Source organism: Hymenobacter sp. (assembly GCF_036387835.1).
GTDB lineage: Bacteria > Bacteroidota > Bacteroidia > Cytophagales > Hymenobacteraceae > Hymenobacter.
The window spans coordinates 1-88,472 of the sequence record NZ_DASVSY010000109.1 but is presented as its reverse complement, the minus strand read 5'-3'; the positions used below and the strand labels follow the sequence as shown (position 1 = coordinate 88,472).

Annotated in this window: 74 protein-coding genes and 1 pseudogene; 24 read left to right on the top strand and 51 right to left on the bottom strand. The window is 54.6% G+C overall.

Going from position 1 to position 88,472, the window contains the following annotated elements; genetic code table 11:
- Positions 1–155: 155 nt before the first annotated feature.
- Complete coding sequence (locus VF639_RS21185) at positions 156–692, bottom strand: hypothetical protein (RefSeq protein WP_331147944.1); 537 nt, start codon at positions 690–692, stop codon at positions 156–158.
- A gap of 433 nt (positions 693–1,125) precedes the next feature.
- Here VF639_RS21185 and VF639_RS21180 point away from each other — a divergent pair, with 433 nt between their 5' ends.
- Complete coding sequence (locus tag VF639_RS21180) at positions 1,126–1,860, top strand: SDR family NAD(P)-dependent oxidoreductase (protein ID WP_331147943.1); 735 nt, start codon at positions 1,126–1,128, stop codon at positions 1,858–1,860.
- Between the two features lie 100 nt (positions 1,861–1,960).
- On the opposite strand, the gene VF639_RS21175 is transcribed toward VF639_RS21180, so the two are convergent.
- Positions 1,961–2,317, bottom strand: a complete 357-nt coding sequence (locus VF639_RS21175; RefSeq protein ID WP_331147942.1) for a hypothetical protein — start codon at positions 2,315–2,317, stop codon at positions 1,961–1,963.
- A 307-nt stretch (positions 2,318–2,624) separates the two neighbouring features.
- On the opposite strand from VF639_RS21175, the gene VF639_RS21170 reads away from it, so the two are divergent.
- Both VF639_RS21170 and VF639_RS25435 read left to right on the top strand, forming a co-directional pair.
- Positions 2,625–3,239 (top strand): C40 family peptidase, encoded by a 615-nt coding sequence (locus tag VF639_RS21170; RefSeq protein WP_331147941.1) that lies wholly within the window; start codon positions 2,625–2,627, stop codon positions 3,237–3,239.
- A 414-nt stretch (positions 3,240–3,653) separates the two neighbouring features.
- A pseudogene (locus VF639_RS25435) lies at positions 3,654–3,767 on the top strand (YkvA family protein); the annotation flags it as partial.
- Between the two features lie 489 nt (positions 3,768–4,256).
- On the opposite strand, the gene VF639_RS21160 reads toward VF639_RS25435, so the two are convergent.
- From VF639_RS21160 to VF639_RS21135, 6 genes are all read right to left on the bottom strand, one after another.
- Complete coding sequence (locus tag VF639_RS21160) at positions 4,257–4,532, bottom strand: acyl carrier protein (RefSeq protein ID WP_331147940.1); 276 nt, start codon at positions 4,530–4,532, stop codon at positions 4,257–4,259.
- Positions 4,533–4,646: 114 nt separating this feature from the next.
- Positions 4,647–8,123, bottom strand: coding sequence for an efflux RND transporter permease subunit (locus VF639_RS21155; RefSeq protein ID WP_331147939.1), 3,477 nt, complete (start codon positions 8,121–8,123; stop codon positions 4,647–4,649).
- A gap of 103 nt (positions 8,124–8,226) precedes the next feature.
- Positions 8,227–8,538 (bottom strand): four helix bundle protein, encoded by a 312-nt coding sequence (locus VF639_RS21150; RefSeq protein ID WP_331147938.1) that lies wholly within the window; start codon positions 8,536–8,538, stop codon positions 8,227–8,229.
- Positions 8,539–8,571: 33 nt separating this feature from the next.
- Positions 8,572–9,726, bottom strand: coding sequence for an efflux RND transporter periplasmic adaptor subunit (locus VF639_RS21145; protein WP_331147937.1), 1,155 nt, complete (start codon positions 9,724–9,726; stop codon positions 8,572–8,574).
- A 73-nt stretch (positions 9,727–9,799) separates the two neighbouring features.
- Positions 9,800–11,347 carry a TolC family protein gene (locus VF639_RS21140; RefSeq protein WP_331147936.1) on the bottom strand — a complete coding sequence of 516 codons (1,548 nt, stop codon included), beginning with the start codon at positions 11,345–11,347 and terminating at the stop codon, positions 9,800–9,802.
- A gap of 32 nt (positions 11,348–11,379) precedes the next feature.
- The gene (locus tag VF639_RS21135; protein ID WP_331147935.1) at positions 11,380–11,994 is read right to left on the bottom strand and encodes a TetR/AcrR family transcriptional regulator; all 615 of its coding nucleotides are present in this window, start codon (positions 11,992–11,994) and stop codon (positions 11,380–11,382) included.
- Positions 11,995–12,461: 467 nt separating this feature from the next.
- On the opposite strand from VF639_RS21135, the gene ispF reads away from it, so the two are divergent.
- Together ispF and VF639_RS21125 are read left to right on the top strand one after the other, a co-directional pair.
- Entirely contained in the window at positions 12,462–12,941 is a 480-nt protein-coding gene (gene ispF, locus VF639_RS21130) for a 2-C-methyl-D-erythritol 2,4-cyclodiphosphate synthase (RefSeq protein WP_331147934.1), read from the top strand.
- Positions 12,942–13,056: 115 nt separating this feature from the next.
- Complete coding sequence (locus VF639_RS21125) at positions 13,057–14,745, top strand: M28 family peptidase (RefSeq protein ID WP_331147933.1); 1,689 nt, start codon at positions 13,057–13,059, stop codon at positions 14,743–14,745.
- Between the two features lie 138 nt (positions 14,746–14,883).
- Here the strand turns inward: VF639_RS21125 and VF639_RS21120 are convergent, their stop codons facing one another.
- Entirely contained in the window at positions 14,884–15,291 is a 408-nt protein-coding gene (locus VF639_RS21120) for a hypothetical protein (protein WP_331147932.1), read from the bottom strand.
- A gap of 25 nt (positions 15,292–15,316) precedes the next feature.
- On the opposite strand from VF639_RS21120, the gene VF639_RS21115 reads away from it, so the two are divergent.
- Together VF639_RS21115 and VF639_RS21110 are read left to right on the top strand one after the other, a co-directional pair.
- Positions 15,317–16,696, top strand: coding sequence for a LutB/LldF family L-lactate oxidation iron-sulfur protein (locus VF639_RS21115; RefSeq protein WP_331147931.1), 1,380 nt, complete (start codon positions 15,317–15,319; stop codon positions 16,694–16,696).
- A gap of 83 nt (positions 16,697–16,779) precedes the next feature.
- Positions 16,780–17,829: a hypothetical protein gene (locus VF639_RS21110; RefSeq protein WP_331147930.1), complete on the top strand. Its 1,050-nt coding sequence runs from the start codon at positions 16,780–16,782 to the stop codon at positions 17,827–17,829.
- Between the two features lie 35 nt (positions 17,830–17,864).
- Here the strand turns inward: VF639_RS21110 and sdaAA are convergent, their stop codons facing one another.
- The 6 genes from sdaAA to VF639_RS21080 all read right to left on the bottom strand — a co-directional run bounded on the left by sdaAA (position 17,865) and on the right by VF639_RS21080 (position 23,520).
- Positions 17,865–18,767 (bottom strand): L-serine ammonia-lyase, iron-sulfur-dependent, subunit alpha, encoded by a 903-nt coding sequence (gene sdaAA, locus VF639_RS21105; RefSeq protein WP_331147929.1) that lies wholly within the window; start codon positions 18,765–18,767, stop codon positions 17,865–17,867.
- Positions 18,768–19,030: 263 nt separating this feature from the next.
- Positions 19,031–20,278 carry a T9SS type A sorting domain-containing protein gene (locus tag VF639_RS21100; protein WP_331147928.1) on the bottom strand — a complete coding sequence of 416 codons (1,248 nt, stop codon included), beginning with the start codon at positions 20,276–20,278 and terminating at the stop codon, positions 19,031–19,033.
- Positions 20,279–20,446: 168 nt separating this feature from the next.
- The gene (msrB, locus tag VF639_RS21095) at positions 20,447–20,902 is read right to left on the bottom strand and encodes a peptide-methionine (R)-S-oxide reductase MsrB (RefSeq protein WP_331147927.1); all 456 of its coding nucleotides are present in this window, start codon (positions 20,900–20,902) and stop codon (positions 20,447–20,449) included.
- Positions 20,903–21,011: 109 nt separating this feature from the next.
- Entirely contained in the window at positions 21,012–21,845 is an 834-nt protein-coding gene (locus VF639_RS21090) for a M949_RS01915 family surface polysaccharide biosynthesis protein (protein WP_331147926.1), read from the bottom strand.
- A 54-nt stretch (positions 21,846–21,899) separates the two neighbouring features.
- Complete coding sequence (locus tag VF639_RS21085; protein ID WP_331147925.1) at positions 21,900–22,985, bottom strand: PAS domain-containing sensor histidine kinase; 1,086 nt, start codon at positions 22,983–22,985, stop codon at positions 21,900–21,902.
- Positions 22,986–23,058: 73 nt separating this feature from the next.
- A complete protein-coding gene (locus VF639_RS21080; protein WP_331147924.1) occupies positions 23,059–23,520 on the bottom strand; it encodes a response regulator in 462 nt (153 codons plus the stop codon).
- 166 nt (positions 23,521–23,686) lie between these two features.
- Between VF639_RS21080 and VF639_RS21075 the strand changes: the two genes are divergently transcribed.
- The 3 genes from VF639_RS21075 to VF639_RS21065 are packed head-to-tail and all read left to right on the top strand — an operon-like array spanning position 23,687 to position 27,558.
- Positions 23,687–25,567, top strand: coding sequence for a sensor histidine kinase (locus tag VF639_RS21075; protein ID WP_331147923.1), 1,881 nt, complete (start codon positions 23,687–23,689; stop codon positions 25,565–25,567).
- 6 nt (positions 25,568–25,573) lie between these two features.
- Positions 25,574–25,981 carry a response regulator gene (locus VF639_RS21070; RefSeq protein WP_331147922.1) on the top strand — a complete coding sequence of 136 codons (408 nt, stop codon included), beginning with the start codon at positions 25,574–25,576 and terminating at the stop codon, positions 25,979–25,981.
- Between the two features lie 59 nt (positions 25,982–26,040).
- Positions 26,041–27,558 carry an NAD(P)H-hydrate dehydratase gene (locus tag VF639_RS21065; protein ID WP_331147921.1) on the top strand — a complete coding sequence of 506 codons (1,518 nt, stop codon included), beginning with the start codon at positions 26,041–26,043 and terminating at the stop codon, positions 27,556–27,558.
- Between the two features lie 79 nt (positions 27,559–27,637).
- Here the strand turns inward: VF639_RS21065 and VF639_RS21060 are convergent, their stop codons facing one another.
- The 4 genes from VF639_RS21060 to pafA all read right to left on the bottom strand — a co-directional run bounded on the left by VF639_RS21060 (position 27,638) and on the right by pafA (position 31,897).
- Positions 27,638–28,558 carry a UbiA family prenyltransferase gene (locus VF639_RS21060; protein WP_331147920.1) on the bottom strand — a complete coding sequence of 307 codons (921 nt, stop codon included), beginning with the start codon at positions 28,556–28,558 and terminating at the stop codon, positions 27,638–27,640.
- A gap of 108 nt (positions 28,559–28,666) precedes the next feature.
- Positions 28,667–29,350, bottom strand: a complete 684-nt coding sequence (locus VF639_RS21055; RefSeq protein WP_331147919.1) for a DUF6766 family protein — start codon at positions 29,348–29,350, stop codon at positions 28,667–28,669.
- Positions 29,351–29,480: 130 nt separating this feature from the next.
- The gene (locus VF639_RS21050) at positions 29,481–30,065 is read right to left on the bottom strand and encodes an inorganic diphosphatase (protein ID WP_331147918.1); all 585 of its coding nucleotides are present in this window, start codon (positions 30,063–30,065) and stop codon (positions 29,481–29,483) included.
- 122 nt (positions 30,066–30,187) lie between these two features.
- Positions 30,188–31,897: an alkaline phosphatase PafA gene (gene pafA, locus VF639_RS21045; protein ID WP_331147917.1), complete on the bottom strand. Its 1,710-nt coding sequence runs from the start codon at positions 31,895–31,897 to the stop codon at positions 30,188–30,190.
- Positions 31,898–32,053: 156 nt separating this feature from the next.
- Here pafA and VF639_RS21040 point away from each other — a divergent pair, with 156 nt between their 5' ends.
- The gene (locus VF639_RS21040) at positions 32,054–32,779 is read left to right on the top strand and encodes an HAD family hydrolase (RefSeq protein WP_331147916.1); all 726 of its coding nucleotides are present in this window, start codon (positions 32,054–32,056) and stop codon (positions 32,777–32,779) included.
- 162 nt (positions 32,780–32,941) lie between these two features.
- On the opposite strand, the gene VF639_RS21035 is transcribed toward VF639_RS21040, so the two are convergent.
- The 9 genes from VF639_RS21035 to VF639_RS20995 form a co-directional block, all read right to left on the bottom strand.
- Positions 32,942–34,588 (bottom strand): T9SS type A sorting domain-containing protein, encoded by a 1,647-nt coding sequence (locus VF639_RS21035; protein ID WP_331147915.1) that lies wholly within the window; start codon positions 34,586–34,588, stop codon positions 32,942–32,944.
- Positions 34,589–34,875: 287 nt separating this feature from the next.
- On the bottom strand, positions 34,876–35,766 hold the full coding sequence (atpG, locus tag VF639_RS21030) for an ATP synthase F1 subunit gamma (protein WP_331147914.1): 891 nt from the start codon (positions 35,764–35,766) through the stop codon (positions 34,876–34,878).
- 94 nt (positions 35,767–35,860) lie between these two features.
- A complete protein-coding gene (gene atpA, locus VF639_RS21025; protein ID WP_331147913.1) occupies positions 35,861–37,444 on the bottom strand; it encodes a F0F1 ATP synthase subunit alpha in 1,584 nt (527 codons plus the stop codon).
- Between the two features lie 4 nt (positions 37,445–37,448).
- Positions 37,449–38,009, bottom strand: a complete 561-nt coding sequence (gene atpH, locus VF639_RS21020; protein WP_331147912.1) for an ATP synthase F1 subunit delta — start codon at positions 38,007–38,009, stop codon at positions 37,449–37,451.
- Between the two features lie 80 nt (positions 38,010–38,089).
- Positions 38,090–38,587, bottom strand: a complete 498-nt coding sequence (locus VF639_RS21015) for a F0F1 ATP synthase subunit B (RefSeq protein WP_331147911.1) — start codon at positions 38,585–38,587, stop codon at positions 38,090–38,092.
- A 178-nt stretch (positions 38,588–38,765) separates the two neighbouring features.
- Positions 38,766–39,035: an ATP synthase F0 subunit C gene (gene atpE, locus VF639_RS21010; RefSeq protein ID WP_084443863.1), complete on the bottom strand. Its 270-nt coding sequence runs from the start codon at positions 39,033–39,035 to the stop codon at positions 38,766–38,768.
- A gap of 50 nt (positions 39,036–39,085) precedes the next feature.
- The gene (gene atpB / locus VF639_RS21005) at positions 39,086–40,159 is read right to left on the bottom strand and encodes a F0F1 ATP synthase subunit A (RefSeq protein WP_331147910.1); all 1,074 of its coding nucleotides are present in this window, start codon (positions 40,157–40,159) and stop codon (positions 39,086–39,088) included.
- A gap of 33 nt (positions 40,160–40,192) precedes the next feature.
- Positions 40,193–40,600 carry a hypothetical protein gene (locus tag VF639_RS21000; RefSeq protein WP_331147909.1) on the bottom strand — a complete coding sequence of 136 codons (408 nt, stop codon included), beginning with the start codon at positions 40,598–40,600 and terminating at the stop codon, positions 40,193–40,195.
- Positions 40,601–40,811: 211 nt separating this feature from the next.
- Positions 40,812–41,042, bottom strand: coding sequence for an AtpZ/AtpI family protein (locus VF639_RS20995; protein ID WP_331147908.1), 231 nt, complete (start codon positions 41,040–41,042; stop codon positions 40,812–40,814).
- 217 nt (positions 41,043–41,259) lie between these two features.
- On the opposite strand from VF639_RS20995, the gene porW reads away from it, so the two are divergent.
- The 3 genes from porW (at position 41,260) to uvrC (ending at position 48,919) form a co-directional block, all read left to right on the top strand.
- Complete coding sequence (gene porW, locus VF639_RS20990) at positions 41,260–44,448, top strand: type IX secretion system periplasmic lipoprotein PorW/SprE (protein WP_331147907.1); 3,189 nt, start codon at positions 41,260–41,262, stop codon at positions 44,446–44,448.
- Between the two features lie 123 nt (positions 44,449–44,571).
- Positions 44,572–46,902: a penicillin-binding protein 1A gene (locus VF639_RS20985; RefSeq protein WP_331147906.1), complete on the top strand. Its 2,331-nt coding sequence runs from the start codon at positions 44,572–44,574 to the stop codon at positions 46,900–46,902.
- Between the two features lie 202 nt (positions 46,903–47,104).
- Entirely contained in the window at positions 47,105–48,919 is a 1,815-nt protein-coding gene (uvrC, locus tag VF639_RS20980) for an excinuclease ABC subunit UvrC (protein WP_331147905.1), read from the top strand.
- 110 nt (positions 48,920–49,029) lie between these two features.
- On the opposite strand, the gene porN is transcribed toward uvrC, so the two are convergent.
- The 10 genes from porN to lipB form a co-directional block, all read right to left on the bottom strand.
- A complete protein-coding gene (porN, locus tag VF639_RS20975) occupies positions 49,030–49,899 on the bottom strand; it encodes a type IX secretion system ring subunit PorN/GldN (RefSeq protein WP_331147904.1) in 870 nt (289 codons plus the stop codon).
- Between the two features lie 47 nt (positions 49,900–49,946).
- Positions 49,947–51,536, bottom strand: coding sequence for a type IX secretion system motor protein PorM/GldM (gene porM / locus VF639_RS20970; protein WP_331147903.1), 1,590 nt, complete (start codon positions 51,534–51,536; stop codon positions 49,947–49,949).
- A 57-nt stretch (positions 51,537–51,593) separates the two neighbouring features.
- A complete protein-coding gene (gene porL / locus VF639_RS20965; protein ID WP_331147902.1) occupies positions 51,594–52,400 on the bottom strand; it encodes a type IX secretion system motor protein PorL/GldL in 807 nt (268 codons plus the stop codon).
- Positions 52,401–52,485: 85 nt separating this feature from the next.
- The gene (porK, locus tag VF639_RS20960) at positions 52,486–53,505 is read right to left on the bottom strand and encodes a T9SS ring complex lipoprotein PorK/GldK (protein ID WP_331147901.1); all 1,020 of its coding nucleotides are present in this window, start codon (positions 53,503–53,505) and stop codon (positions 52,486–52,488) included.
- 238 nt (positions 53,506–53,743) lie between these two features.
- Positions 53,744–54,763, bottom strand: coding sequence for a PorP/SprF family type IX secretion system membrane protein (locus VF639_RS20955; protein ID WP_331147900.1), 1,020 nt, complete (start codon positions 54,761–54,763; stop codon positions 53,744–53,746).
- Positions 54,764–54,903: 140 nt separating this feature from the next.
- Complete coding sequence (locus VF639_RS20950) at positions 54,904–55,734, bottom strand: uroporphyrinogen-III synthase (RefSeq protein ID WP_331147899.1); 831 nt, start codon at positions 55,732–55,734, stop codon at positions 54,904–54,906.
- 74 nt (positions 55,735–55,808) lie between these two features.
- Positions 55,809–57,017 carry a DUF4271 domain-containing protein gene (locus tag VF639_RS20945; RefSeq protein WP_331147898.1) on the bottom strand — a complete coding sequence of 403 codons (1,209 nt, stop codon included), beginning with the start codon at positions 57,015–57,017 and terminating at the stop codon, positions 55,809–55,811.
- Between the two features lie 24 nt (positions 57,018–57,041).
- Positions 57,042–58,112: an MraY family glycosyltransferase gene (locus tag VF639_RS20940; protein WP_331147897.1), complete on the bottom strand. Its 1,071-nt coding sequence runs from the start codon at positions 58,110–58,112 to the stop codon at positions 57,042–57,044.
- Between the two features lie 69 nt (positions 58,113–58,181).
- Positions 58,182–58,598, bottom strand: a complete 417-nt coding sequence (locus VF639_RS20935) for a hypothetical protein (protein ID WP_331147896.1) — start codon at positions 58,596–58,598, stop codon at positions 58,182–58,184.
- 48 nt (positions 58,599–58,646) lie between these two features.
- Positions 58,647–59,459 carry a lipoyl(octanoyl) transferase LipB gene (lipB, locus tag VF639_RS20930; RefSeq protein ID WP_331147895.1) on the bottom strand — a complete coding sequence of 271 codons (813 nt, stop codon included), beginning with the start codon at positions 59,457–59,459 and terminating at the stop codon, positions 58,647–58,649.
- 200 nt (positions 59,460–59,659) lie between these two features.
- Between lipB and VF639_RS20925 the strand changes: the two genes are divergently transcribed.
- Positions 59,660–60,019: a YraN family protein gene (locus tag VF639_RS20925; protein WP_331147894.1), complete on the top strand. Its 360-nt coding sequence runs from the start codon at positions 59,660–59,662 to the stop codon at positions 60,017–60,019.
- A 77-nt stretch (positions 60,020–60,096) separates the two neighbouring features.
- On the opposite strand, the gene VF639_RS20920 is transcribed toward VF639_RS20925, so the two are convergent.
- From VF639_RS20920 to VF639_RS20910, 3 genes are all read right to left on the bottom strand, one after another.
- On the bottom strand, positions 60,097–61,062 hold the full coding sequence (locus VF639_RS20920) for a toxin-antitoxin system YwqK family antitoxin (RefSeq protein ID WP_331147893.1): 966 nt from the start codon (positions 61,060–61,062) through the stop codon (positions 60,097–60,099).
- Positions 61,063–61,368: 306 nt separating this feature from the next.
- The gene (gene htpG, locus VF639_RS20915; RefSeq protein ID WP_331147892.1) at positions 61,369–63,213 is read right to left on the bottom strand and encodes a molecular chaperone HtpG; all 1,845 of its coding nucleotides are present in this window, start codon (positions 63,211–63,213) and stop codon (positions 61,369–61,371) included.
- Between the two features lie 227 nt (positions 63,214–63,440).
- A complete protein-coding gene (locus tag VF639_RS20910; protein ID WP_331147891.1) occupies positions 63,441–63,917 on the bottom strand; it encodes a hypothetical protein in 477 nt (158 codons plus the stop codon).
- A 595-nt stretch (positions 63,918–64,512) separates the two neighbouring features.
- Here VF639_RS20910 and VF639_RS20905 point away from each other — a divergent pair.
- The 7 genes from VF639_RS20905 (at position 64,513) to VF639_RS20875 (ending at position 75,395) form a co-directional block, all read left to right on the top strand.
- Positions 64,513–64,854: a hypothetical protein gene (locus tag VF639_RS20905; protein WP_331147890.1), complete on the top strand. Its 342-nt coding sequence runs from the start codon at positions 64,513–64,515 to the stop codon at positions 64,852–64,854.
- Between the two features lie 153 nt (positions 64,855–65,007).
- Complete coding sequence (locus VF639_RS20900) at positions 65,008–67,404, top strand: TonB-dependent receptor (protein WP_331147889.1); 2,397 nt, start codon at positions 65,008–65,010, stop codon at positions 67,402–67,404.
- A gap of 122 nt (positions 67,405–67,526) precedes the next feature.
- Positions 67,527–68,726, top strand: coding sequence for a YncE family protein (locus VF639_RS20895; RefSeq protein ID WP_331147888.1), 1,200 nt, complete (start codon positions 67,527–67,529; stop codon positions 68,724–68,726).
- A 71-nt stretch (positions 68,727–68,797) separates the two neighbouring features.
- The gene (locus tag VF639_RS20890) at positions 68,798–69,364 is read left to right on the top strand and encodes a hypothetical protein (RefSeq protein ID WP_331147887.1); all 567 of its coding nucleotides are present in this window, start codon (positions 68,798–68,800) and stop codon (positions 69,362–69,364) included.
- Positions 69,365–69,625: 261 nt separating this feature from the next.
- Positions 69,626–72,085: a TonB-dependent receptor gene (locus tag VF639_RS20885; RefSeq protein ID WP_331147886.1), complete on the top strand. Its 2,460-nt coding sequence runs from the start codon at positions 69,626–69,628 to the stop codon at positions 72,083–72,085.
- A gap of 136 nt (positions 72,086–72,221) precedes the next feature.
- Entirely contained in the window at positions 72,222–73,175 is a 954-nt protein-coding gene (locus VF639_RS20880) for a cation diffusion facilitator family transporter (RefSeq protein ID WP_331147885.1), read from the top strand.
- A gap of 447 nt (positions 73,176–73,622) precedes the next feature.
- Entirely contained in the window at positions 73,623–75,395 is a 1,773-nt protein-coding gene (locus VF639_RS20875) for a glycosyl hydrolase (protein ID WP_331147884.1), read from the top strand.
- Positions 75,396–75,525: 130 nt separating this feature from the next.
- Here VF639_RS20875 and VF639_RS20870 read toward each other — a convergent pair whose 3' ends face one another.
- The 5 genes from VF639_RS20870 to VF639_RS20850 form a co-directional block, all read right to left on the bottom strand.
- Positions 75,526–76,017, bottom strand: a complete 492-nt coding sequence (locus tag VF639_RS20870) for a hypothetical protein (RefSeq protein WP_331147883.1) — start codon at positions 76,015–76,017, stop codon at positions 75,526–75,528.
- A gap of 93 nt (positions 76,018–76,110) precedes the next feature.
- Positions 76,111–77,322, bottom strand: coding sequence for an AGE family epimerase/isomerase (locus VF639_RS20865; RefSeq protein WP_331147882.1), 1,212 nt, complete (start codon positions 77,320–77,322; stop codon positions 76,111–76,113).
- Between the two features lie 36 nt (positions 77,323–77,358).
- Positions 77,359–78,573: a glycoside hydrolase family 130 protein gene (locus VF639_RS20860; protein WP_331147881.1), complete on the bottom strand. Its 1,215-nt coding sequence runs from the start codon at positions 78,571–78,573 to the stop codon at positions 77,359–77,361.
- A gap of 270 nt (positions 78,574–78,843) precedes the next feature.
- On the bottom strand, positions 78,844–80,679 hold the full coding sequence (locus VF639_RS20855) for a sodium:solute symporter family protein (protein ID WP_331147880.1): 1,836 nt from the start codon (positions 80,677–80,679) through the stop codon (positions 78,844–78,846).
- Positions 80,680–80,935: 256 nt separating this feature from the next.
- Positions 80,936–82,087 (bottom strand): glycoside hydrolase family 26 protein, encoded by a 1,152-nt coding sequence (locus VF639_RS20850; protein ID WP_331147879.1) that lies wholly within the window; start codon positions 82,085–82,087, stop codon positions 80,936–80,938.
- A gap of 313 nt (positions 82,088–82,400) precedes the next feature.
- Here VF639_RS20850 and VF639_RS20845 point away from each other — a divergent pair, with 313 nt between their 5' ends.
- Complete coding sequence (locus tag VF639_RS20845) at positions 82,401–83,276, top strand: AraC family transcriptional regulator (protein WP_331147878.1); 876 nt, start codon at positions 82,401–82,403, stop codon at positions 83,274–83,276.
- 206 nt (positions 83,277–83,482) lie between these two features.
- On the opposite strand, the gene VF639_RS20840 is transcribed toward VF639_RS20845, so the two are convergent.
- The 3 genes from VF639_RS20840 to VF639_RS20830 all read right to left on the bottom strand — a co-directional run bounded on the left by VF639_RS20840 (position 83,483) and on the right by VF639_RS20830 (position 85,357).
- Positions 83,483–83,710: a hypothetical protein gene (locus VF639_RS20840; protein WP_331147877.1), complete on the bottom strand. Its 228-nt coding sequence runs from the start codon at positions 83,708–83,710 to the stop codon at positions 83,483–83,485.
- Positions 83,711–83,968: 258 nt separating this feature from the next.
- A complete protein-coding gene (locus tag VF639_RS20835; protein WP_331147876.1) occupies positions 83,969–85,060 on the bottom strand; it encodes an ISAs1 family transposase in 1,092 nt (363 codons plus the stop codon).
- A gap of 60 nt (positions 85,061–85,120) precedes the next feature.
- Complete coding sequence (locus VF639_RS20830) at positions 85,121–85,357, bottom strand: hypothetical protein (protein WP_331147875.1); 237 nt, start codon at positions 85,355–85,357, stop codon at positions 85,121–85,123.
- A gap of 168 nt (positions 85,358–85,525) precedes the next feature.
- Here VF639_RS20830 and VF639_RS20825 point away from each other — a divergent pair, with 168 nt between their 5' ends.
- The gene (locus tag VF639_RS20825; protein ID WP_331147874.1) at positions 85,526–86,383 is read left to right on the top strand and encodes an urease accessory protein UreD; all 858 of its coding nucleotides are present in this window, start codon (positions 85,526–85,528) and stop codon (positions 86,381–86,383) included.
- 324 nt (positions 86,384–86,707) lie between these two features.
- On the opposite strand, the gene ureG is transcribed toward VF639_RS20825, so the two are convergent.
- Both ureG and VF639_RS20815 read right to left on the bottom strand, forming a co-directional pair.
- The gene (gene ureG / locus VF639_RS20820; protein WP_331147873.1) at positions 86,708–87,466 is read right to left on the bottom strand and encodes an urease accessory protein UreG; all 759 of its coding nucleotides are present in this window, start codon (positions 87,464–87,466) and stop codon (positions 86,708–86,710) included.
- Positions 87,467–87,646: 180 nt separating this feature from the next.
- Positions 87,647–88,318, bottom strand: a complete 672-nt coding sequence (locus VF639_RS20815; RefSeq protein WP_331147872.1) for an urease accessory protein UreF — start codon at positions 88,316–88,318, stop codon at positions 87,647–87,649.
- Positions 88,319–88,472: the final 154 nt, after the last annotated feature.

Genomic DNA, 88,472 nt, shown 5'->3' with positions numbered 1-88,472 from the left:
GTTGTGAGTTGCCAGTATTGTTTAACTGGCAACTCACAACCGGCAACTGGCAACTGATTAGGCAAACAGAAAGCCCCACCAATCACATAAACTGGCGGGGCTTTCATATTTTATTGTTGTTTGCCGAAGTACTCCGGCAATAAGGTTCTCAGCTTCTAGAAGCCGTTTTCAGTGCCGCTGCTGTACGTGCCGTACTCAGCGCCACGGCCAGTATCGTGCAGGCCGTTCACAGCACCGCGGTATACCGAGTCACTGCTGGAATCCCACTTAGTTGCCTTAGTTGCCTTGCTGCTCTTGCTCTTAGGCTTGTAAGGCGCGTAGATGCTGGACGACTTGGATTTCTTCCCGCGCAACGCCAACCAGCCTATGCCACCGGCGAGCAGGGCACCGGCCGCCACTTTCTGCGTGGTCGAGAGGCTGTTCACTTGCGCTACGGCTTTGTTGCTGAAATCCAGCAATACTTGGGGCAACTGGTTCACGTTTTTCAGCAGTTCCTCCTGGTTCAGCCACGACTTGCGTTGCGTGCTCTCCGGCTGGCTGCTTTCAGCCGTTGAAGCAGAGGCTTCTGGCTGGCTGGTGGTAGTGGCAAATGAGTCGTCGTTGGCAGCGCCTAGCGAGGCAGCGGTGTCCGTGAGGCTATCATTAGCGGAAAGGGAAGAAGCGTCGAGATTTGCTTGATTTTGCTTAGCCATGATTCAAGAGGGGGAAAGGTAAAACAAAGTGAAAGTCCCGCTAATCAGCGGTTTTCGTGCGTGCTTATTCGTTGAAATACCCGTTCGGGTTGCGGTTTGGTTGATATCATTTCCTGCGCGGGCGCTGCTCACAACCCTGCTACGGCTCAGGCAGTAAGCCCAACAGCAGAACGAGCTTCCAACCCATTCCTCTGCTACGACACACGCCCCTGCTCTTTCTGTTACGCTTGTTGATATGCGAAAGATGTCCGAGGTCCTTGCCAGTAAGATTTAAACTTATGGTCGAGGTTACCGCTTTTCCGTTGGCCCATCAGGGATGAGGTGACAGGCGAGGAGGGAATAAGTAAGAGTGGATTTCGCCTAAGAAGCTTGACCACTTCACTGTTCTTCCTCCTTTTTAACCTGTTACCTACTACTAAATCACTTGCCACCTATGCAGCAACGCTTCAAAAACAAAGTATGCCTCGTCACGGGCGCTACATCGGGTATCGGGCGGGCGGTGGCCGTGCAGATGGGCCGGGAAGGCGGCTGCGTCGCCATATTGGGCCGAGATGCCGACGATGGCCGAGAAGTGGTGCGCGAAATAAAAGCAGCCGGCAGTGAAGCCATTTTCGTCAAGGTTGACTTAGGGCGCGATGCCCCTCTGCAAGCCGCTGTGCGTAAAGTGCTGGCCACTTGGGGCCGCATCGATGTGCTGGTTAGCAATGCCGCCGTCATGACTTTCAAGCCGCTACTCAAGCTCGACCCCAAAGATTGGGACCAGGTACTGAACGTGAACCTGCGGGCGCTGTTCCGGCTCTCGCAGCTGTGTTTGCCCCACATGAAGCGCGGTTCCATTGTAGCCGTCAGTTCCGTACACGCCCACCAGACGACCCCCAATGTAGTACCCTACGCCGCCAGCAAAGGCGCCATCGAAGCTTTTGTGCGGGGCTTAAGCCTGGAAATACCGCACACCCACGCCCGCATCAACGCCGTAGCACCCGGTGCCGTCGACACGCCCATGCTTTGGAGCAACCCCAACGTGAAAAGCGGCAAAGAGAAAATCACCGGCCAGGTAGGCACCCCCAACGAGCTAGCCGCAGCCATCTGCTTTATGGCGTCCCCGGAAGCCAGCTTTATCAACGGCACCACCCTCGTAGTAGACGGCGGCCGGTTGGCTTCTCTCTAAGTGAACGAGTAAGTGAGTGAATGAGTTAAGTAGCCTATGTCAGCCGGGAGCCGTGCCATTCGCGCCGTAGGCTACTCCGCTCATTCACTCAGTCACCACCTCACCGGGCTCCTTGGTGCATTTTGGCGGGGTCAGGGAGGGGCTGGCCGCGGGTGTAGAGGGTAGCGTTGAGGATAGCGGCTTCGCGGGCGGCCACTTCAAAGGGGATATTGTAGTAGCCGTGACGCAGCCAGTCAAGGAAGTAGCGGCGCAGGAAACCAAATTTGCCGTGTTCCTGGAACTGCCGGATGTGCTCCATCTCGTGGGCTACCCAGTAAGGATCGTTGAGAAATTCCTCGCGCGTGGCTCCGCTTAAGTGGATCTTATTGCCCAGCACCATGGCTACGCTCCTAGTACCAAGCTTGATTCGTGCAAGCCGAGCAATAGGGGAATTTTCAATGATTACCGGGGACTTCATAGACTAAGGAAAAATGAGGCCGATTATACGTTGAAAACCAGTCAGTTGGTTGCACCAGGTTACGCATCATTTCCAACAATAAGTTGTTTTTAAACAAGAATATTATGCCATTTTGGGTCTTAAACTTGGATAGTTGCCTCTTTTTGGTTTAGCTTTAACCATAGCCCAAGGTAGCACACTGTTACTTTTTAGCTTTTTTGCTGGTTTTATTAGCTCCCTTTTTCACTCCGCTTCTATCGAATAAGAAGTACTTCTCCGGTCCCTTCGGCATACCCCGAACACCTATCTTGCCACCCCACGACGGACAATGAAGCATATTACCCTGTCTTGCCTCGCCGCGGCCTCCATGGCCCTCTCCTTCTTCTTCGAGCATACACCTACCACTGCCAACAATTCCCCTTCGGACCTTATTGTGGCCGAAGCCTCCCTCCTCCCCTCCTTCTTGGGTGAGGAAGACAAAAAGCCTGGCGCCTCTGCCGCCAGCGACTCTGCCGCCTACGACTACTATGGTCAGGCGCTCGGTGTTCATCTCTCACGCACCGAAAACAAAGACTTGCTCCGCACCGTCCTCGACTGGATAGGCACTCCCTACCGCTACGGCAGCAACTCCAAGCAAGGCACTGATTGTTCGGGCTTTGTTACCCGCGTTTACAAAGAAGTATACGGCATCACGCTCCAGCGTAGCTCCCATTCCATGTTCAGCAGCGTGAAGCGCGTCGAGAAGGACGCCATGGAAACCGGCGACCTAGTGTTCTTCCGCCGGGGTCCGGGCCAGCCCATCTACCACGTTGGCATCTATTTGAAAGACGGCAAGTTTGCGCATTCTGCCTGCAATGGCGGTGTCATGGTCAGTTCGCTTGAGCAGCAGTACTATCACCGCAACTTCTACGCGGCAGGTCGCGTTGAGACTGAAACCAACTAACAGCCACCGAAAGCGCCCCTCTTACAAGCCCTGCTCGTATGCGAGCAGGGCTTTTTGTTTGTAACCCACAGTAACATAGCCGATAACTATTTTGCGCTGAAACAGTATAGGCAGGCAACAACAGTCGGGGCTACTTTTACTGCCTCACCTTTCCACCCTCAGTTTTCTTGCACTATGGCTAAGCAAAATCCCCAGGGCGACCAGATAGCTTCGTCGCCTCTCTTCAAGAAGTTTTTGGGCACCGCAGAAGAATATCTCAAACGCCCAACCCGCGTTAAGCAACTGCTGAACGATGCGTACAAAAAAGCCAGCGAGAAGAAGGATATCGGCTCTATTGCCCATGAGGCTTGGGAAACGATGCAAACCCTCTTCCGCTTGATCAGGGCTTCTATTGCCGGCGAGTACACCGGCCTGCCCACCACTACTGTAGTAGCGGCTGTAGCTGTTACCATCTACTTCATGAGCCCCATCGACTTGATTCCGGACTTTATTCCGGTGCTCGGCTTACTCGATGATGTGGCACTGGTTGCCTGGTTCGGCGCCACCATCAAGGAAGAAATGGACAGATTCACGGAGTGGGAAAAAACCCGGCCTGCCGTAATGGAAGTAACGGGGGGCGCTGCCTCCTCCGATAGCTACACCACCGCTACCGACGTAACCCCGTCCACCTCGCGGCCCCCGACGTCCAATACCGACTCCGGCCTAGGCTCACCCGAGAGTAGCCGCCCCGCGTCCAGCCAGCCCATCAGCACGGGCCCGGCCACCCATGATGCCGCCCCACACGCCGACATCCCCGCCAATACCACTGACAGCAGCCGCTACGGCAGCGACACCGGCTTCTCTGGCGGCGACCCAGGCGGAAATGTTCGATAGCGAAGTTTCTGGTTGCTTCTCGCTAATAAATGAGCAGCTAGCAACTATATAAAAGCAAGGGCCCCTGTCCAGCAGACAGGGGCCCTTGCTTTTGTGGTTTTAATAGAGTCTGGCAGCCAGTTGAACATCAACTAGCAACTCACGCTATGCCGCACGGGCATGCGAAACTACGTAGCTCACCAGGTCGCCGACGGTAGCCAAGGGCACTTCGTCGGGAATGGTGATGTGAAAATTGCGCTCTAGCTCAATGATAATATCTACAACATCGACCGTGTCGAAACCCAGCTCGCGGCTGAGGTTGCTACCGATACGCAGGCGCTGCGGCTTAATTGATTTGCGCTTGCTGATGATACGCAGCACTTGCTGCTGAATGGATTTGGAGGCGGGAGTCGTTGATGAAATCATGAGGTTAAACGACAAAGAACAAGGGTATTATAAAAAAGGAGGGCTATTCTTTCTGGGTGGCCCCTCCTCCCGTTCGGGCGAAGGAGTCCGTTGTTGCCAGAAAGGGTTGCAAGCCGTTCCGGAAGAATTTTAAGCCTCCGCCATTACCGGCGGCTTGGGTGCCCGTACCTCGGGGGCATCAGTAGGAGTTTCAGAGTCTTTCTTGAGCCGGAGCTTTAGGCTTTCGCTTAGCAGGTACATTACCGGCACTACCAGCAGGGTAACAGCCGTGGCAAATACCAGACCGAAAATGATCGTCCAGGCTAATGGGCCCCAAAATACCACCGACTCCCCACCAATAAAGAAGTGCGCGTGACCGGAAGCGAACAGCTCGTAGAAGTCGATGTTCAGGCCTATGGCCAGCGGAATCAGCCCCAGCGTGGCGGCCGTAGCCGTCAGGATTACCGGGTTGAGGCGGGTGCGGCCAGCTAGTACAATGGCTTCGCGCAGGGGCATTCCCTGGCTGCGCAGGATGTCGGTGAATTCCACCAGTAGAATACCGTTTTTCACCACAATACCGGCCAGGGCAATAATACCGACGCCCGTCATTACGATACTTACATTCATGCCCGTAATGGCCAGGCCCCAGAACACGCCGGCAATAGAGAACAGCACTTCCGACAGGATGATAACCGGCTTGCTGAACGAGTTAAACTGCGTTACCAGGATCAGGAAGATGAGGGCTAGGGCCCCAAGGCCAGCCAGGGGCAGGAAGTCGGTGGTTTCCTTCTGGTCTTCCTCGGCGCCACCCATTTTGATGGTATAGCCGGCTGGCGTGGGGAAGGCATTGAGTGCCTGTCGTACTTGATCAGCCGTGCCAGGCTCGGAGAAGCCTCTTATTACGTTGGAACTGATGGTGATAATGCGCTTGGTGTCTTTGCGCCGGATACCGCCGTACGTGGAGCCGTAGCTTACCTGGGCAATAGACGAAATAGGCACCTGGCGCACGGCACCGGTAGCGTCGCGGAAGGTCAGCGGGGAGTTGATGATGGCGTCTACATCGTTGCGGTAAGGCTTGGCGTAGCGCACCTGCACGGGGTATTCGTCGTCAGCGGTTTTGAATTTGCTGGCCTCCGAGCCGTAGATGGCAGTGCGCACTTCCACACCAATCTGGCCAGTGCTGATGCCTTCCCGGTTGGCGCGGGTACGGTCGATGTTCACGGCAATTTCGGGGTTGCGGTCTTCCAGGTTGGAGCGCAATGCTTCTACCCCACCGATGTTGAGCGAATCGACGTAGCGGGTTACTTTCTTGCTGAGCTTGGCCAGGGTAGGATAATCGTCGCCGATAACCTCGATGGCAATGGGCTTGGCCTGGGGCGGACCGCTGGCTTCCTGGTCCACCGAAATTTCGGCGCCGGGAATACCCTTTACCACTTCCCGGATTTTATCCATGTAGGTACCGGTAGTTGGGCCGGTCCGGTCGCTTAGCTCTTTGAAAGCCACCGCCACCTTGCCCATGTTCGACATAGCCGTTCCGCTCGATGAGGAAGCGTCGCTGGGGTCGCCGGCCCCGATGGCCACGTTGGTAATCACGGATTCCACGTCGGGGTTTTTGCGGCCAATAACGCCGTAGATGCGGTTCTCCAACACTTTAGTAATGGAGTCGGTTACTTCCACGCGGGTACCCACCGGCATTCTCAGGTAGGTGTAGATAAATTTCGGGTCGCCTTTGGGGAAGAAGTCCACCTTCGGGCTGCGCATACCCACGGCCACAAACGAGCCGATGAAGAGCGCCACTACTCCAATCATTACCAGTGCCGGGTGCCCGATGGCCCAGCGCACCAGGCTGGCGTAGCCGTTCTGGAAGCGCGGCAAGGCGCGCGTCTGGAACCAGGCAATCATCTTCACCAGCACAAACTTATCGAGGGCAATAAAGACCGCCAAGGCCAGGCAGACGTTGCCGATGAAGTGCCCCATCAGGCCGCTGGTTTTGCCATCGGGTCCTACTTCGGGCGTTGCCCCGAAGGCCAGCACGTTGAACAGGATACCCAAGCCAATCAGTACCAGCATCGTAATGAGGAAGCCTTTGGTGGCCTTGGGGCGGCTGTGCAGGTCTTCCTCGAAGTGCTCTTCCCGCTGCATGAAGCTCACGGCAAACACTGGGTTCATGATGAAGGCCACCACCAACGACGACATCAGGGTAATGATGAGCGTAACGGGCAGGTAGTACATGAACGAGCCCACAATGCCGGGCCAGAACATCAGCGGCACGAAGGGCGCCACCGTGGTCAGGGTACCGGCCAGAACCGGCACGAATACTTCGCCGGCCGCGAACTTAGCAGCCTTCTCGGTGCTCAGCTCGGGGTGCTCGTGCAGCAGACGGTGGGTGTTCTCGATAACTACAATGGCGTCGTCGACCACAATACCTAGCGCCAGCAGGAAGGCGAAGAGCACAATCATGTTCAGCGAGAAGTCGAAGCCTGGGATGATGAGGAAGGCCAGGAACATCGAAATCGGCACCGACAAACCCACGAACATAGCGTTGGTGGTGCCCATGAAGAACAGCAGAATGGCCGTTACCAGCAGAAAGCCGATAACGATGGTGTTGATCAGGTCATGAAGCGTTACGCGGGTGTCGTTGGAGGTGTCGCCGGTTACGGTCACCTTCAAGTCGCGGGGCAGCGTCTTTTCCGACTCGGCAATGAGAGCCTTGATCTTATCGGAGGCATCAATCAGGTTTTCACCCTGGCGCTTTACCACGTTCAGGGTAATGGCGGGCTTGCCATCGAGGCGGGCGTACGATTCCCGGTCCTTGAAGCCGTCAACAACAGTGGCAATGTCGCCGAGGCGCACGGCCGAGCCGTTGAGGTTCTTCACCTGGATATCGGCAATGTCTTCGGCGCGCACATACTGGCCAGCCACGCGCACGGCCCGCTTCTGGGAACCCACGTCAATGGAGCCACCCGAAATGGTCACGTTTTCGCGGGCAATGGCGTTGCTGATGTCGGAGAAGCCGAGGCGTGAAGCGCGCAGCTTGTTCAGGTCCACGTCCACGTTTACTTGCTGGTCCAGCGCACCCACAATATCCACGCGGGTAATTTCGGGCAGGGCCTCAATCTTATCCTGGAAGTCGTCGGCGTACTTTTTGAGTTGCACAGCCGGCAGGTTGCCGCTCAGGTTCACGAACATGATGGGCTGCTCCGAGATGTTGATTTCCTTTACCGTGGGCGGCGAAGGCAAATCATTGGGCAGCTCGGGCGCGGCCTTGTCCACGGCATCCTTCACCAGCTGCTTGGCATACTGCACGTCTACCCCCGAGTTGAACTCGATGTCAACGATACAGTAGTCCTGGTTGGAGGTGGAGTTGATTTTCTTGACCCCGTTCACGCTCTTCAGCTCCTTTTCGAGCTGGCGCGTCACCAGGTTCTCGATGTCGGCGGGGGAGGTGCCAGGGTAGATGGTAGCCACGATGATACGCGGAATCACGATGTCGGGGAATTTTTCTTTGCCCAACTTGATGTAGGCAAAAATCCCCGCCACGCACAGCAGCACCGTGATAATATAAATGCTGGTTTTGTTGTTGATGGACCAACTGGTCGGCCCAAATTCTTTTTCTAAATCTTGCATGTTGGAAGGAGCTAGGAGTTAGAAGCTAGGAGTTGGAGTCGGCCACTAGTCTGGCGCGCATTGTCTTGCTATAGGAATCCAGCAGACGACTCACTTCATTCGCTTATTCAGTTATCAAATGCGTATCCGCATAACCCAAGTCTTTAGCTAGTATGAAGTAGTACTGCACCTCTTCTAAAGAGCCTTCTGCTATATTGAAAAACCTGATTTTATCTTTTAGGCCTCTTCTGCGGAAGCCTTCGGCCACGTTGGCGGGGACAGATACAGCAGCACGGCGCAGCTGAGAAGTCAAGGCAAAAAGCTCATGCTTAGGAAACGTATCGGTCAGCCAGTACACCGCCAGAACCAACTGATGGGCTTTCTGCCACACCAGCAATTCCTGAAAGCTCCTGGCTGTTCCCCGTTGATTTTCCATAAACTCCTAGCTCCTAACTCCTAGCTTCTTTACTTACAGCGTCACCAATTGGCCTTCGTTCAGGGTCTGGTAACCGGCCGAGATTACCTGGTCACCGGCCTGAAGGCCGCTGGTTACTTCCACCTTGCCATTGTAGGTCTGGCCGGTCTGGATAACACGCTTGGTGGCTACTTTCTTGCCACCTTTCTCATTCACTACCAGCACGTAGCTGTTCTGTTCATCCTTCTGCACCAAGTCCACGGGCAGCACGGTAGCATTCTGGCGGTCGTAGTTCTGGATGCGCACGTTGGCCACCATGTTCGGACGAAGCTGGCCGGCCTTATTACCGCTCAGGCGCAATTCGGTGGTGAAGGTGCGACTGGTGGGGTTGATGGTGCTGGACACCACGCGCACCGTAGCAGGCAGTTCCTCGTTGCCTAGATCCGGGATGGTTACCAGTGCTTTATCACCGGCTTTGATGCGTGAAGCATAGGCTTCCGATACATCGGCCAGAATTTTGCCGGTGCCGCTGCTGCTGATAAGCTTCACCACGGGGGCACCAGGCGCTACGGTTTCACCTAACTTAGGCAGTACCTCATCCACGGTACCCGAAAACGGAGCCACTACCGTGTACAGGGCGCGCTGCTGGTTAAGCGACGCCAGGTTGCGCTGCAGGGCTTGGTAATTGTTTTTGGCTTGCAGATACTGAATTTCGGTGCCGATCTGCTGTTGCCAGAGGCGGTCCTGCTTTTCGTAAATCACGCGGGCCAAATCCATGCGGGTGCGCAGCTCGGCAATATTGGCGTCGAGAATATTGGCATCTACGGTAGCCAGCGTCTGGCCTTTGCTCACCCGGTCGCCGCGTTGCACCCGCACGCTGGTGAGCGTGCCAGCAGCACGGGCCGCCACGTTGGCATTCTGGTCGAAATCAACACGCCCCTGCAGTTCCAGATAGCTCTTAAAGCTTTCGGGAGCCACCTTAATTACTGATACGGGCGTTGTCTGGGCAACTGCACCTTCGGCTTTAGTACCGGTCTTGGCTTCCAGCTCGGCAATTTTAGCCTGGTTGGCGGCTTGCTCTTTTTTTAGTTCAGCAAGTTCGGCCGTCGGATCTTTCTGCTGGCCACAGGCAGTTAAAAGCCACAAACCGTAAGCTGCAAGCTGCAAGTTTCGGGATACAAACGAAGTAGTGAAATAAGAACGAATCATGGCGGAGTAAGCTCAATGGGCTACTAGCCCAGATTATTTATTTGTGAAAAGCTTGAAGCTTGCGGCTTATAGCTTATTTCTGGTACAGTGTACCGGCCGCCTTATCGAAGTCTACCTTGGCTACCAGCGCATCGTAGAGCGACGAGTAGTAGTTGGTTTGGGCTTGGCGCAGGTCGGTTTCGGCGGTAATCACCTCTAAGTTCGAACCAACGCCTTCCTGAAACTTGATTTTAGCTACGCGGGCCACATTGGTAGCCAAATCCAGGTTAGCTTTCTGGTTGGCGAGTATATCCAAGGTGTTTTGCAGAGTGGTTTCGCCTTGGCGGCGCTCCAAGTCGATGCCTTGCTGCAACGTGGTGAAACCCTTGTTGATCTGCTCTAGCGCCAACTGGCCCTGCTGAATAGAGTACTTCTTCCGGAAACCGTCGAAGATGGGGATGTTCAGCGCCAGGCCCACGTTGCCGAACCCGAACCAGTTCTGGTTGAGAATAGGCCGGCCGCTTGGCGATAGGGTGGTGGAATTTGGCCCCCGGAATTCAAGGAGGCTACCTAACCGGTTGGCGGAGCCCAAGAAACCGTAGGCAGCCGTCAGGTTGAGGGTAGGCAGATAGCCGGCGCGGCGGTTGCGAATATCGAGTACGGCCAAATCGCGCTGGGTTTCGAGCACCGAGTACTCGATCCGCTTGCTGTAGTCGAACTCACTGCCGGCGCTCTTTAGTTTGTCGCGCTCGGCGTCGAGCACGGCCGCGTCTAGGGCGTCGGTTAGGGTCACGCCCTGGCGCTGGTCGAGGCCCATTTGGAACTTAAGGAGCGCCACGCTCAGGTCAATCAGGCGCTGGGCGTTTTGCGCTTCTATCCGCAGGTTGTTTACCTGCACCTGCAACCGGTCAACATCCAACTTTTCGGCGAAGCCTTGCTTGAAGGTTTGCTGCGTCTGGTAGAGAAGTGTATCGAGGCGCTGCACATTGCGGTCAAGCAAGTTGAGCCGCTCCCGAGCCACTAGGCTGCTATAGTAAGCTTTCGAAACCTGCTCCACTACATCCACCTCGCTTTGAACCGTCTGCTTCACCGAAAGCTGCTCATACACTTTAGCCGCCTTCAGGCCCAACAGATACGAGCCGTTGAAGAGCTGCTGCGAAAGCGAAGCCGAGGTGTTGCCGGCGTATTGCAAGCCAAAAGCAAACGGCTGTGGGCCTAGCGACTCAACTTCCGTGTAATTGGGCGCCAGCACCACTGTTTGGCCGTTGTTGACAGAAGCCAATTGCTGAGGTGAGAGAGTTGCGCCATTCAGCGTGCCCGGTCCGCCCGCAAAAGCCCCGAAATCAACCAGTGACTTCTGCAGCTTGAAGTTGTCGGTGAGGGCTGCGTTGGCATTGATCTGGGGCAGGCCAGTGGCTTTAATTTCACCGACCCGCGCTTTGGCTATTTTCTCGTTTAGGCGCTGGCTTTGCAGCGTCGATTTGTTCTGCAGGGCGTAGTCGATGGCCTGCTGCAGCGTCAGGTTCAGGGGGGCGCTGTTGGCCACAGGCTGGCCGGTAGAGGGCGTCTGGGCTAGCAGCGGCGGCAAGCTTAATAGGCTCGCTCCGGCTGCCAAGAGTAACGAGCGGAAGCGTGTTCTCATTTCTTTAACAGAGGAAAGGAAGGTGCGCGGCATTATTCTTCTTCCGTCACCTGACGGTATTGGTTGATTAGTTTGTGCCCTTTGAGCGTGGCAACGCCCAACATAAAGTGCTCGAGGGTAGTGAGCGAGACCCGTTGCAGATCGAAGGTGCGCGGCGGGAAAATCTGGGGGTTGAAGGCCATTTCGATTTCCGCAAGGCGCAGGCGCGCCAGTACGTCTACATCAAGGTCGGCGCGGTAGAGGCCTTCTGCCACACCCCGCCGGAGGTTATCGGTTATCTGTTCGAGGATATAGTTGTTTTTATGTTCCAGCCAGAGCTGCCAGGAAGCGGGATAGTATTTCTGTAGATCATGAAAAATGCTGGGGTGCATGTCGGTGAATTGACTCTTCATCCAGTCCATCATCGTAAACAGCTCGTGGATGGCCGACTCGGACCCGCCGATTAGTGTTTCGCATTCGCTCTGAGTTTGGCAGAGGTGATGGCGCAAGACGCCTTCTACTATCTGGTCTTTGTTCTCAAACCATTTGTAGAGCGTCTTCTTCGACATGCTGAGGTGAGTAGCAATGTCGTCCATCGATATACTCTTAATCCCCCGGTGGGTGAACAGCTCGCGCGCTGCTGATAAGATGCGGTCTTTTATTTCCATGGTTGCTTCTGGCCCCAAAGGTACGCAGGAAACTTTCGATGTTTCCTAAGTTTCCATTACTTTTTTAGTATCAATTCTTGGAGCCAGATAGTTCCCTTCTCTGCCACTGACGTTTACCACCCCGTTTTACTTTGGCGAAACGCGTATATTTTTTGATTTGCCTAAATGGTGTGGTTGTTCGACTTGTCCTGGGAGCTTTACTAGAGCCATTGTTCCTTACACAACCAATACCATCAAGCCCCTGCTCTAAGTGGTTATTGAACGACCTGTCACCTAGTTCGATGACGACGCTCAACGATGCGCGGAGCGCAGGCTTCGCGCTACAGGCTTCGTTGATTAGTGGTTTCTGTAAAGCCCCGCGGGCAAGTTAATTGACCACGCTGCTTCGATAGTCTCGGGCAGCTTGTGGTATTTAGTCGGCGGCGGGCTGCGTACCTTCGCGGCTTCACCTGCTATTTTCGCTCCTAATGAAAATCCGGACCGGCTTCGGCTACGATGTTCACCAGTTGCAGGAGGGCCTCCCCTTCTGGCTAGGCGGCATTCAGATTCCGCATACCCACGGCGCCCTCGGCCATTCCGATGCCGACGTGCTTATTCACGTCATCTGCGACGCGCTGCTAGGCGCGGCCAACCTGCGCGACATCGGCTTCCACTTCCCCGACACCGATCCGCAGTACAAGGGCATCGACAGCAAGCGGCTGTTGGCCGAGGTAGTGCGCCTGCTCGATGAGCGGGGCTACACTATTTCCAACATCGACTCCACCGTGTGCCTGGAAGCGCCCAAAGTAAACCCGCACATCCCGGAAATGCAGCGGGTGCTGGCTGAGGTGATGCACATCGAGTTAAACGACGTCAGCATCAAAGCCACCACCACCGAAAAGTTAGGCTTTGTCGGCCGCCGCGAAGGCGTGGCCGCTTACGCCTCCGTCCTCATCATGCAACCCTAAAAGTGAACTTGTGAGTTTGTGAAATGTGAGTTAACGTTTCTCTGAACTGAACTGCTCAGCCGGAACATCGCCCTCCCTTTCACAACCTCACAACTTCACAACTTCACCCTTACACATGCATAAATCACCTCTCCTGACCTGGCTGCTGGTGGCGGGGCTTTCGGTTTCGGCCGTGGCTCAGCAGGCACCCGAGAAAGTAAAAATCAAAAAGAAGAAAGGCAAGGATAAAACCGAAGCCACGGCCACGCCGGCGCCAGTCGCTGAGCCAGCTCCCGCCACCCAAATAGATTTGGCCGGCCAATACGGGCAGACTATCACGCAGGAAGACTTGCGCAAGCACCTCACCGTGCTGGCCTCCGACGCCTACGAAGGCCGCGAAACCGGCGAGAAAGGCCAGAAGATGGCTGCCGACTACCTAAGCCAGCAATTCAAGGAACTAGGCCTAACCGGGCCGGTACAAGGCTCCGATAACCCTTATTTGCAGCACTTCACGATGGAGCGCAGCACCTGGGCCGAAGGCGGCACGATGAAAGTAGGCGGCCAGACCTATAAATGGTTGGTTGACTTCTACGCCCTAGGCGCCTCGCCTTTCCAGCAGGAAACTACCGTGCAGCCCCTATTCATGGGCTACGGTATCGAGCAGGATGGCTACTCCGACTACGCCGGCAAAGATGTGAAAGGCAAAGACTTGGTGATCTTGCTCGACGAACCTATTTCGGCCGATGGCAAGCCGCTGCTTGGCAAAGATGGCGCCAACAGCAAGTGGGGCACCGATTACCGGGCCAAGGCGGCCCTGGCCACCGAAAAAGGTGCCCGGTCGGTGTTCTTCGTGGACTTCAACCCCAACAGCAACTTCAGCAAATCGTTGGGTCGGGTGTCGCAGTACGTGAACCGGCCGAGCATTTCGTTTAAGGATGCCAAGCCGGGCACGCGCCGGTCGTCGTTTTTCGTGTCGCCGGCGGTGGGCTATAAGCTGCTGGGCTCGAATGCTGCGGCCGTGACCAAGTATCTGGCCAGTGTCAACCAAGCCGGCAAGCCGGTGGCCAGTCCGTTCAAGCCCACGAAATTTGTGGTGAAAGCGCCCAAAAAGGTGGAGGACTTTACCACCGAAAACGTGATGGGCTACCTGGAAGGCACCGATAAGAAAGACGAAGTAGTGGTACTATCGGCGCACTACGACCACATTGGCATAACAGGCGGCGAGGTAAACAACGGCGCCGACGACGACGGCTCGGGCACGGTAACGGTACTGGAAATGGCGCAGGCTTTCGTGAAAGCCAAAGCCGAAGGCCACGGCCCGCGCCGCAGCCTGCTGTTCTTAACCGTAACGGGCGAGGAGAAGGGTCTGCTCGGCTCGGAGTACTACACCGACCACCCCATTTTCCCGCTGGCCGCCACCGTAGCCGACCTTAATACCGACATGGTAGGCCGTACCGACAAAGACCACGAAGGCAAAGCTGACTACGTCTACGTCATCGGCTCCGACAAGCTTTCGTCGGAGCTACACGAAATCGTGCTCAATGCCAACGCGCAGTACACGAAAATGGACCTGGACTTCCGATTCAACGACCCCGAAGATCCGAACCGCTTCTACTACCGCTCCGACCACTATAATTTCGCCAAGCATAAAATCCCGGTAGCCTTCTTCTTCAACGGCGTCCACGACGACTACCACGGGCCGGGCGACGAAGTCGAGAAAATAGAGTTTCCAAAAATGGAGAAACGCGCCCGCCTCGTGTTCCACGCCGCCTGGGAAGTAGCCAACCGCGACTCGCGGATAGTGGTGGACTCGAACAAGAAGTAACTGCTAAGATCAGCGCGACATCCCTCAAGTAGGCCGTTGTCATTCCGACGCAGGAGGAATCTGCGTACAATCGTTGAACAGGCTGACTCAGATTCCTCCTGCGTCGGAATGATAATGGCGTGCTGGTTGGCATACTACTTAGTTAACTGAAACTCGTTGCTGAGCAGCGGACGTTAACAATAACCCTCGTTTGTGGCAGAACGCAAGCAAGTCTTGGGTGACGGCCGCGGACGAGGGTTTTATGTAGTAGCTGGTGCTGGCTTCCGCCACCTTTAGCACGACCAGCTCGCGGCGCCAGAAACTTTCAGGTTCGAAATCCACTTGCAGAATGTCGGAATAGGTGTAGTATTGCGTGGTCAGTATCTTTATAGTCCAGTGAGCCGGGTAAAGCACCAGACGACTGCCAAGGTCGTTTTTGGAGTAGCCCGGCAGCAGCCCAAACAGCCGAAACGAACTCGTAATTGCCTCTACCGCGACGGTGAAACCTTCGGGCGGTAGCAATACTGGAATGCGAGTGTAGGCCATGTTGGGCTCGATTAAGTACATTGCAATAGTAAATAAGTGCATTACCATGATAGCCACGAAATCCAGCCAGTTTCAGCTCGACAGCGAAAAGAAGGCCTTCGACTTAGAGCACCGTCGTAAAATCCGCTTCAATATTGGGAAGTATAATGCGGCGGTAAGCACTGGCCTGGCCTTCTACCAAGACCACGAGCTGGCGCGGGAACGCGCTTCGTACTTGAAGTCTACGGTTATCAACAACTTGCACGAGTACCTGCTGGAGTTCGAGCGCAACTTTACGGCGCGGGGCGGCAAGGTAATTTGGGCACAGGATGCCGACGAAGCATTGCGCGAAATCGGGAAGATTATGGCCCGGCGCAAGGCCAAAACCGTGGTGAAAGCCAAGAGCATGACCACCGAGGAAATTCACCTCAACCATTTCCTGGAGAAAAACGGCATTGAGTCGGTGGAAACGGACCTGGGCGAGTTTATCGTGCAGTTGAACGGGGAGCGGCCCTACCACATCGTGACGCCGGCCATGCACCTGAGCAAGCTGGACATTGCCAACATCTTCGTCAAGCACCTGGGCATCGAGTACACCGATGATGCCCAAAAGCTGGTGCTCACGGCGCGCCATTTGCTGCGCAGCAAGTACACCTCGGCCGAAGTAGGCATCACGGGCGGCAACTTCCTGATTGCGGATACCGGCGCCGTAGCCGTAACCGAAAACGAAGGCAACGCCCGGTTATCGGCTACTTTTCCGCGCACCCACATTGCTATTGTCGGCATCGAGAAAGTGATTCCGAAGCTCGATGATCTGGCGCTGTTCTGGCCGCTGCTCAGCACCAGCGGCACCGGCCAGCAAGTGACGGTGTACAACACCATCTACACCGGTCCGCGCCAGCCCCTGGAAAAAGACGGCCCCGATGAAATGATTGTGGTATTGCTCGACAACGGCCGCACCAATCTGCTGGCCCAGCCGGCCCAGCGCGAGTCGTTGAACTGCATCCGCTGCGGCGCCTGCCTCAACATCTGCCCGGTGTACAAGAACATCGGCGGCCACACCTACGAAACCACGTATTCCGGCCCCATTGGCTCGGTGATTTCGCCCCACCTGGCGGGCCTCGCCGAAAACAAGCACCTCAGCTACGCTTCCTCACTGTGCGGCGCCTGCACCTCGGTGTGCCCGGTGAAAATCCCGATTCATAACCTGCTGCTCCAAAACCGGCAGCAAACCGTACGGGAAGGCATCACCGACCGGGAAGAGCGCACAGCTATTCGGTTGTGGCTGGTGGCCATGAAAAACCGCCGCTTGTTGGATCTGCTGCCCGCCCGCGCCAAAAACTGGGTGCTGCTGCGCTTGCTCAGCCAAGTAGGCTGGAGCAAGCGCCGCGACGCGCTGGAAGTGGCGCCGAAGTCGTTTAAGCAGCTTTGGAAAACGCGGAAATAGGTTGCCAAAGCTGGGCAATTCCAACTTATTAGCTTGAATCACAGTAAAAAGGCAGCTCCAATTAGCTGCCTTTTTATTTGCTTATGCTAGAACTTGTGCCGCGGATACTAGCTTTTGCGGCTGGCGTCATTCTAATTCTTATCACTCTATCTGCCGCAATCCGCTCGTTTGTGTTGCCCCGCAACGAAGTAGTTAAGCTGAACGGCTACGTGTTTCAAGGCTTGCGCCTTGTTTTCAACTGGGCTGCTTCTACCCGTTCCACTTTCGGTTTGCGCGACCGGGTACAGGCCCATTATGCCCCCGTGGCCTTGGTGGCGCTACCCATTGTATGGCTGGCAGTAATTTCGGGCGGCTACACGCTCATTTACTGGGGGCTGTACGAAGGCTCCTGGCTGGAATGCTACCAGCTTAGTGGTAGTTCGCTGCTCACCCTTGGCACCCACAAAACGCGCGGCCCCATCATTACGGGGTTCACTTTTGCAGAAGCTACTATGGGCTTGTTGCTGATGACCCTGCTCATCTCGTATCTGCCCACAATCTATCAGGCTTTCTCGCGGCGCGAAATTGTGGTTTCGCGCCTGGAACTGCGTGCCGGCACTCCCCCTTCGGCCTGCGCTCTGCTGCAGTGGCTCAACCGCAGCGGCTCCCTGCACGACGACGCCAGCCAGTGGGAGCTATGGGAGGAATGGTTTGTGGAAATCGAGGAAAGCCATACCTCCTTGCCCATCTTATCGTTTTTTCGCTCGCCGCAGCCGGGCCGCTCCTGGGTAACCACCGCGGCCTTAATTCTGGACACGGCGTCTTTGATATTCAGTTCCGTTGACGACAAGCGCGACCCGCAGATGGAAGTAACCTTTAAAGCGGGTTGTTTGGCAGTTAACCGGGTATACCGCTTTTTCGACGAGGGCTTGGAAGTTGAGCCCTCTAAAATCCTTCCCGACAACGACCCGGTGGAAGACCCTGGCCGCGCCGACTTCGACAAAGCCTACGACGACCTGCAAGAAGCCGGCTTGGCCATGCACCCCGCGCGCGACGAGGCTTGGAAGCAGTACCGCGAGCTGCGCGGCCGTTATGCCACCGCGCTAGAGTTTTTAGGCAAGCTGACGATGGCCCCGGAAGTGAAGTCGGTGTAGCTCTACCACCAACCACTCTTATCAGTGGCTGTTACCTACTGTCCCTCATCGGGCAAAATCTGCACGTCCTGCACCAGCACCATCTTCTCGATTTCACGGCCGCGGGGCGTGTTAGCCAGGCCCCCGAGGGCCGTTTCCTTGTAACGGGTTTCCATGCTCTGCCCCACTTCGCCTAGTGCCGCTACGCACTGATCGACGGGTATTACGGGGTCGATGCCGGCAATAGCTATTTGGGCCGAGGAAAAAGCAATGGCCGCCGCCGAGGCGTTGCGCACTACGCAGGGCACTTCTACCAGCCCCGCCACCGGGTCGCAGATTAGCCCGAGCATGCACTGAATAGTAACCGCCACCGCTGCAAACGTCTGCTCGACAGAGCCGCCGAGGCAGTATACAATAGCCCCACTGCCCATAGCCGCCGCCGAGCCAGTTTCGGCCTGGCAACCGCCTACCGCCCCGGCCAGTGAAGCATTCTGCTCGATAATAAGCGCGATGCCTGCTGCCACCAGCAGCCCTTCCAGAATAGCACGGTCGGACAGGTGGTGGAGTTCCTGAAGCGTGACGAGCACGCCGGGCAAGATGCCAGAGGCGCCCGCCGTGGGGGCCGCCACTACCCGGCCCATGCACGAATTCACTTCCTTGGCCCCAAAGGCCCGGGTAATCAGGTTTTTGAACTCCGGCGACAAAACCGTGACCGGTGAAGCGGCAATCTTTTTCGCACCGTTGTTGATCATGCCTGAGCGAGAAGTCATGTCCTGCGTGAGGCCAGTCTGCACGGCGTCGCGCATTACGTCGTAGGCGCGCTGCAAGCCCGTCCATATTTCCTCTTCCGTACGGCCCTTCTGCTCGATTTCATAGGCCAGCACGGGCTGGTAAAGCGGTTCGCCCGTGGCGGCGCAATGTGCACGCCAGGAAGCAAAATCAGTGAAGAGCAGGGACATGGTGGGTGGGGTTTAGGAGCGAAAGGAATAGCTACAGTAGATTGAAACGCAGCCTGGCAAATCAGAGTGCCGCAACGACAGGTGAAGTTCGTTAATTCCGCGGCTTTGCTAACTCTCTCCTGTTTGGAAGCCTGAGTTACTCGGTTTTCGTCTGGCTCTTATTCTCTAAACAGGCACATCTTACTGTATCTCATTTAAAATAAAGCGGCCGGTTACTCACTAAAGTAGCCGGCCGCTTTCCTTATGCGGTAATTAACTGCTTGCTATTGTACTTCCAGCTTGGTTTGCTGAGTCTGATTGCCCATCTGCAAGCGCACTACATACAGCCCGGCCGCCAAGGTTGAAACGGGAAGCTGCACCGTGTGTGTGCCCGCCGCCTGAATGGCTTTGGGGGCAACCAATGCTACTTGGCGACCCATCAGGTCAACTACCTCCACCGTAGCCTGACCAGCAGTTGGCAACTCATAGCGCACTGTAGCGGCAGCAGCGGCCGGATTAGGCGCTACCGTGAGAGCAGCATTCAGCTTACCGGCCGACCGGTTGCTGGCAACTTGTGCGTACGTAAGAATTAAACGCTGCTCATTCCGATAACTCGTGCCACTCCAGGTTTGCAGCGTAAGAATTGAAGGATTGTCAAGCGCGTCGTAGGTGTAGGTAGCCTGCAGATAGTTTTGCCAGGCGTTGTTGTCCCACGCCTCGGTCGTTAGGGTTGTGGCCTTGCCTTGGCTGTCGTATTGGAGCGTTTGGCGGTTGGAGTTGAGGTACGTGGTGCCATCCGTTGAAGCTATCTGGATAACAGCCTGTTCTACCGCTCCGGTAGCGTTAGTGGAATACCCGTAGGTTACTTTTTGCACCTTTTCCCAACCACCCGAGCCATCCGAAGCTTGCACTTCGTACTCCACCCGCTGACCTTGGGCATTGTATGTGAAGATGCGCCGGCCTGTAGTCTCATAACTACCTGACAAACTAACTTCTTCGAGTACTTGCGCCACTAAGTTATTGGTGCCGTAGGTGTGCGTGTTGCGCTGAAGCTCTTCCCAAGCACTGTTGAGGTTAGCGAAGGTTTTTTCCTCGGCAACCTGATCAGCAGCATTGTAAGCAATTGCCTTAGCCAGAATAGCTTGCCCTGCAACTCCAGATTGATAGGAGATGACAGTGTCGCTTAAAAGCTTGCCCGTGGTCGTATAGCGCCGCCGGGTAGCCTGCACCGGCGTCCAGGCACTACCACTCCACCGGTCGTAGCGTATAGTGCCGGGCAAGTCGGCATACATGCCAGAGTAGCGTGAATACACGTCGCGGCTATAATCAGTCCAGCTAGTGCCATTGTTGGCAGCATTCTGAACAAGCGCTTGTTGCAGCTGCGAAACCACCAAACGAGAGGCCGTAGGCGCCGACAAGCTAGTGGTAGTAGTAGGCCATTTCCCGGCCTGTAGCACCTCTGTGAGAGATTGGGCCCGCGTGCTGATAGTTAGCATCAGGGCAGCACCAATAAAGGGTAAAGATTTAACCATGTGAAGAATAAATAAAGAAATAAAGCCTGTCTGGAAGTAGAAAAAGCAGACAAATGTATAGTTTAAAATTGCACTTTTATAGGTGTCGCAAAAAAATTCCCGTTACCAGTTCTTCTCTCGAAGGACCAGCAACGGGAACACAAAATATCCGTGGAATAATCTAGCGTCTTATGCCGTTTGCGGCTCACTCACCAGCTTAATACTGGCCGAGTTGATGCACAAACGCAATCCGCTAGGGGCAGGGCCGTCGGGGAAGGCGTGGCCTTGGTGGGCGTCGCAGACGTTGCAAAGCACTTCCACGCGAACCATTCCGTAGCTGGTATCTTTCTTGTACCGAATTGCATTTTCGTCGACTGGCTGCGTGAAGCTCGGCCAGCCGGTACCCGACTCGAATTTAGTACGCGAGTCGTAGAGCGGGGTGCCGCAGCAGATGCAGGCGTAGAGGCCCGCTTCGTGGGCTTCGCAGTACTCGCCGGTGAAGGCCCGCTCAGTACCGTGTTGCCGCGTGACGTGGTATTGCTCGGAGGTGAGCTGCGCTTTCCACTCGGCATCGGTTTTCTCGATGCGGCGCGGCGAGGGCAGCGGGTGGTTGGCAAGGCGGATAACGTCGTTCCAGGTTTGCATATGCGGTTGGTTTTGGGTCAGTAGGTTAGGCGTGTTTCAAGCAAAACGCAAACACAGCAGTGGAAGTTTACGCTGCCCCGTTGGGGTTAACCGAAGCCGCTGGCTGTTCCTACAAATCCTCATGCTCGCCTAGCTTTTCGATGCTGAATTGCTGCCAATGCTGCCGCGCGAATGCCAGAAAAGCAGGCGGCGCCGTCTCAAATTCCGCTTCGGTTTGGTAGTAGCCCTCTGTGTTATCTTGCTCGCGCTGGGCGGCGCTGAGTTTGTTTAAGCAACAGGGATTGCGCGGCTGCCGCTGTTGGGCCGGAACGGAATCGTACTGCACGAGAGAAGCGCCACGTAGTGCGTACTTGGCGGTTCCGGCCCGCATAATCAGCTTCAGGTCGGCCCCGCTTATGTCGCCCCGGCAGGCCAGAGCGTACACCAGTGTGGTCTCGGTGCGGCCATTGTGGTCGAGGTCGGTGATGGCGGTGCTGCCGGGCTGCAGGCGCAGGGTCATGTCGAGGGGGCAGTCCGTAACGGCATCTTGCAGGCGCCATAGCTCGCTGTAAGGGCTTTGCCCCGGCAGACGCACATATTGCCGGGCCGTGAGACGGGCCGTTCGCTCGAAATCCTGCCTGTCTTGCACCTCGCTGGAGTCGGGCGGCGGGGAGCTCCGCTGCTGCTGCAATGAGGACACTGTGCGAAACACGACCAGCATATTTTCTCCGTTCGCGTCCGTCCAGCGCCACGCTTCCAGCAATTGGCCGGGTAAGCGCAGCGCAACGGGTAGGCTGGTTGGTGCTACGGCTTGCGGGGTGATAGAGCTAGGGCTATCTGCCACAGGTGCACTCGTCGCCGGAACCTCAGTAGCTTGGGGCGGCGCAGTACGGGCCGTGGTTTCGGCGGGCTTGTCGGTGCAAGCGGCCACGGCAAGCAGCAAACCCATTGCAAACTTATGCATGTGCGAAGTGGAATAAGACAGCAAACGGCTCGTACGATATCTTTCCAACACAAGCTATTCGTATTCTTTCAGAAAGCAGGTGAACGTGGTGCCTACATCGGGCGTGCTTTCGACTTGAATGCGGCCTCCGTTTTTTTGCACGATGTTGTTAACCAAATGCAGCCCGATTCCTTTGCCTTCGGCTTGGCTGGTCAGGCGGGAAAACGGCATAAAGAGCTTGTGTCGTAGGTTGGGCAGGTCGATGCCAATGCCGTTGTCTTGAAAAGACACCACCGAATAGTCGCCCTCCGTCCAGGCCTTTACCCGCACCACCAACGGGCGCTGACCCGCCCGATACTTGAAGGCGTTGCCGAGTATGTTGCGAAAAATGCTTAGCAAGTAGCTGCGGATATACCTGATTTCGGTTAGTTCGGTAAAGTCAGCTTCCATGACTGCATCCGCTGCTTTGGTGGCCAGCTCGGCCGCTACTTCGGCATATACCTCCTGGAGGCAGAGTTGATGCGCTACCACTTTGTAGGTGCTTTGCACCTCCAGCACTTCCACCAAATCGGCAATGGTAGTTTCCAGTTGCCTCACCGACAATAGCATATGCTCCATCAGTAGCTGGCTGTCGTGGTCGTGCGGACGTTCCAGCAAGAGATTGGTAAGTACACTTAGGTTGTCGACGGGGGCCCGGAGGTCGTGCGCGACGGTGTACACAAAGTTTTCGAGGTGCCCGGTGGCCCGGGTGAGGGCCTCGTGCTGCTGGCTTATTTGCTGACGAGAACGGACCAGCTCGTCTTTGGTCACCTCGTGGGCCGTTGCGTCGCGGACTATTGAAAGCAAAGACACCAAACAGTTATCGGGTGCTATTTCGGGCACTACTTCCACTTGATACTGCTGGCCCGCCACGTGCAGGTATTCGGGCACCAAAACCCGGACACGGGTACGCTGCACTTGCTGCAAGGCCTGCTCCCAAAGCGCTACGGCTTCGTTTTGCTCCACTACTTCGGCAATCGTCTTGCCTACTATCGCTCCGCTACTGCAACCCAATAGCTGTTCGAATCCACCGTTGACAAACGTGATTTTAAAGCTGCCCGGCGCGTACCGGGCAATGGCGTCGGGCAACGCGTTAAGAACAGAGTGGCAAGTAGAATCCATAGGGGCCAAGCAACGCCGGAAAGCACTGCGGACAACGAATGATAACCGGGCTGACGCAGGCCTTTTTTACCTTTTACTTCGAGTCCGAAAGTTTATGATAATTAGGTAAATCATTGATAAAAAGCCAATAGTGCACTATCTCAGCAATACTTAAAGAGTATTTGACGAAGTTCATTGACTTGATAATGTAGCTGTTTGCCCCCAATTGGTAGGCCTCTTGCATTTGGGCGGCCGAAGTGGAAACAGTGATTACTACCACCGGTACGGCTTTGGTCCGCGGGTCCGATTTAAGCACTTCCAGCACCTGCATGCCTTTGATTTTCGGCAAATCCATGTCGAGCAGGATCAGCAGAGGCAGCTGGTACGTTTGGTTGTCGTACGTATCGCGGCGCAACAGATAGTCGAGGGCTTCTTCGCCGTTGCGGAGGTGATAATACTCCAGGGAAGGCATTTTGGCCTTCAGGGCGCGAAAGGTTAGCTCGGCGTCGTGGGCACTGTCTTCGATAAGCAGTATTTCAGGATGAGACGGCAACATAGAACGCAGCACGCAGTTTGGTAAATCAGTGAATTTAAAGGAGCTCTGATGCAACAAAGTAAACTCCTTGGGCTGTGGTCACGTTTTTCACCCTTTACCTAAGATTCGCTTACTTTCCTTACGCAAACCGTACGCACTCGAGCGAGCGTGACGGACAAGCCCTTGTATGCAGCAGATTTCTCTCATCAGAAAAAAAATATACCTAAGCTTCTTACTGGCGGCTTTGCTGCTGGTAACAACCGGCTATTTCTATAGCCGCAGCAACAGCCGCTATATCAGCACGGTACTGCAGGTGCAGCAGGCGCAGCGCCTGATCAATCAGCTGGAAACTGTTTTATCTTTAACCAAAGATACTGAAACTGGCGAAAGAGGCTACGTCATTACCCGCCAGGAACGGTTCCTGGAGCCCTACAACGTCGCTTTGGGTAGCCTGCAGCAGGAGCTAGTCGTGCTGGAAAACCTCACGAAATCAACACCCTACCAGGCAGCGCGGCTGCCGCGGCTGCGCCGTCTGATCGACCGTGAAACAGGCTTTCTGAACAAAACCATCCGGCTGGTACGGGCCGGGCAACTGGAGGCCGCTGCGCAGCTGGTGGCCGGGGGCGAAGGCAAGCGCCTGTTGGATGCCATTCGGCAGTTGGTAGGCCAGATGCAAACCTATGAGCAAAAAAAGCTGGCGCTCCTCCTGAGGCAGGTTGAAACCGAGGCGCGGCTCAACAACCGCGTGAACCTGGTAGGCTTGGTAGTGTTGGTGAGCCTGTTTGGAGTAGCGGCCTACACCATTGTGCGCGACCTGAGGCGCCAGCAGCAACTAAAGCGGGAATTGGTGCTGAAGAACGAGGCGTTAGCTGAATTGTCGGGCGAGCAGCGTCGCTTGCTCGACCAGCTCTACGAAGCGCAGGAAATTGCGCAGGTAGGCAGCTTCGACCTGGATGCAAACGGCATGTTCACTGGCACGCCAGAGCTTTACCACATTTATGGCTGGAACTTGGCGCTGGCCGGGCAGCCAACCAGCATCAGCATCCTAAGCGAGGCCCTGCACCCCAGCGACCGGACTAAAGTGTTTAACGCCGTAGCAACCTCATTTCGCCAATCTGTTCCTTACGAAACGCAGCAACGCATTTGCCTGCCCGACGGGACGCAGAAGTACCTGTTGGCGCGAGGCAAACCCACGCTTGTAGGGAGCGTAATGCACCTGCAAGGCACCGTGATGGATGTTACGGAACGCCAGCGCAACGAGCAGCAGCTGCAAGCCCTAAACCAAAGCCTGCAAACTACCAACAACGAGCTATCGGCGGCGCTGGAAGACTTATCGGCCGCCAGCCGGCAAATTCAGCAGTACAGCACCGAGCTAGAGCAAAAAAACCAGGACCTCGAAGCATTTTCCTACTCCGTTTCGCACGACCTCAAAACGCCGTTGCGCTCGGTGCTGTCGTTTGGGGGCATTCTGGAAGAAGAATACGCCTTAACGCTGGACGAGGAAGGGCGGCGCCTTCTAACCATTATTCTTAGCAGTGCCCGCTCCATGCACGAGCTGATTGAGGCCTTGTTGCAGTTTTCGCGGTTGGGCCGTACGGCCGTGCGCAAGGAAATAGTGGACCTGGACCGACTCGTACGGACGATGGCGACGGAAATGACGGCGGCGGACAGGCCGGGGCAGGTGCAACTGGCTATTGCGCCCCTCGGCACGGCGTGGGTTGACCGCCAGCTCATCCGGCAGGTATGGTTCAACCTGCTGAGCAACGCCATTAAATTTTCGGCGGGCCAGCCAGCGGCGCTTATCACCGTTGCCTGTCATCATCAGGGGCTGGATACCGTATATTCGGTTGCCGACAATGGCGTAGGCTTTGCTGCACACTACGCCACCGAGTTGTTCGGGGTATTCAAGCGGCTGCATTCGGCCGAAGGATTTCCGGGTACGGGCGTAGGCTTGGCTATTTGTCAGCGCATTGTGACCAACCACGGCGGACGCATATGGGCCGAAAGCCAGGAGGGCCAGGGGGCTACCTTCTATTTTACCCTTCCTTCCAACCCCGCGCAAGCTTAAGCTTCAATGGATAACATCGACATTTTGCACGTCGAGGACGACCCGCACTGCGTGGAGCTCGTGCAACGCGCCCTGCGCAAGCTGACGCAGCCGCTGGACTATGTTTCGATACCCACCGGGGAAGCGGCGCTAACTTTTCTGGCGAGCTTGACCCGGCCGCCCCGCCTGCTGCTGCTAGACCTGCGGCTGCCCAAGACCAGCGGCCTGCAAGTGCTCGAAGCCCTACGAGGCAGCGAAAAAAACCGGGGCTTGCCCGTGGTGGTGTTTACAACCTCGCAAGAACCCCGCGACGTGGAAAAGTCTTACCAGCTAGGCGCCAACAGCTACATCATCAAGCCGTTGGAGTACCGGGACTTTCTGGCGGCCGTGCAAGAGCTAGTGAATTACTGGCTTACGCTTAATCATCAGGACTAAGGTTGCTGGCGGTTCATCAAGCCTCAATTTCACCCCAAGACTTCTCTGATCTGCTTCTCGTGAAGATACTCTCTGCTGCCCAAACCCGCGCCGCCGACCAAGCTACCATGCAGGCCGCCAACATCCGCTCCGACCAGTTGATGGAACGCGCCGCCACCATGTTCAGCGAGTGGCTAATGGACCGCCTAGGTCAGGAAGCCGCCGGCGAAGTACATGTGTTTTGCGGCCCCGGCAACAACGGCGGCGACGGGTTGGTTGTGGCCCGGCAGCTACACCTATCCGGCTACTCCGTGCAAGTATGGCTGCTGCCCGCCGACAAGTACTCCTCGGATTTCACCATGAATCGCCAACGACTGCCCACGGAAGTACCATGCACGGAGCTGAACCCAAAGAAGCTACCGTCCTTACCCACTAAAGCCACGGTAATAGATGCCCTATTCGGTACGGGCTTAACTCGGCCACTGGAAGGCGCAGCTGCCGCTGTAGTACAACACCTCAACCAATTTGAGGCGGTTGTTTATGCTATCGACCTGCCCTCCGGCTTGTTCACCGACGCGCCGCAGCCTGTTGCTGGTGCCGTCGTGCAGGCTGATTACACCGTGGGGTTTGAGTTACCAAAACTGGCTTACCTGCTGCCGCAAAACGCGCGGTTTGTGGGCGAGTGGGAAATACTACCTATTGGATTGGACCAGGAATTTATCCACACTACAGCTGTGGATAACTACTTTGTGGATGCTAATTTCCTAGCCAGACGGTTTCCTAAGCGGCCGAAGTTTGCCCACAAGGGTACGTTTGGGCACGCGCTGTTGCTGGCGGGCAGTTACGGCAAGATAGGTGCGGCCGTACTGGCCGCGCGCGCCTGCTTGCATGGGGGCGTAGGGCTGCTCACCGTACGTACTCCTGCCGTGGGCTACACCATTCTGCAAACCGCCGTGCCGGAAGCCATGGCCCTCACCGACCCCGCCACCCACTTCGTAACCGAGCTACCCGACCTAAAGTCTTATGCTGCCGTGGGCATAGGCCCCGGCCTAGGGCAGGATGCTGCCACTACGGAGGTCTTGCGCCAACTACTCCAGCAAACCAAGCAAACGTCCCTGCCGCTCGTCATTGATGCCGATGCGCTGAACCTGTTGGGCACGCACCGCGAATTACTTGCCGAGTTGCCGCCCAATACTCTGCTTACCCCGCACCCCAAGGAATTCGAGCGTCTAACCGAACCTGCCCGCGACGACTATCACCGGCTGGAGCTGCTCCGCGCCTTTTGCGCCCGCCACCGCTGCTACTGCGTACTTAAAGGCGCCTACACCGCCCTCGGCACGCCTGAAGGCCCGCTCTACTTCAACAGCACCGGCAACCCCGGCATGGGCACCGGCGGCAGTGGCGACGTCCTTACCGGCCTGCTCCTGGCTTTGCGCGCCGACCAGCGCCTCTCCCCTCTCGACGCGGCCTTAATCGGCATCTTCGCCCACGGCCACGCTGGCGACCTAGCCGCCCAACAAACTGGTGAAGCCGGCCTAATCGCTGGCGACATCGTCCGGTTCATCGGGCCAGCTTTAGGTGAAATGGTGAAGTTGTGAAATGGTGAGTTCAACGTTATCATGGCGCGAGTCTACGCAGATTGCGCAAGTAGAACGTTGAACTCACCATTTCACAACTTCACCACTTCACCAAGTACACCGCCAGAAACTGGAGAATCATGATGCCGTCGGTGAGGAGGGCGAAGTAGTAGTCGGGGCGGGCTTCTTCGGCGTACCAGATGGTGAGGGCAGCGGCCAGGGCAGGTAGCATAAGCACCAGCAGATGCTCATGGCCCACACCCGCCGGGAACAGCAAACTGGCCAGGGCCAGCGAGGTCAGGGCTATCCACTTGGTGGTGCGCACTCCGAATACGCCCGGGAAGGTATGGGTACCGGTGAGGCGGTCTTTGGTATAGTCGCGAATGTCGAAGACGAAGGCCAGGGCTAGAATAAAAAAGAAACGCCGGGCAAAAAGCATCAGCACCATAGAGCTGAACAATGGCTTGGCCAGGTACAAAGCTGGCACCCAAACCGTGATGGCCGCCCACACATAAGCAATCAGAAAAACCTTGAGCAGAGGTAAGTCGCGCAGGGCGCGCCACCGGCCGCGAACTTTGGCTATGGGCAGAGAATACAGCAAAGAAATAGCAGCCAGATGCCCTAGAAACAAGGTCAGATGCTGCCAGCCGTCCAGAAAAAACAGTAGGCCCGATATGGCCAGCGCTGCCAAAGCCAAGGCCAGCAGCTCGCGGCGGTGTTCCAGCATCCAGCGCTTACGGCCCGAAAGCACCACGGGCTGCCCGTGCTTGTAGGGCAATACGCTGTCGATGTTGTAGAGGAAGAGCGTGGCCGCAAAAATCATAAGCGCGAGCCGAACCGGAATATCAACCCGCCAGAACAGAAAGGTCGCCCAGGTCAGGGCCAGCGCTGCCAGGGCCAGCCACGTGCTGCTATAAAGCACGGCGTCGGTGCAGCGCCGCAAAGCATTTACCCATGCCCCGGTCGCGTTTCCAGGCGCGGTGGGCGGCACTATCGACGGTTTAAAGGAAAACAAAGGCATGGGCAAAGACCGGCAAGAGCAGCAAGATCGGGCACAGCATCCAAGAGGAAAAGCGCTTCGCCTTCTTCTCTTACGCAAATTCTATAGCAGACAACCTACCCGCTTTGTTTACTTGCCCGTTTTGTCGTTAGCGTCATTAACGGGCTTGGATTGTGGAGAACCTTTCTGCCGCAGGTAGATCGACAAACCCACAATAGAAACGATACTCAGAAACTCGCTCTGCCAGTTCTGAAACGATTCAAACCAAAACCGCGACGTGCCCATATAGTCCACCGTGGTTACAGTTGGCTTACCTTCTTGCTGCTGCTCGATGCTGTATATCTCGGCGCCGCCTTTCGCGTGGAGCCATACGCAGGCAAAGAACAGCAGGAAGAACGCAATAGTGAGCGAATTTTTGTAGAGCGTCAGTTGCCATCCACCCCGTTTTACCGGGCCGGGCGCGTCAGGGTTGCTAGGGTCGGGCTCCTGGTCTACTTCCTCTTTCTCGTACAGCTTCTTCGATTCCGAAGAGCCTTTCTGCCGGAGCCAGATGGTAAGCACCACGTACAAACCCATTTGCAGAAACTCGCTTTCCCAATTTTCGAAAGTAGCCTCCAAAAAATGCCCCGAGCCTAGGTACTGCTTTAGCGTGAGGGGCAGCAGCTTCATCTGTTCCAGGTCCGCGTTGTACTCGTGCCAGCCGGTCAGAGTCTGCCCAACCAGCGCCAGCAAAATCAAAACTGCTCCGACCAGTAAGAGGCTGTTTTCATACAGAAAGCGAGTAAAAGCAGAGGACGAAGGTTTGTCGGGCATACTGCCGCATACGATAAGCTCCACAAAAAAGTGGCACCTCGACCCTTGTCTGATGCCAACTACCCAGCCACAAAAAAGCCCTCCCCAAACGTGTGCTTAGGGAGGGCTCGGCAATAAATGAAAGCGTTAGCTACAGCTCGACACCCGTCTTTTCGGTAATCGACTCTGAGTCAGCACCGTTGGGGAAGGTCTCGTTGTAGAGCTTGATGCTGTCGTCGATGATGCGGTAGGCGTCTTCGCGGCCCATAAACCGCTCTACCGTCACGTGCTTATGCTCGAGGGCTTTGTAGTCCTCGAAAAAGCGCTGCATTTCGTTCAGGGTGTGCGGCGGCAAGTCGCCAATATCGTTGAAGTGATTCACCGAGATGTCGTGGGCGGCAACGGCAATGATTTTGTCGTCTTCTTCGTCGCCGTCTATCATTTGCATCACGCCAATTACCTTGGCTTCCACCAGGCACATCGGCACGATGTCAACCGAGCACAACACTAGAATATCGAGGGGGTCGTTGTCGTCGCAGTAGGTTTTCGGGATGAAGCCGTAAGCGGCGGGGTAATGCACGGCCGAGAAAAGCACCCGGTCGAGTTTCAGCAAGCCACTCTCTTTATCTAGTTCATATTTGGCTTTCGAGCCTTTGGGAATTTCGATGATGCCGTTCACAACCTGCGGGGCATTGTCGCCGCGCTCTACGTCGTGCCAGGGGTTAAAATGAGCCATTGTTTTTCGTTGTTTTTTTGTTTGTTAATCGCTTTTGCTTCTGATTGACTGCTTTCAACTCACCTGGCTTCCCAAGCCTGATACGTTAACGAAAAACAAACAACCAAAAACCGAAAACGAATTTACTTGCCTAGCACCTCTGGCAGCGGCGTACCCGTGCACCCGTCGGGCTCCTGGATGTGCAGCCACCGGGCTAGCGTGGGCGCAATATCGATAATGCGCGCCGAAACTACCGAACTGCCGTGCTTCACGTGCCAGCCCCAGAACACCAATGGAATGTGCGTGTCGTAGTTGCCAGCCGAGCCGTGCGTGGTGCCCTTGTTCACCGGATACTGATACGATTCCAGCCAGCCCGGCTCCAGCACTACCATCACATCGCCGCTGCGCTTGGGGAAGTAGCCGTTTTCCAGGTACATCAGCATCCCGCTTTCCCAGTGCGACTTCTGCAAATCGTCGGCCGTGATGGCGCGCGTAACGCCCGCAAAGCCAATCATGATGTCGGATACTTCGTCTTGAAAGGTGCGCAGGTTGAGGTTTTTCTGCGCAATAAGCGGACGGTTGAGGTACACCTGCTGGTTTTCGTAGCTCAGTACCCACTGGCCCGCACCGTGCCGTTTTACCAGCACCTGCTGCAGCGAGTCACGCATCAGGCGCGGCCCCACCGAGCCGGCCGGAATCCGCTGGCTACGCAAAAAATCAGGATTGTGGGCCGCGCCGTGGTCGGCACTCAGAAACACTAGCGCCTGCCCTTTTCCCACCGTCTTATCGAGATATTCGAGCAGCCGGGCCAGGTCCCGGTCCAGGCGCAGGTAGGTGTCTTCGGTTTCAATGGCGTTGACCCCGAACTGGTGACCTACATAGTCGGTGCTGCTGAAGCTAAGCGCCAGAAAATCGGTTTGCCCGCGCTGGCCTAGCTGCTCGGCCCGAATGGCTTCCAACGCAAAATCAGCAGTAAGCGAGTTGCCAAAGGGCGTACTCCGAATCAGGTCGAGGTTGCGGGTAGCAACGGGCACTTTTTCAGCGCCCGTAGGCTGGCTGGCGGTTACGGCCGCCGTGGGAGTAGCGCTAAGCGTTGGCAAGTCGTGTGGGAAAACCGGCTTGCTTTCTCCCTTGAACGTGCCTTCCCAGGTTACATCATCGGCGGTACTTTCGGTGTATTGCGTTATGGGCAGCAGCGTTTCCCAGGGCTTGCTCAGATAGTCGGCTGCCCGGTTTTCGCTGTTGAATTTCGTTACCCATGCGGGCAAGCTGTTTTGGTAGAAGGTGCTGCTGATGAAGGCGCCGTTGGTGCCGTCGTACCAGTAGGCGGCGTTGGCGGCGTGCCCGGCCGGCAGGATCGAGCCCCGGTCTTTGATGCAAACACCGATGACTTTACTCTGAAAATTGGTCGCCAGCCGTAGCTCGTCGGTGATGGTGCTCGTGAGCATATGGCGCGGGCTTTGCTGGCCAGCGGCGGCCGTACCGCCCACGGGCTGCACGGTTTTGTCGTCGGTTACGTAGGTGGCTTTGCCTTCCTCACGCACAAACCAGTTGTTGCCCACAATGCCGTGTACCGAAGGCGTAGTGCCCGTATAGATGCTGGCGTGGCCCGGCCCGGTGTAGGTGGGCACGTAATTGTAGTGGGCATTCTCGTAGCTGAACCCCTCTCCTAGCAGGCGCCGGAAGCCGTTGCTGCCGTACTTGCTCCAGTAGCGGTAGAGGTAGTCGTAGCGCATCTGGTCTACCACAATGCCCACGATTAGCTTGGGACGAGCCAGGGCTTTATCTTTTTTCTGCGCGAAGGCAGGTACCGCCAGCAGGGCGGCCATCAGGAAAGTTAGGCTCTTTTTCAAAATGCAAAATCAGTTGCGACAGTCAACAGAATAAGAACCCAATTCAAGGAGCCGCAAAGATAGGCTGCGGCCGTAGGATTCAACTCCACAGCAGCAAAATCCAACGAATCCGCGTACAGAAGCAATACGAAACTCACATTCGGTCCTCCTGCATCCATGACTGCTTCTTCCCCCTACGCCCTCATCTTCGACATGGACGGCGTGCTCATCGACAACACCGCCTATCAGGCCCGCGCCTTTCAGCTTCTTTTCCGTGACCTAGGCCTGACCACCAACGCCCGACGCCTCCTGGAACGCGAGAACGGGATGCCTGCCACCAAGATTCTGGAGACCGTTTTCACCAGCGACGTCCCCAAGAAAAAGCTCTCTACTTACGCCGATCAGCGCGAGTTTCTGTACCGCACCATCTATTGGGACAAGCGCCGCGAAGCACCGGGTCTTACCAACTTTCTGCAGGCCGCCCGCGCCGCCGGTTTCAAGATTGGTCTCGGCACCGGCTCCGGCCTCGATACCATCGGTTATATCATCGACCACCTGCACTTGCGGCAATATTTCGACGTAGTCATCACCAAAGACGACGTAGATAAAGGCAAGCCCCACGCCGATACTTACGTGCTGACTGCCCGCGAACTAGGCGTGGCGCCCGAGCAGTGTGTGGTCTTTGAAGATGCTATAGTGGGCGAGCAGGCTGCTTATAAAGCCGGCATGCGCTGCATAGCTCTCAGCACCTCCATCAAACCCGACAAATTTCAAGCGCCCCTAACGGTTATCAAGGATTTCATCGACTTCACGCCAGAAAAGGTAATGGAGCTATTGGAGCAACACCCCGAAATTCCAAAACCGAGCAAGCAAATGGCTAAACGGCAGTATATGCACGTGTAGCATCAAGCTCCGGCTTCCGCGCGCGCAACGTGAGTATTTCATGGTTGCACCGCATGACGCGGTACCAGCTACTTGCGCTTCGTTCATCCGCAGAAGTCAAAGCTTGGCGTTACCTGAAAAGAGCCCTGACACCAGGTACCTTCGAGCGGCTGGTACACCAAGCTACTCCATCACCAGGCGCTGTACTTGGCTGCCGCTACGTACCAGGTACCAGCCCGCCGGCAGTTCAATTTGTGTAGTATTCGTCGAGGCCACTATTCGCGCAACAGGGCGGCCCACCACGTCGAACACCTCCACAACAGCATGGGCTGGCAAGCCGGTTACACGGAAGCTACCGTGAGCAGGGTTGGGGTAAAGCATCATCGGCAGATGCGCTGCCCCTGTAAGTGTAGCCAATGGAGCGGCTGCGTTGTTCAGCCGAACACTCACCGTATTGCCCGGTTGATTGCGATTGCTCGTAAGCAGATCCAAGTCGCCGTCGCCATCTATGTCGCCCACGGTTATGCTCACTGGATTGTTGCCTACCATTACGCTTGGGCCGCTACTGAAATTGCCGGCCCCATTGTTAAGGAGCACATTCGCCGTACTGGCAACGGAGTTGGCGATCAGCAGGTCCAGGTCCCCATCGGCGTCCACGTCGCCCATGGTCAGACTTAAAAGATTACTACTGGTGCCCAGCACCACGACTTGCCCGCTGCTAAATGTGCCCGCGCCATCGTTCAGTTGAATGCTTACCGTGTTAACGGAGGGAAGGGCTACTACTAAGTCTAAGTCGCCGTCGGCATCCACGTCAGCCAAGGCTAATTCCTCAGTGTTGGAAGTTAGGGGCACGCTCTGGCTGCTACCGAACGTGCCAGTGCCATCGTTACGATACACTCTCACCTCGTTGCTACTATAGTTCGTGATCAGTAGGTCGAGGTCAGCGTCGCCATCCACATCGCCCAGGGCCACACTGCGCGGAAAATTGCCAATGGCTACATTCTGGCTGCCGCTGAACAGCCCAGCCCCGTTGTTGAAGCGCACACTCGCTGTGCTACCTGCACCTATGTTGGCTGTCACAAAGTCCAAGTCACCGTCGCCGTCCAAATCGCCTAAGGCTACATCCTCGGGAGAACTCGGAATGACCACGTTCTGACTACCGCTGAAGGTGCCGGCGCCGTTGTTGAGGCGGACAAACACTGCACCGCTAAGAGGCACAGCCGCCAGCAAATCCAGATCACCATCACCATCTACGTCGCCTAATGCCAATCTCCTCGGGCCGTTGTTGGAGCTGATAGGTAGCTCCTGACCGTTTGTGAAGATACCAGTGCCACTGTTGAGGCGGACGCTCACCGTACCGGCGGGAGCAAAATTAGCGGCCACAAAATCCAGGTCGCCGTCGCCATCCAGGTCGCCTAAGGCCACGTCTTCAGGGCTATTGCCCACTGCCACCTCAATGTCCGACCCAAAAAAGCCCCGGCCAGTGCCACCCGTCGCCGTCGTGAACTGCTGCACCCGTGCGGACGCCAATGCACCACCGCTGCTGGCTGCCGCGCGGGTTACGGTCAGCTGCACCGTTTCGCCGGGCATGAACGGGTACGGTACGGGAATAAAGCTCAGGGTATTTCCGTTAACCACGGCCGGCGTGGCCAACGTGCGCAGGCCCCCACGCTGGCTACTAAACACCCTTAGCGCACCTGCCGATGCGGCCGTGAGCTGCTGGCTGAACGTGACCGTAACCGGCCCCGTGCGGGCGGCAGCTCGAGCATTTGCCGCTGGCGTTACGGTTGTGATGGTAGGTTGGGCTACAGCCGTAGGTAGCAGCCCCATGATGGCTACACTAGTTGGTAACGCTGCCCCTACAGGCCGAACACAGGAAAATAAACGTGATACCATATAGTAAACAAGAATAACAAGAATGAAACTATACCACCTAAAATGTAGCCTTTGTCGCTAAACTTACTGCTACATACAGCTGGCGCCAGACTCGCAACTAATTGAGTAGGAGTGCAGAACGCAACCGCAAACGAAGATAGTTAAAGCACGCTATATATCCTGCTAAAATGAAAAGGCCCGCCTCCGAATGGAGCCGGGCCTTTATAGTATGAGTCATGAGCCTACCGACTAGCAGACAAAGCTTCAGCACCACCCACGATTTCAAGAATCTCGGTGGTAATGGCGGCCTGACGCGTGCGGTTGTAAGTTAGCTTCAGCGACTTCAGCAACTCACCAGCGTTTTCGGTGGCTTTGTCCATGGCCGTCATGCGGGCACCATGCTCCGAGGCGTTGCTTTCCAATACCGCCTTGTAGAGTTGTACCTTCAGCGACTGTGGAATCAGGGTCTGCACGATTTCCTCTTTCGACGGCTCGAAGATGTACTCAACGTTCGAAGTCGGCTTGGTAGCGGCGGTTGGCTCGGCCGGCACTAAGGGTAGCAACTGCTCGGTGCGCACGATTTGTGTCGCCACGTTCCGGAACTCATTGTACACCATCACCACCTCATCGAAACGCCCTTCGCGGAAGCCTTGCATAGCTTGCTCGGCCGCCTCACGCACTGTGTCAAACGAGAGCTTGGCGAATACGTGCGTGTAATTGCCGAGCAACGGACCGCGCCGCTGGAAGTAGTCGTGCGCTTTCTTGCCAATGGCCATCATGGTTACGTTGCCAGCGGCAGCCTGCGCACTGTAACGCTCCCGAATCAAGCCATTCACCCCCTTAAAGATGTTGCTGTTGAAAGCACCAGCTAGGCCGCGGTCTGAAGTAACGGCAATGATTAGCACGCGGCGCACTTCGCGCTGCTCGGCATACTCGCTTACCACCTCGCCATCGGTCTGGCCCGTGAGGTTGGTCAGAATGCTATTGAGCCGCTGTGCATAAGGGCGCATCCGCAGGATGTTATCCTGAGCGCGCCGCAGCTTGGCCGCCGCCACCATCTTCATGGCTTTGGTGATTTGCTGCGTGCTTTGCACCGACACAATGCGGTTACGGACTTCTTTTAAGCTAGCCATTTATTGATGGTTGATTGTTAATTGCTGATTGTTGATTGCTGGACGATTTGCGCGTTGGCGGAACATCCAACAATCAACAACCAACAATCAACGATTACTTGGAAGCGTAGCTAGCCGATAGGTCTTTGGCAACCTGGCGGATAGCCCCCGTGATGGTGTCATCTAACTTGCCTGCTTTCAGGCTTTGGAGCACCTCCGGGTGACGGGACTGCATCGTTTGCGTGAATTCCTTCTCGAACTCGCGCACCCGGTTTACAGGCACTTGGTCGAGCAGACCGTTGGTAGCGGCGTAGATAACGGCTACTTGGTCTTCTACCTTCTGCGGCGAGAACTGCGGCTGCTTCAGGATTTCGAGATTGCGACGACCACGCTCAATGGTAAGCTTGGTTGAAGCATCAAGGTCGGAGCCGAACTTTGCGAAGGCTTCCAGCTCGCGGAACTGCGCCTGATCGAGCTTCAGCGTACCCGCCACTTTCTTCATCGACTTGATCTGCGCGTTACCACCCACGCGCGATACCGAAATACCGACGTTGATAGCCGGACGGATACCCGAGTTGAAGAGGTTGGTTTCGAGGAAGATCTGCCCATCCGTAATCGAAATTACGTTGGTTGGGATGTACGCCGATACGTCACCGGCCTGCGTTTCGATGAGCGGCAGCGCCGTCAGCGAGCCACCACCTTTTACTAGGTGCTTGATGCTCTCAGGCAGGTCGTTCATGTCGCGGGCAATCACGTCGGAAGCGTTGATCTTCGCGGCGCGCTCCAACAGGCGGCTGTGCAGGTAGAACACGTCACCAGGATAGGCCTCACGTCCGGGAGGACGACGCAGCAGCAGCGACACCTCGCGGTAGGCTACTGCCTGCTTCGACAAGTCATCGTACACGACCAGCGCTGGCCGGCCCGTGTCGCGGAAGAATTCGCCGATAGCGGCACCCGTGAAGGGAGCAAAGAATTGCATCGGCGCTGGGTCAGCGGCCGAAGCCGAAACCACCACCGTGTAGTCCATAGCCCCGCCTTTGGTCAGGGAGTTTACCACCTGCGCTACGGTAGAAGCCTTCTGACCTACGGCTACGTAGATGCAGAAAACCGGCTCACCCCGGTCGAAGAATTCGCGCTGATTCAGGATGGTGTCGATAGCCACCGCCGACTTACCTGTCTGACGGTCGCCAATGATCAGCTCGCGCTGACCACGTCCAATTGGAATCATGGCGTCGATAGCCTTGATACCCGTTTGCATGGGCTCGGTTACGGGCTGACGATAGATAACACCAGGAGCCTTACGCTCCAATGGCATATCAAAGGTTTCGCCTTGGATAGGGCCGCGGCCATCGATAGGTTGACCCAACGTGTTTACCACGCGGCCTACGATGCCTTCACCTACTCTAATGGAAGCAATTTTATTGGTACGGCGTACCGTGGCACCTTCCCGGATGTCGGAGTAGTCGCCGAGCATTACGGCACCTACGTTGTCTTCTTCCAGGTTGAGCACTAGGGCTTGGAGGCCATTTTCAAATTCGAGCAATTCCCCCGACTGAGCTTTGCCCAGGCCGTAAATGCGGGCTACACCGTCGCCAACCTGCAATACCGTACCAACCTCTTCGAGTTCGGCTTCGGTTTTGAAGTTGGACAACTGCTCCCGCAGAATGGCGGATACTTCATCCGGACGTACTTCTGCCATGATCTTATACTAAAGGTTGGTAGGGGTTCTTCGTGAATTCGTTGCGCAACTTGCGCAAACGGAAGCTAACGGAGTCGTCAATCAGACGGTCACCAACTCGGAGCACAAAGCCCCCAATCAGCGATTCATCGATCTTCTCAGTTAACGTGACTTGCTGAAGTCCAGTTTGATTACGCACCATTTGAGTTACCTCAGCGCGTAAATAGGTATTCAGCGGAGTAGCCGTTGTAACCTCGGCTAGCTGCACCCCGCGCAAGGCATTGTATTGGATCAAAAACTCGGAGCCAATAAATTCCAGTGCGCTTTCGCGGTTTTTCTGCGTGACGATGGTGAAGAACTTCTCGGTGAGATTCGACACCTTGCCACTGAAAATAGCGCGTAGAATGGCCAGCTTCTTGTCGTGCTTGACGATGGGGTTGCGCAGCAACAGGCGTAGCTCGCGGTTCTCGTTCAGCGTTTTGCTAAACAAGTCCATATCGGCTTTCACCTGCTCTAGCGTACCCTGCTCCTCGGCCAGATCAAGCAAGGACTTGGCATAACGGGAGGCAACTCGTATTTCAGACATTCTTGTAGGAGTTAGAAGCCAGGAGCTAGGAGCCAGGAGCTAAGCAGCAAATCGGCTCCTGGCTTCTAACTCCTGACTCCTTAGTTTAATTTTACTTCCTTCAGGTACGAGTTAACGAGCTCCTTTTGCGAGTTGGTATCGGTCAGCTCGCGGCGCAGGATGCGCTCGGCAATATCGATAGACAACTGAGCAGCGGTGTTTTTCACCTCGGCCAGGGCAGCGTTCTTCTCGTTCTGAATGGCTTCGCGCGCCTGCACAATCATGCGGCCGCCTTCTTCGTTGGCCTTGTTCTTGGCTTGCTCGATGAGCTGATTAGCCAAGGCAGTGGCTTCCTTGATGATCCGGTCGCGCTCCAAACGAGCGTCGGCCAGCAACTTTTCGTTGCCGGCGCGCAGCTCTTGCATCTCCAGCTTGGCTTGGTCGGCCATGCGCAAAGCGCCTTCAATGGAATCTTCGCGCTGCTTCAGAGAAATTAGAATTGGCTTCCAGGCAAACTTAGCCAGCAGGAACAGCACGATGAGGAAAATCACCAGCTGCCAGAAAATCAGGCCTAATTCGGGGGTTACTAATGGAGGCATAGGAAGAGTGTTTAGTGCATGGTGCGTAGAGCTTGGTGGGTAACTTAAGGACGAGCCTTTCGGCCTTCCTCCTAAGCACTACGCACCAAGTACTAGGCACTAAATGAAGCCAAGTCAGCCCGCCGCGTCGTGCGCCGAAGCGACGCGCAGCGGGCTGGCCAGGAGTTGCTTCTACCTCTTAGAGATTGAAGGAAATCAGCAGGCAGACTACGACTGCGAACAGACCCAGACCTTCGATCAGAGCCGCTACGATCAGCATAGCAGTTTGGATTCTGCCAGCAGCTTCGGGCTGACGGCCAATGGCTTCCATGGCGCTACCACCGATACGGCCGATACCCAAGCCAACACCAAGAGCAACCAAACCAGCACCGATACCAGCACCCATTACGGCTAAGCCAACCGAATTGGAAACATCACTGACAGCCTGCAAAAACAGAGAAAGAAGCATAAAAACAGAAATTTGGGGAAGTGAAAAACGAAAAAGGGAGTTAAGAAAAACTAGTGACCGTGGGCGTGAGCTTCTGCAGCACCATCGCCGCCACCCATTTGCAAATCAGCATCGTGGTGGTCTTCCACAGCGCCGCCGATGTACATGGCCGTGAGCAGAGTAAAGATGTAAGCCTGCAGAATTGCAACCAACAGTTCGAGCACGTTGATAAACAAGCCGAAAGCCAATGAAACCGGGCTGATTAAAACACTCTTAAAAATGAAGATCAGGCTGATGAAGCTCAAGATTACAATGTGTCCGGCCGTGATGTTGGCGAACAAACGAACCATGAGGGAGAAAGGCTTTACTATTACACCAATCAGTTCTACCGGAATCATGATGGGCAACAGCAGCTTCGGCACACCGGGTGTAGCGAAAATGTGGGCCCAGTAGTTCTTGTTAGACGATGCCAGCGTAATGAGGAGCGTCATAAGAGCCAGTGTCATGGTCACGGCAATGTTGCCGGTGAGGTTGGCCGCGCCAGGCATCAAGCCGAGCAGGTTGTTGAACCAGATAAAGAAGAAGATAGTGAGCAGGTACGGCATGTACCGCTCATACTTCGGGCCAATAGCCTTCTTGCCTACTTCATCACGGATAAATACGATGAGGACTTCAAAGAAGGACTGTACTCCTCTTGGAGCCCCGCCGTGGTTTTTCTTGTAGCCGTTAGCCACCGTGAAGAATACTCCTAGCAACAGGGCAGCACTCAACAAAAGGGAGGCTACGTTTTTGGTAATCGAAAAATCGTATACCTTGCCACCGTCTTCGGCTTCGAGGTGCTCGTGCTCTAGCTTGAGGCCATTGTATACTTTACCTTCGGCCAAGCGAGAAGACGAGAAAACACTCAAACCCTTGCCGGGCTGGTAAGCAATAATTGGCAGTGGAACGGTGAAGTGAGTACCGTGTTCAGCCTCGTCGCCGATGGTGGCAAAGTGCCACTCGTGGGCGTCGCCGATGTGGTGGAGAATCATCTCACCAGGACTGAAGGCCTCACTGTCGGTAGCTTCCTCGATGGTGGGTGTAGGCTCTTGCGCGAACACGGGAAGCGAAAGGATGCAGAAGAGAGCTATCAGTAAACGCTTCATTCAATGGAGATTAGAGAAAAATTCACGGAATCTTCATTCTGTGATTACACTCGGTTTTGAAAACGGGCGCAAGTTACTCAGGATAGCCCATATTTCAAACCCAGTGTAAATAAAGTACAGCAGAAAGAACAGCCCCAAAAAGGCCCAACGGCCATTGCCCTCGTGGGCACCTCCTTTATATAAGTAGAGCAGTACCAACCCGACGGAAAGCAGCAGGCGCACTACCATGGAGCCAAAGTAAGCCCCCATGAAATTGTCGGGGTTGGCGCGTACCAAGCGCGATGTTACCCAGTAGATAATGGCCGTGAGCAGAGCAAAGTAGCCTAATGTGTAGGCTGCCAGCGGGTGCACGATGACAGTGCCAAAGCGGGCGTGCAGCAGATACAAGGTGCCGTAAAGCAGCAGTGTAAGCAGAAGCAGATAGCAGAGGAAACGGACCAAATCGATAAGAGGCTGTTGGAAAAGTAAATAGGCGAGAAGAGACAAAGGTACCACCCAAAAAATAGAAGTTTCCTCTGTTCCAGTAGCATTCGTCTTTCTTTTCGCTTTTCAAGCAGCAAGTCTTACCTGGATGAGCGGTTAAAATCAAATAAACACCTGGACTATAGAATATTTGTAAAGCCTCACAGCTTATGTCTTAGTACTTAGCTACCTAATCACTCGATACAGACCGAATGACCTGGTACATGGCCACAAATACGGAAACCAGCATCAGTACCACCGTACCCCATGGCCCAATGCCAAAGCGCCCGTCTAGCCAAACGCCAAGCCAAGTGCCTAGCCCAATGATGGCCAGCATCTGAATTCCCAGCCCCGAGTACTTGGCAAAGTTGCCGCCGCGGGGGCCAGAAGAGTCGGGTTTGGGCGTGGGAGAAGCAGCCATGAGAGGAGTTAGTTGAAGCAGAGAAAGGGATTTAGAGCGGGAAAACAGGCAAGTGGACCGTATGTAATACGTAAAGGTCTAATGAGGGCTAGGAAAAAGCGTAATTTTACCAACCAAGTAACGTTGTGACTTCATACGCAACGGCGAGAGCTGAACAAACTGGTCTGCTCCGTGCGTTGCCGTATTGGTAATTTGTTTTTCCGACCTGCTTTCTGCTTTGACTCGATACTCGATCTTTCGTCTGCTTGCCGCGCCCGTAGTTACATTGCTGTTTATTGCTGGTGTAGGCGGCTGTGCCTCTGAGCGCCGGGGTGTAGTAGGCCACGCCTACGACAACGTAGTGGCCCGCGACAATGGCTATTTTTTGGCCCGCGAAAAAATGTACGGGGTAGAAGCCAAGCTCTATAAAGCCCGCCTAAACGATTACAACCGTACCCTTGCTCTTTTCCCTACGCTCGACCAGGCCGGCGTAGCCGCCGTATCGACCGACCTAGAAGATGTAGTAAAGAAGGCGTCTTTGCCTATTCAGCACCGCGCCGCCTCCGACTGGACCGACGATGCTTACCTGCTGATTGGGAAGAGCCGCTACTACAAGATGGAGTTTGAAGACGCGGCGAAAACGTTCAAGTACGTTAACAGCACCAGCAAAGACGCTAATGCCAAACAGGAATCCTTGATTTGGCTGATGCGCACCTTCTTGGCTACTAAAGAGCTGGAAAACGCAAAAGCGGTATCAGACATATTAGATAAGCAACAAGGTCTGGCAACGAATGCACGCGCCCTGTTTCTAACCCGAGCTGACTATTATCTCAAGACCGATGAGCCCACCAAGGCTATCGAGAATCTGGAGAAGGCGGTACCACTGATCAAGTACAAGAACGAGCAGTCCCGTACCCGTTACATTCTGGCTCAGCTGTACCAAAACCAGGGCGAGGACAAAAAGGCTTATGCCGAGCTGAACAAGATTCTGAAGCGGAATCCGCCCTACGAGCTGGACTTCTTCGCGAAGCTGATGCTAGGCCAGGTGTCCGACCTCAACAACGACGACAAAGCCCGCCTCGATAAGTATTTCGCCAAGCTGCTCAAGGACACCAAGAACAAGGAGTACCGCGACAAAATCTACTACGAGATGGCGCGGCTCAACTATCGGCAGAAGCGCTACGACGAAGCGCTGGCACTGTTGCAAAAGTCGGCCCGAGCCACCAGCAACAATCGTGGGCAGAAGTCTTACACCTACCTGCTGGCCGGCCGCATCTACTACGAAAACTTGCAGAAGTATCGCCTGGCCGCGGCCTACTACGACAGCACAGTACAGAATTTAGCCAAAGACGCGCCGGACTTTCTAGCTGTTTCGGAACGCGCTGGCATCTTGAAAGACTTTGCGCAGCAAATCACCATCATCGAGACGCAGGACAGCGTACAAGCGCTGGCTCGGTTGGATACGGTTACGCTCCGCACCCGCCTCACGGCTTATGCCGATGCCGAATTGGAAGCAAAGCGCAAGGCCGCCGAAGCACTGGCCGCCAAGCAGGAGCGCGAAAACAACCGGCAAACGCTGGCTTCAGGAATCAACAATTCGCGCGACCTTCAAACCAATATCAATCCCGAGGATTTTATCAACGGCAGCACTGGCGCTAAATGGTACTTCGATAACCCTACGGCGATGAGTACGGCTCGGGCCGACTTTATTCGCAAGTGGGGTGACCGGCCGCTGCAAGACAACTGGCGCCTGGTAAATTCCACACGTAATTCGCCCGTCACGCCAGCAGGCGGCAACGTTCCCGTTAGCATTGCGGGAGCCAACCAAACCAGCGTGACGGCTGGCGCTACTACAGGCACGGGCAACGCCATAGCCGACAACGACCCAGCTGTTCAGCGCAAAGCGTTGGTAGCCCAGTACCGGCAGGCGCTACCGCTCACCAGCGTACAGCTAGCCGCATCGGAGAAGCAGGTGGAAGAGGCGATGTATGCGCTAGGAGGCATTTATAACCAGCAACTGCGGGAGCCAGTGCCAGCCGCGCAGACCTACGAGAAACTGCTAACCCGCTTCCCCAAGACTACGCATTCCCCGGAGACCTATTACAGCCTGTACTTACTATACAAGGAGCAAAACGAGCTAGCTAAAGCAGAAATCTATGCGCAGCGTCTTCGGCAGGAGTTCCCTAACTCCACTTACGCTCGCCTAGCTGCTGACCCTGAATACCTGCGTCGTACTTCTCTGGTGAACAAGGAAGTAGCGGTGCAAGTGGACACGGCTTTCGCTATGTACAAAAGGCAAGACTTCAAGAAAGCCGCCGATTTGTTAGCCAGCACTTCCAAGAAGTTTCCGGAAACTGATTTAAACGACCGAATAGCTTTTCTGAGTGCGCTGATTGATGTCCGCACCCAATCGCCTTTGGTGGCAAAAGCTTCGCTGGAGAAGTTTTTAAAGAGTTACGAACAGTCGCCACTCGGTAATGAAGCGCGAATCTTGCTAGGCTCTTATAAGAAGTACGAAACTGGCAGTATTCAGGGGGCACTGGCTTCAACACAGAAGCCGACGGTATCTATGTTCCGGCCCGGCGAGGTAAACAACCGGGTGCGTATCATTTACAATACACCTGCCACTCCGGCTAAAACCGACCCGGTTGTAGCCACTCCCGCCCCTGTCCCGGCGGTTTCGACTCCGGCTCCCTCCTCTGCTCCGGCCGCGGTTCAACCTCAACCTTCTCCAGATAAGCAGCCAGAAAAAAAGGAAACAGCTCCTACCGATTCGTCTGCAACTGCTGCTCCTGTTGCTACACCCGCTGCACTCGCTATCGACCCGGTGAAAGCTGCCCGAATGGCCGCCGCCCAAGCCAGAGCAAAAGGCAAAAAGCCTGTCAAGTCTGCGCCAGTTACTACCACTCCGGCAGAACCCGCTCCCTCTGCTACTACAGTGCCGGCTACTACTGCACCAACTACAGTCCCTGCTACGCAGCCCGCCATGCCCGCAGCTCCGGCAGGCAAGCCAAGTTCAACGGCAGCCTCTCCAGCTTCGCCTCCTGCTCCCGCAGCTACGCCTTATGCAACTAACCCGGCTGCTGTACACGCGGTGTTGTTGGTGTTCCCGAAGGCGTCAGCAGTACTCCAAACGCTTCGTGAGCAGTTAGGCGTTTACAACAACCGTTACTTCAAGGCTAGCAACTTACAGGTGCAACAACAGCCACTCAACGATTCGTTGGAAATGGTGGTGGTGCAGGGCCTGACTGGTACGAAAGTAGCCCAAGCCTATGCCCTAAAGTTGCGCGGGCCTCAGTCGCCGCTGAACCGCCTGCGGGGCGTGGGTTACCAAACACTGGTTGTTGGTATAGATAATTTGCCGCTACTTCTTCAGCGCCGCGACGTGGAAGAATATCAGCGTTTCTACCAACAGAATTACCGTTAAGTTGATCAGCAAGTAAGCTTGAATATGAAACTGGTGTGTTTTGTGCTGGCCATGCCGGGCTGCGCACTTTAAAACCAGTTCAGCTACTTTACCTTCTGGTACCAAGTCTTTTAGTTGAAAAGAATGCCCGTTTCCAAATCCCGACCTGTTTCTCGTAAACCGCAACGGCCTAGCCGCTTTGCTGCCCTTACCCGTACCCTGTGGGTGCTATTTGTAGGTGGTTTAGTAGCATCGCTCTTCTACATACTAGCCGTTAGTGTCAACTTTCTTAACCTGTTCGGTCAGATGCCCAATCTGAAGGCATTGGAAAGCCCGCGTAGCGAGTTGGCCTCAGAAGTGTATTCCGCCGACGGTGTATTGATGGGTAAGTATTTCCGCGAAAACCGGACTCCCGTCAGCTACAAAGACATCCCTCAAACGACGATTGACGCGCTAATTGCAACAGAGGATGCCCGGTTTGAGAGTCACTCCGGCATCGACCCAAAGGCCATGATGCGGGTAGTAATCGGCATAGTAGCTGGCGGCAAAACGGGCGGGGGCTCTACTTTGAGCCAGCAGCTGGCTAAGATGCTGTTCCGCACTCGGGAAGACCTCAATAACGGACGCCTCAACGACGTACCGGGGTTGCGCATGCTCATCACCAAAACCAAAGAGTGGATTTTGGCTGTGCGATTAGAGCGCAACTATACCAAGCGCGAGATTTTGCGCATGTATCTCAACACGGCCGATTTTGGCTCGAATGCCTTCGGTATTAATGTGGCAGCCAAAACATTCTTCAACCAGCACCCCCGCAACCTTACCCTAGAGCAGTCGGCCCTACTGGTTGGCTTGGTTAACGGTCCGTCATGGTTCAACCCGGTTCGTAACCCCGAGCGCTCCAAGCGCCGCCGCGACTGGGTGCTTGGCCAGATGCGCAAGAACGGCTACATCACCGAGCCCATCTATGCCGCCGCCGTAGCCAAGCCTATCAAACTCGACTACAAAGTTGAAAACCAGAACGAAGGTATTGCGCCTTACTTCCGCACGGAGCTAAGCAAGTCATTGCGCGAATGGGCCCGGGAAACCGACCATGACCTGTATTCTGATGGTTTGAAAATCTACACAACCATCGACTCACGGATGCAGAGGTATGCCGAAGCCTCCGTGGCCGAGCATATGAAGCTGCAGCAACGCTGGTTTGACCAGCATTGGAAAGGCCAGCAGCCGTGGCGCGATGAAAACGGCCGCTTGATACCAAATTTCCTGAACACTTCCATCAAGCGCACCGAGCGTTACCACGCCCTCAGCACCCGGTACGACGGCAACAAAGATTCGATTAAGTACTATCTGAACAAAAAGTACAAAATGAAGGTGTTCACCTGGAACGGAGGTGAAAAGGAAGTCAACATGTCTCCCATGGACTCGCTGGCCTACTACAAGCGGCTGCTGCACGCCGGGTTTATGGCCATGAACCCACTCAACGGCCACATAAAAGCTTGGGTGGGCGGCATCAACTACAAGTACGTCAAGTACGACCACGTAAAGCAAGGCAAGCGCCAGCCAGGCTCTACGTTCAAGCCATTCGTGTACGTGGCGGCCATCGACCAAGGCTACTCGCCCTGCTATCAGCGCCCCGACGTACCCACCACCTTCCCGGCCGAGGCCGGCCGGCCGGCCTATACGCCGCGCAACTTTGAGGGCTCTTATTCCGGCCGCACCTTCACCCTACGTCAGGCACTGGCTCGTTCGATGAACTCCATCACCGCGTGGCTGGTCCAGAAGATAGGGCCTGAAGACATAGTTAAGTATGCTCAAAACCTTGGCATAACGTCACACATAGACCCGGTACCAGCCATCGGTTTCGGCTCGTCTGACGTCAGCATTTACGAGTTAACGGGCGCGTACAGCACCTTTGTCAACAAAGGCGTTTGGACGTCTCCTATCATGGTGACGCGCATTGAAGACAAGAACGGCAACGTGCTTCGCGAATTCGTGCCGCAAACCCGTGAAGCGCTAAGAGAAGAAACAGCCTACCTAATGACTTACATGCTCCGCGGCGCGACCGAGGAGCCAGGAGGAACCTCCATTATCTTGAAAGGGGGATTCAAGTTTCCGTATGAAATGGGCGCCAAAACCGGCACCACTTCCAACTATTCCGACGGCTGGTTTATGGGTCTGACCCCTGATCTAGTATGCGGTATGTGGGTAGGTGGCGAAGACCGGAGCATTCACTTCCGTACCGGAGCCTACGGTCAAGGTTCTCGCCTGGCCCTGCCGCTCTATGGCATCTTCATGAAGAAAGTGTATGCTGATAAGAACGTCGATATCGCCAAAGGCCCCTTCCCGAAACCGGATACGCTGAGCGTCGAAATCAACTGCTCACGCTACTACAATGGCGCGCAACGCGATACTATTCCCTACAACCAAAAACTCAACCAAGCGAATTTAGATGACCTTAATGACGAGGAAATCTAAACCCGAGAGTAGCGTTGATCCCGCTGATTATTATAAAGCGTGGCCGGGACGAACCGGCCACGCTTTTTGTTATTTGTAGTGCTTGCCATCTAAGGTAAACCTCTGCGCTTTCCTTCTGCGTACTTCCAAAACCTTCAAGCGCATGCTATCTAGGGATTAAAATCCCGAGTTACCAGCGTAAAAATCAGCGTCAATCTGCGATATGGCCGCCTCTGAACATCTACAAGATCAAATTCGTCAGCTCCCACACCGGCCTGGTGTGTACAAATACTTTGATGATGAGGGCATCATCTACGTGGGTAAGGCGGTGGATTTGCGCAAACGGGTGAGTAGCTACTTCACCAAGCAGGACCACAACAAGAAAACTCAGCAACTGGTTAAGAACATCAAACGCATTGAGTTCACGATTGTGGACAGCGAGTCGGATGCTTTTTTGCTGGAAAACAACCTGATCAAGCAGCACCAGCCCAAATACAACATTCTACTTAAGGACGGGAAGACTTATCCCTATCTGTTACTTACCAACGAGCGGTTTCCACGCCTCATTCCCACCCGCAATAAGCGGCCGGACGAAGGTTACTACTTCGGGCCGTATGCCAATGGGTCTTCCCTCCACGTGGTACTGGAACTAATTCGGGCGTTGTATCCATTGCGTACCTGCACCTACAATTTATCCGCTCAGAATGTGGAGGCGCACAAGTTTAAAGTCTGCCTCGAGTATCACTTAGGCAACTGCAAAGGGCCCTGCGAAGGCCTGCAGGACGAAGAGACGTACAATCAATATGTGCAGCAAATCAGACAGATTCTGAATGGTAACCTAAGCATTCCGAAGCAGTACTTCCGCGAAAAAATGACGCAGGCGGCGCAGGAGCTGCAATACGAGCTAGCGCACCAATACAAGCAGAAGCTGGATCGGCTCGACGCTTTTCAAGCGAAAAGCACCATCGTCAATCCTTCCCTTTCCAATATTGATGTATTCGGTATTGCTTCTAATGAGAAGCTGGCCTTCATCAACTATCTGAAAGTGATGAACGGCTCGATTATCCTGACTCAGTCTATTGAAGTACACAAGAAGCTAGACGAGCCCGACGAGGAAGTTCTTGCTGCTATGGTGATGCAGATGCGGACGGAATTTGATAGTCAATCCAAAGAAATCCTGACCAACGTGCCGCTTCCTACTCTGCCTCTGCCTGGAGTTACCATCACTCAGCCACAAATTGGCGACAAGCGGAAGCTGCTGGAGCTAAGCATCAAAAACGTGCTTTACCTCCGCAAGGAAAAAGAAAGCATGAACGAGCGCAGCAAAGATCTCAACGAGGTGCGCATCATGGAAACTATCAAGAAGGATCTGCGCCTCACAGAGCTACCCAAGCACATCGAGTGCTTCGACAACTCCAACTTCCAGGGTGATAATCCGGTGGCCGCTATGGTCTGTTTCCGCAACGCCAAGGCTAGCAAGAAAGACTACCGCCACTACCATATCAAAACTGTAGTTGGTCCTAATGACTTCGATTCTATGTACGAAGTTGTTTCGCGCCGCTACCGCCGTCTAGTGGATGAAGGCGCGTCATTGCCGCAGCTAGTTATCGTCGACGGTGGCAAAGGACAGCTGAGCATGGCCGTTAAGGCTCTCAAAGACCTTGACCTGTGGGGACAAATAGCCGTGATAGGCATTGCAAAGCGGCTCGAAGAAATCTACGTTCCCAACGACCCGCTCCCTCTTTACATCGACAAAAAGAGCGAGTCGTTGCGCCTGTTCCAACGAATGCGCGACGAGGTACACCGGTTTGGCATCACTTTCCACCGTAGTCGGCGCGATGCTGCTACCCTCAAAACTGAGCTTACCGACGTGAAAGGTCTTGGCCCCATCACGGCGGATAAGCTACTGAGCAAGTTCAAATCGGTTAAGAAGATTCGTGAGCTAAGCGAGACTGAACTTATTGAAGAGGTAGGAAAGGCCAAGGCACGAGTGATTATCAACTATTTCGCTCAACAAGAGCAGGAAGCAACAGATTAACTCAGCAGTAAACCAGAGGTGAAAGAAAAAGCCCCTACCACTAAGTGGTAGGGGCTTTTTCTTTCACCTCTGGTTTACTGCTGCAAGCGTAAGACAATGAGACTGCGTCTCTAGAAGCTCCAGAGATTATACTCATACTCGATAAGGTCAGCTGCTGCTTGTTGCGAAGCAAGAATGCCTTGCTGTTGGCCGCCGTAGATCTCGTCTAGACGAGCATCGTTTGGATTCGAGACCTTCACGATGTAGGAGTTGAACAACCACAGTTCAAATGCATCAGCTAGATTCTTGTGCTGCGCGTCGTTCTGCGAATTAAACCAGATGGCTTTATCCGGATTGTTACGGAACACCTTCACCAAGTCGCTGTACTTGAACGTACCAATTGGCTTTTCAATACCGGATGTATTGGAAGCTAAAGTTGAAGGTACAACTAAGGTGATTGTTTTGATGTCGTGATACATCCGTGACCGTTTCTTGTCAAAGATCATATCCTCCTTCAACTCCATCTGATACAACTCCTTATACCGATACTCGAAGCTAGGAGCTACAGCTGGCGTTTTTGATTTTGCAGCACCTTTCTTTACCGGAGCACCCCAATCATCAACAGCCTCTTCCGAGAATCCGGCAGCTTTTTCTTCATCACTTAGTCCCGCACTAGACTCCGCATACGACATGTTGCCTGAAACCTCAGCCGGGGTATATGTTGAAGTCAAGGAATCATTTTTATAAGCCTGTAGCTCACCACGCTTCACAGCGTCGATAATAACCCGACTTATTTCCTTGCCTTCCGAGAACATAGGCTTGTTCTGCTTCTCACGCAAGTCAATCGCACGCAAAATAGTTTTGCGGAACATGATGTCCGAATTTGGAATCGGACGGTAGGAGCCGTTGCTACTTGCTGTAGTAGCCTGCTCCTGAGCTGAAGCTGCTAATGAGAGCGTTAAAGCGGCCGTTAAAGCGGATAAGGAAAAGAATTTGTTCATACCGAAGTAATCAAAAAAGAGCTGCAGTTAGTTCAGAGAGGTAACGCTTACAGCAGCGGAATATTGAACGACTTATTCCCTATGTTCACTTCTTCCACCTGATTCTGGAAGTTCTGACGCTGCACCTGCTTCACTTCAACATAGAGACGGTCACCTTCGCGAGCCGCATTCACTACAGCACTCAGATCAGCAGTAGGACCATTGACTGGAATAGCTTGCATAGCAGGACGCTTACCCCGAACCAAGGTTACTTCGTAGCGAGCTACGCGATAACGAGCATCTTCGGGCAGGAAGGTGGCAAAACCAGCATCCGGTACAGCACGCAGCTGCATACTCCGTACAGCGTTAATCGGGGTACCTTGCTTCTCGTTAGCTTGGCGACCACCTACTACACACTGAATATCAGGCTTGGGAATCGGACGCACTTGGAAGGTTTGCGAACCAATTGCGTTGCCGCCACTGCTTACATTCAAAGTAACCTCCCTTGAGTTAGGCACCAGCGTTACTTCACCTTTGGCCGAACCTTTGATAGTAGAGGCGCCGGAAGCAGAGAAGCTAGGATCATACTGAGCACCTAAAGCAGGAACCTGTACGCTAAGCTTATTGCCGCACTTGAAGTAAAGAGCCTGTACCGAAGCCGACTGCACCTGCATTACTGGTTTTGTTATAGTATAAGGCACTGCTACCTTGAAAGTGGTGTCGCGGCCGTTTTGCTTGAAGCGGATAGTACCAGTCCATTGCGCTTTAGCGTTACCAGCAGCATCAAATGCACCCGGACGAGCCGTGAACTCTACCTTGCCTTTGCCAGTAGAGGCATCAACTGCTAAGGGCGAACCATTCAGCGTCATCGTTGGCTTCAGACCAGTGGCCGAAGCGGTCAGGAACAATTCGGCCTTATACTTAGTACCAGCAGCTACAGTGTTCGACTCAGCACTAGCGAAAGCGCCTACTTTGTCGAATACGATAATGTTGCCACCAACTTTAGCCGACTGAGCTGCTAACGCATCTGATTCGTACTTCAAAACCTCAGCTTCCTTCTGCGACAAAGTTGCCAGCGCTGCCACAAGTGGCGTGTTCTCGAAGTTTAGCTCAGCGAAATTCTTTGAACGCTGCTCCGGGTCAGTAACCATCGGGTCTTCTTTAGCGTCTAACGCCAAAGGAGCAGCACTAGGAACAAACGTCTTAATGTACGTGGAGTACTCATTAAGCTTGTTCTTCATCTCATACGCAGCACCATTCTTCTTACCGCCGAGCATTGTGATTGCCACTTTGTCTTCGGCGCTCATGTTCTTATACTCGTTCTTGCCTTTGGTATTTTCCGTAGCCGTTACGAGTCTGTCACGTACACCAGACAAGTACTCAATCATCTGCTTGGTACGCTCACGAATTTCTTCGCTTTGCTTGAGCACGGCAACGTCAGCAGCTTGGTTGCGGTTTTTCTCAACCTGTGCTTGAATTCCTTTTACCGTGCCATCGTTGGATCTAGATACCTTATCGTTGATACTGCTAAGGCTATCATCTAGGAACTTGAACTTCAGCAGAATTGCTGAGTTCACCTGTAAGGCCAGAAGTGCAGTCAGTACTAAGTACATCATGCCTATCATCTTCTGCCTTGGAGTTTCTTTTCCTCCCGCCATCTCGTCTACCTAATTATATAGTGGGCTCGAAAATTTAATTTGGTGCTATTCTAGCTTCTAGCTAGTAGCCCGCATAGCATTTAGCATATTGCCATACACACGGTTCAACGAGTTGAGGTTGCCAGTTAGAGCAGCCACTTCGTCTTTGAACTTCTCGGTGTCTTTACCGGCTTCCGTCATGTTCTGCATAGCTTGGCTCAACGTACCATAGAATTGATTCATTGATTTGAGGTGCGTGTTGGCATCCTGCAACTCCATCTCATATACTGCGTTCAATGCACCAAGATTCTTGGTTACTGTCTGAACCTGTACGTGGTACTCCTTAGCATCTTTAGTAGCATCCGACATGGCGCTCATTGCTTGTGCCGTGTTAGCATAAGCCTCATTAATGCGCTCAAGCGACGTAGCAGCCGAACGTACTTTGGCAGTATACTCGTCGGTAGCATTGGTTGCATCGCCAAGGGTAGAGAGTTGCTGCGTGGTGGTGCTCAAACGGTTTAAGCCTTGACCCAAGGAAGAAATAGCCTCCGGTGTTACGTTGGCATCTTTCAGCATGTCGTCCAGCTTGCGGGTCAGGCCTTTGCTGTTGTTGTCTTCAACAAACTTGTTGCTGTTGGTTGAAGGATCATACCCTTCGGAAAGCTCTGGATAAACAAGTGACCAGTCATGCTCTTTAGAGGCAGGTTGGAAGGCACTCAAGAAGAAGATAACGGCCTCTGTTCCTAGACCAACGATTAGCATAATGTCAGCGCCTTTCCAGTGCTGAATTTTAAACAAAGCTCCAATGATTACGACTGCGGCCCCGATGCCATAGATTTTGGGCATCAGCACATCATAGAGAAAACTACCGCCTTTAGCTGCCATGTGATTTGATTGTTGGAAAGAAGAGGTTGGTGATTGAATTGAAACGGAAAAACAAATAAGGAATCGTAACGAGCAAGAGCCCTAATTAATTCATTCGGCTGTTGGTGCCCATTCCGATCTGGATCATGGCTGTACGGAAGCCAATGAACGAACGAGAGGAATCCTGGTATTCGAAGTTGCGAGTACCTGTTTCGAGGAAATAAGCAATGTCTTTCCAAGAGCCACCCCGTACTACTTTGCGAGGCTCGTTATCATCCGGGTTAGTTGGGTTCATATCCCATACTACCGGTACCGATGCCTCCATGTAAGCATCATCACACCACTCTGCTACGTTACCCGACATATCGTACAAGCCGAAGTCGTTCGGGAAGAAGGCACCTACCGGCGAGGTATAAGCGTAACCATCAGAGGCATAGTCGCCGCGACCAGGCTTGAAGTTAGCCAACATACAGCCTTTCGAATTCCGCAGGTATGGGCCGCCCCATGGGTAAGTTGCCAAATCGCGGCCACCACGCGCTGCATATTCCCACTCAGCCTCCGAGGGAAGGCGGAAGTTAGGAGTAGCGGCGAGACCGACTTCCTCGTTGGCTACGTTCTTGTGCTTGGTGCGCCAGTTGCAGAAATACTTAGCAGCAAACCAATCCACTCCCACCACAGGATAATCATCGAAAGCAGGGTGAGTATAATAGTACTCCATCAGCGGGTCACCCATGTGATAGGTGAAGTCACGCACCCATACCGTCGTGTCTGGGTAGAGTTCCGTCATCACATACTCTTCTCCTAACACGTCAATTGAGTCCTGCCGAATAGCATTCATAAATTGACGGTATTCGTTATTGGTAATTTCAGTTTCGTCCATGTAGAAGCCAGCGATAGTCACTTGCTTGTTCATGTTGACCATAGAAGCCGAAATGTCTTGGTCTGTTTGGCCCATATGGAAAGTACCACCTGGGCAGGGTACCATCCCGAAAGGAACCTCTTGCGGGTTAAACTCGGGCCGGTCCTCTGCCCCAACTAGGTCGCCTTGTGGCCCTTTACCGAAACCACAGCCCCCCAGAATTAATGCCGATATGGCAAAGAGAGGCAATCCGAAAAACTTATTCATGTGAGGAAGTAAAATGACTGTTGAGGCGGCGATACCAGAAGATTACAATTTTTCGAGTTGGCAAATCTAACGAAACTTACGTTCGTGCGCAAACCAAACGCTCAATGCCTTGCATTTGTCTGCGAACTGACAAACCTGCCAGCTAAACGACGAAACGCAAAGAATTAGTGTCTGGTTCCTAGAAATCCTTCCTCCACGTAATCAAGGCATGGGATTAACCTGCCACAACCAAAAAAGCTTAGAAGCTGTATCGAGGTGTGCGAATTGCCGGACGGGTAACAAGACCTGGCTTAGGCAGACGGTAGGACAGCATAATCTCGTGTGAGCTAAAAGCCCTTGCGTCTTGATTAAATGCAATAAAATCAAAAGCGTACCCTATCCTCAACGCATTGTCTTTCGCAAGCGCCAACCCCGCCATACCTGTGAACGACTCATCATAGCGGTAGCCTACACCACCCCAGAACTTATCATTGAAAGTAGCACGAACGTTCGCTTCGTAGGAATTGTTTTTGAACGTAAGTTTTCCATCATCACCAAACTTTCCAGGCAGCACCATCTTCATTAACACCGAAGGAGTCACCACAACGGATGGCGATGCTTCAATATTGTATCCAGCAGTAAAATAAGAATGATTTTCAGCAATATAACGAGCTGAATTATCTACATAACTCACTACGTTACCTCCGTCATCGGTGATAGCACTTTGAAATCTATACTCGGACCGCAACAAGTTGTTGAGGCTCAGGCCAGCATAGAACGTAGGAGACTCATACCACACTCCGGCTCCTAAATCAAACTTGTTATCTGAACCGTCAAAGGGAATACTCAGGTCATTAGGATCGATATAACGATAGAAGCCCTTTGCCAAATGATTGTATATTCCTTGAACTCCGATCCCTAGCTTTCCCTCACCCACTTTGATATGCTTGGAATAAGATAGTTGCGCGTTTGTCATTTGAAACTGCGCTATTGCATCCCTATACACATGGAATCCTACACCTCCGCCCAACACCTGCACAGGAAATGACCCTGTTATTATATAGGTTTTCGGAGAGCCTCCCTCATCAAAAGACCCATTATAATTAAGGTATTGATAGCGCCCGATTGTTGTTATTTCCCCTTGGCCTTTGATACCTGCATAAGCTGGATTGAGGTACATACCATTGAAGCCATAGTGGGTAAACTGTGGCTGCTGCTGCGCTAACGCAGTGCCTGTAATAGTTGTTAACAGGCAAGCGAAAAGTATAGTTGCTTTCATGCAATCATCTGATTTAGGGTATGTTACGGATAGGGCGGCTAGATGGGAGAGGTTTTCAAATGTATCGTAAAAAAGCCTGTGCAACAAATCCTAAGTAAAAAACAAACGGGGAAGCAGACTCTCTGCTTCCCCGTTTATTATCATACGTTTTGTTTTCCATTCTTGTTTTTTTCTTTCCCTATATCCGGGCCATGATGGTTGCGGATATAAGCTTCAATAGCGCCAGTCATTGAAGGCGCATTAGGCTGAGGTGCTTCAATGTCCAATTCCAGTCCGGCATCGGTTACTGCTTTAGCGGTTGTAGGACCGAAAGCAGCTATCCGGGTACCGTTTTGCTGAAAATCAGGGAAATTAACAAACAGCGAACTGATACCTGAAGGACTAAAAAAAGCAATACAATCGTATTTCACGTCTGTTAGGTCAGACAGGTCGCTGGCCACTGTACGATAGATAACGGCCTCAGTGAACTTAAAATTGTTGGCCCGCATAAATTCCGGGATATCATCTTTGCGAATATCCGAGCAGGGGTACAAGAACTTCTCACCCTTGTGCTTTTTGATAACATCAAAAAGGTCGGCCGCCGTACGCTGTCCTACGAAGAGTTTACGTTTACGCAACACAATGTACTTCTGCAAATAGTTAGCAGTCTGCTCTGAAATGCAGAAATACTTCATTTCAGCGGGCATCTCCAGCTTCGCTTCCTGACAGATCCGAAAGAAGTGGTCTACGGCATTGCGGCTGGTAAAAATAACGGCCGTGTGCTCGGAGATATTAACTTTCTCTTTCCGAAAATCTTTGTAGGAAACCGGCTGCACCTCGATAAACTCCCGAAAGTCTACTTTGATGCCGTATTTCTCGGCAATAGCAAAGTAGGGGGATACATCATTAGTCGGCTTAGGCTGCGTGACAAGGATGCTGGAGATTCGCTTGGCATGACGGCCCGTCCCCGGTTTGTCTTTGCTCTCGGCCATAGGGTAAAGGAAAGGGTAAGTCTAACGCAATAGGAGAGTGGCGGCAGCCTGCCTCAACAGTAGGAAGCAGAGGCTTAGTACGTGAAAACGATTAATTTAAGTAAAATGATCAGCGGAATTACTTCAGTGGCGCAAAGGTAAGAAAACAAATGCAGATTAAGGAGCGAAGTCTTGCGGTGTAAAGTTCGCGCAACACGGATAACGGTACCTACCAACAGCAGGGAAACCACGCCGTTAGAGATCCATAATACTGCTTCGGGAAGGGTCTGATTGAGACCTAAGTACAACAGCATTACCAGAGGCAGAAACAGGCCTAGAAATAGAATGGTGCGAATAAACTCCCGGTATTGAATTAGCACTAGCTCACCTACATCAAAAATATAGCCCAGCAACTCTAAGAACATGTATTTGCCTAACACAAATCCGGCTATCAGAACAGTGTAGAGCAGCACCCGCACAACTAGTGCCGATTCTGGTACATCAAACAGGCGCCGTAGGATAACGATGTTCTGGACGTTAGTGTGAATAGCGACCAGCAGCAACGCAAATGACAGAGAAAAGACCAAAACCAGTAGTATGTTCAACCACGTTACGGTCGGTTTGATGAGAAAATCCTGTTGAGCAGCTGACCGGCTCCAAAGTCCTTCAATCTGATAAATACGTGCAAATCCTGGCTGATAGGTGGCCCTGATTCCTCCATACAATAGCCCAATTAATAGCAGGAAACACAGAAATACGTTCTCGCCCGGATGGCTGCGAACCACGGGTTGCGCTAGTGCTTGATTGGAAGACTTAGTGGGACCTGCTATTGCAGCAGTAGACGTGAGTTGACTATTGGTGAAGGAAGTTAAGTTGGGGGATACTTCCGGATGCCAGACACAAAGCAAGTGAGTTCCTGCAGTACTCCTAGAGAGCAACAGCTTACTTAAGTCCAAGGTGTAGGGGGCAGTAGATGCCGCCGTGAAAACAAGCCGATTGTCGAGAAATAAGCTTTGGCCTTCGCGAGCCGTGAAACTGACGAGGAATGGATGCGCGGGCTGTAGAGCCACCCACTGGTAATAAGCGTGAGCAGGCGTATGATAGTCAGGCAAGTACAGAACTAAACGATTCCGTACGGCATCGTGAATGAGCCAATCGGACGAGAGGCCATTGCGCTGAGCGGGTGGCAGTGGCTGGTACTCGGCGGCCCAAGCTGAAGCTAGAGGCCACAATACCAAAAACAGCACGAACAGATACTGCCGACCAATTATGCGGTTCTCGCTTTTTCTACTTGTCGGGCTCATATGCAGCCTAGCCTTTCAGATACGCTACGATACTACCTGTTGCTTCTTGGGGGTACGGCTACGGTAGACGCCTAAGAAGGTGCTTAGCAGCAGCGAAAAGCCTACTAATAGAGCAATAAGTAAGGTATTGCCAAGGGAGGAGAAGTTGATGACAAACAAAATCACCAATAAGTTGAGCATGCCAAGCAAAGTGACAGTACCGATCTGCTGAAAGCCCATGGCCAGAATACGGTGGTGCAAATGGTTTTTATCGGGAGAGAAAGGCGAGCGGCCTTCCATCATACGCAAGATGAAAACGCGCAACGTATCGAAGAGTGGAACAAACAGGATACCGGCCGCTACTGAAGGAGCAGAGGAGGCAAAAGGCTGCCCCACCTTCAAGCCCATTTCAACAAACTGAATGGTAAGCACCGACACGATAAAGCCGCAGACCAAGGAGCCCGTATCGCCCATAAAAATGCTGGCGCGGTGGAAATTATAGCGCAAGAACCCAATAATGCCTCCCATCAGGCACACAGATACAAAAACGTAGTTGCTGTAGCTTGGCCCACCATAACGCACAAAGTAGTAGCCAAAAGTGCTGACAATGATGATGACAATGCTACCTGCTAATCCATCGAGCCCGTCAATAAGGTTGATGGCGTTGGTGATACCTACAATCACAACAAAGGTAAAGGCATAGCTAATGCCAATTGGCAGCTCGTGCACGCCTAAAATACCTTGGAAGCTAGTGAGACGAACATCGGCCATGATCATGACGATGCCGGTGGCCAGCAGCTGACCGATGAATTTCTTCATCACGGAGATGGTGACTAAGTCGTCTTTCAGGCCCACAAAGAACAACACGATACAACCCGCTAGCAATTGCTGAATCCCGTTGCCGAGGTCGGCAAATATGGTGAGTGCCGACATGAAGCCCGCAAAAATGGCTACGCCGCCAAGACGGGGCGTAAGCGACTCATGCACGGTACGCACGTTGGGCGTATCGAGCATATTTTTGAGGTGGGCAATGTAAATGATAGAAGGCACTGCAAAGAGGGCCACCAAAAATGCCCAGAGAAACGACAAACTCAACTGGATTCCGAGAGGATTCATCACGCAACGACATTAGAATAAAAGCATCAACCGCGACGGATAAGCTACGCAGTTATAAACAAAGAAGTATTAGCCGTGCAACACGCCTTCACGGCCGAGCAAGGGGATAGCAGTAAGATTGGCGGGTACGATGGAATCGGGCACGAAGATGAATTTCTTATCGAAGACTTGCGTGTCGCGGTAGTAGCTGACCCAGTACTGATTGTTGAGATGAAACAAATCTGGGTCGATGGGCTCAATGGGCACGGCAGTACGTGGCTCTACCTCCGTGAAAACGTGCCGTAGCGTAGAAGTACGAACAGTTTCCCCGTCAGGCCGGGAGCCGTAGCCATTGGAGTTGATGATGACGTTACGAATTGGGAAAGCATTTTCGTTGAGCAAGTATACCTGCCAGCCAGCTTTGCCTTCTTCGGTAGCGGCCGCCTCATCGGGCACCACGGCCACCGAAACGCCTGCTACAGGTTCAAAGTTGATATGCTCTTTCATGAAGTACTGAATGCCGCTTTAATTTTGTCGTAGTGTGAATGCGCCTACCTATAGTGAGGCATTAACAAGCTTCTCCGTCAGTTCCGCCTCAAACAAACGCGCAAGGTGAGGCAGCAAACGGTCCTGGACTTCGCTTAGTGGTACCGTCCGGCCTAGCTCCTGCTGAAGCGAGGTAACAGCCTTATCGGTGATGCCACAAGGTACAATGTGGCCAAAGTATGTGAGGTCGGTATTTACGTTGAGTGCAAAGCCGTGCATAGTCACCCACCGGCTACACTTTACGCCTAACGCGCAAATTTTACGTGGGTTGGGAGCCCCATCTTCGTAATCAAGCCAGACCCCTGTGAGTCCGTTGATACGGCCCGCATGTATGCCGTAGTCGGCTAGAGTTGTGATAACGGCTTCCTCCAGCAGACGCAGATAGCGGTGGATATCTGTAAAGAAGTTATCGAGGTCGAGGATAGGGTAGCCGACCAACTGCCCAGGACCGTGGTAGGTGATATCGCCGCCGCGGTTGATACGATGAAAGGTGGCACCGTAGGCAGTCAGCTGTTGATCGGTTAGCAAGAGGTGCTCTGGCTTACCACTTTTACCTAGGGTGTATACGTGCGGATGCTCGACTAGCAGCAAGTAGTTAGCAGTAGCTGTGGGCGCCAAATCGGCCTCGGCGGCTTGCCGGTTGCGGGTTTTATGAGCCAGAGTATCCGCTAAAAGCTGCTCCTGGTAGCCCCAGGCCGCCTCGTAAGGCGTCAGACCGAGTCGCTCCACCTGAATCTTTCGGTTTTGGCCAGCAAGAGCCGCAGACGTAGCATCTGGAGCAGCAAGGGGCACTGGTTCCGCACAATGACTATACGTATGCATGGCAAAGCAACTAAGAGGACCCGAAAAGCTGGAAAGTAGACGAAGGCAGCAAGTCGCAAGCAACCAACTATTGCTTTTAACTCAGGATCAACACCATCTAGTTTCCACGGCCTGAGCGGAAAAGGCGCAAAGTTACTAGATTAAGCGCCAAACTCAATTTGAGGTGGCTACTTCCTGTCTTCTTAACAACTTCATCTTGCATGAGCACAAAAGCCCACCGTCTAGGCCAAGCTGGCGAGGATGCAGCCACTGCTTTCCTACTGAGCAAGGGCTACGAGTTGTTGCACCGCGGCTACCGGTATAGTCGGGCCGAGGTGGACTTAGTGGTACGGCGGGGACAGGAGCTGCTGGTATTCGTGGAAGTGAAAGCTCGCTCTTCCACTCAATTCGGGTACCCTGAAACTTTTGTTACAGAACGCAAAAAGCAGCTCTTCCGGTTGGCCGCCGAACACTTGCAAGAGGAATTAGCCTGGAACGGCGACATTCGTTTCGATATCCTGGCCGTTACTCCTGCCACGGAGGGCCTGCGAGTAGAGCATTTTGAAGATGCTTTCTATTAGATGAGTGAATGGTTGAATAGTTGGTTGTTCAATGCATTATTAGAACAACCAACTTAATGACTCCACTAGTCGGTCATCTAGTTGTTGCGACGATTTGTGTTGCCTGGCCGGTCCGTTACAGCGGCGCGATTATCGAACTTGTCTTTCTCGTAAACCAGCACGCCGTTGCGGTTGTACTCCTTAATAAGAATGGGCTCCGCAACCTCAGGGTCATAGCCAGACTCGCCGTACTGATACACGAAGTGGCGACGGTCCTTACTATTGCGAAACCCCCAATAGTTGGTCCACTCCCCTACCCGCTTGCCATTTTCGAAGGTGCCGTCCCAGTCGCGCTTGCCGTATTGATTATAACGCACATAGTCACCTTCCAGCTTGCCATTCACGTAGGGCACTACCTCCCGCACCTGCTTCTGCTCGGTATCATAGTACGTGACGTTGGCGTCGCGTGGGAAACCCATTTCGAAATGGGTTTTAGATACGAGTGCGTTGTCGCGGGTAAGTTTCTCCCAGCGCAGGTGCTTGGTGCCAACGGCGAAAAAGCCGGTTTCTATCACCTTACCCCCCTGCAGTTTTTTATAAGGGCCGTGTAAAACTTTATCGGTAGCCGCATTCAACTCGGAATTGGCCCGGAATATTTTCCGTTTGCGCGGATTAAAGTAGTACACTGTAGTGGAATAGGCGCTCGGCTGCTTGAACGTCTTGAGGTAATAAAAAACCTCTACCACTTGGTTCTTGCCCTTTGGCCCTGATTTCGTGTACGCTTTCTTGATCCGCTCGCCAAGGAAGATGTTTTTCTTCTTCTTGGTTTTGCGCTGCTCGGCTCTCTCTTTGTCTTTCGCGGCCTTTTCTTGAGCCTTAGTAAGGGCTGCTATTTTCTTGGGGTCCAGAGAAGGCGCCTTGGTGGTGTCGCCAGAAGTAGTGAGCGTGTCAGCAACGGCCACTGTGGGCACATTCGTGCGGCTATCAAACGATACTACTTTCTTGGAGCAGGCTCCCAAGCTGCCTAGAAGCAGCAATGAAATGTACAGGTGGAACAGGCGCATCGGAACAAGTACAGACAGTTTTCGCAGCATCAAACGCAAAGATATAGGGATTTGGTGCCTTATGTAAGTAGCTACTTTCTCGTTTATCAAGCTGCTTTAGGGACAGATATCCTTCCAAAGAAAGAGGTATATGGACTATGCCTTTAATCAAGCTTCCAAAGTTTCCTCCTTATTTGCTTTACTGCAGGTTAGCAAATCACGTCACCTAACACTATTTGCTACACTTACGGCCATTAAACAAGAACCCCCGACAGCGCAATGTTGCCAGGGGTTTGTACCATCTTAAACTTCTACTACTTTTTTATACTAGTCGACGGCGAGCAAATCCGCGCTACGCTTCACAAAGGCGGTTAATGCTTCGCCCTTCAGCATGTTTTGCGCCAGCAAAGCTAGGTCGAACGCTTGGCGAGCCAACTTCTGACCGGCTTCATCTTCTGCCTTCAGCACGCGCTGTGCTACCGGGTGGTTGGCATTCACGCTCACAGTGTAGCTGTCAGGCAGGCTGCCAAACATTTGCATACCGCCTCCGCCGCCCGTACGCTGCATGTCTTTCATGCGGCGCATAAACTCGGGCAGCGTAATGATTACGGGTGCGTCTTGCGGCGAGAGAGACGCCACTTGTACCTGCATGTGCTCGTTGCTGATGGCTGTCTTGAACACTTCCTGCAGCTTAGTCTTTTCGTCTTCGCTGAGTACGCTTTCGTTTTGCTCATCCTTCTCGATCAGCTTGCTTACGGTGTCAGCATCGACGCGCTTGAACGAGATTTTCTCTAGCTTCTGCTCTAGCTGGCCGATAAAGTGCGGATCCAGTACCGTTTCCAGCTTCAGCACGTCGTAGCCACGGTCTTGGGCGGCTTGCACGAAGCCGTGCTGTGCCTCGGCGTCGGTGGTGTAGAGGACGACCGTTTGATCGTTTTTGTCTTTCTGGTTGGCTTGTACGAACTCCTGGTACTCGGGGAGCGTGAAGTATTTGCCGGCTACGTTTTGTACCAGCGCGAAATCCTTGGCCTTGTCATAGAATTTCTCGTCCGACAACATGCCGTATTTCATAAACAGGCCAATGTCGGACCACTTATCCTCGAAGCCTGTGCGGTCCTTGCGGTAGAGCTCAGCCAGCTTGTCGGCTACCTTTTTGGTGATGTAGCTGTTGATTTTACGGACGTTGCTATCGGCCTGCAGGAAGCTGCGCGACACATTCAGCGGAATATCCGGCGAGTCGATAACGCCGTGCAGCAGCATCAGGAACTCGGGCACTACATCTTTCACCTCGTCGGTGATAAACACCTGGCGCGAGTAGAGCTGAATTTTGTTGCGCTGGAACTGCAGCTCGTCCTTCACTTTCGGGAAGTATAGAATACCCGTCAGGTTGAAAGGATAGTCGACGTTGAGGTGAATCCAGAACAGTGGCGGCTCCGAAAATGGGTATAGCTCCTGGTAGAACTTGGTGTAGTCTTCGTCGGTGAGGTCGGCGGGTTGCTTTGTCCAGATGGGCTGCGTCTGGTTGATTACCTGGCCTTCGAACTCGATTTCGACGGGCAGGAACTTGCAGTACTTGGTCAGGATGCCTCGCAGACGGGCTTCCTCCAGAAACTCGTCGGAGTCTTCGGCTACGTGCAGCACTACGTCGGTACCGCGCTCGGCTTTGGCGTGCTCTCCAGTAGGCTCGTCAAGCGTGAATTCGGTGCTGCCGTCGCAAATCCAATGGGCCGTTAGCGTGTCTTCCTTGTAAGACTTCGACCAGATTTCAACTTCCTTGGCGACCATGAAAGCCGAGTAGAAACCAAGACCAAATTGCCCAATTATCTGGTCCTTGGCGGCGGCATCCTTCTCTTTGTACTTTTCCACAAACTCGGTGGCACCAGAGAAAGCAATCTGGTTGATGTACTTTTTAATCTCCTCGGTCGTCATGCCTAGGCCGCGGTCTGATACCGTGATTTTGCGTGCTTCTTTATCAACAGTTACGCGCACTTTCAACTCACCTAGCTCGCCCTTGAACTCACCGAGTTGCCCCAAGCTTTTCAGCTTTTGGGTTGCGTCTACGGCGTTGCTGACCAATTCCCGAAGGAAGATTTCGTGGTCGGAGTAAAGAAACTTCTTGATGATCGGGAAAATATTCTCGGTATGAATCGAGATACTGCCTTTCTCTTGCATGGCACGTTGGCTGTAGGGTTTATGATCTAGAATTCAGACGATATGCCAGCCCTCAAAACCAGCTGGCTTGTTTGGCGCCCGTTCAAAACCTATTCCACGTCGTTGAAATTGCCAAATTGGCAGCGCCTCCGTACCTCGTTTGTAACCTAATATAATCGGTTGCCCCGCTGCTACTCTATGGGTGAGTTCACAGAAAGCAGATGCTTAGTGGCAATGATAAACTACCTTCAGCAGGTTACAAAATGCCCTCTCGCATGACACCGAAAGGCGTTGGCCGCGCGCCATTCTAGTTCCATATCGCGCATCAATGTAGTGGAACCCGTCAGCCAATCGAGAGCGGTAGAGGCATCAGAAAAGAATTGAATATTCGCCTTTACATAGCGCTGGCCGTCACTGATAACGCTATCGACTATTAACTGATTATGAACGTCGCCGGGCAAAACCAGCGCGAGGTGACGCAACCCTAAATGTTCGGTGCAGGGCAACCAAAAATCACTCAGCCAAGCTTGCTCATCGGGGCCCAACGGCGGTAGGCTTGCCGAATCAATTAGCCAACGGTTAGCTCCTTGCTGCAAAGAGAAGACCATCAGCTCGCCAAAGGCCAACTGAAATTTAGACAATGACATAGGACCGTGCCACGCCCATCGCAACAGACGTAACCTAGGATAAAACTGAATACAAATAGAATCGAGAATACGGATCATGAGCAGCCAGTAGCTGCGCATATAGGCCCCACTAGTTGCTACTAAATTACTATTGAGCCTGAGGCTTTATATAACTTTTTCGCTGTCGTTGAATTTTAAGGCGACGAACCGGGGTTTTACGACGGCGGGTATTTAGACGGTATGCAGGCTGAGTAAAATTCTGATAATAAGGGTCTCGCAGCAACTTCAACTTAAGGTATTGCTTTTCCATCAAGCTCAACAATAGCTTCTTTGGCTGCGGTTCAACAAACAGTGGCTGCGCGCTGCTAAATCATCCAACCTGCGCTGTATGAAAGGCACTAGCTTGGCAGTTTCGCCCTACACAAAGAGGGTTTCGCCGGTACTTGTTGTAGGCTTGGACGCAGGCCGTAAGGCAGAGGCAACATGACGGAGCAAACGAGCAGCAAAGGTTTTCATGATGGTAAGAACAAATGAATAACTACCGCACAAAGTTCGACTGCACTTATTGCCAGCACGTTGCCTGGCAATTACGCTTTTGTTAAGCTCGAATTAGTTTCACCGACTTTTTTGAGCGGTACTGAACCAACTTTGAATTTACCGCTTACCTTTGCCCGTCTTCGACACATTGTTGCATATGCAAACTCTTCGGTCCCGGTTGGCTTTGGTGCTGCTGCTCTGCTTTACGCGGGTGCTGCTGCCGGAGGCTTGGATCTTGAATTTGCACGCTCACCGGCACACCACCGAGGAGCCGACGCAGGTGCCGGGCGCACTGAAGGGCAAGACTTTGCTGAGTGCCAAGCACCAGCACTGCGACGTCGACCACTTTTACCATGTGCCTTTCCAGCCGGCCCCGCCGCTGGAGTTGCCGTTGCTTTTTACAGCATATGCGCCAACTAGTTCCGAGCCTAGTACTTCGGTGTGGCTGTCGGCGGCGGATGCTACGGCCGACTTGCGCGGCCCCCCTTGCCGGAGCTAAGCCTGTAGGGCCGCCTTCAACGTGTTTGCACCTTTCCTAGAAGAGGTACGAAACTGCATTTTCCTTCATCAAGGAAGATGCTCTCTTTCCTGCCCATGCTAGCAGGGAGAGTACGGCGGCCGGTTTAGTTTCCACCGGCTCTTTTTCCTTTTTATGTCTTTCCGATTTCCGGGCACACCGGGAGCGGGGCGGCGGGGAGGTTGGCTTGTACTCTTGCTGAGTATAGCCAGCTTTGGCCGCGCCCAAACTCCTGCTGAGTGCGCCCTGTCGCTGAGCGGGCGCGTGGCGGACCATGAGTCGCGGGCGGACCTGCCGGGGGCCACGGTGGTGGTCCTCGAAACGCAGCAAGCCACTCAAACCGACGCGGCCGGCAACTTTCATCTTCATCTTTGCGCGGGGCTTTACCACGTGCAGGTTACTTTTCTGGGCTATCAGGCCGAGACGGCGGAACTGCGCCTGGAGCGGGCGGTGGTACGCAACTTTCAGCTGCACCCCAATGCCGTAGCCTTGCGTGGAGCTACCGTGCGCGGCGAGCGAGTAGCCACTCCGACGCAGCCCACCGCTACGCTTAGCGGGCAGGCCCTGCAACAAACCCGGGGGCAGGCACTTGGCGAGGCGCTGCAGAAGATTTCAGGGGTGACGGCCATTCAAACGGGCCCGAGCATCTTCAAGCCCATGATTCACGGGCTGCATTCCAACCGCTTAACCATTCTCAACAACGGGGTACGGCAGGAAGGGCAGCAGTGGGGCCAGGAACACGGCCCGGAAATCGACCCGTTTATTGCTTCGCGCCTGACGGTGGTGAAGGGGGCCGCCAGTGTCCGTTACGGCTCCGACGCCATTGGGGGCGTGGTTTTGGTTGAACCCAAGCCCCTGCGCGACTCGGTGGGCACGGGGGGCGAGCTGAACCTGGTGGGCATGAGCAACAACGGCCTAGGCGCGGCGTCGGGGACGGTGGAAGGCAATTTGCGCCAGTTGCCGGCCTTCAGCTGGCGGGTTCAGGGCACTGCCAAGCGGGCCGGCACCATGCGCGCACCGGGTTACTACCTCAAGAATTCGGGCTTTCAGGAATACGACTTCTCGGTGGCGGCCGGCTGGCGCAAAGACAACTATGGGGTAGAAGCTTTTTACAGCCAATACAACACCCAAATTGGCATTTTGCCGGCCGCGCACGTAGGCAGCCCCACTGATCTGGAATTGGCCATAGCCCGCGACCGGCCGCTGGAAACCTCTGGTTTCAACTACGACATCAACCGGGCCTATCAGCAGGTTCGGCACGATGTGGCCAAGCTTACAGGCTTTGTAGAAACCGGAAGAGCTGGCCGCTTGACCGCCACCGTGGCGCAGCAAACCGACTTTCGGGACGAGTACGACAAGTACCGGCCGCGCAACGACAACCTGGCGGCGCTCAACAAACCTGAGCTAAGCTACACCAACCGCACCAGCACCGCCGAGCTGCTGTGGGAACACCGGCGCTGGCACAACCTGACCGGCAGCGTGGGCGTGGCCGGCACCTACCAATTCAACCGCTACGCCAATGGCAGCCGGCAGTTCATTCCTTTTTACACCAACACCACAGGCGGCGCTTTCTGGATAGAGAAATGGCAGCGCAACAAGTGGCTGCTGGAAGCTGGCCTGCGCCTTGACCGGCGCGACTTACAAGTGAAGCGCGGCGACCGGGACACGACGGGCACTTACTTCGTGGAGCGTAGTCGCTTTCAATACACTACGCCGGCTGCTTCCTTGGGTGCCACCTTCGACCCTTCGACCCACCTAACGCTCAACTTGGCTACGGGCCTTACGCGCCGTGCCCCGGCCGCCAACGAGCGATACAGCGACGGGGTGCACAACGCGCAGTATGAGCTAGGCTATGACCTGGTACCTGGCAATGGGAAACTGGTTCCGGAAACGGCCATCAACATAGGCCTGACGGCCAACTGGCACGACAACCCGCGCCTGAACGGCGAAATCACGGTATACCAAACGCGCATTACCGACTTCATCTACCAGGTCCCGATTCTGCCGCCGGTTATTACCATTCGGGGCACGCTCATTAGCTGGGTGTATCAGCAAACTGATGCCACGTTCCGGGGTGTGGATGTGGCCGGCACCTACCAACTCGCGCCGCGCTGGCTGCTAGGCGCCAAAGGCTCTATCGTGCGGGCCCGTGACACGCGCCAAGACCAGTGGCAGATTTTTATGCCCGCCGACCGGGCCGAGGCCTCCTTGCGCTACGACTTTATTGATCGTCCCACGGCTCGCCTTCGCCAGCGCTACGTGCAGCTCGGGGGCTACGCCGTGGCCCGCCAGACCCGCGTGCCTGACAACTACACCGAACGAGACTACAAGCTGCCGCCCGCGGGCTACGCCCTACTCGGACTGGAAGCTGGCACCACCGTGCACTGGGGCCGCCTGCCGCTGGAAGTAAGCGTGGCAGGCTCCAACCTGCTCAACCAGCGCTACCGCGACTACCTCAACCGGTACCGCTACTTCACCGACGAGATGGGGCGCAACGTGATCCTGCGCGTGCGCATGCCGCTGGAGTTTTGAGATGGGAGGGGTGAGACAGGAGAAAGCACCTGCCAGACAGTACCACACCTCAACGATAATCACTCACGCCTCCTTCCATGATGCCTCAACCCATCACTTCTCACTTGCCTCAACAAACTTTCATGAAACTGAAATTTCTCTACCCTTTCGCGGCTGTATTGCTGGCCGGTACTTTCACTGCCTGCGACAAAAAAGACACTGAGCCGGCCAAGCCCGAAACCGAAAGCCGCTTTGCCCGGCTGCTGATCATCGACAAAACCAGTACGGCCGTGACCCTGCTAGACCCATCGAAAAACGAGCAAACCACCTTCCAGGCCAGCTACGGCGGCGGGGCCGTGTACGCTTCTTCGTCGGGCCGTTGGGCGACGCTAGTGAGTTACGCCAATAGCGTGGTTGAGTTTTTCGATACGGGTATTGAGCGCCACGACGACCATGTGCACATCAAGGGCACTCCCAAGTGGGGCCTCACCAAATCGACGAGCCCGGCGCCGGCGCACGTGCATTCCTCGCACAACAAGATCAGCATCTTCAATGATGGCAATGCTTCTATCAGTTATGTAGAGGAAGGCCAGCTGCATACGCTGGCAGCACCGGCCACTATTGCCACCGGCGCGTCCCACCACGGCGCCATGATTTTGTTCGATAATGGCAGCTACGCCGCTACCCACAAAAATAATACGGTGGCGGGCGTATTGCCGGAGCAGGTGAAAATCGTGCATGCGCAGGGCACCGTGGTGGCGGCCCCGAGTGTTGGCACCGGCGGAATTCACGGCGACGCCAGCGACGGGCAGCAGGCGCTGTTTGGCTCGGCCAGCGGGGTGCTGGTGGTGAAGCAAACCGGCGAGCAGCGGCTGATTTCGTACCCGGCCGGCGCGGGCAGCTACTGGCTGTCCACGATCTACTATGCGCAGAAAGCCCGCACTTTCTTTGGCACCCGCAACGAGTACGGCGTATTCCGCATCGACCCGTCTACGAACACGATGAAGCAGGTAGGCAAGGCTACCAAGCTGGTGCATGTGGCCTTGGATCAGGAAGGCGAAACGCTGATGGTACTTGAAGAAAACGGCACGCTAACGCTGTTTGACGCGGCCACGGGCACTGAAAAAGTTAGCCGTTCGCTGAGCGGCCTGCTTGATGCCAAAGCGGCGACACCCACGCTGGCCGCCAGCCGACGCTACGTGTACGTGAGCAATGCTCCGCAGGGCAAGGTGCACATGCTGCGCAAAAGCGACCTAACTGATAACACAACTTTCACGGTAGCCGGCGCCCCGTTGCGGCTGGCTCTCGTGGGCGCCGACGTCGATAGTGACAAGGGCGAATAGCCGCGGCAGTACCGGCCCGACACCCTTGTTTTACGCTGTTTTTCCTTTTCACCTTTTTCATTTTTCAACTCATGCACACTCCTTTCCAGACTCCCTTTTTACGCGCGACATTTTTCGCAGTTCTGGCAGCGGCGCCCTTGTTTAGCGCTTGCAGCGACGACAACGACGACCCAACGCCCGACGACGACAACGAGCAAATTACAACGGTAACCTACACGCTGACGCCAGTTAGCGGCGGTACGCCCGTGGTAGTAACCTATAAAGACGCAGACGGCGACGGCGGCGCGGCTCCAACCATTGGTACGCTGACGCTGGCCGCCAACACCACCTACACCGGTGCCCTATCGCTGCTGGATGAGACCAAAACTCCGGTAGTTAATACATCGGCGGAGATTCTGAAAGAGTCCGATGAGCATATCTTCTTCTTCGAGCCCGCTCCTACCAACCTGGTGAACGTGACGCTCACCGACAAGGACAAGAACAACCTCCCGGTAGGCCTGCAAACCCAACTTGTAACAACCTCTGCGGCCACCGGCACCCTCAAAATCACGCTGCGCCACCAGCCCGGCGCCAAGAACGGCTCTTTCGCCCCCGGCGACACCGACGTGGAAGTCACTTTCCCAACTGTGGTGAAGTAAGAGCTATGCCGAGTAGCGGAGTAACGGAGTGAAGTAGCCTTCGGCGCGAGCAAAGCGGCTACCTGCTAATGTAAAAGAACTTTGCTACTCGGTTACTCGACATCTGCGAGGCTGGCTGTAAACAGCTCCGCGCCATTTTCTCCTGGTTTGGTTTTGGAGAAACGCGAGGAAAGCTCTGGCCCATGGTCGGAGCCTTCTTTATTTTAAAGGATGCATCCTAACCCCTCATTTTCCGTTCATTCAGCCTTCTTACCTTGCTGTATGCTTCGCTATTCATTGCTTTCTGCCGGCCTTTTGTTAGGCACCGGGAGTGTACTGGCCCAAACGGCCTCTACTCGGCCGGTGCGCGTAGCCCCGGCGGCTATTCCGCCCACTACAGGCCGCGTGACGGATGCCGTTTCCGGCGAAGCCTTGCCGGGTGCTACCGTCTATTTTCCGGACCTCAAACAGGCCACTGCTACCACGGCGGATGGCAGCTTTCGGCTAGCTGCGTTACCCCGAGGGCGGTTTCTGATGCAAGTGCGCTTTGTGGGTTACACCACTGTAGTACGCACCGTTGACACTGGCAATGGCCAGCCGCTTGCCGTGGCGCTGGCCCCAGCTGCCACCGAAATTGGGCAGGTGGTGGTAACGGGGGTATCGGCCAGCACGGAATTGCGCCGCTCGCCGGTGCCAACTAGTGTGGTGGACCAGACGCGGCTGCGCCAAACGGCCGCCACCAACGCCGTAGATGCCATTGCGCACGTACCCGGCCTAAGCCAGATTACCACCGGGGCCGCCATCAGCAAGCCGGTTATTCGGGGGCTGGGCTCGAACCGGCTGGTAACGCTCAACAACGGAGCCAAGCAGGAGGGCCAGCAGTGGGGCGACGAGCACGGCATCGAAATCGACGAGTACAGTGTGGATAGAGTGGAGATTATCAAGGGGCCAGGGAGCTTGCTGTACGGTTCCGATGCCCTGGCCGGGGTTATCAACTTTCTGCCGCCCGAGCCGGTAGACGAAGGCCGTGTTCTAGGTTCGGTGGCAGCTAACTATCAAACCAACAACTACCTGCAAGGCTACTCCGTGATGAATGCCGGCAACCTGAACGGGCTGAACTGGATGGTGCGGGGTACGGGCAAGGTGGCCGGCAACTACCGCAACCGCTATGATGGGCGCGTATACAACTCTGGTTTTCGGGAGTTGGATGGCAGCGGCTACGTAGGCGTCAACAAGAGCTGGGGCTACTCGCACCTTACTTTCAACTCGTTCAACCAGCAGCTCGGCTTGGTGGAAGGCGACCGGGACTCTGTATCCGGACGATTTTTAAAGCAAGTAGCTATTGGGGGCGACCCGGCAAACGTTGTGGGCGTGCCCGTGACGGATGCCGATTTGAAAGGCTATGGCATTGACGTGCCACGCCAGCGCATCAACCACCTGCGCATTGGCACCGACAACAGCTTTATTCTGGGGCAAAGCCGCCTGACGCTGAACGTGGGCTGGCAACAAAACCTGCGGCGCGAGTTCGGTAATCCGGCCGACGGCGAAGAAAACTCACTGTTCTTCCAGCTGCATACCATCGATTACGCCCTACGCTACTTTCTGCCCGAAAAGAACGGCTGGCAGACCACCGTGGGCGTGAGTGGGATGCGGCAGGAAAACCAGAACAAGGGAATAGAGTTCCTGATTCCAGCCTACCAGCTGACGGATGGCGGCGTGTTTGGCCTCACCAAGAAGACCTTTGGTAAGTTGGATTTAAGCGGGGGCTTGCGCTACGACCTACGCCGCATTACGGCCGACCGGCTGCTACTCGATGAAGACGAGCGGCCCGCTACCAGCGGCGAAGAGAAGTTTCCGGGTTTCCAGACCACCTTCCGCAACGTAAGTGGCAGCGTGGGCGGTGCTTTCAGCGCTACCGACAAGCTGGTGCTGAAGGCGGATATAGCGCGGGGCTTCCGGGCCCCGAATATTGCCGAGCTAGGCTCTAATGGTCAGCATGAAGGCACGATTCGCTACGAAATTGGCGAACCGGGTTTGAAGGCCGAAACCAGTCTCCAGGTGGATGCGGGCATCAGCTACACTTCTGACCACGTGGGGCTCTCTATTGATGCGTTCCGCAATGGCATCACCAACTACATCTTCCCCGCGAAGCTGCTTGATGCCAGCGGCAGCGCCGACTCGGTGGCTACTACCGGCGACCCGGTGTTCCGCTACGGGCAAGGCAATGCCCGCCTCGCCGGCGGCGAAGTAACCCTCGACCTCCACCCCCACCCGCTCGATTGGCTGCACTTCGAAAACTCGTTTTCTATGGTGCGAGCCATCCAATTTGATCAGCCGGCCGGCCAGAAGTACCTGCCCTTCATCCCGGCCGACCGGCTGCAGTCGGAGCTGCGGGTGAACTTCCGCAAGGTGGGCATTACGCGCCTGCGTAACCTGTATGCCCGCGGCGGCGTGGAGTATACCTTCGCACAGAATCGAGTATTCTCGGCCTTCGAGACGGAGACTGCCACTCCCGGTTACACCCTGGTCAACCTCGGACTGGGGTCGGATGTGACTAATGGCAAAGACAAAACGCTGTTTTCGCTGTATCTGACGGCCAACAATCTGTTTGACGTCGGTTATCAGAGCCACTTAAGCCGCCTGAAATACGCAGCGCTCAACCCAAGCAACGGTCGTACGGGTGTGTACAACCAGGGCCGTAACATAAGCGTGCGGATGGTAGTGCCGCTGAGCTTTAAATGAAGAATCAGGAAGGAAGAACGAGTGCAGAATGTGTAATCTAGCGCCACACTGCACTACCTTACCGATACCGTTGTTGGAGGTTGACCGTAGTAAATCTTCACTGCTTGTTCTTCATTGCTAATTCCTCGCTGGAAATATGGGCCACGACCACCACGGACACGACCATCATCACCATCACCATGCGCCACCAGCGGAGTTTAGCCGCGCTTTTAGCTGGGGAATTGTCTTGAATTTGCTGTTTGTGGCCGGTGAAACGGCGGGAGGCTTGTGGGCGAATTCGTCGGCGCTGCTTTCCGATGCGGGCCACAACCTGAGCGATGTGCTAAGCCTGGCGCTGGCTTGGGGTGCCATGTGGCTGGCCAAGCGCCGGACCACAGAGCGCTATACCTATGGCTACAAGGGGGCTACCATCCAAGCGGCACTGCTAAATGCGGCACTGCTGTATCTGGCGCTGGGCTTTATTCTTTGGGATACGCTCGACCACCTGCGCCACCCGACGCCCGTCAATGGCACCGTGGTTATGGCACTAGCCGGGTTGGGTATCCTGGTCAATGGTTTCACGGCCTGGCTATTCAGCAGCGGACAAAAAGGCGACGTGAACGTGCGCGGCGCTTATTTGCACATGCTCACTGATATGCTGGTGTCGGTGGGCGTGGTGGCTGGCGGAGCGCTCGTATACTTTACGGGCTGGCAATGGCTCGATCCGGCCATCAGCTTCGTGATTCTGGGCGTGGTGGGATATAGCTCGTGGGGCTTGCTCCGCGAAACGGTACAAATGGCCCTGCAAGCCGCCCCGGAAAGTATCGATGTAACAGCGGTGCGTCAGTTTCTGCTGACGCGCCCTGGTGTAGTGAGCGTGCACGATTTGCATGTGTGGCCGCTAAGCACTCAGGACACTGCCTTGACGGCGCACTTGGTCCGCCCAAACAGCGGTAATAGCAACCAGTTCCTAGGTGAATTGCAACACGCTTTGGTGCATGAGTTCAATATAAGCCACTGCACGGTGCAGCTGGAAGATGTAGCTCCCGCCATGGGCGCTCATGGCTGCTGCGACGAACCACAGACGCAGAAGTTGCATCAGGAGGTTTAGCGCTTCTTTTCGGTCATTAACACTGGAAGCTGCAGCCTGTTTGGCAGTGCAGGCAAGGCGCAGCGCGTGACCACAGCAAGTCACGAAAAACCTGTTTCGCGCTACAGTTTATTCATTGTACCAGTTGCCTTAAATCACTTTAGCCCTTCGGCTGCCTCTGGTAGAGGTGTTTGCCGTTAAGTGAGTGAAATCCTCTTTCGCGTGGCAAGGCGGCGAGCTATAATTGGCTGTTCTCCTATTTCAAATAACTGCAAGCTATTTATTAGCAATATCATATATAAAAGAATGAATGCTCGTATCGGAAGCTAACTAGGCAAGTAAATGCTAAAATAGTACTATTTTAAAAGTACTATGCAAACTACCTTTAGTACAGGCGGCACCTGCCTTGTGTTGGTTGTTGAAGATGTGCCGGCCCCTGCCACTAAAACCCACCATTTAATTTTTCCTATGTACTTAAACCGTTTACTTGATTATAGTTACAGCCTACGGTCGTCTGGATCGAAAATGCTGTTCTTGTTTCTGCTCTTCCTGTGCCCAGCGCTTGCTTGGGCCCAAACTGTAGTGCCTTTGGTTAATGGCCGGGCCGAGGCGGAAGCCGGTAATTTGAACGGCGTTACGATAGCCACGACGCCTACGGGTTTCTCTGGCACGGGCTACGTTACCGGTTTCACCAACAGCAGCGCCCTCACTGTCAGCATCACCTTCAACAACCCTACCGCAGGCCTCTACAAGCTCACAATTGGCTATACGTCGCCTTTCGGACTGAAAGGCTACAACGTGACGGTAAACGACGAAGGAGGTAGCGGCTTCTTTGACGGCACTATGGCCCCCAACAATTTCAACTTCACTGAGGGTGGCTCTTACTTGCTGCGGCAGGGTTTGAACACGGTGGTAATTGGAGGCAACTACGGATACTACGGTATCGACTACATCCAAATTGCTCCTACTACGGTAACCCCACCGGTGCGCCCTCCCAAAGTGCTGAGCGACCCATTGGCGACGGCAAGCACCAAGTCGCTGTTTTCGTATATCACCGATTTATACGGCACCAAGGTATTGTCGGGCCAGCAGGATGACCAGATGGGTCGCCCTAATTCCGAGATAAGCTACGTACTGGCGCAAACCGGCAAAGAGCCCGCTATTGCCAGCATGGACGTGTTCGACTACTCACTCTCGCCGGTGGCGCAGTACGGCCAACCCAACGGCACCACCGAGCGGTATATTGCCTGGTGCACCCGGGGCAATGGCCGAGGCATTGCCAGCTTGATCTGGCACTGGCGCGCCCCCACCGACCTGGTTAATCCGAACGACCCAAGCGGAGCCTTCTACACCGTCAATACCACGTTTGATATTGCCGCCGTGCTAGCCGATAAAAATGGCAGCCGCTACCAGCTTCTGCTCCAGGACATCGACCTGATTGCGGTGCAGCTCAAGAAGTTTCAGGCGGCTGGCATTCCGGTGCTGTGGCGCCCGCTGCACGAGTCGCCCGGTACTTTCTTCTGGTGGGGAGCAAAAGGCCCAGACGCTTTCAAAGAACTGTGGCAGATCCTTTACACCCGCCTGACTACCGTGCACCAGCTGCACAACCTGATTTGGGTGTACTCCACCACCGACAATCCGCTGGCTAGCTGGTACCCCGGCGACGCTTACGTCGACATCACGGGCCAAGACGCCTACCTCACGCCGGCTGCTAACTTCAGCGCCAACTGGACCAACATGCAATCCTTGTTCAGCCCCCGCAAACTGGTGGCCCTCACGGAAAGCGGCACCCTGGCCGACCCCGACCGTATCCGCGGCTACGGTACCTGGTGGTCTTGGTTCTGCGGTTGGCAGGGCTCTTACATCCGAAACCAGCCTCTGCCGTTTTTGCAGCGCATCTACAACGATGCCGACGTAATCACCCGCGACGAACTACCGAACTGGTACGCTTACGCCTTGGCTAATAAGAGCGCCATCACAAGCAAGGCGTTGTCGGTGTACCCTAACCCCGCTTCGGGCTACAGCCTGAATGTGACCTTGCAATTGCCGAGCAAGCAAGAAGTGGAAGTGACACTGCTTAACACCGTGGGCCAGCGGGTAGCACTGCTCAAGCCGCAGCTGCAAGCTGGCGACAACAACTTCCAGGTGCCCATCACTAACCTGGCATCGGGTATTTACCAGCTGGTGGTTCGGGTTCCCAACCAACCCGCCATCAGCCACCGAGTGTTGGTAGCTCAGTAAGCGAGCTATCAGGTTAGCAAACAAAAACGCCCTTCGAAATCGAAGGGCGTTTTTGTTTATAAAGGCAATTGTGCTGTTCTGCCCTCGTGTGAATGCCGCGTCGTAAAGCCGTACAGAAACTAACTTCCGGTTAGGGCTTTTGCTGATAGCTGATCAGGCCTTTCGGGTACGCCTTAGCTACCTTTTCCGCGTAGTTGAAGCAGACTTGATTGTAGGCGGTACTCTGCGTTGCCAACCAGCGCATCGGAAACGTAAAGTGATATTTAGGGCCTAGGTCCTGCGAATATTCTCCCATGAAGGTTAAGTCTGCGCCGCCTTTGGTGGTAGGGGAAGCCCGCACTTTGAACACGTGGAGGATAGGCTGCTTGGGCGCGCTGCCCGATAAGTCGAAGCTTCTGCCCTTCGTAGTCAGGCGGTTTGGCGCGACGGAATCCAGCTGATATCCTTGGGCCACAAGAATCTGCTTGATTTTGCTAAGCGCCAAACCCACGCTGTCAGGCGTAGCAACTTTAATCAGGTTAGCTCCCTTAAACGGCTTGAGTGCGGTTGGATCAGGCGCCGGGTCAGTTTGCGCAAACACAACGGTAGCAGTAAAAACGGCGCCGTAAAGCAAGAATTTCATAGGCGTAGGCTATACTAGTATCGTGCCTTTGTGCTGATTTTCAATCGTGATGGGAGAAGCCTGCGTCTCTCTGCCTGCTTGAAAGCAGGTCGGTTAGCGTACAACGCTTACGGGTGGTTGTACGGCTCGCTTGGGCAAGCGAGCCATAATTTCCAGGCAGGCCCGGCTATTGTGATAAGGGCATTTCCAGAAGCCCGCCTTGTCTTCGCCGGGCATGGGTGCCAAGTCTTCGTTTACTCCCCAGAGCCACTCTCCGGACTTGTAATCCAGAATGTTTTGCTCGGTGAAATCCCAGACGCCCAAGAACAGGTCGTAGAAATGACGGTGGCCGCTCACTTGGTAGGCATTCAGAAAACCTACCATGGCCTCGGCTTGCACCCACCAATGCTTCTCCCGTATCCAGTGGTTCAGGGCCGGATCGAATTCGTAGTTGAGGCCACCCGTGGCATCGAGGCCGCGGGCGGCGGCGGTGGCCATATCCACGGCTACTTGCCGAAACCGGTGAATCAGAGGCTCATCACCCAGTACCTCGGCGGCTTCCAGCAACAGCCAGGAGGCTTCTATATCGTGGCCGAAGGAAACAACCGTGGACTTTACCTGCCATTGCTCGTCCAGAAACAGGTGCAGATGGTGGGTGGCCGGGTTGATAAGATGGTCGACAAACACAGCCAGCAGCTTCCGGGTCTGCGTTTGCAAATGGGCGTCGGGCCAGTAACGATACAGGTTGGTATACGCCTCCAGCACGTGGAGGTGGGTGTTCATGGTTTTCTTTTCGTTGGCATCCTTGTCGCTCAGGCGCAAGTCGGCCAACGGCGCCCAGTTGCGGGCCAGCGCCTCCAAATACCCGCCGTGCTCTTGGTCGAAACTGTGGGTTTCGATGCTGTGATACAAGGCTTGGGCATGCGTTAGGGCCCGCTCGTTGCCACTGGCAGCATAGTACTCGGCCATGCCATACAGCGTGAAAGCCAAGGCATAAATCTGCTTTTTCGTATCAAGCGGCTGGCCTAGGTAGTCAACCGACCAAAATACCCCGCCGTGCTCCTGGTCGAGAAAATGTTGCTCTATGTATTCGAAGGCCCGCGTGGCCAGCGCCAACGATTCGGGGCGGGGCTCGTGGCGGTAAGCGGCCGAAAACGACCACAGAATGCGGGCGTTCAACACTGAGCCTTTGGGGGCTTGTGCTACTACCTGGTTTTCGTCGGTTATCTGCCCGTAGAAGCCCCCATGCAATTCATCGGGCATGTAGGTGCTCCAGTACGAGAGTATCCGGTCGAGTTCCTGCTTGAAAGCTTGCGCCTGTTGCATAGGTTGCGGTTTAGCTGCTATTCTAGGCAGTGTCTCCTACTGATTGTTGGCATCGGCCAGCGAAGCCGTGGTCAGTTCGCCTAGTGCCTTATTTTGGTTTATTAAGGTTTGAATGGCCTGCACCGAAGAGTGGGACGTGAAGTGGTCGGCGGGGGTGTTCTGCACGTAGTCGAGCAGCTTTTCCACCGTAGAGGTGGCCACGTGCATGCGCGTATCCGAGGAACCATAGTAGATAAATACCTGGCCGTCCTCGTCAGTTATCCAGCCGTTGCTGAACACCACGTTCGACACGTCGCCGATACGTTCGTCGCCTTCCGGCGCCAGGAAATAGCCGCCGGGCTTGTGAGTGATGCGGGTGATTTCGTGCAAATCGGTGAGGAACATGTACAGCACGTAGCGCAAGCCAGCGGCGGTATTACGCACGCCGTGGGCGAGGTGCAGCCAGCCTTTTTCGGTTTTGATGGGCGCTGGGCCAAGGCCGTTTTTCACTTCATACACCGTGTGGTACTGCTTGCGGTCAATCAAGACTTCCTCCTGCACCTCGGCCTGCTCAATCGACTCCGACAAGCCAAAGCCGATGCCGCCACCGGTACCGGCCTCAATGAAACCGTCCTGCGGGCGGGTGTAGAATGCGTATTTTCCGTCTACAAACTCGGCGTGTAGTACCACGTTGCGCTGCTGCGCCGAATTGGTTTTCAGGTCGGCCAGCCGCTCCCAGGTTACCAGGTCTTTGGTGCGAGCAATGCCACAGCTCGCTACGGCCGCCGACTGGTCGGCGGCAGATGCCGCGGGGTCGCGCCGCTCGGTGCAGAAGGTGCCGTAAACCCAGCCGTCTTCGTGGGCGGTCAGGCGCATATCGTAGACGTTGGTGTCGGGGTCAGTTGTTTCGGGCAGGTCAATGGGGTACTCCCAAAACCGGAAGTTGTCGATGCCGTTGGGGCTTTCGGCCACCGCGAAAAACGACTTGCGGTCCGCTCCTTCCACCCGCGCCACCAGCACGTACTTGTCGTGCCATTTCATGGCGCCGGCGTTAAATACGGCATTCAAGGCAATGCGCTCCAGCAAAAAAGGATTGGTTTGCTTATTTAAATCGTAGCGCCAAGTGAGCGGCGCGTGGGCCGCCGTCAGGATAGGAAACTCATACCGGTCGTAGATGCCGTTGCCGAGGTCCTGCTTACGGTTGGTTTGCGCCAGGAGCGCTTCTTGAGTTGATTGGAGGGCGTGCAGCCGGTCTTGGAAGGAAGGCGTCATGAGGTATGCATTAGGAACCCGGCTATAGCGGGTTGGCTTGTGCGATAATAGTTGGAAGGCGTAAGCAGCAAAGCCTGTTACGTTTAGGGAATGGGAAAGTAGTAGGCAAGTTTGAAAATCCAGTGGATTCAGGCGCGCTGACGGGAAAACTGGTTTGCCGAATTCCCAACGGCAAACCAGTTGTCGGCCAACGACCTATAGCGGACATCGACCTCCAGCCTGTCGCTCCCCAAGCAACAGACCTTCCCAATAGCATTTTAACTCAGCGCATTAATAATCCCCCAATTTGTCCCACCACGTTTTTTTAAGAATGGTAATAACTACTACCAGCAGCAGCACGGTAACGAGCAGCGGCAGTTTTTGCATCAAGATCAGGTACATGGGCAGAATGGTGAGACAAAGCTGAGCCACTATGCCTAGCACCACGTTGAACATGTTGAGTTTGAAGTTGCGGTTGGGCTGAAATCCAGGGTCTTCGGCCAGCACCATGTTGTTGATGGGCCCCCAGAAACCCCAGGGCCGCACATTCTTATAGAAAGCTTTCAGCACGGCCACATCCGTAGGCGGCGAGGCGTAGGTGCCGATAACCGATCCGGCCAATGACAGCAGGAACAGCACCGGGAAGTAATACAGGAACTCGATACCCTCGAAAAACCGGGTGAAAATGAGAGCCGACACGATACCCGTGAGCATGCCCCAGAAGAAGCCCGTGGCATTAAACCGCCACCAGTGCCACTTCAGCACGTTGGAGGCGATGTAGCCGCCGTACAGCGCCGATACTATCCACTGCAACACGCTGTTCACGTCTTTGGCCATGAAGCCCAGCAGCACCCCTACCGCCACCACCACCACGCCCACCACGTAGTTCAGCGAAATAATTTGCTTGGTGCTGGCCGTGGGGTTGAGGTACTTCAGATAGATGTCGTTGACGATGTAGGCCTGCGCCGCATTCACGGTGCCGCTGAACGTACCCATAAACGCGCCGAGCAAGCCCGTGAGCACCAGCCCCAGCAAGCCAGTAGGCAGGAAGTTATTGATGGCCACCGGCAGAATCCGCTCGAAATCAGTGGTACCCTCGGGGCCTTTGATGTTCATTTGGTTGTAGTAAAGCAGCCCGAGCACCGTGAGGCCTATCACCAGCGAGTAGCGGATGGGCAGCAGCACGATGGATACAAACCCGCTCATTTTGCTGGCTTCCTCGGGCGAGCGAGTCGACAGGATTTTCTGCATGTCGTAGTTGGGCGCAGGGCCGGCCAACGAGGCGAAAATACCTTTGAAGACCATCATCATGAAGAAAATACCAAACAACGAATAGCCGTCGGACTTGATTTTCTGGTTGACTTCGGTGATGATACCCGTCCAGTCTAGCTCCAGCCGCGACCCAAAAAACGGGCTGTACCAGCCAGCTGGCACATTCAGCGTCTGCCCCCCCTGCAATTTCGACCACGCAATGAAGCCAATGGCTAGGCACGCCACCGTCATGATGGCGTACTTAATCATGTCGCCGAGTACGATGCTGTGCATACCTCCGAGAATGGAGTAAAACATGGCAAACAGCGTGAAGATGATGCCGTACACGTGCGGCACATACTGCGCCGACACCGTGAAGGGTACATAGCCCTGCACCAGTTCCCAGGGCACAAATATTTCAATGAACTTGCCCAGGCCCACAAAGCCATAAGCCAGGAACCCGAGGCAGCTCAGCAAGGCAAAGGCAATCACCACCTTGTGCGAAGCTCCTACGCCTGGCCCGGTATTGCCGAAGCGGGTTGCCAGCCACTCGGCGCCGGTAGAAGCATTGGAGCGGCGCAGCCAGCGCGAGAGGTACATCATCAGAAACACCTGGTTGAACACCGGCCACAGCCAGGGAATCCAGATGCTTTTCATGCCATACACAAAGCACAAGCTCACCATCCACATCGTGCCGCTGATATCGAACATATCAGAAGCGTCGCTCAACCCGAGTTTATACCAAGCCAGACTTTTGCCGCCTAGCAGGTAGCTGTCTTTGTTTTCACGGGCCTTTTTGCGATACCACAAGCCAACCCCAACCGTTGTAAGGAGGTAAGCAGCAATAATGAGTACGTCGAGCAGGCGTAATTTCATCTAGTTAAGGAGAGGCGGGAATTGGGGAGCGAAAAGAACGAAGGGCGGGCCAAGGAGCGCGTTATTTGATTATTATACTGTTGACGTTGCCAAACTAGCCGTCATGCTGAGCTTGTCGAAGCATCTCGCTAGCGTAGTAAACTCAGTTAGTACCACACCTCAGCACGCGAGATGCTTCGACTCCGGCTGCGCCTGCGCTCAGCATGACACGTTCTTACTGCAAGAGCATAATTTTCGTAGTCGTTGTAGGGCAGGCCTACTCCTTTTTACGGTAGACATTCAAAGGAGAAAGGCGGTTCTGGAAGATGACGCGGGGGTCGTTGTAGAATTGCTTGAAGTCGTCGGCACTGGGGTGGCCGGAGTAGGGCGCGAAGAAATGGTCCCGGCTGGTACCCCCGTTGCGCCAAACGAGTACGTACGAAATGTTGTAAGGCTTCAAAGTCGAGAGCAACGTCTTGGTCCACCAGTTGGTAGCCGGAATCCGGTCGTAGCCGGTTTCGGTGAGGGCCGCTACTTTGCCGTGTTGGGTGGCGGCTTGTTGCAGAATAGCTAATTGACGGTTGAGTTCCTGCTTGTAGCGGGCCGTGTCGCGGCGGCAGTAGGTATCGAAGCCCATCATATCCACATACTCGTCGCCGGGGTAGCGCTCCAGGTAATGATCCAACGACCTCACCTCGGCCGAAGAATAGGATAGCAGCAGATTATGAAGCTTTTTGGTGTTGCGCAGGTAGTTGGCCGTGAAGCGCCACAGGGCTTTGTACTCGTCGGGCGTGCAGGTGTTCTCGCACCACCAGAACCAGTTGCCCGTGTGCTCATGAAAAGGCCGGAACACGATGGGCACGGCTGTCAGTCCGCTCCGCATTGTGCGCAGATAAGCGGCTAGCCGGTCGAGGTAGAGCAGGTACTGCGCATGATAAGCGCCACCGGGCAGAATAGCGGCCACGGTGCGCGCCGTGTCCCAGGCGGTTTTACCGTTGGTGGGGTTGTTCAGGTGCCAGCTGATGGTATTGATGCCGCCCCGCTTGTAAGTGGTTTTAACGTATTCCCTGATCTTGGCAAACGGCACCTTATCGAGGTTGCGGGCACTATCCAGCTCCAAGTGGCCTAGCTCCCAGCCGTATACGGCTGGGTAGGAGCCCGTTACGCTTTGCACGTCAGAGCGCCCATCAACATAGCTCCAGCCTACGCCGTAGGCGAGGTCGTCTTGGTGGCCAAACATGATGTTGGTGCCCGCCATGCGCTGTAAGCTGCGGTACAGATGTTTGGTCTTGGCCGTTGCTTTAGGGTCGGAAGGCGCTTTTTCCTGAGCGCGGATAGTTTCGCTGCCAAGCAACAAAACGACCACGAGCAACAAGAGCCGAAAAGGCAGCACGGCAACTAAGCGTTTTATTGGAGTAACAAGTGCCATAGCGGTTCATGCGCAAGCCGACGCAGGTATTGAAGCTTATTTCGATTGCTGGATTTATTTTATCTGGGCTATAACCATCAAATCGAATAGCACCATTCAATATCTTCAAATGTAAACCTCAACCTGCGTATTTATTAATGATAAATTGACTTTCTCTTGTACTTATTTAACTTGTCAAGGAAGAGCAAGAAAATAATAATCGTGTTCTAAATCATTTAGTGGGTATTTAATTATTTATTCTCACATACAAATGCTTAATACTATTTTAGCATTCGTATTGCGCTGAACAACCACTTCTATACCTGCCCCTGCCATGCGTCAAAACCTGATGCGCGAAATCACTCCTCTCACTCAGAGCGACTGTTTCACTTTGTTCTCGCGCGTAAAAAAGGAGTTCAGTTTCCCCTTGCACTACCACGACGAGTTCGAGTTGAACCTGATCATTGACGCACCAGGCGCCAAGCGCATTGTCGGCGACCATATCGAGGTAATCGAGAATCTAGAACTGGTGCTGGTAGGCCCTAACCTGGGGCATGCTTGGTTTACGCATCAGTGCCAGAGCGAGGAAATTCGGGAGGTGACCATTCAATTCCATAAAGACCTGCTAGAGGATCGGCTTCTGCACCGCAACCAGCTCAGCTTTATCAGGAAAATGCTGGAAAATGCCCAACGGGGAATCCTGTTTTCGCGCGAAGCCACCGAGCGGCTGCGGGAGCGGCTACAATCACTGGAGCAGAAAACCGGCTTCGACTCGGTGCTGGAGTTGCTCTCCATCCTGCACGACCTTTCCACTTCGCGCAACATGCGCATCCTCTCCGATTCTTCTTTCAATAGCGAGCAGTTCAACTACAACAGCCGGCGGCTTGAGAAGGTGTTCGAGTATATGAATGCTAATTACAGCCGGCCGATTACGCTGGCTGAAGTAGCCAAGCTGGCCAACATGCCCGAAGTATCGTTTAGCCGCTTCATTAAAAAGCGCATTGGGAGCACCTTCATCGACAGCCTCAACGAAATCAGGCTGGGTCATGCCACGCGCATGCTCATCGATACCACGCATAATGTGGCGGAGGTGGCCTACAAGTGCGGTTTCAATAACATATCCAACTTCAACCGCATCTTCAAAAAGAAGAAAGGCTGCACTCCCCGGGAGTTTCGCCAGAACTTTTCCGGCACCCGAATCTTCATTTAAGTTGCTATTCTCCCTGCTTACCGGGTGGTGCAGACCGGAGGCCGCACACGCAGATAGTATTTATATCGCCCGCAGCACAAGATGTTTAATAGGTTCTGTCATTCCGACGCAGGAGGAATCTGAGTTAGGCCGTTGAACGACGGTACTCAGCCTCTTCCTGCGTCGGAAGGACAGAGGCAATTGTCTATTTCCGTAAGAATCTTGTCTTAAAGCAGTTGGGCTAAGCAAAGAGCCTGGTCGTGGATGGCCGTAATCTGAAGTCCTAGCAGATACGGGCTTCGAAACTGTTCGTAAAGATCGGCGAACAACTCATTTAGCTCGGCGGTTTCTGTAGACACATGACAGTCTATTTGCCGGGTTTCAACTATGCGCCCAAGCTCAACTTCTGCGATAGTAAGCTGACAGCAAACCGTATACTGTAGTTCCTTTTTCATAGTGGTAGAAGGAAAGATGATGACGGCAATGAAACCACAAAGCTAATATTTTTGGCAAATTATCCAATAATATTAGTATATATTTCTATCTGATTCGTGACTTGCAGCTTGTTTGGCGGTGGCCCCCACTCCTAGCCCCCTCGCCCCGGGGAAAGGGGATAAGGTCAACTTGCATTTTCTAAAATCAGTTAGGTTGTCTGCACCTGCTTGACTTCAACTTTACTTTGCCTGTAAATGAACAGGGCAAACGCATGAAGCTTACGCAAGGAGTTGTTTGAGGTAGTCAATGTCGTAGGCGGCCTTCACGCGCCGTTTTGCCAGACTTAACCCGTCGCGTTGCTGGGTGAGCACTTGCAGGGTGAGTTTACGGAGGGTGGCCAGGTTTTCCGGCCCGCAGCCCGTGCGTACCCGACAAGCGTCTTCTTTTAACGTCACGTCCAGATGCCAGTGCAGGTGGTTTTCGATGTCCCAGTGCCCCCGCGCCAACTTGCTATAATAGAGCGGGTTTTCTTCCACTTCATCACTCAGGTAGTAGCGCACCTGGCGCGTGGTTACTCCCCCCACGCACCGACTGGCCTCGACTTTGACCAGGGTCTGCAGGCCGGGCCACGCCTCTACGAACGAGGCATCTAGGCTGCTGGCTGCCAGGCACCAACAGCGGCGCTGCTCGAACCGGTCGCGGGCGTATTCCCACTTTTCCGGCGCGCTCACCCCCGCATTAGCCCGGAAGGCGCAGTCCACTTCTTCCCATAACTGGCCCTGGTTACGCTTGAGGGCCAGCAGATAATGCCCCCGTTGCTGCCGAATCTGGCCGGCAATGGCCGCCTGGCAGCCCATGGCGTCGGTAGTGACCACGGCCTCGCGCAAGTCCAGTTGGGCCAGTAGCTCAGGTAAGGCCGTGATTTCGTTGCTTTTATCAGCTACGCGTTGCTGGCCCACGCAGAGGCGGTTCTCGCTCACCCAAGCATTGACCAGGTACAGGCCGGTGTTGCCGGGGCTGCGCGGGTGCACGCCCCGCAACTTTTTGCCATCCAGACAGATTTGCTTCTGAGCCAGCGTGTCAAGCAGTTCGTGGCCATGCTGTGCCAGACAGGCCCGGAGCAAGTCGGGAGAAAGGAATTGAAATACCCGGTTAAAGGTGTCGTGGGAGGGCACGGTCGGCAGTTCCACCAAACCAGCCAGTTGCCGGGCGTGGGTTTGGGCAAATAAGACCATGTCTTCGTAATCGTGGCCGTTGCTCAAGTAGGTACACAAGCCAATGAGCAGAATATCAGCCAAGCGGTAGCGGCATTTCGACGCTTGACGAAAATCTTCCACTTGCAGAAAGTACGCACGAATAGGGTGGCTCATGGCCCAAAACTAGGTCCCTAATGCTTCATGCGTTTGCCCTGGGCAGTTATGCCATAGCAGCTATTCCACGACGAGGTGCTGGTTGAGCAGGCCGCAACGTCGTACGGATAGGCCCGGCCGCAACTCGGCCAATGAAAGCTCAGCGCCGGTACCAACAGCAAGAGCCGCCTTTGTGCGTACGATGCGACCCACAGCGTCGAGTAGTTGCAGCGGCGCCTTCTGTACTGCCCCTTGCAGCCGCCCGCGCACGGTTTCATGCGCTGGATTGAAATAAACCAGCAATTGCGTACCAGCCATAGCCTTGCTGCGAGAAGAGGAGGGAGTAAGGTGCAGTTTTCGAGCCGCACCCGGGCAACCAGTGCCGGATCAGTTTTATTAGAACGGTCGAGCAACATTCCAACTGCGGCAGCAGGTATAAGGTAGCGGCTGATACCGTCTGCTATATTGCGGCCTAACGCCCTCGGAATGCCAACTGCTACTGCTTGGAGTGAGTTGGAAGTGGCGCAAGTGCAAGGCCGGTCACGCCTTATTGCTTGTCGCAACTTGCAGCCCCTGAAGATTCTTAACCCCGCTGCGCCAACTGGTTCCTGCCACGCAGTGCTTTCCAGCTACGGCGGTGGTATGGTTGCCGGCGACGCCATCCAATTGCGTATCAAGAGCGGCGTCGATACCCGGCTGTTTGTCAGCTCGCAATCCAATACCAAAATCTTCAAGTCCATAGACGGACAAGTAGCCGAGCAGCAATTCTGCGGCGAGCTAGCGAAGGGCGCCCTGGCCGTGGTATTTCCCGACCCGGTGGTGCCGCAAGCCGGCAGTCGCTACCGCCAGCTTCAGCACTGGCAACTAGCTTCCAGTTCGTTGCTGCTAGTAGCCGATTGGCTGCATTCGGGCCGCATGGATGTAGGGGAAAAGTTCGAGTTTCATTCGTTCCACTCGGAGCTGCAAGTGCGCCGTCAGGGCCGTCTTGTGCTCCTCGACCGGTTTGCGTTCAACCCTCAAGAGCACATTGCTACGGCTCCGGCCAACTTCAGTACCTATCAAACGGTGCTTTCGCTTTACCTGATCGGCAACCCCACCGACCCCCGGTTCGTCCGCCTCGCGCAGCAGTTCAAGCACCTCAAACTGCCCATCCCCGACACCCCCCAGTTCGACTTAAGTGGCCACGACTGCCTGGTTTCGGTAACGCAAGTTAAACCAGACGTGTACGTGCTCCGAGCCGCCGCCCACAGCCGACAGGCGCTACAGCCGGTATGCACGCAGGTGCTGGCGGTGTTGGCAGAAAAGGAGTTTTTCGGCTACAACCCGCTGGCCAGGAAATACTAAGTAATCCAAGTTGCGGAATAGCCGCGTAGCGGCTGAAGGTCTATCGCCCTGAACTGGTCGTATGAGAGGCGCGCCGCATAGCGGTGCCAGAGGCGCCTATACTTCTGATACCGCTACGCGGCACCAGATTACGCCTGTCTTTTTCACTATAAACCTTGAGCTGCTATGCGGCCACGCCGCACTTAAATCAAGTAGTGAGGTAGGACGTGGCATTAGTGTGCAGAGGCTGTAGCGCAAAGCCTTTGTTTCGCACCTCGTTGTTGACGGCCGCGCCCTACGCAAGTCGTTCACGTGACTCGAAGCGCAGGCTTCGCGCTACAGCCTCTACTTGCGCGGCCGGCGTTCTTCGCTAACGGAATCCAAAGCGCGAGCCTTAGCGGCATGGATGTGGTTGATAATTTCGTCGAGGCCGAAGCCATCGAGGGCACGAGCAAAGAGGAAGGGCCCGTCGCCCCGCATGCGGGCGGAGTCCCGCTCCATTACGCCCAGGTCGGCCCGGATCAAGTCTTTGAGGTCGATTTTGTTGATGACCAGCAGATCAGATTGGGTGATGCCGGGGCCGCCTTTGCGCGGAATTTTGTCGCCGCCTGATACGTCGATGACGTAGATGGAGTAATCGACCAGCTCGCGGCTGAAGTGGGCGGCCAGGTTGTCGCCGCCGCTTTCCACGAACAGCAGATCCAGGGTCGGGAAGCGCACCATCAGGTCTTCCAGCGCGTCCATGTTCACCGAAATATCTTCCCGGATGGCCGCGTGCGGGCAGCCGCCGGTTTCCACCCCCACAATCCGGTCGGCACTCAAGGCGCTGTGCCGAATCAGGAATTCGGCGTCTTCGCGGGTGAAGATGTCGTTGGTGACCACGCCTAGCTCGAACTCGTTGCGCAGCCGCTCACACAAGGCCTTGAGCAGCGCCGTTTTGCCGGTGCCCACCGGCCCGCCTATGCCCACCGTGAAAGCGCGCTTGCGGAAGTTGCGGTAGGAGGGAAGCCGCCGCGTCTGCCGCTCCGCAAAGTCGCCCGGCGACTCCATTGCCTCGTGGGTGTGGCCGTGCAGCAGAAGAGCGAGTTTATCAGTGAAAGCCATGTATCGGTGAAGTTGTGAGATGGTGAAGTTGTGAAGAAAGAGCGGAAAAGCACACTGTAGAGACGCGACACTTCGCGTCTCCGCATTGAACGACTCGTCCAAGACATATCCGGCCCAAACAACCTTAGCAACGCGGAGACGCGAAGTGTTGCGTTTCTACATCATTCGTGGGCGGCTAAACTAATTCTGAAACAGTTTCGAATAGATATCCTCGTGCAAGCTTTGCGTGGTATCCAGCAGAAAAGCGGAGCGGGAAGCTTCCTGATACTGCTTGCCAGCGTGTTCCGACAGCAAATGCTCGAACACCGCGTAGAAGTCGTGCTGGAGGCGGTGGCCCTCCAGCGGGCCAAGGAAGCCCAAGCGGATAGCTGCGCTGAGTTGGTCGCGCAGGGCCATGTGCAGGTAAACAGCTTGCAAGTCGGCCAAAGGAAAACCTGCCTGTTTCAAAGCCATCGTGAAGCTGAGCGTGAAGTGCAAGGGCAGTTGCTGGGTGTCGAACCAGGCGCTGATCTTGGGTAGCTGTGCGTCGGGATAAAAAGAGGTCAGCAGCTTCAGCCAGGTTTTGCCTTGCGTCACGCTGGCTCGGTGCAGCGTGGGCACCAGCAGTTGCGCGTCGTATTCCTCGGCTAACTGACGTAGCTCTTCGCCTAGCTCCGGTAATGTATAGCCAGAGTGCATAAACGGTAGTTCCAGGCTCGCCACCTGCTGCAAATACGCATACAAGTGCTGCCGGAAATCAACCGGCGTCTTAATCAACCCGAAGGTGAAGCTGCTCTCCAACCCATACGAGTAAGCAAACGAGCCTGTCGGCAAAGCCGAGTCTACAAGGTGCAGCAGCCGGACGAGTTGCATTAGGTTCTGACGTGGGACCTCACCCCCCGGCCCCCTCTCCTCGGGGAGAGGGGGAGCCGAGATGGCACAAAAAGGAGGGGTTGAATCCAGTTGAGGTTAAAAAGTCGTGTGGTCGGTCGGCTCCCCCTCTCCCCGAGGAGAGGGGGCCGGGGGG

Coding starts and splice junctions, on each gene's coding strand:
- porK (WP_331147901.1), bottom strand. CDS start 53,505: ATGAATAAGTTTTTCGGATTGCCTCTCTTTGCCATATCGGCATTAATT.
- VF639_RS21075 (WP_331147923.1), top strand. CDS start 23,687: ATGCAGCAGATTTCTCTCATCAGAAAAAAAATATACCTAAGCTTCTTA.
- VF639_RS21185 (WP_331147944.1), bottom strand. CDS start 692: ATGGCTAAGCAAAATCAAGCAAATCTCGACGCTTCTTCCCTTTCCGCT.
- VF639_RS20830 (WP_331147875.1), bottom strand. CDS start 85,357: ATGGCTGGTACGCAATTGCTGGTTTATTTCAATCCAGCGCATGAAACC.
- VF639_RS20985 (WP_331147906.1), top strand. CDS start 44,572: ATGCCCGTTTCCAAATCCCGACCTGTTTCTCGTAAACCGCAACGGCCT.
- VF639_RS21100 (WP_331147928.1), bottom strand. CDS start 20,278: ATGGTTAAATCTTTACCCTTTATTGGTGCTGCCCTGATGCTAACTATC.
- VF639_RS20940 (WP_331147897.1), bottom strand. CDS start 58,112: ATGAATCCTCTCGGAATCCAGTTGAGTTTGTCGTTTCTCTGGGCATTT.
- VF639_RS20945 (WP_331147898.1), bottom strand. CDS start 57,017: ATGAGCCCGACAAGTAGAAAAAGCGAGAACCGCATAATTGGTCGGCAG.
- ispF (WP_331147934.1), top strand. CDS start 12,462: ATGAAAATCCGGACCGGCTTCGGCTACGATGTTCACCAGTTGCAGGAG.
- VF639_RS20865 (WP_331147882.1), bottom strand. CDS start 77,322: ATGCAACAGGCGCAAGCTTTCAAGCAGGAACTCGACCGGATACTCTCG.
- VF639_RS20890 (WP_331147887.1), top strand. CDS start 68,798: ATGCACACTCCTTTCCAGACTCCCTTTTTACGCGCGACATTTTTCGCA.
- VF639_RS21150 (WP_331147938.1), bottom strand. CDS start 8,538: ATGGAAAATCAACGGGGAACAGCCAGGAGCTTTCAGGAATTGCTGGTG.
- porL (WP_331147902.1), bottom strand. CDS start 52,400: ATGGCAGCTAAAGGCGGTAGTTTTCTCTATGATGTGCTGATGCCCAAA.
- VF639_RS21040 (WP_331147916.1), top strand. CDS start 32,054: ATGACTGCTTCTTCCCCCTACGCCCTCATCTTCGACATGGACGGCGTG.
- VF639_RS20825 (WP_331147874.1), top strand. CDS start 85,526: ATGCCAACTGCTACTGCTTGGAGTGAGTTGGAAGTGGCGCAAGTGCAA.
- VF639_RS20885 (WP_331147886.1), top strand. CDS start 69,626: ATGCTTCGCTATTCATTGCTTTCTGCCGGCCTTTTGTTAGGCACCGGG.
- VF639_RS21035 (WP_331147915.1), bottom strand. CDS start 34,588: ATGGGGCTGCTACCTACGGCTGTAGCCCAACCTACCATCACAACCGTA.
- VF639_RS20935 (WP_331147896.1), bottom strand. CDS start 58,598: ATGAAAGAGCATATCAACTTTGAACCTGTAGCAGGCGTTTCGGTGGCC.
- VF639_RS20925 (WP_331147894.1), top strand. CDS start 59,660: ATGAGCACAAAAGCCCACCGTCTAGGCCAAGCTGGCGAGGATGCAGCC.
- VF639_RS21175 (WP_331147942.1), bottom strand. CDS start 2,317: ATGAAGTCCCCGGTAATCATTGAAAATTCCCCTATTGCTCGGCTTGCA.
- ureG (WP_331147873.1), bottom strand. CDS start 87,466: ATGGCTTTCACTGATAAACTCGCTCTTCTGCTGCACGGCCACACCCAC.
- VF639_RS21180 (WP_331147943.1), top strand. CDS start 1,126: ATGCAGCAACGCTTCAAAAACAAAGTATGCCTCGTCACGGGCGCTACA.
- VF639_RS21085 (WP_331147925.1), bottom strand. CDS start 22,985: ATGGATTCTACTTGCCACTCTGTTCTTAACGCGTTGCCCGACGCCATT.
- VF639_RS21080 (WP_331147924.1), bottom strand. CDS start 23,520: ATGTTGCCGTCTCATCCTGAAATACTGCTTATCGAAGACAGTGCCCAC.
- VF639_RS20900 (WP_331147889.1), top strand. CDS start 65,008: ATGTCTTTCCGATTTCCGGGCACACCGGGAGCGGGGCGGCGGGGAGGT.
- VF639_RS21135 (WP_331147935.1), bottom strand. CDS start 11,994: ATGGAAATAAAAGACCGCATCTTATCAGCAGCGCGCGAGCTGTTCACC.
- porN (WP_331147904.1), bottom strand. CDS start 49,899: ATGAACAAATTCTTTTCCTTATCCGCTTTAACGGCCGCTTTAACGCTC.
- VF639_RS21060 (WP_331147920.1), bottom strand. CDS start 28,558: ATGCCTTTGTTTTCCTTTAAACCGTCGATAGTGCCGCCCACCGCGCCT.
- VF639_RS21155 (WP_331147939.1), bottom strand. CDS start 8,123: ATGCAAGATTTAGAAAAAGAATTTGGGCCGACCAGTTGGTCCATCAAC.
- VF639_RS21055 (WP_331147919.1), bottom strand. CDS start 29,350: ATGCCCGACAAACCTTCGTCCTCTGCTTTTACTCGCTTTCTGTATGAA.
- atpA (WP_331147913.1), bottom strand. CDS start 37,444: ATGGCAGAAGTACGTCCGGATGAAGTATCCGCCATTCTGCGGGAGCAG.
- atpH (WP_331147912.1), bottom strand. CDS start 38,009: ATGTCTGAAATACGAGTTGCCTCCCGTTATGCCAAGTCCTTGCTTGAT.
- VF639_RS21140 (WP_331147936.1), bottom strand. CDS start 11,347: ATGAGAACACGCTTCCGCTCGTTACTCTTGGCAGCCGGAGCGAGCCTA.
- VF639_RS21070 (WP_331147922.1), top strand. CDS start 25,574: ATGGATAACATCGACATTTTGCACGTCGAGGACGACCCGCACTGCGTG.
- VF639_RS21110 (WP_331147930.1), top strand. CDS start 16,780: ATGCTAGAACTTGTGCCGCGGATACTAGCTTTTGCGGCTGGCGTCATT.
- VF639_RS21015 (WP_331147911.1), bottom strand. CDS start 38,587: ATGCCTCCATTAGTAACCCCCGAATTAGGCCTGATTTTCTGGCAGCTG.
- VF639_RS20850 (WP_331147879.1), bottom strand. CDS start 82,087: ATGGCACTTGTTACTCCAATAAAACGCTTAGTTGCCGTGCTGCCTTTT.
- htpG (WP_331147892.1), bottom strand. CDS start 63,213: ATGCAAGAGAAAGGCAGTATCTCGATTCATACCGAGAATATTTTCCCG.
- atpE (WP_084443863.1), bottom strand. CDS start 39,035: ATGCTTCTTTCTCTGTTTTTGCAGGCTGTCAGTGATGTTTCCAATTCG.
- VF639_RS21170 (WP_331147941.1), top strand. CDS start 2,625: ATGAAGCATATTACCCTGTCTTGCCTCGCCGCGGCCTCCATGGCCCTC.
- VF639_RS20950 (WP_331147899.1), bottom strand. CDS start 55,734: ATGGCCGAGAGCAAAGACAAACCGGGGACGGGCCGTCATGCCAAGCGA.
- VF639_RS20910 (WP_331147891.1), bottom strand. CDS start 63,917: ATGATCCGTATTCTCGATTCTATTTGTATTCAGTTTTATCCTAGGTTA.
- msrB (WP_331147927.1), bottom strand. CDS start 20,902: ATGCAAACCTGGAACGACGTTATCCGCCTTGCCAACCACCCGCTGCCC.
- VF639_RS20845 (WP_331147878.1), top strand. CDS start 82,401: ATGCGTCAAAACCTGATGCGCGAAATCACTCCTCTCACTCAGAGCGAC.
- VF639_RS20815 (WP_331147872.1), bottom strand. CDS start 88,318: ATGCAACTCGTCCGGCTGCTGCACCTTGTAGACTCGGCTTTGCCGACA.
- VF639_RS21090 (WP_331147926.1), bottom strand. CDS start 21,845: ATGCATAAGTTTGCAATGGGTTTGCTGCTTGCCGTGGCCGCTTGCACC.
- lipB (WP_331147895.1), bottom strand. CDS start 59,459: ATGCATACGTATAGTCATTGTGCGGAACCAGTGCCCCTTGCTGCTCCA.
- VF639_RS20860 (WP_331147881.1), bottom strand. CDS start 78,573: ATGACGCCTTCCTTCCAAGACCGGCTGCACGCCCTCCAATCAACTCAA.
- VF639_RS21115 (WP_331147931.1), top strand. CDS start 15,317: ATGATAGCCACGAAATCCAGCCAGTTTCAGCTCGACAGCGAAAAGAAG.
- porM (WP_331147903.1), bottom strand. CDS start 51,536: ATGGCGGGAGGAAAAGAAACTCCAAGGCAGAAGATGATAGGCATGATG.
- VF639_RS21050 (WP_331147918.1), bottom strand. CDS start 30,065: ATGGCTCATTTTAACCCCTGGCACGACGTAGAGCGCGGCGACAATGCC.
- atpB (WP_331147910.1), bottom strand. CDS start 40,159: ATGAAGCGTTTACTGATAGCTCTCTTCTGCATCCTTTCGCTTCCCGTG.
- VF639_RS20905 (WP_331147890.1), top strand. CDS start 64,513: ATGCAAACTCTTCGGTCCCGGTTGGCTTTGGTGCTGCTGCTCTGCTTT.
- sdaAA (WP_331147929.1), bottom strand. CDS start 18,767: ATGTCCCTGCTCTTCACTGATTTTGCTTCCTGGCGTGCACATTGCGCC.
- VF639_RS20995 (WP_331147908.1), bottom strand. CDS start 41,042: ATGGCTGCTTCTCCCACGCCCAAACCCGACTCTTCTGGCCCCCGCGGC.
- VF639_RS21125 (WP_331147933.1), top strand. CDS start 13,057: ATGCATAAATCACCTCTCCTGACCTGGCTGCTGGTGGCGGGGCTTTCG.
- VF639_RS20880 (WP_331147885.1), top strand. CDS start 72,222: ATGGGCCACGACCACCACGGACACGACCATCATCACCATCACCATGCG.
- VF639_RS20870 (WP_331147883.1), bottom strand. CDS start 76,017: ATGAAATTCTTGCTTTACGGCGCCGTTTTTACTGCTACCGTTGTGTTT.
- VF639_RS20855 (WP_331147880.1), bottom strand. CDS start 80,679: ATGAAATTACGCCTGCTCGACGTACTCATTATTGCTGCTTACCTCCTT.
- VF639_RS20955 (WP_331147900.1), bottom strand. CDS start 54,763: ATGAAAGCAACTATACTTTTCGCTTGCCTGTTAACAACTATTACAGGC.
- VF639_RS21145 (WP_331147937.1), bottom strand. CDS start 9,726: ATGATTCGTTCTTATTTCACTACTTCGTTTGTATCCCGAAACTTGCAG.
- VF639_RS21120 (WP_331147932.1), bottom strand. CDS start 15,291: ATGTACTTAATCGAGCCCAACATGGCCTACACTCGCATTCCAGTATTG.
- VF639_RS20895 (WP_331147888.1), top strand. CDS start 67,527: ATGAAACTGAAATTTCTCTACCCTTTCGCGGCTGTATTGCTGGCCGGT.
- VF639_RS20835 (WP_331147876.1), bottom strand. CDS start 85,060: ATGAGCCACCCTATTCGTGCGTACTTTCTGCAAGTGGAAGATTTTCGT.
- atpG (WP_331147914.1), bottom strand. CDS start 35,766: ATGGCTAGCTTAAAAGAAGTCCGTAACCGCATTGTGTCGGTGCAAAGC.
- VF639_RS20840 (WP_331147877.1), bottom strand. CDS start 83,710: ATGAAAAAGGAACTACAGTATACGGTTTGCTGTCAGCTTACTATCGCA.
- VF639_RS20875 (WP_331147884.1), top strand. CDS start 73,623: ATGTACTTAAACCGTTTACTTGATTATAGTTACAGCCTACGGTCGTCT.
- VF639_RS20920 (WP_331147893.1), bottom strand. CDS start 61,062: ATGCGCCTGTTCCACCTGTACATTTCATTGCTGCTTCTAGGCAGCTTG.
- uvrC (WP_331147905.1), top strand. CDS start 47,105: ATGGCCGCCTCTGAACATCTACAAGATCAAATTCGTCAGCTCCCACAC.